Genomic DNA, 115,343 nt, shown 5'->3' with positions numbered 1-115,343 from the left:
TATTCCGCCACATCCCGGCTGATGTAGGTGGCCGTGTAGTCGCGGAAGTAGATGCCGGTGGGCATCGGCACGTCGTACAGGTGAGGGTATCCTCCCCGAAACATGAATTCATCCACGGTGAGGTCGGGGTCTGATTGTCTGGCCTCCGTGTAGGACAGCGGCAGTAGACGTAGCATGCCTACGCGGCCGGCAAGCGATTGGCCGATACGCTTCTCCATCAGGAAGTTCTGTGATCCGGACAGTACGTATTGCCCCATGGTGCCGCGCGCGTCGGCTTCGACCTGAATCTGGGAGAACAGGTCCGGAGCGTACTGTGCTTCGTCGATGATGAGTTTATCGCCGCGTGATCGGATGAAACCAACAGGGTCATCCGTGGCGCTGGCGCGGGTGGTCTTGTCTTCGAGATTGACGTATTCGTAATCGGGTAAAACGTTCCTGATGAGCGTCGACTTACCGCTTTGCCGTGGTCCGGTTATCGAAACGACCGGAAACCAGGACAGCATGGCGGAGAGTTCGTTGGTGATCGTCCGTGGGATCATCGGTGCCTCGATTGCAGATTCGTCAGTAGAGTTATTGATAATTCATTAGTAGAACTCATGATAATTCATTAGTAGAACTCATGATAATTCATTAGTAGAACTCATGATAATTCATCAGTAGGACTTGTGATAATTCATCAGTAGAGTCGTTGATGATTCATCAGTAGGGCCGCGTAAGGCCTTCTGCTGACTGGTGTTTTTGATGTGCTGCCTTGAGGTGTCCTGCGGCTTAGGGTTCAGGGATTGCGGTGACGTCTTTGGATGTGTACGCGACCATGTGCGACCGCACGCGTCCGTGTGCGACACGCCGTGATTTGCTTGATGCTTGACTTTCCCGTAAATTAACTTTTCGTTGCGCGGCGGGTTCGCCTCGCAGCCGGTGAAAACTGAATATGCCCCCATCGTCTAGCGGTCTAGGACTACGCCCTCTCACGGCGCCAACACCGGTTCAAATCCGGTTGGGGGTACTTGGCACTTACAGTTACCTGTAGATGCTTGCCAAATTGGGATGTGGTGTAATTGGCAACACAGCTGATTCTGGTTCAGCCATTCTTGGTTCGAGTCCAGGCATCCCAGCGAAGGAACCCTCGCCAGATGCGAGGGTTTTTCTGTATCTGGTCTGACCGTACCTGGTCGCTTTTCTTGGGCATTGACGCCTGCGGCAAGAGCTGTCTGTCTGGTTGTGTCACTGATCTCTCGCCAGGGTGCCCCTTGGCGAGAGATTGGGGTCATGCTGCGTTGGGGGACTCTCGCGGAACTGTTCTTGGTGAGAGGTTTCCGGTGGCTTGTGACCGTTTTGTCTCGCGGGGAGGCTCCTTGGCGAGAGGTTGTGGCCATGCCGTGTCGGAGAACTCTTGCGGAACTGTTCTTGGTGAGAGGTTTCCGGTGGCATGTGTCCGCTTTGTCTCGCTGTTGACCTCCTCGGTGAGAGGTTTCCGTCAGACTGGTTGTGGTCTCTCCCGCTGGGGTGGAGTAGTGGGGTGATCGGTGGGGCAGTGGGTGGTTAGTGGGTGGTCGGCGGCCGTCAGTGGGTGATGTGGTGACCGGTGGCGGTGCGAAACGTTGGAAATGCTGGCGACACGCCGTGACTTGCGTCATCTGGGTATGCCGCGTATATTAATCACCTGTTGCGCGGTTCGCCGAGCAGCCAGTGAAAAACTGAATATGCCCCCGTCGTCTAGCGGTCTAGGACTACGCCCTCTCACGGCGCCAACACCGGTTCAAATCCGGTCGGGGGTACGAAGACGCACAGCTCACAAGGTTGTACGCCTGCCAAATTGGGATGTGGTGTAATTGGCAACACAGCTGATTCTGGTTCAGCCATTCTTGGTTCGAGTCCAGGCATCCCAGCCAATGACCCTCGCGGAAAGCGAGGGTTTTTTGTTTTCAGTGCGAGTGTGCGGTGTGCGCGGCGTGCGTTCGCAATGGGAATGCATCGTAACAGGATATGCAGTAGAAATACATGAAATACATACAGTGCGATGGAAAATGCGTCGTGGGAAATATACGGTTAGCCGAATCATCGCTACAGTGGGGGATATGACGGAAACACAGCGTGCGCCCGAAGGGTTGTCTTCAAAGCCGAGGATCAGGCCGGCGGAGGCGGGGGAGACCCGACCTCTGTCCATATCGGCGCGTCTTGGGCGCTTGCAGTTCCACACCTCCGGCAAGTTCCGCGTCCTGCAGGTCGCGGACATCCAGGCCGGCGCGAAGGTCGCGAAGGACACCATCCGCCTGATCGGGGCGAGTCTCGATGCGGTGCGTCCGGATCTGGTCGTCTTCACCGGCAATCAGATCGCCGGATATGACCCGGCGTTCGCGCCGACGTTCCGCAAGCGTCGCTGGAGCCCCGCGAACGAGTTCGACGACGCCGAAGCCGCGGCTGAGGCGATGTCACGCACGCGCGACCTCGTGCAAAGCGCGATCGGCCAGTTCCTGCAGCCGCTGATCGACCGCAAGGTGCCGTTCGCGGTCACGTACGGCAATCACGATTTCCAGTGCGGGCTCGACAACGCGGAGCTCGACGCGATCTACCGCGGGTTCCCCGGCTGTGTGAACCCGACTCCCGGGGTCGAGGCCGACGTGTTGCCCGTGGATAGCCTGCTGCATGATCAGGTGGTGTATCCGCATGCGGTGGGCACGTTCGCGCTGCCGGTCGCTGACCCGGACAACAAGCGTACGGTGCTGGGGCTGGTCATTCTCGATTCGGGCGATTACGTGCACGGCGGCGGGTTCTCCGGTCCGTCCGAGGACACGCTCGGTTTCCTGCGTGAGGTGCCGAGGCTGATCGGGGCGAAATCGGGGGTGTTCCAGCATCTGCCGTTGCCCGAGTACTACGGCCTGCTCAAGCCGGTCTCGTCGACCACGGCGTACGCGATGCAGGGATACCGTGGTCACGCTTCGCAGTACTACGTGCTGGACGAGGAGAAGGTGCGCCCCGGCGGGTATCTGGGCGAGGGCATCAGCTGCCCGGACGAGTCGGACGAATTCGCGATCCTGTCCGAGCGGGATGCCACGGATGCGCCTTTGTATATAGGTGTGGCGACCGGACACGACCATCGCAACGGGTTCGTCGGTGAACTGGATGGCGTGCTGATGACCGCGACGCCGACTTGCGGATTCGACACCTACGGCCCGGCGCCGGCCAAGCGGGCGACGCGACTCATCGAGTTCGATATTCGTCACCCGTACGAGCCGCGCACGCAGCTGCTGGAGTTCGGCGAGCTTGTCGGCAAGCCGAGCTCGAAGAAGGCGTACACGTACGCGCTCAACGCCAAGCCCCCGCAGGAGGGGGAGGGCGACGATCTGCTGCGCAAGCCGTCGCTGTGGGCGCAGATCAAGGGGCTGTTTAGCTAGGCCTTCTCTGGTTTTGTCCCGGACTTTCTCTCCCCCAGTCAGCTTCGCTGACAGCCCCCTCGTCAGAGGGGGCCGAGCCGTGGGGCATGACCGTCGCGTGGGCGGTCGGCGACAGCCCCCTCGTCAGAGGGGGCCGAGAGAAAGGAATCGGCTCAGCGGCCGGAGGAGGCCTTGATCAGAGCCTCGGTCAGGTACTTGCCGGCGGCCATGACCAGCGGCGCGTAGCGGCGGCCGGGGGCGTTGCCCATGCGTCCGGACGGGCCGGAGATCGAGATCGCGGCGATCACCTGGCCGGAGGCGTTGCGGATCGGCGCGGAGATCGAGCACACGCCCTCCTCGCGTTCGTTGACCGACTCGGACCAGCCGCGCTTGCGCACGGCGGCGAGCTTGGTCGCGTTGAACTTGGCGTGGCGAAGGCCCTGATGCATGCGCTCGGAATCCTCCCAGGCGAGCAGGATCTGGGCTGCGGATCCGGCCTCCATCGACAGCATCGCGCCGACGGGGATCGAATCGCGCAGGCCGGAGGCGCGTTCCACGGCTGCGATGCAGACGCGCTGATCGCCCTGACGGCGGTAGATCTGCGCGGATTCGCCGGTGCGGTCGAGCAGGGTCTGCAGGATCGGGCCTGCGGCGGTCAGGAGACGGTCCTCGCCGGCGGCCGCGGCCAGTTCGGCGAAGCGGGAGCCGAGCACGAAGCGTCCGTGCTGGTCGCGCAGCACGAAGCGGTGGCGTTCCAGTGCGATGGCGAGGCGGTGGGCGGTCGGTCGCGCCAGTCCGGTGGCGGCGACGAGCTGGCCGAGCGTGGAGGGGCCGGTTTCGAGGGCGTCGAGAATCTTTACGGTTTTGTCAAGTACGCCGACGCCGGAGTGTACCTCGCCGTCGTTCTGCTCGGCGGTCTCCGAGGTCGGTTCTTCGGCGGGGATCTGTTCCGCGAGCGGCGTTTCGGCCACGGTGGGGTCTGCGCTTGTTGAAGTCATAATTGCCGTTTATACCATCTCACATAGTGAAATGCCAAATCGAGGAGGTGTCTCACGAGGTGAGCTTTGCATTGCGGGGGTATGGAGAAGGGGAAAACGACGACTCGTCAGTGAAAACGCACAGCGGAAAAGTGCGGATATGGCGAGGCATGATAGGCGATTCGGGCCTGGAATCAAGCATTTGATCGAATTGCGGAAGGATGTCCGTGTGCGATGTCTCATCGACGCAATCCGTCGCACGTGTGCGAATGCGTGGCCACATCATGTATCTCATAATCCGGCCGGAATGTGATCGCCCTCAGAGCCGCCGCATAGTCTATTACCACGAACAAAGCGCAAAAGCAATACCTAGCGCGAAGAAAATTAGGAGGAATCCTCATGGGAACGACACTGGCCGAGAAGGTCTGGGCCGATCATCTGGTACGGAAGGGCAGCGATGGAGCGCCCGACCTGCTGTACATCGACCTGATGCTCATGCACGAGGTCACCAGCCCGCAGGCGTTCGAGGGTCTTCGGCTGGCGGGACGCAAGCCGCGCCACGTCGATCAGCTCATCGCGACTGAGGACCACAACACGCCGACGGTCGACATCGACCGTCCGAACCCGGACAAGACGAGCGCCCTGCAGCTGTCGACGCTCGAGAAGAACTGCAAGGAGTTCGGCGTGCGTCTGCACCCGCTGGGCGACGCCGATCAGGGCATCGTGCACGCGTTCGCCCCGATCCTGGGCCTCACCCAGCCGGGCATGACCATCGTGTGCGGTGACTCGCACACCTCCACGCACGGCGCGTTCGGCGCGCTCGCGTTCGGCATCGGCACCTCCGAGGTCGAGCACGTGATGGCCACGCAGACCCTGTCCTTGAAGCCATTCAAGACGATGGCGATCAACGTCAACGGCAAGCTGCCGGCCGACGCGACCGCCAAGGATATCATCCTCGCGATCATCGCGAAGATCGGCACCGGCGGCGGCCAGGGCTACGTCATCGAATACCGCGGCGAGGCGATCCGCGACCTGACGATGGACGAGCGCATGACCGTGTGCAACATGTCCATCGAGGCCGGTGCCCGCGCGGGCATGATCGCCCCGGACGAGACCACGTTCGAATACTTGAAGGGCCGTCCGCACGCGCCGGAGGGCGAGATGTGGGATAAGGCGGTCGCGTACTGGAAGACGCTCAAGACCGATGACGACGCCGTGTTCGACAAGGTCGTGGACATCGACGCGACCAAGCTCGGCCCCTACGTGACGTGGGGCACCAACCCCGGTCAGGGCCTGCCGATCACCGCGAGCGTGCCGGAGCCGGACAAGATCGCCGACGCCACCAAGCGCGCCGCCGCCGAACGCGCGATCAACTACATGGGTTTGAAGCCCGGCATGCCGATCAAGGACATCGCCGTGGACACCGTGTTCATCGGATCGTGCACCAACGGCCGCATCGACGATTTGCGTCAGGCCGCCGCGATCATGAAGGGCCATCACAAGGCGAAGAACATCCACCGCGTGCTCGTCGTGCCCGCCTCCTCGCGTGTGCGCCTCGAGGCCGAGCGCGAGGGACTCGACAAGGTGTTCGAGGACTTCGGCGCCGAATGGCGCAACGCCGGCTGCTCGATGTGCCTGGGCATGAACCCGGACAAGCTGGTGCCGGGCGAGCGTTCGATCTCGACGTCGAACCGCAACTTCGAGGGACGTCAGGGCAAGGGTTCGCGCACGCATCTGGCGTCGCCGGCCGTCGCCGCCGCGACCGCCATCCGCGGCACGATCTCGTCGCCCGCCGACCTGTGACCCGCTGATCCATCGACCATCGACTCCGACTTCGCAAACTTCGCATCGGCCCCCTCCGCGGTCCACTCCGACGAGGGGGCTCCCGGCAGAGCCGGGTGGGGGAGACCCCGAAAGGACAATTCATGGAAAAACTCACCACTTTGACCGGCGTGGGCGTGCCGCTTCGCCGCTCCAACGTCGACACCGACCAGATCATCCCGGCCGTGTTTTTGAAGCGCGTCACCAAGACCGGCTTCGATGACGCGCTGTTCTACGCGTGGCGCCGCGACCCCGAGTTCGTGCTCAACAAGCCCGAATACGCGGGCAAGGGCCAGATCCTCGTGGCCGGCCCGGAGTTCGGCATCGGCTCCTCCCGCGAGCACGCCGTGTGGGCGCTGCACGACTACGGCTTCCGCGTGGTCATCGCCCCGAGCTTCGCCGACATCTTCTACGGCAACACCGCCAAGAACGGTGTGCTCGCTGCGATCATGCCGCAGGAGAGCGTCGAACTGCTGTGGAAGCTCCTCGAGGAGGAGCCCGGACGTGAGATGACTGTCTCGCTCGAGGATCGCACCGTGACCTGCGGCGACGTGACCCTCCCGTTCGAGGTGAACGACTACACGCGCTGGCGTCTGATGAACGGCTACGACGACATCGACCTGACGCTCCAGCACGAGGACGACATCGCCGCCTACGAGAAGATGCGCGCCGAGAAGTTCCCGTTCAAGCCCAAGACGATCCCCGCCAAGCACCTGCCCGAGCAGCCCATCGCCTCCGCCCGCGAGCCCAAGGACCAGGAATGGGCCGGCCCGTTGGCCGATCGCGGCATCATCTAGCCGCAGGCCGGGTGAGCCAGGCGTCGAGGGTTTCGGCGTCGCTTCGGTGAAGGAATGTGAACCGTAGGGCGGAGATGCCGTCCATCACGAACAGCGGCATCTCCGCCTTTTCGATGCCGCGCGGTTCACGCCACGGCGTCGTCGACCGGGTGATCGACTGGACGCGCGATCGTCGGGTTGTCATCGCGAACGTGGTCAGTCCCTTGGCGCCCGTCACGAGGATGCGATGGGGCAGCGGCTCGGACGGATCGGATGAATCGGACGAGCAGAACGCATCGGGTCGATCGGGCAGGATCGCGTACCCCTCGGTGCGCGACTTCAGTGCGCGGCAGGCCGTCCAGTACGCGCCGATCGCCAGCGGCACGATGAACAGCCATCGGGACGGTGCGCCGCTTACCGTCACTATCACGCCGGTGCCCACCGCCACGGCCGCGACGAGGGCGACGACGATCGGCGTCGTCACGTAGTAGCGCAGCAGTCCGCGGCCGGTGCGATGGATGGGCTCCGTGGCGTCGCCGGGTTCGCGCGGGTCCCACTCGGGCAGCATCGCGGTGAGGACGTCGTACACGCGCCCGGTGCCGATCACCGGCAGAATGCGGGCCGCGGAGATGCCGCTCTCCTCGCTCTCGCCGCTGACCGACGAGGAAAGCCCCAATCCCACCGAACACAGGTGGAACGGGCGACGCAGCAGCGACTGGCGTACGACGATCGACTGGATGCGCGAGACCGGGATCGTCGTCGTACGGCGGGTGAACAGACCGCGCACGACGACCAGATCGTCGCCGCGACGCCACACCTCGAACCCATAGAACCGCAGCAGCGACGTGACGACGCTGACGACCATCAGCACGATCACGCAGACCAGCACCAGCATGACGATCGAGATCACACCCCGCGCCACGTAGTCGCCGACCGACCGCTCCGCGGTGCGCACCCAGTCACGCGGCAGCATGTCCTGCAGATTCTGCACGAACCCGAACACGACGAACGCGGCCGCGATGAATCCCAGATCGGTGACCGCGAACAGCGTGATGTCGCGCACCGAGGCGCGGAAGACGGGGGCGTTGCTTTCCGGGCGCGCGTCGGATGGCAGAACTGGGGATGACTGGGATGGGGATGGCGTGACGAGTGACGAAGTGGATGGGACGGCGGCCGCAATCGACGGTGAACCCTGTGTGACTGCGGTTGATGTGGTCCCGGCGGTGATCGCCTCGCCCGTGCGCGCCTGAGCCCGCAGACGCTCCAACTCCAGCTGCAACGCCGCGGGCACCGCATCAAGCGTGATGTCGGTATCAGTCGCACCCGCGGCGGACACGGTCAGCTGCACGATGCCGAACGGCTGCATGTACACCGGCGACGAACTGCTGATCGCATGGATGCTGCCATAGCCGATCGTGCGGTTCTTGCGGAAGAACAGTCCCGAGCGGAACTGCAGCGAGTCCACGCCAAGCCGATATCTCGTCGACGCCCATCGGATGATCGGCTCGACGATCGTCAGTCCGACGCCCGCCACGATGATCGCCCATGTGACCCAAGAGGGGAATTGCCCCTCCATCAGCAGACGGAACACCACCAGCAGCGAGATGAACGTGCTGATGATCGCACGGATCGACTGAACCAGCGCGACGAGCAACCCCAGCGGATGCAACATCCGCCATCCGTTGGCATGTGCGCCGGAGCGTGCTTCGGCAGGAGTCCCGAACGCACCCATCACAGGTCATCCTTCGCGCTCGCCACACGCTCAGTGATCAACGCCACCACGCGTTCGGCCTCGGCCGTATCCAACGCCTCGATCTCCACCTCGTCGGCGGCTGTATGCACGACCACCGTGGTCAGATTGAAGTGACGCAGCACCGGATTCTGCTTCGTATCCACATGCTGCACGCGGTTGTACGGCACGGCGGTCGACTTGCGCAGCAGCCATCCCCTGCGCGTGCGCAGATCGCGCTCGCCGATACGGAACCGGTAGAACGTGTACGCGTACTTCGTCTGCAACGGCTGGAACGCCAGATCCAGCACGGCGTACGCGGCGAACAGGCCCACGATGAGCCGTTGCCAGAATCCCCACCAGCCGTTCGCCACACAGACCGCGACCACCACGCCGCATACCGCCAGTGCGATCACACAGCTGATCGCCTCGTTCACGAGCCACGCCGTTCGCGTGCGGCCGGGCAGCGATCGCCAGTTGTCGTCGCAGCCGTCAGTGCCGGAGCCTTCCCCAAGTTCGTTCATACGGCCCACTGTATCCGAGCGAGCCGTCTCCACGGCGGCACTGTACACAGATGTCGACCTGATACCGCCCGGCTGGACGAACGACGTTCGATGCGGTTGAGTGGAGCATAACGAGGAAAGGATCCGCTGATGCGTGAGGACAACAGTAACGGCAGCGATGGCAGCAACCGATTCGCCGGCGACGACCGATCCGTCAAGGGGAATGACGGCCCGTTCACTCCGGCACCGTACGCTCCACAATCCCCCGTCAACCCGTATACGCAGTACGCGTACATGCCGAACGCCAAACCGCCGCTCGACGCGCCGTGGTATGGCATCGGATTCGGCGACGCGATCGTGCGGTTCTTCCGCAAGACGTTCATCTACAGCGGACGCGCCTCCCGCGGCGAATACTGGTGGGCGGTTCTCTTCATGGTGATCGTCGAGATCGTGGTGGGGTTTGCCGCGTATAGCATAGCGTCGGCGTTCGGAGTGAAGGATGCCGCCATCGACTCGCCGTCATCATTGTCGGGAGCGTTCTCCGCCGGTTTCTCGGCCGGATGGAACGGGGAGGAATCGCCCGAGACGCCGTTGTCGGACATCATGACGCTGGCCATGATCGCTGCTCAGCTGGTGTGTTTCCTGCCCCAGCTGTCGCTGTCCATTCGTCGTCTGCATGACGTGAATCTGCGCGGATGGTGGTATCTGGCGCCGTTGGGCGTGATGTTCGGCGGACTCATTGCGGGAGCCGTCGGCTTCTTCCTCGTCGTCGGGTCCGACGACACGGCCATCAGCATCATGGGTCTCACCGCATCGGTGATGGGTATTCTCGGCGCGTTCCTGCTGTCGAATCTGATCTCCGTCGTGATGATGATTCTGCCCAGCAATCCCAGGGGCGTGCGATTCGACAAGCCGGTGCTGCGCGGGTACGGTGCGTCGGATCGCACTGTTCCGGCGGCCGGTGCCGATCCGATCCATAATCCGGCACATAACGGGGATGGGGCAGCGCAATGGCGGTAAATGAACTGCGTGATCTGACACGGCGCGTCCGCGCGTGGCTGCGCGAGCCGCATTTTCTGGAGAAGAACGCGATCGTCGGCGCGGTTCTTCTGGTGATCGAGATGATCCTCGTCCCGCCGGCGAGTCCTACGCAGATGCTGCTGGCGTTGGGATGGCTCGTTGTCGTCGTCGCCGTGCCGTTCCGAACCAGACTGATATGCCTGCTCGCGCCGGTGCTGCTGCTGGTCGTACCGTTCCTGCCGGTCGACGTGTGGTGGGCGAGCGGCGGGACGGCCATCATCACCGTTTTCCTGGCGATCGGGTATGCGCTGTCCAATCGAGCGATGATCGGGGTGCTGCTCGCGTACTCGCTGGCCGATGCCGTCTGCTTCGCTCTGTTCGACACGGCGTCGATCGGCGGCGGTGTGATCCGCGGCATGGTCGAGGAGTTCAACAGGATCGGCGCGGACGGTACGATTCCCGTGCGCTCGATGGAGGTCTCGCCGCTCTACACGATCCTCATCGTCGTCGGTACGTTCATACTCGATCTGATGATCCTCGGATTCTTCGTCGTCTTCGGCGCCGCGTTCCGTCGCGCATCCGCGGCGGGCGAGCGGGTGGCGCGCGTCGAACGCATGCTCGACCGGATCACGCGCGAGCAGGAGCTTGCACACATGATCCATGATTCCGTGGCCAACGACATGTCCACCATCGCGATGCTCGCCTGGCGCGCCAAGGCGATGGACGATGACGATGAGGTGCTCGACGCGATCTACGCCAGATCGCATCACGCGCTCGACCGCGTGCACGAGGTCATCGACGTGCTCAACGGCAAGCGGGACATCACCGAGCTGACCGCGGAGGAGGGGTATGACGCTGGCGGCGCCGTCGGAGCGCATGCGGGCAATCTGTCCTTCGACGCCCAACTTGAGAAGTACATTGAGGATCAGAATCGGGCGATGACCATGCTGGGACTCGCCGGCGTCACCCGATTCAACAGCGCGCCGGACGTCGTTGTGCCCAAACCCGTGCGACGCGTGGTCATGGGGCTGACCGAGGAGATCTATGCGAACATCGTGCGGCATTGCGCGATGGACGATGTCGACGAGACTGGCGATGCCAACGCCGGTGCCGGTGCCAACGCCGCGGCGAGCTCGCGCCGGATCGACGAGCCCGCGTACAGCCTGTTCGTGGAGATCACCGCGGAGCATATCCGCATCAGCGAGGTCAACGCGATCGCGGACGAATCGAAGACCCTGGTGCACGGGAGGCGCCACGGCAGCGGACTGGCGTTGCATCGCGCGGCGATTGAGATGGTCGGCGGCACCCTCACCACCAGCAATCTGGACGACACCTGGATGATCAGCGCCGACATCCCGCTCGGAACTCACTGACTGAGCCAGATCGCGATCGCGTGCGCGAGCGAATTCGCGCCGAGCTTGTCGACCGCGCGATGGGCGTGCGTGCGAACCGTGGAGGCCGCGACACCCCATTGCGCGGCGATCTGGTCGTAGGTGAGCCCTCGCGAGAGCAGATGCAGCGTCTCCGCCTCCTTGGAACCCAGTTTGGGGCGTTCGGGGGCGTTGCCGTCGTTGCCCTCATTGGCGTCATCGACGGTGTCGACGAGCAGTCGATGCGCTTCGGATGCGGTACGGAACGTGACCATCGAACGCAAGGCGGGAGGCGTGTAGACCTCGCCCGACGACACCATGCGCAGCGCCTGCGCGAGTTGCGGGATATCCGCCTTCGAAACGATGCCCTGTGCACCCGCCTCGGCGATTCGCGTCGCATAGTCGGACACCGAGAACGCGGTGATGCCAAGCAAGGCCACGCGATCGGTGCGCATGCGGATTTTGCGGCACACGCTCACGCCGGTGGCGTCGCCCAACGACATGTCCACCAGCAGCAGTTTCGGGCGGGTCTCGGGGTCCAGCGCCTTGCGCACCGCCTCGTCGGCCGATTGTGCGTCCCAGATCCAACGGGCCGACGGCAGCAATTGCGGCAGAATCCCCTTCAACGCCAGCAGTGCCATGCGGTCGTTGTCCACCATGGCCACCAGCGTCGGCACGGACTGTGCGGATTGTCCCTTCTCAGCACTCATACGCGCCATTCTAGTGGTCGGTCTGTGCAGTTAGGGGGATTCTGGTCCTCTGACTACCCCTCAGTCCCGCTTCGCGAGCCAGCTCCCCTGACAAGGGGAGCCAAAAGGTGGGTTTTCAGGCGCGATGGGTGTCCTCGACAACCGTCTGTAGACGTGTGTGTACAAGGGTGGACGCGTGTGTACACCGCCGGAATCGCCCTGTTTCCAACGGATACCTTGGAATCATGAACATTACAACCACGAAGCCGCAGCGGCCGGCACTTGAGCCGCTTCAGTCCCAGTCGGTACTCACCGCTCAGCCGCTGCAGCCGCAGCAGCCCGTCTCCGTTTCCGCCTCCGAATCCCCCGAATCCCCCGAACAGCGCAAGTGGTGGCGTGGATGGCGTCGCCGCGTCATCAACCGGGCGATGGGGGTGACGCTCATCTACCAGATGATCCTGATCATCCTCGGCAGTGCCGCCCTCGCCTTCCTCGCTTTCACGTCCTCCAGTCGTGACGAGTATTTCCGGGGGCAAGGTGTGGCAAGCCTCGCCGTAGTGCTCGTCGCCGTCGGATTCCTGACGATCGTGCGTCGGCGCGACATCCTCACACGCGAGTTCTGGCTGGGAGGCGCGCATACCGACACCTACGGCGAACCGAACCAGTTGGGACACATCAGCCAATACGGCGGCGCGCGCATGACCCCGAGGTGGGCCCTCGTATTCTTGGCCCTTGCGTTCGGCGTGCAGGGAGTGCGGATGGCCATCACCTGGGGACTGAGCCAGGTCGGCGTCGATCTCGTCTCACCGGCGCTTGAGAGCATCAGTGAGGCGTCCGTCACCGTGAGCATGTGGCTGTACGCCGGTCTGATCGGGCCGATCTGCGAGGAGGTGCTGTTCCGCGGTGTGCTGATGAAGGAGCTGAAGCCGCTGGGCAAGAACTTCGCGATCGTCACGTCCGCGCTGATATTCGCCCTGTTCCATCAGGATCTCGTGCAGAGCACCTACGCGTTCGCCATGGGCCTGGTGCTCGGCTTCATCGCGATGGAGTACTCGCTGATATGGGCGATCGCGCTCCACGTATTCAACAACGCGGTCCTCGGCGGACTGAGTGCTGGCATCACGCATTACTTCGGCGAGACCGGGGACGCGGCATTCATGTGGGCCATCATTGCGATCGGTTTGATCGGCCTGATCATCGTGTTTGCGAAGTATGGCAAGGGACTTACGGAGTACCAACGCGCCAACCGCAGTGTGAAGGGCACCTACTCCGGCTGGGCCTCGTGGACGTTCATCGTGTTCGTCGCGATCACCCTGGCATCCGCCATCTTCTCCTACGTCAGCGCGGTGATGGGCTGAGAGGCGATGATCTGACACCGAAATGACATTGCCGATACTCCGATCCGTTTCAAGAAAGCGCCGTCAGTGGATTATTCGCCACTGACGGCGCTTTTGATGCGTGGGAAGGTCGGGAGATGCGTGACGGTTTCGGCGCGGTTCGTGACCGACAAGCTGGGCAAAGCTGGGCAAAGGCTGGTAATCATCTGTGTACCAGGGTCGACGCGTGTGTACAACTGTCATGCGTTCCACAGTCTGAGCGATTAGCGTATGAATCATGAACACAAACCAAGAGCCGCAGCGGCCGGCGGCACCGTCGCAGCCGCAATCGTCGCAATCACAATCCCAATCGCAATCGCCGCAGGCTCCGCAGGGGTATCCGCCGTACCAGGTTCCTCCGAGCTATCCCGCCCCGACGGGGCAACCGACGCAGACGTATTATCAGTCTCAGTCGCAGCCGGTGCGGTTCGTCCCCGCTCCGGCTCCCGCCCCCATGCCTAATCAGTCGGTTCCGCCGGTACGGCCGATGCCGCCCGTCCAGCCGGTGCCGCAGACCCTGCCGCAGGACCCGCGCAAGGTCCAGCAGCGGATGCGGCGCAGGATGGTCAACCGGCCGGTCGGCCTGACGCTGGCGTATGAGGTGGTGATGAACATCGGCGCTGCCATGGCCGCGCTGACCATCGTGATCGTGACAATGGCGGAGCGTTCCGAGTTGACCAACCTCATGGTTATTCGTCACACCGGCATCGTGATGCTGGTCGCGGTGACATGCGCGATCGTGTTCCTGCTGTTCATGCGCCGCAAGGACATCCTCACCCGCGAGTTCTGGCTCGGCGGGCCGCACAGGGACAACTATGGCGAGCCGTGGCAGATCGGGCGCGTCAGCCGGTACGGTGGCGCGCACATGAAACCGTTGTGGCTCCTGGTGTTTCTCACCCTGTGCCTCGGTATTCAAGGCGTGGTCACACTGGTGCAGCTCGGCTTCTCCGCCATCGGTCTGTCCCTGCCGTCGCCCACGTCGGAGAGCATCACCGAATCGGCCGTCACCATGAGCATGTGGCTGTACATCGGCCTGATCGGTCCGATCTGCGAGGAGGTGCTGTTCCGCGGCGTCCTGCTGAAGGAACTGAAGCCATTCGGGCGCAACTTCGCGATCGTCACCTCGGCGCTCCTCTTCGGTCTCTTCCACGGCGATGTGGTGCAGGGCGCGTTCGCCTTCCTGATGGGGCTGCTGCTCGGTTTCGTCGCGATGGAATACTCGCTGGTATGGGCGATCGCGCTGCACATCTTCAACAACGCGATCCTGAGCGGCGTGGTCGACGGCCTCGCCTCGCACTATCTGGACGACAACGGGTATCTGGCGTACTCGCTCATCCTGAGCCTGATCGGGGTCGCCGGCACGATCCTCGCGTTCGTCGTCTACGGCAGGGGATTGAAGGCCTACGTGCGCGCCAATCGCAGCGCGCCGGGCACGTACCTCGGCTGGACGTCGTGGACGTTCATCGTGTTCGTCGCCGGCAACGCTCTGACGGCCATCGTCTCCTTCATCGGAGCGCTGATGGGCTGACGTTGCGCTGTCAGCGGTTCGGCTTGTCCCTTGCCCTATGCTGGAACGTATAGCGGTACCAAGGAGGATATATGAGCGAGCAGTTCGAACCGTTTTACGACGTCAATCGCACGTATGAGGACAATTACGAACAGGGGCCGTTCGGGCTGTTCGCCGAGGCGCTGAAGGGGGAGCCGGGTGCCGAGGAGGGCGCGGCCGCCGCCGAACCGGCCCAGCCCGCCGAGTCGTTCCTCGGCGTGCCGGTGAACCTCGCGTTCGGCATCCCCGCGGGGCCGCTACTCAACAGCCGCTTCACGACGGCCGCGTTCCGCATGGGCTTCGACCTCGCGACGTACAAGACCGTGCGCTCGCGGGCGTGGGGCTGCAACCCGTTCCCGAACGTGCTGGCCGTGCATCCGAAGTCGGCCGACGGCTCCCTGACCCCCGGCAGCGACGAACTCGACGAGGGCGTGCTCGCCGACACGAACTACGAGCTGCCGATCTCCATCTCCAACAGCTTCGGCGTGCCCTCGCAGGACCCCGACCGCTGGCAGCCGGACATGTTCCGCGCGATCGAGGCGGCCGGCCCCGGTCAGCTGCTCGTGCCGAGCTTCCAGGGATCGCGCGTCGAGGGCATGAGCGAGGAGGACTACATCGCCGACCACGCCACCACCGCGCGACTGGTCAAGGAGACCGGCGCGAAGGTCATGGTCATGAACACCAGCTGTCCGAACGAGGGGCACAACCGCCTGCTGTGCCACAATCCGCAACTGGTCGGGCGCATCACCGAGGCGGTGAAGAACGAGATCGGCGACACCCCGCTCATGGTCAAGCTCGCGTACTTCCCCGACGACTCTTCGCTCGAGCTGATGATCCGCTCCACCGTGGAACGCGGCACCGTGCAGGGATTCAGCACGATCAACACGATCTCCGCGAAGCTCGTCGACGCCGAGGGCCGTCAGGCGCTGCCCGGCGCCGGCCGCGACCGTTCCGGCGTGTGCGGCAACGCGATCCGCGGCGCGGGGCTCGACATGGTCCGCCGCCTCGCCGCCCTGCGTGAGAAGCTCGGCCTCGACTTCGCGATCAACGGCGTCGGCGGCGTGATCACCCCGGACGACTACCGGGCATACAAGAGCGCCGGCGCGGACAGTGTGATGTCCGCCACCGGCGCGATGTGGGACGCGGAACTCGCCCGCGAGATCAAGGCGGAGTGAGACGGGATCGGCCGTAGGCCGATGCTGTGCTGCTCGCCTTCTCTCCTCCAGTCAGCCTGCGGCTGCCAGCCCGTCCTGCAATTGTGGACGCGCTGCGCGCGCAGATGGCTAGCTCGCCTGTCGGCTCGCACGTTGCCTACAAACAGCTCTGCTGTTTGCTTTACGGCAACGTCCCGTCAGAGGGGCCACCCCACGGCAACCTATTTATTCCGCTGCTTCGGCGGCGGCCTTCATGGCTACGGCGCCGACGTAGTAGACCGGCTTGTCGAAGTTCGGCTGGAACAGGAAGTCGACGTTGGCGAGCTCGTCGATGGTGAACTTCGCCTGGATCGCCATCGAGATGACATTCGCGGCGCCGGAGATGTCGGCCTTCGAGCAGAACTGGCCGCCCTTGACCTCGCGCGTGACCGGATCCCACGTGAGGATCGACGTGACCGGCGTGGTGGTGAGCATGAAGTCGGGGCGGTAGTCCTCGGTCAGCTCGGTCTCGTGGACCGTAAGTCCCCGGCGCTCCGCACCCGCCTTCGTCAGACCCGACGCGGCGAGCGACAGGTCGTACAGCTGCACGGCGCTGGTCGCCTGCGTGCCGAGGTACTTGACGGTCGGCTTGTCGATGTTGCGGCCGACCAGCAGACCCTGGCGTACGGCGTTCGTGGCCAGCGGAATGTAGTCGTGCTTGCCGGTCGGGTTGTAGAAGACGGTCGCCGAGTCGCCGCACGCGTACACGTCCGGCACGGAGGCGCGCATGTACTCGTCGATGACGATCGCGCCGTTCGCCAGCATGTCGACCTGGCCCTTGACGAGGTCCGTGTTCGGCAGGAAGCCGACCGCGAGGATCGCCATCTCGGCCGTGTACTCACCCTTCTCGGTGACGACGGTGACGGTGTCGTCGTCGTTGTCGCGGAAGGCGGTGACCTTCTGTCCGAGCGCGAGCGTGACGCCGTGCTCCTCGAACGCGGCGGCCACCTGATCGGTGATCTGCTTGTCGAAGTTGTTCGCGAGCGGTCGGTCGAGTCCGTCGACCAGCGTGGTCTTGACGCCGGTGAGGCTGAACTGCTCGGCGATCTCGGCGCCGATGTAGCCCGAGCCGATCACGACCGCGGACTTGGCCTCCTTGGCCTTGGACTTGATCGCGATCGCGTGGTCCCAGTTCTTGCACAGCAGCACGTGCGGGCTGTCGATGCCCGGAATCGGCGGGATCACCGGGCGTGAGCCGGTGGTGACGACCAGCTTGTCGAAGTGAAGGATCTCGGGTTCGGCGTCCGGATCGTCGACCGGACGGTAGGCGAGCGTCTTGCCGGCGACGTCGATCGAGGTGACGTCGGTGCGCATGTGCATGGTCGCGCCGGCCTGCGCGAGCTGTTCCGGCGAGGAGTAGAACATCTTCTTCGGGTCGGACACGTGATCGCCCACCCACAGGGCGATGCCGCAGGACAGGAACGACAGGGTGCCGTTGCGTTCGAAGACGTGGACGGTCCAATCGGGATGCTCGGCGAGGATGGAGGTGGCGGCGAAGGTGCCGGCGTGCGTGCATCCGACGATGGCGACGGTGGTCATAGGTACAGCTCCTTTGCAGGTTGGTCGGGAACGTGCGGAGTCTTTCGTTGCCTCCGCCTGTGAACGTTCACCAGCTGTTCACCACATTAGCAAAGCCGCGATCGGGCGTTGCGATTGGCGCGTATCGCAGGCCAATAATGTGATACGGGTCACATTGTGGTGGCAGGATCCGGTTTCGCTGCGAACGTACCACCGCCTTTATTTCACGACGTACGCACATGCCGTATGGCACACTGTCATATAGTGTTTCCGCGGTCCAGGAAGAAGACGAAAGAGGTAGTCGTGGGCGAAAACGAGAACGATGTGCTGCATGTCGAGGGCGGTAAGCCCCTCAACGGCACGATCAAGGTGCGTGGCGCGAAGAACTTCGTGAGCAAGGCGATGGTCGCCGCACTGCTCGCACCGGGCAAGTCGGTGCTGAAGAACGTGCCCGAGATCCGCGACGTTCACGTGGTCTCCGACCTGCTGCGCCTGCACGGCGTGGACGTGGACGTGGACGGCGCGGGCGGCATCGTCACCATCGATGCCTCGCACGTGCAGCTGGCCGACGTGGCCGACGTGGACACGCTTTCCGGCTCCTCGCGCATCCCGATCCTGTTCTCCGGCCCCCTCGTGCACCGTCTCGGCGAGGCGTTCATCCCCGCGCTTGGCGGATGCAACATCGGCGGCCGTCCGATCGACTTCCATCTGGAGACCCTGCGCAAGCTCGGCGCGAACGTCGACAAGGAGCACAAGGACGGCATCCACATCACCGCGCCGAACGGTCTGCACGGCGCGAAGATCCACCTGCCGTACCCGTCCGTCGGCGCCACCGAGCAGACGCTGCTCGCCGCCGTGCTCGCCGAAGGCAAGACCGAGCTGTCCGGCGCGGCCACCGAGCCCGAGATCATGGATCTCGTGTGCGTCCTGCAGAAGATGGGTGCGATCATCTCCGTGGACGTGGACCGCACGTTCCGCATCGAGGGCGTCAAGGAGCTCAAGGGCTACACGCACACCTCGCTCACCGATCGCATCGAGGCCGCATCCTGGGCCTCCGCGGCGCTCGCCACGCACGGCGACATCTTCGTCAAGGGCGCCACGCAGCCCGAGATGATCACCTTCCTCAACGTGTTCCGCAAGGTCGGTGGCCAGTTCGACGTGACGGACAAGGGCATCCGTTTCTGGCACCCGGGTGGGGACCTGCACCCGGTCGCCATCGAGACCGACGTGCACCCCGGTTTCATGACCGACTGGCAGCAGCCGCTGGTCGTCGCCCTGACGCAGGCCAACGGCCTGTCGATCGTGCACGAGACCGTCTATGAGAACCGTTTCGGCTTCACCAAGCCGCTCGTGCAGATGGGTGCGACGATCCAGCTGTACCGCGAGTGCCTCGGCTCCCTGCCGTGCCGCTTCCAGCAGCGCAACTACAAGCATTCAGCCGTGATCTTCGGACCGACCCCGCTGACCGGCCGCGACATCGACGTGCCGGATCTACGCGGCGGATTCTCACACCTCATCGCGGCGCTTGCGGCGAAGGGCCCGTCCAACGTGCAGGGCATCTCGCTGATCGACCGCGGCTACGCCGACTTCCGCGGCAAGCTGCACCAGCTCGGCGCCGACATCGACTGATCGGAGGCGTTATTCGTCGAATCTGCGGGCGAGCGGCACCATCGCCGCGGTGAGCACGGCCATCGCAGCGGCACTGGCGAACAGCACCACGGCGACGGGGAACCGGTCGTAGGCCCAGCCGTACACCATCTGTCCGAGCGGCTGGGCGCACATGGCCAGCGCGGAGAGCATTGCCATGACCTTGCCGGTCATCGCCTCCGGCGTGCTCAGCTGGATCGCCGGAATCGTGATGAGGTTCGTGAAACAGGTCGCGACCATCGTGCCGCAGGTGAACGCCACCAGCACGATGAGCTGCGTCCACGCGCCGATCGGCAGCAGGAAAGCGACTCCCTGCGGGACGAGCAGCAGCACGAACGCGGCCAACGCCACCGGCATATGCCGCATCGTGAGCTTCGCCGCGAATAGTCCGGCGATGAAGGCGCCCGCGACTCCGGCCACACCCACCAGCCCGTCGGCCACACCATAGACGGTCGAGTCGAACCCGAGCACCGTGCGGATCGTATACGGGAATCCGACTGAGGAATACCCGATCACGATGAAGTTCAGTCCAGCCACGAACAACGCCAGCCGGAACACGTTCGGGCGGTCATGGGTGAGGAAGCGGACGCCGGCCTTCAGGTCCTCGAGTGGCGTCGGCAGTTCCTCGTCGCCGCGGTCGGGCGCGCCGAGACGGATGAAGCATTCGAGCAGGGCGGCCGCGGCGAAGCTCGCGATCGTGATCGCCATCATCAGATGGATGCCGAACATCGCGTACAGCACGCCGCCGAGGAAGCTCGGCAGCAGGGAGCCGAGCTGCTGCGTCTGATTGACGACCGCCATCGCCCGGCGCAGCGTCGACTGGCCGTACTTGCGGTACATCTGGGGGAGCGCGGCCTGCACGGTCGGCGTCTCGAACGCGCCGAGCACGGCGAGGGCCACCTGCATCGCCGCGATCGCGATCATATTGAAGCCGATCGTGGCGAAGAGCAGCGCGCACGCGAGCACCAGCACGCCGGAGAGTGCGTCGAGTGCCACCATGATCGTGCGGCGGTTCATGCGGTCGGCGAGCACGCCGCCGAATGGCGAGAGGATGATGGTCGGGACGATCGAGACCGCGAGGATCGACGCGAAGACCGTTGCGGAACCGGTCTCGTCGAGCACCCACATCGACATCGCGAACCGGAGCATGAGATTGCCGAACAGGGAGATGCCCTGACCGGCGACCAGTAGGATGAAATCGCGTGAAATAAGATGGGTATTCGGGTTCATGAGGGGGTCCGATCAGATCAGGGCGGTGTATCCGCGGGAAACGGTTTCGATGAGATCCTTGTCGAGGATCGGTACGCCCAACCCGGTGCATACCGCGGCCAGAGCCTCGACGCGGTGATGCAGTTCGTCGGCCGTCGCCGGGTAGAACGTGGGGACGAGCCAGTAGTTGGTCAACAGGGCGAGCAGTTCCGCCGCCTCGCGTGGGTATGCGGTGTCGATCGAGCCGTCGGCGACGCCTTCGCGGATCATCGCCTCGAACATATCGGCGACCTGGGTGCGCCAGACCTTGAGATTGGCGGCTAGGAGCTTCGGATCGTGCATCGCGGGATAGGCCATGTTCATCAGACGCATATGCTCGTTGTCGGCCGCGGAACGGCGGAAGGCCTCACGCAGCTTGTCCAATCCGGTCAGCCCCGTGTCGTTGATCGCCGTGGGGTCATGGCGGGATTGGTCCTCCTCGCCGAGCGCGTCGAGGATTGCCTCCTTCGACTTGAAGTGGTAGTAGACCGCGCCTTTCGACAGGTCGCCGAGGCTGTCGACGATGTCCTGCATCGTGGTGCCGTCATACCCCTTGGTGAGGAATAGCCGCTTCGCGACGTCGAGGATGCGTGCGCGGGTGCGTTCCGGGTGCTTGTTGCGTGCCATGCGTGCCTCCTTGACCATCTAGTATACATACCGACGGTCGGTATGTATACTGGGCGTTTTGCAGCGAATCATTCTCAATAGGAAACGTGTGAGCCAAATGCACGTTTCCGCACAATCGCACATCGGGTCAAAACCGCGGAATCACGCGGAAAACGGAGTATTGATGTGCGATTGACGGATCGTCAATCCTCACACTTTCGTTAATGAGAACAAGTCGCTGTAAGGGACTGTAGAATAAGGCGCATGGCATCCAAAGGAAAACCGTCGCCGCGCTCCGCGGTCGCACCCTTAAGCAATGCGAGGGTCGCCGAGCTCGCCGAGCGGCATCATCTCGTCGATCCGATGCACGACTTCCCGACCGGGCGCGACCGCAAGGCCAACGTCGCCGAGATCAACGCGCAGAACCCGAAAGCGACCAAGCGCCTGCTCACCGGCGTAGACGTGGTCTTCCGCGCCAGCTGCAAAACGCGCGCATGGGGGCTCGAACACGTGCCCGAGGACGGCCCGTTCATCACCGCGGCCTCGCATGTGACGATGTTCGACGTGTTCGTGCCGATGGCGAGCCTGTTCCACATGGGCCGCCGCCCGCGCTACATGGCCAAGGCCGAAATGGCCAAATGGCCGGTCATTGGCAAATGGTTCCAGCTGGTCGGCATGCAGCCGGTCCAGCGCCACTCCGGCAAGGCCAAGCAGATCGAGGAGACGTCGATCGACATCCTCACCTCCGGCCGCCCGCTGACCGTCTGGCCGGAAGGCACGGTTACGCGTGACCCGAAGAAATGGGTGATGAGCACCAAGGAAGGCGCCGCGTTCATCGCGCTCGAAGCGTCCCGCAGGCTTGGGGCTCAGGTGCCGCTGTTCTGCGCGGCGACCTGGGGCGCGGCGTCGATCAACCACTGGTGGCCATGGCCGCGCAAGAACGTCGTCATGTACTACGGGCCGCAGCTCGACTACTCCGACCTGCTCGCCGACATGGACTCGTGGGGCAACGAGCCGCCGGCCGAGGCGGTGGACGCGCTCAACTGGCGCATCTTCCGCCAGCTCAACAGGCAGCTCGAGGAGATCCGCGGCGAGCGGTTCCCCGAAGCCGGATACTGGGACTATCGCACGATGAGCCGCAAGCCGCTGCCAGCGGAGAAATAGCGCGTAAGAAGTAAGGAGAACACGTATGAGAATCACGGTACTGGGCGCAGGAGCATGGGGTACCGCCTTCGGCCAGGTGCTGGCCGACGCCGGCAACGAGGTCATGATGTGGGCGCGCGAGCCCGAAATCGTCGAAGGCATCCACGAACGCCACTGCAACGAAGTGCGACTGCCGTTCATCGAACATCTGCCCGACGCGATCGACGCCACCGGGGACAAGGCCGCAGCCGTCAAGGACGCCGAAATCGTCGTCGTCGCCATCGCCGCGCAGTTCGCCCGCGTTGCACTCGAGGACTTCAAGGGGCTCATCCCCGATGACGCCATCGTCGTGAGCCTCATGAAGGGCATCGAACGCGGCACCAACAAGCGCATGGACGAAGTCGTGCGCGAAACGCTCGACCTGCCCGCCGAACGCTTCGCCGCCATCTCCGGTCCGAACCTGAGCAAGGAGATCGCGCTGCGCCAGCCGTCCGCCACCGTCGTCGGCTGCGAGAACATCGACAACGCGACCAAGGTCGCCCAGGCCTGCACCACCGACTACTTCAAGGCGTTCGTCACCACCGACGTCATTGGCCTGGAGATGTGCGGCTCGCTTAAGAACGTCGTCGCGCTCGCCGTCGGCATGGCCCGCGGCGCCGGATACGGCGAGAACACGGCCGCGATGATCGAGACGCGAGGACTGGCCGAACTGACCGCGCTTGGCCAGGCCGCCGGCGCCGACCCGAAGACCTTCGCCGGACTCGCCGGCGTGGGCGATCTCATCGCCACGTGCGGTTCGCCTCTGAGCCGCAACTACACGTTCGGCTCGAACCTTGGCAAGGGATTGAGTAAGGAGGAGGCGACCCGCGTGAGCAACGGCGTCGCCGAAGGCGTGCCCACCACCGGAGCGGTCGTCGCACTCGGCGACGAGCTCGGCGTGCCCACGCCGCTCGCTTACGCGATGAGTCGTGTGCTCGACGAGGGCATCTCCTGCGCCGACATGCTCTCCCAGCTGTTCGGACGCGAGATCACCGCCGAGTGAGGCCCGCGCGCCATCGACGCGAAACCGTCGCCGGGTAATCTGTGGAGAAACCCCGCGTCCGCTGGACCGTCGTCCCATGACGGACGATAATCGACGACGGACAGAAACGGGCCGGGCAACCGGGCAACCGTAATCGACAACTGGCGGGCGACACCGACCGGCCGATCCGGCACGAGGCCGGAAGGCGACGAAAGGAACGACAAGGAACATGGCCAAGAAGCGCATCGTGGTGCTGTACGGCGGCAGGGCCGACGAACATTCGATCTCCTGCATCTCCACGGCCGGCGTGCTGGGCGCGCTCGACACCGACAGGTTCGAGGCGATCCCGATCGGCATCACCAAGGACGGCAAGTGGATCGTCGACGGCGAGGACCCGCGCGGCTGGAACCTCGACGGCGGCACGCTGCCGGTCGTCGAGAAGACCGCGGGCGCGCGCGACGCCGTGCTCGACGTGGCTCTGGGGCAGGACGGTTTCTTCGCGCGCAATGCCGACGGCACGCTCGAATCGCTCGGTCACGTCGACGCCGTGTTCCCCGTGCTGCACGGGCCGTACGGTGAGGACGGCACCGTCCAGGGCCTGCTTGAGATGATGAACGTGCCGTACGTCGGCTGCGGCGTGTTCGCCTCCGCCGCTTGCATGGACAAGCACTACACGAAGGTCGTGCTCGCTGCCGCCGGCATCCCCACCGCCCCCGGCGTCATGGTTGACGCGCGTACCGTCAAGCCCTCGGTCGCGCTGGAGCAGATCGAGCAGGCGGAACTCACCTACCCGCTGTTCGTCAAGCCGTCTCGCGCCGGATCCAGCTTCGGCGTGACCAAGGTCGAGCAGGCGCGCACCCGTGAGGAGCAGATCGAGAAGCTGGGGTCGGCCATCGCCGAAGCCGGCAAGCACGACTGGAAGGTCCTCATCGAACAGGGCATCGACGGCCGCGAGATCGAATGCGCCGTACTGTGCGCGCATCCGGGCGACGAACCCGAAGCCAGCTGGCCGGGCGAGATCGTCCTCGATCACAACGACGACGACCAGTTCTACGACTTCGACTCCAAGTACATGGACGCCACCGCCAGCCACGTCGAAGTGCCGGCCAACCTGCCCGTCAGCGTCCTCGAGGACGTGCGCGACGTGGCCCGCCGCGCGTTCGTCGCGGTCGACGGCGCCGGACTGAGCCGCGTCGACACGTTCGTGCAGCCCGACGGCTCCGTGATGGTCAACGAGATCAACACGATGCCCGGATTCACGCCGATCTCCATGTACCCCAAGGCGTGGGACGCCACCGGCGTGAGCTACACGGAGCTGATCACGCGTCTCATCGAAGGGGTGCTGCGCTAGCGTTTCGCGCCTGTTTTCTCTCTTAATAATCGTGGGGCCGCGAGGGGCGGCGATATTCTATTCTGGACACGCTCTAGGCCGCTCTGGCCAAGTCTTTACGGTCCAAAACAGAATATCGCCGCCCCTCGCTCCGTTGAGTGGGGACGTCGCGAAACGTAGCGGGGGAGCGGGAGCGGCGGGAATGTCACGTAACGTTTGTGCGTAACGGAGCGGGGGATGGCGATTCCCTGTTCGGGACCGTAGGCTTGGCCGAACGGCCTTGAGTGTGTCACGAACAGGGAATCGCCATCCCCCGCAGCCAACGCTGGAACTGATTGCTCCGCTGGGACTGATTGCTCCGCTGGGACTGAAAGACAACAGTAGGAAGAGAGAGTCCTCACGGAAAAGTGACGAAAACGACGTAGGTGTCATATTTCACTTGTAGTTTCCTGAAATTCATCGAAGTGTCGCGCAAGGTCGCGCGATGTTCACCGGCAGGCCGGTGTCGCGACAGATAGCGGCCGTAGCTTGTTGCCTTGGAATTATGGGCCGCGTGAATACAGCGCGAATGAAAGCCCCGACTCCCTAGAGGTTAGTTGAGTAAAGAGGAAAATCGAATGAAGAACCTGCGTAAGCTTGCGGCTGGCGCCATCGCCACCGTGCTCGCGTTCTCGATGGCCGCCTGCGGCTCGAGCAGCGCCTCCTCCAACGGCGACTCCCAGCAGTCCGCCGGCAAGTCCGTCACCGTTGACCAGAAGTCCGCCAAGGCCACCTCCCTGTCCGACTTCGGCACCATGGACGACCTCGTCGCCGCAGCCGAGAAGGAGGGCGCTCTGAACGTCATCGCCCTGCCGCACGACTGGTCCAACTACGGTGAGGTCATCTCCACCTTCAAGAAGAAGTACCCGAAGATCAAGGTCACCGAGCTCAACCCGAACGCCTCCTCCAAGGAGGAGCTCGACGCCGCCAAGACCAACAAGGGCACCGACGCCGCGCCGGACGTCTTCGACGTCGGCCAGCAGATCGCCGCCACCTCCACCGACGCCTTCGCTCCGTACAAGGTGCAGGCCTGGGACAAGATCCCGGATGAGAACAAGGACGCCAACGGCGCCTACTATGCCGACTACACCGGCATCATGTCGATCGGCTGGAACAAGGACAAGTACGGCGACATCAACAAGCTCGAGGACCTGCTCGACCCGAAGTTCGCCGGCACCGTCGCCCTCAACGGCAAGCCCGCCGAGGCCGGCGCCGCCTTCAACGGCTACCTGATGATCAACCAGCTGGCCGGCGGCGACATCAACAACCTCCAGCCCGGCCTCGACTTCTTCAAGAAGCTCAAGGACGCCGGCAACCTCACCACCGTCGACGTGACCAACGGCACCATCGACTCCGGCCAGACCGGCGTCGTCATGGACTGGACCTACAACCAGGCCTCCTACAAGAAGGAGCTGAAGTCCAAGGGCGTCAACTGGGAGTACAAGACCTTCCCGAAGGCTCAGGTCGTCAGCTACTACAACCAGGCCATCAACGTGGACGCCCCGCACCCGGCGGCCGCCCGCCTGTGGGAGGAGTACCTGTACTCCGCCGAAGCCCAGAACCTGTGGTTCAAGGGCGGCGCCAACCCGGTCCTGCTCTCCTCCATGAAGGAAGATGGCACCGTCGATCAGGATACCCTGAAGGACGCCATCACCATCGAAGGCGAGCCGGTCTCCTACACCAACGATGACGCCACCCGCATCACCGAGTGGCTCCAGAACAACTGGGACAAGACGATCGGCAACTGATCCGCGGCAAATCGCAGATCACCGATCATCACTGATCACACGCGAGACGCAATCACCATGACTGCAGCAATCGCACAGAACGGGTCCGCCGCCAAGCCGGCGGGCCCTTCCGCTACTTCCTCATCGTCCGCCATCGCGCGGCATCGCAAGGAACTGGGCACCTTCGCGGTGACCATCCCGTTCTTCGCGTACACGGCGTGCTTCCTGCTCGCCCCCACCGTGATCGTCATCATCGGCGCGTTCCAGACGCGTGATGGTGGCTTCACGCTCGCCAACTTCAACAAGCTGTTCGAGGCGAACACCGTTTCCGCGTTCGTCACGTCGATCCTCGTGTCCATCGCCTCGTCGGTGATCGGTGCCGTGGTCGGCGGACTCGCCTCCTACGCGCTCGTCATCGGCTCCAAGCCGAACGGCCTGCTGCGCCGCATGGTCTCCGCGATCTCGTCCGTGCTCGCCCAGTTCGGCGGCGTCATGCTCGCGTTCGCGTTCATCGCGACCATCGGCATCAACGGCATCGGCACGATGCTCATCAAGACCGTGACCGGCCTGACCGTCAACCCGAACTGGCTGAGCTCCCTGCCGGGCCTCGTGACCGTGTACTGCTACTTCCAGATCCCGCTGATGATCATCATCTTCCTGCCCGCGGTCGATTCGATCCGTCCGCAGTGGCGTGAGGCCTGCGAGTCGCTCGGCGGCAACACGTTCCAGTACTGGACGCGCGTAGCACTGCCGATCCTCGCCCCCCGATTCATCTCCGCGTTCCTGCTGCTGTTTGCCTCCGCATTCTCCGCGTACGCGACGGCCGCCGCCCTGTTCTCCCAGCGCTCGATCCTCGTGCCGCTGATGATTCAGGGTGCGATGCGCAACGAGATGGACCCCAACCAGCAGGGCTTCGCCCAGGTGCTGGCATTCGCGATGATCATCGTCGTGGCCATCGTCATGCTGTTGAGCCACGCCGTGGAAAAGAGGGCCGGACGTTGGCAGTGAAATCAAACGAAACACTTGAGCCGACCGGACCCAAGCCGCCGCAGCTGCGCGCTGCGCGCATCCGCAAGCAGAGCATCATCAAGTTCGTGGTCCTGTTCATCACGCTTGCGTTCCTGTTCGTGCCGCTGATCTCGATGCTCGTCTTCACCCTGCGTCACCCGCTGTCCGGACGCTGGTCCGCGGCGCCGTGGATCGCGATTTTCACCGGCAACGGCGAATCGCTCGGCGCCGACCTGACCGTGCTGTGGCAGGGCCTCGGCGCCTCGCTCGGCCTGTGCCTTGTGACCGTTGTGCTCATGCTGCTGCTCATGGTGCCGACCATGGTGATCGTGCACATCCGATCCAAGGCGCTCGAACGCGCGATCGAATGGGTCGCGACCCTGCCGCTGACCATCCCCGCGATCGTGCTCGTCGTCGGCCTTGGCCCGATCTACCGCTGGCTGAGCTCCCAGGTGTTCGACACCAACCCGATCTGGCTGTGCTTCGCGTACGTCGTGCTCGTCATGCCGTTCGCCTTCCGCGCGATCGCCGTCGGACTCAACTCGATTGACGTGAAGACCCTCGTCGAGGCATCCCGCTCGCTCGGCGCCTCTTGGCCCAAGGTGTTCTTCCGCGTGATCATCCCGAACCTGTGGCAGTCGATCCTGTCCGCCAGCTTCATCTCCATCGCCGTCGTGCTCGGCGAATACACCGTGGCCTCGCTGCTCGGCCGTATGAACCTGCAGGTCGCGCTCTACCAGCTCGGCCAGTCCAACTCCCAGATCTCCACCGCCATGTCGCTGCTTGCTCTGCTGTTCGGCGTGGTGCTGTTGGTCGCCCTCGACCTGATTTCCGAGCGTGTGGCCAAAACCAAGGAAGGCAAGTAACTCCCATGTCACTCGCAGAACAGAACGTCAGCGCAGCCTCGGCCGATCAGGCTGAGGACGCCTTCAAGAACGATCCGACCGCCACGCTCGAAGGCGTGCGCGGCAAGGACGTGACCAAGGCCGCCAAGGCCCTGCTCAAGGACTCCACCACCCGCGGCGGTGGCATCCAGATGCAGGACGTCGTCAAGATCTACCCGGGTGCCACCACCCGCGCGCTCGACGACTTCAACCTCGACATCAAGCCCGGAGAGATGGTCGTGCTGCTCGGTGGTTCCGGCTGCGGCAAGTCCACCGCACTGCGCTCCCTCGCCGGTCTCGAGGACATTCAGGGCGGCCGCATCCTCGTCGGCGGTCAGGACGTCACCGGCGTGCCGGTCAACAAGCGTGAAATGGCCATGGTGTTTCAGGCCTACTCGCTCTTCCCGCACATGACCGCTGTCGAAAACGTCGAATTCGGCCTCGAAGTGCGTGGCGTCGGCAGGGACCAGCGCCGCAAGATCGCGATGGAGCAGCTCGAACTCGTCGGCCTCGCCGATCAGGCCACCAAGTATACGCAGCAGATGTCCGGCGGTCAGCAGCAGCGCGTGGCCCTGGCCCGCGCCCTCGCAATCAAGCCGCGCGTGCTCCTGCTCGACGAGCCGCTCTCCGCCCTCGACGCGAAGGTGCGTGTCCAGCTGCGCGACGAGATCCGCCGCATCCAGCTCAACACTGGTACCACCACCGTGTTCGTCACCCACGATCAGGAGGAGGCGCTTGCCGTCGCCGACCGCATCGGCGTCATGAACCACGGCCGCATCGAGCAGATCGCCGCTCCGCAGGACCTCTACCAGCGTCCGGCTACTGAATACGTGGCGACGTTCATCGGCCTGACCAACCGTCTGCCCGGCGTCTCCAACGGCGAGGAGGCGGTCGTCTTCGGCCAGCGCGTCCCGCTGCTGCCGAACTCCCGCAAGGGCGATCTGGTCACGGTGCTTGTGCGTCCGGAGAATCTGACGCTCGTGCGCGCAGGTGAAGCCACCTCCAAGGTGGGCGAGCATGCCCGCGTCGAGGTGATCCACTTCCTCGGCGCCGTCGCGCGCGTGGACTGCGAGATCTCCACTGGCGAATACCAGCACTGGAACAAGGGCGAGCAGCTCAAGGTCACCGTGCAGCTGCCGGCGAACGAACTGCCGGCCGGGCTCGCGACCGGAGACGAGGTCGTCGTCGCGCCTCGCCCGGTGGCGGCGCTGGCCTGCTGACGGGCCTTCTTTCCGCCTGGTTCCGTCTGATTCCGTCTGATCATTCCGCTGGTTCCGGTTGATTCCGGTTCCAGCGGTGATCGCCGTCCCCCGCTCCGTTTTGTTGGGGATGTTGCGTCCGATGCGCCGCTCGGCCGTGCCGCTTCAACCATGCTGCCCGGCTGTGCCCCCGGCTGTGCCCCCGGCTGTGCCGCTCAACGCATTTTTCAGTGTTTTTGGCGTTGAGCGGCACGACGATGCGTCATTGCCGCCCCATCACCTTTTTGACATGTTGTCAAAAAGGCTACTTTCCAACGATTCTGCAACAGCCAGTATTTCAAGAACTGTCTCTGCGGTCGTCTTGTCTGCCGCTCAACGCGAAAAATCACCGAAATCGCGTTGAGCGGCACGGTTTTCTGCCACTCAACGAACATCAATCGATTGACATGCGCTGAGTGGCAAACTCATCACGCATCCATCCCCGATCCGCCCCCGGTCGCCGTATCGGATCCTATGGGATCGAACGCTATTGGGGCGAGAAATGGGGGTTATCGTGGTGGATCCTATGGGATCGGACGCAGGTCGTGGATGCGGGCGGTGAAGAGGCCGGATGCGGCTAGGCCGAGGGCGGTCAGGAGAGCGGTGGAGCTGAGGATGGTGAAGTGCATGAGGCCGGTTGTGACCCAGAAGATGACGAATGCGACCAGCATATAGGCGGTCAGGGCGAGCAGGGTGGCTCGGGTGATGCGCAGGCGCGTTGTCAGAGCCTTATCGCTCATGCGGGTGACGGATGCGCAGCAGATGGCGACGGTCTCGACCTCGACGACGAGGAGCAGGACAGTTCCGATGATGATCGAGGCGGTGATGAACGGCTGGATGAACGCGATCTCCGGCCAGTTGCGGAATCCTTCGACGACCATCTCATGGATCACGGCGACGGCGAGCAGCGTGATGAGAGCGGCGGCTAACTGCAGGACGCCAACGAGAATCTTGCGGACAGTTACGGATTCCATGGCAGTTCCTTTCAGGGGGAAACCTGTAATGCGACATAAGTATATCCATCACGATATGCGGTTAGCGATGAAAAATGCCGGGAGGATATCCCGGCGCTTTCATTGATTGACCGTCCCTCAGACCAGCGTTGTGGGCCGGCTTGTCCTGCAACTGCAATCGTGCGTCACTCGGAGATGCCGCCGTCGGTGACGAGGTAGTCGGCGGAGGCGAGGGCGCGTGCGGCACGGTCCTTGACGGTCGAGAGGAACACGCCTTCTCGAGCGAACAGGAGGATCTGGCCTTCGGTGCCGTAGGGGGAGAACCCGGTGAACTTGACCAGCGGGGGATTGTCCGGCTGGGTCATGTCCGCGGTGGCCTCGGTCACGCGCTTGAGCATGTCGCGGCTCACGGCCTCCGGATCGCTGCCGCCCTTGACTGTGAACGGCACGGAGACGGATCCTTCGGACGCGGCCGTGAGCTTGGTCAGCGACGCCGTGTTGAGCACCGAGTTCGGGATCACCATGCGATCACCCGAACGGGTCTCGATCACCGTGTGGCGCCATGTGATGTCCACGACCGTGCCGGTCACGCTTTGAATGGTGACTGGATCGCCCGGCTGGATCACGCGTCCGACCATCAGACCGAATCCGCCGATCACGTTCGCGATCGTGTCCTTCAAACCGAAGGAGATCGCGACGCCGCCGACGCCGAGTGCGGTGACCAGCGTCGTCGGGTCGATGCCGAACACCGGCTTGAGCACCATACCCGCCGCGAGGCACCACAGCAACACGCGCATCAGATTGATGAAGATCGACGCGCTCGGGATCGGCACCTGCGAATTATCGAGCACCTTGCGCACCAGCCGACGCAGCACGCGATCCGCGATCGCCGCGACGATCAGCACGATCAGCAGCCAGATCAGCTTGCTCGCGTTCGCATGGAACCAGGCCACCACCATCTCATTGAAATCAGTCATACGCCCACCATAACCGGGCAAACCGGCGACAGCCGCGCATCACCCGAAGAAATGCTGTGAAGAACACGGCGAGTTATACAGAAAACGGAGCATGGGACGGGATTTCCTGTTCGGGACCGTAGGCTTGGCCGAGCGGCCTTGAGCGTGTCACGAACAGGAAATCCCGTCCCATGCGGTCACAGGATAATCCAGACGATTACGCTTCCTGATGCTCGCGGCAGGTCTGGCCGAGGCCACGGGCCAGACGGATCGGATCGAGGATCTCGTCGAGCTGATCGGCGGGCAGATCGGTCTGTTCGCCGGCGATTTCGCGCACCGTGCGGCCGGTGCGCACCGCCTCGGCCGCAATCGCCGAACCCTTCTCGTAGCCGATGTAGTGGTTGAGCGCGGCCGCGATCGACGGTGACGTCTCCGCATGCGCGCGTCCGATCTCGGTGTGCACGACGATGCCCTCGACGCAGTTGACGCGGAACGTGTCCATCGCGTTGGTGAGCAGAGCCATGCCGGAGAGGATCTCGTGCACCATCACCGGGTCGAACGCGTTCAACTGCAGCTGGCCTTCGGCGACGGCCCAGTTGACGGTCACGTCCATGCCGAACACCATGAAGCAGCACTGGTTGACGCACTCGGGAATCACCGGGTTGACCTTCGCCGGCATGATGCTGGAACCCGCCTGACGGGCCGGCACATCGAGGTCGTTGAAGCCGGCGCGCGGTCCGGAGTTGAGCAGTCGCAGATCGTCGGCCGCCTTCTTCAAGTGCACGGCGAGGTTCTTGAGGGCTGCGGAGGTGGCCACGTACGCGCCCATGTCGGTCATCGCGGCCACCGGATCGGGGGCGGCCGTGATCGGCAGTCCGGTGATGCGCGCGAGATGCTCGGTGGCGGACTTGCGGAATCGCAGATCGGCGCAGATGCCGGTGCCGATGGCGGTGGCGCCGAGATTCAGCTGCGCGAGCTGCGGCACGAGTCGTTCGAAGCCGGCCAGATCGGACTTGAGGAGCGTGGCGAACGCGTGGAACTCCTGGCCGAAGGTCATCGGCACGGCGTCCTGCAGCTGCGTGCGGCCGATCGTCACGTCATTGATGTGCTTGTCAGCGAGGTCGTGGAACGCTTGCGCGAGACGTTTCGTCGACTCGGCGAGCGGGTGGATCGCGTCGATCAGGGCGAGTTTGCAGGCCGCCGGGTACGTGTCGTTGGTCGACTGCGACTCGTTGACGTCGTCGTTCGGGTGGATGTACGCGTAGTCGCCGCGCCTGTGACCGGCGAGTTCGAGCGCGCGGTTGGCGATCACCTCGTTCATGTTCATGTTCGACGAGGTGCCGGCGCCGCCCTGCATCACGTCCACCGGGAACTGGTCGGCGAGCTTGCCGGCTTCGATCTCGAGGCACGCCTCGCGGATGAATCGCGCCTTGTCCTTGTCGAGGATGCCCAGCTCCTCGTTGGCGCTCGCGCAGGCGCGCTTGACCGTCGCGAACGCGCGGATCAGCTCCGGGTGCGACGAGTCGGCGATGCCGGAGACCGGGAAGTTGCTGATCGCACGCTGCGTGTGGATGCCCCAGTACACGTCGTCGGGCACCGGCAGCTCACCGATGCAGTCGTGTTCGATGCGGGTGTGATGTTCGTTGCCGCGGACGATGCCGGCCGCCTTGTCGGCCAGCTGCGCGGTGTAGGGCGCGGACGCCTTGGCCTTGGAATCGATGTTCGAATCGTTGTTCGTCATACTTCCCATCATCCCGTGCGGCCGCGCGAAACGCCATGATGATCGTGTGATTCGGCTCTGTGAGAAAGGTCACCGGGGCGGTCGCGCGAGGTGGGATCCGTCGTTCCGGACACACTCAAGGCACCGGCTGACGCCGGCCTCGTAGCATAGCTACTCGCTTCGCCTATGGACAGTTCGCCGGACTGTCCATTTCACGGCTCAGCAGCCAAGCCTACGGTCCGGAACGACGGATCCCACCTCGCGCGACCGACATGTTACTGCTGCTTGTTGAAGATGCGATTCCAGTAGTCGAGCATGTTCTCCTTGGACATCGACAGGTAGATGCCAAGGGCGAGCACGGCGACGTCCTCGTTGAGCAGGTCCTTGATCGAGGCCGACTGTCGCAGTTCGGGCCAGCGGCGAAGCACCGTGAGCAGGCCACCGACGGTGAAGTCGAGCATCAGGTCGGTTTTGAGATCGATGCGCTCCGGGTCGAGCTCGAGCATCTCCATGAGCGACAGACGTTCGAAGTCGCGCAGTGATTCGACCAGTTCGGGGGAGCTGTGGGGGCCGGCGAGCATGGCGAGGCGATTGAGGCGTTCGCGCTCGCGCGGCGTGCTGATGAGCTGGGTGACGTGCTTGCGCCACTGCTCCTTGAGATGCTCCTGCTCCTCCGGGCTGGGCGGCACCTCCTGCATCAGCGGGGAGGTCTTGATCTCCGAGAGGATCGCCGCGTCGGCCAGTTCGGGCAGTCCGGAGAAGTGGTAGTAGAACGAGTTGCGGTTCACCTGTGCCTTGCGCACGACGTCGGTGACAGTGATGCGCCGGTACTCGCGATCCGCGAGCAGCTCCCAGAAGGCGTCCTCCATGCGCTGCTTGGCGGGTGGAACGTTCGAATCCCTGCGTGGACGTGGCATGATGACGACCTCTTCTGCTTCGTTTGATTCGTTATTGGGCGACCTGTTGAGACGATTTGTCTAGACAGTATAACCAATAATGCGACATGGCGGAAGGACTTGCGCCTATCTCACTGACTACCCCTCAGTCCCGCTTCGCGGGACAGCTCCCCTGACAAGGGGAGCCGAGAAAGCGGGGCCGAGTCAGAGTGTGCGTCTATCGCTTGCTATTGCGGGCGATCGTGGCCTTGACCAGAATCGCCACCGCCTCCAGAAGGTGCTTGCGATCCTGCGCGGACAGGCCCAGCATCGACCCGATCATCGCCGGAATCGAACCGGGGAATCCGGCGATCACCTCGGAGAACGTCGTCGCGCCGTTCGCGTGCAGCACCGCGAACAGGGCGTCCACCGCACGCTCGCGCTGCTCGACCGTCAGCCCCTGCATCCAGTTGTTCAGCGACTCGTTGAACAACTGCGAACTCGGTGCCAGATCGGGCTCGGAGACGAAATGATCGCCCTCCACCTGCCAGGAGAACGTGAAATGCTGCATGATGCCGTCCGAATCGGACGTCACCACGCGGCACGGCTCCGGCGTCTCGAAGATCTGTCCGACGATCGACGAACTCGGCACGATCTTCGTCACCTTCGGCTGGATATCGATGTACTGACGGGACGTGACCACGTTCGGCGGGAATCCCGGGCCGTCCAGCGAATAGACGTGGCGTATGCGCTTCTGCACGGCCTCGGTCGCGTTCATCGCCGCATACACGGCCAGATTGCCGCCCTTCGAATGGCCGGTCAACACGATCGGTCCGCGCCACAGACGGGCCACCATGTCGAGGTACGCGCTCGCCGCCCGCTGCGCCGGCACCGGGTACTGGAAGGCCATGTTGAAGTCCTCCTTCCAGCCGATGAGTGAATCATCGGTGCCTCGGAAGGCGAGGACCAGCGTGCCGCCGCGCGTCGGGTCCTTGACGCGCGGCTTGCCGTTCCAGCCGCGGCCGTCGGGGAGCATGAACGTCATCGCGGCGAACTGCGTCTGCTCGCCGGGATTCACATGCTCGACCACCGCGCCGAGACGGGCCTCGGCGAATCGCGGGGAATCGGCCACGGCGTCGAAGAAGTCATGCGTCTTGTTCGGATCGACCAGTCCGACCATCTGCGTGTCGAAATCCCCGGCCTCTGTGCCTTCGCCGTCATGCAGCGACGCCTTCGCCTCGGCGAGCGTCACCGAATCGAACGGCTCGCGCACGAGGCCCTTGAGCCACGACCACGGGTGTTCCGGCTCGAAGGCGCGCAGTCGGGCCGGGAAGGAGACCTCGCGATCCTCGTCGAGGGTGATCGTGGGGGAGAAGGCGGTCACGTCCTCGTAGGAGAGCGAGGAGAAGACGAGGGCGTCGATCTCGTTGAACGGCGCGTCAGGGTCGGTGAGAGGCCGCCGTTCCGTCATGACGTAATCGAACACGTTGGTCATGGACGCGCCTCCTTTCGGGCTTCGCCTCAATAGTAGTCGGGGAGGGGTGTTGTATCCGCTGGATAAACCTGATGATTTCGTGTGATATTCGGCGGATATCGGGGAATCGTGCGGTTGGGAAATGGGTTGTACATCGGCGCGACACGCCGAGGATGCGCGATGGCGGAATGTCGTGTATATTATCCCCCTGTTGCTTCGCTTCGAGCGTTGCACTGCGGACATAGCTTAGTTGGTAAAGCGCAACCTTGCCAAGGTTGAGACCGCGGGTTCGAGTCCCGTTGTCCGCTCTCGGAAAGCCGGTTTCGGCTGGATGAATGACCCGGGCGGTTGGCGCAGTGGTAGCGCACTTCCCTGACACGGAAGGGGTCACAAGTTCGAATCTTGTATCGCCCACTCGAAAACGGCCGGCAGGTGACTGCCGGTTTTGTTTTTCGTAAGCCAATAATCGAAGATTCGGGCGATTGGCGCAGCGGCTAGCGCACTTCGTTCACACCGAAGGGGTCGTAGGTTCGATTCCTACATCGCCCACCTGAACATAAACTCCGCCTTTATTCAGGCGGGGTTTTGTTGTATCCGGGCTTATCGGCCCCGGCCATTCGTACGCCGACTGATCCTCACGGTACGTTCTTCCGGACCTTTTCGTCACCTTTCCGGGGAACCGTACTGTGACGGTCCCCTACAGTACGTTCCTCCGGAAACCATGCGGAATACTCCGGAGGAACGTACTGTAGGTGGGTGGATTGGGGCTGGTTCCGGATCAGTGCAGGTCGAGCTCGGGGGCCGGATGACGCTTGCGCCACCACTGCTGGACGAAGTAGGCGGCGTAGCACACGATGATGAAGACGATCTCGGCGCCGAGGGCGAACCGCTGCTCCTTGTCGAAGAAGACCAGCAGGAACGAGGCGGTGCACAGGATGAACGCGCCCCACGAGGTGTACGGGTAGCCTGGCGTCGCGTACTTGAGCTCCTTAACCGTGTGTCCCGAGGCGATCCATCGCTTGCGGAACACGATCTGGCAGTACGCGATCGCGATCCACACCACCACCGCGGACAGGCCGGAGAGCGCCACCAATACCAGGTACACGGTCGAGGCGGCGATCACCGAACTCAGCAGGGCAAGGAGTCCGCCGGCCATCGCCGCGCACAGGGCCAGCATCGGCACGCCGTGGCGGTTCGTCTTGGCGAACCAGCGGGGGATCATGCCCTCGTTGCCCATCGACCACACCATGCGCGTGGAGGCGTACAGGCCCGAGTTCGACGCGGACAGCACGGCCGTCAACACCACGAAGTTCATGATGTCGGCCGCGTACGGGATGCCGATCGAATTGAACACGAGCACGAACGGGCTTTCACCCACGCCGGCCTCGCGCCACGGGATCAGCGCGCACATCACGGTGATCGATCCGATGAAGAACAGGACGAGGCGCCACAATGTCGTGTGGATCGCCTTCGGCACGGCGGTCTCCGGATCGCGCGTCTCGCCGGCGGTCACGCCGATCAGCTCGGTGCCGGAGAACGCGAAGTTGACGGTGAGGATCGTTGCGAACACCGGCATGAAGCCGTTGGGGAAGATGCCATCCTTGACGAGGTTGCCGAACAGGGGAGCGTGGTCGTAGCCGGAGATCGGCACCGCGCCGAAGATCGCCAATAGGCCTATGAGGATGAACGCGCAGATCGCGAACACCTTGATCGAGGCGAACAGGAACTCCGCCTCGGCGAAGAATCGCACCGACAGGGCGTTGGCGACGAAGATCAATACGATGCACGCCGCCGACCATATCCAGGTGGGCGTGTGCGGGAACCATCGCTGCATGAGCAGACCCGCGGCCGTGAACTCCGATCCCAAGGCCACCGTCCAGGTGAGCCAGTACTGGATCGCGATGACGAATCCGGTGCCCGGTCCGATGAACTTCTCGGCGTAGACGTGGAACGAGCCGGTCACCGGCATCGCCACGGACAGTTCGCCGAGCGTGAGCATCACCAGATACACGATGACGGCGCCGATGCCGTACGCGAGGATCGTGCCGATCGGGCCCGCCTGCTGGATCGTGTAGCCGGAGCTCAGGAACAGGCCGGTGCCGATCACGCCGCCGAGCGAGATCATCTGCAGGTGTCGCGATTCCATGCCGCGCTTGAGGTTGGTGTGCAGCGCGTGCTTGTCGTGGTTGGTGTTGTCGCTGTTGCGGTCGGTGGCCTCGCTGCCGCCGGCCGTCGTATGTGCGGTCGTCGCGTCGTCGTCGGACGGGGGTGCGGGTTCGGGTCGTTTCCTCATGTCGGTGTCGGTCTTGATCATGCTCTCTCTCGATCGATGATGGTCGTTGTCATGTGCTGCTTCCTCATATGCGGCCGCCGTCCGGGGTTGCCTGGGGCTGTCCGGAACGGAAACGGCGGGTGTCCGCGAAAAGGCCGCGAACAGTATACGCGCGGGGTCCGCATTTCGGCGGGCGCGCGTTGGGGCGATCCGGCCAGTGGTGGTTACGATGGAGAGTGAGGAGGCATATATGCAGTACATCGAGCGGACGATCGAGGGCATCGACGGCAGTGAGTCACGGTTCATCGGATACGTGGCGGACAACAGTCGGGAGATGGACCCGGCGCGGCGCCGCACGTCCATCCTGATTCTGCCCGGTGGCGGGTACGCAATGACCTCGGACCGTGAGGCCGAGCCGGTGGCGCTCAGGTTCCTCGGCCGCGGATTCAATGTGTTCATCCTGCGGTATTCGGTCCGTCCGAGCCGGTATCCGGTGGCGTTGGTCGAGGCGGGTGAGGCGATGCGCCTCATTCGCGATCATGCCGACGACTGGCATGTGGACCCACGGCGCGTGGCGGTGCTGGGCTTCTCGGCCGGCGGCCATCTGGCGGCGAACCTCGCCACCACGGCCGGCGACGACGACCTTCGCGCGCACGGTCTGGACCCGGACGAGGTCCGTCCGGACGCGCTGATGCTGGCCTATCCGGTCATCACCTCCGGCCCGCTGGCCCATCGCGGCAGTTTCCGCTGCCTATTGGGCGACTCAGCGGATGGCGCAGGTGACACGGCGATGCTGGATCGACTCTCGATCGAACGGCACATCGACGCGAAGACCCCACCAGTGTTCGTCTGGCACACGATGACCGACGCCACCGTGCCGGTGGAGAACACGCTCATGCTCGTCCAGGCCTGCCATGCCGCCGGCGTGAGCGTCGAGGCGCACCTCTTCCCCGAAGGCAGCCACGGGTTGTCATTGGGCGACGAGGAGACCACGGGCGCCGGCAAATACGCCAATATCGTCCCTTGCGTGCAATGCTGGCCGCGTCTGGCGGAAGACTGGCTGCGCCGCACCTTCGCGGACGCGCCCGTCCACGCGCCGGCGGATCGGTGAGGGATCGATGAATCAGAACATCGGATCCCGCGGGCGTCCTTCCGCGTCGTTGAATTGGTCCGACATCCCCGCCCACATCTCGTAGATGTACTGGGGGAACGGGTAGCCGCCGTTCTCCGGCGAGAAATGGAAGTTCCGTCCGGGGTCGGTGGCGTCGGCGTAGTCGGTGACCACATATCCGTCATCCTGCGGCGACAGGGTGACACATTCGGCGCTGACGGTGTCCGGGGACAATCCGTATTCATTGCGTTCGGCCGCTATGGCGTAGACGACCACCGTGCCATCCTCCTGCGGCATGCAGTTGGCTACCCAGACGCCTTCGATGCCGTCGTCGTAACCCGTCACCTCGGCGCTGTGGCGGTGGAATACGGCCTTCCTCGTCGCCCGGAGAATGGGCTCCGGGCGCTTGGTGCAGTCCGTATCGTTCTTCCATATCGGCGAGATGTCCATGTATCGGTCGTGCTCGGTGCGCAGTCCGGTGACCTCGTACCCCGGTCCGATCGCCCGCTCTACAGTCGTTCCCGCTTCGGTGCGGCTGCTGTGCGTGGCGAAGACGGGCATCTCCCAATGCAGGTACTGGATTCCGTCGAGCACCGGCATGGCGGCGAGACCGCCGATGAGCAGGACGATGAATCCCGCGATCTTGGCCATGTGTCGTGCGTTCATGATGCCGTCTCCCGTCGTCGTTCGCGAGTGGCCGCGATTCCGTGCTGTCACCACCATTGTGAACCGGCCGATCCCGCCCGCCAAGACGCGGTAAAGGGATCGTTTACTTCGATTAGGGGATCATCGGCCGGCTCCCTAGCATGGGCCTCATGAACAACAACAGCCGTGCACCGGAATCATCGGGATTCCCCCGCGACGGGTCCTCGGGGCCCGCGAGGTCCGCGCATGCCGTCGCCATCGGGCTGGTGGATAACGATCCGTACGCCCTGGCGTACCTTCGCGTGGCCATCGAACGGCTCGACCCGAGGTTCCATATGATCTGGGCGGTCTCCACCGGAGCAGCGGCGATCCACCGATGCCTGCACGCGCCGAAACCGCCGGACGTGCTGGTGAGCGACATGTCACTCACCGACATGACCGGGCCGGAGGTGTGCGCCGCCCTGCGCCGGGGCGGATCGACGATCGGTGTCGTCGGCATCACGGCCCTCGACCCGGAGTCGTTCGCCGACAGTCTGGTGCGGGCCGGCGGCCAGGCACTCGTCGCCAAGGAGAACATCCCGCGGATGCTTGGTCCCGCGATAGTCAAGGCGGCACAGGGCTGGAGTCGACCGGAGTCGTCCGACGGCCACGGTCAACCAGCCTCAGGCGCCGATCGTTTCGGCCGTCTCAGCGAACGCGAGCTGACGATCGCGAGACTGTACGGCAGGCATCTGACGACCGGGGAGATCGCGCGGGCACTCGGCATCAGCGAATCCACCGTCCACGTGCACATGCACCACGCCATGAGGAAACTGGGAGTCGCCACGCGACAGGAGGTAATACGGATATGTCAGGTACAGCATCGCATATGACGTTCATGACATCGTTGACGGGGCTAATGAGGCTGTTCCGGCCGAGAACCGCGGCGGAGGGTGGGCTGGCCGATGGCCGTCCGCATCCGTTGCTGACGGTGGTGGCCGCGCTGATCGCGGTCGCCAATCTAGTCGATACGGGCAACCTCCTCATGAACGGGTGGTTTTCGCTCGACGATCCCCGATACGCGCTCATGGGTGTCTGTTCCCTTGCGGGCACGGCGTGCCTTGTGGTCGCGACGCCGTTCATCGGCCGCACGCCATACCGTGCGGCGCATGTCGTGTGCGGGATATGGCTCGTCATGTGCTGCGTTCCCGCGTCGCTGCTCACGTCGTCGTGGACGCTGATGCTCAACGTGCTGCTCGCCATCGTCGTGACCGCGCACGGGAACGTGCTGGCGGGACAGATCGCGTTCGATCTGTGTGTGCTGACGCCGCTGGTCACCGGGTCAATCGCGGACGTGGTGCATCCCGACTACCTGATGGTGGTGTTGTGTGCCTTCATCATGGTGTGCCTCAACGCCGTGATGGCGGTGATCGTGGCGGCGTCCGCGCTCCGTCGCCGTGAGCGTGACCAGTGGGAGCGCGATCAGCGGTTGCGTCGCGACCAGGTCGTTCATCAGCTGCACGACGACGTGGCGAACCGGTTGAGCTACGTGCTGCTCCGGCTTCAGCGCGACGAACGCGATGATCGGGGCGGCCGTGATGGCGGTCGGCCTGATCGCGATCAGGAGATGGTTCAGGACGTGCGTGGCGCGCTGGACAGTACGCGGCGGGCGGTGCATGTGCTCTCGGGAAATGAGGGCGCGGATGCGGCGGGCGCCGGCGTCGGTGATCCGGCCGATCCGTCTGGCGAGTCTGGCGGATCCGTCTGTGACGAAACGTCGTGGGATGCGTTGCGCGCCTTGGTGACGGCCGAATCCGCGCGGCTCGAGCGGATCGGTTTCACCGGCACCGTGGTGATGCCGCAGAGTGTGCCGACCGGTCTGGGGCGCGCGGATCTGACGATGGCGGCGTCCTTCCTCAAGGAGTGTTTCGCGAACATCGCCAAGCACGCCGATCCCGAACGGGGCTATGCGTTGGGCGTTTCGGGGCGCGCGGAAGGCATCGTCGTGTCACTGGCGGATACGCCGAAGCGGGCTGGCGCGCACGGCGTCGACCGTGATCGTCCGGCCGAGGGGGCTTCCACCGGCCGAGGACTCGCCTACTACCGTGACTTCGCGGAACGCCGCGGTGGCTCGCTTACCATTGAGGAGGACGCTGGTAACTGGTCCATGACCGCGCTCTTGCCCTGTTGACGGGTTGTTTTCTGGCCGATTACGTCCAGCGACTTTGACTCATCGGACATGTGGGCGTATGGTGAAGACCATGATGTCATTGCTGAAGGTCGCAGCGCCGCGACTGGAAAGAACGAGATCGGTCGCGGACATGGTTGTCTCGGTGGCCGACATGGATTCGACTCATGCGGAGGCGCGACGCATGGTCGAGCGTGGCGAGATCGTCGTGAACGTGGGCGAGTCCGGGGAACTGGCCTCGGACCATTTGCCGATCACCGTGATTGCCGCCGACTACCTGAGCAACGCGCTGGTGCGGTTCGGCAGGCCGTGGATCACGGTGCCGGGCAAATCGCTCACGGCGACGGCGGTCGTGCCGGTGCCGGCGCGGGTGGCGGACGACGAGTTGTTCAACGGCTGGCTGGCGATGATCGGCGAGCTCGCCGCGCTGGACGCGCTCGAGGGCGAGATCGACGCGTGCGGCGCCCGCCCGTACGACGAGGACTGCGGGTTCAAGCTGAAATGGCCCAACGACATCTACTGCCACGGGCTCAAGATCGGCGGCACCGTCACCGAGGTGATGCCGTCGCCGTCCGGTGGCCCCGCGTCCGGCGCGTGGCGCGTGGTGGCGTTCAGCTTCGGCGCGAATCTGCTGGTGCCCGCCGACCACCTGCCCACGCCGCAGGCCACGTCGCTGCAGATGAACGTGGGGCCCCTGCCCGGCATCGAGGAGCTGCGCGACGGCGTGCTCTCCCGGTTCGTCGAGTCGCTGCGCAGGCGGCTGGAGACGTTCGCGGACTCGCCGATGGTCGAGGCCGGGCGGCTGCGTTCGGAGATGCGTCACGTCTGCTGGATGATGGGACGCGAGATCGAAGCGCAGCTGATCGACGGGTCGGCCGTGCGCGGCGTGGTCGTCGCGTTGAACGACGACGCGTCGATCAACGTCGAGACGCCCGATGGCGTGACGCGAGCGCTGTTGGCGAGCGAGGTGGGGTTGCTGCAGTAGCCATCCCGCGGTCTGGACTACCGTTGCAAGCTAGTTTGTTTTGGCTTGCAGGACGGTCTTGCGGCCGTCCGCTCCAAGGCTCATGCCACCGTGGTGGCTGCTTGGTTCGCACTTCACCGCGGTTTGCCCGGCATCCCACGGGACGCCGGGTCTTACGTCCGCTCCATGCGCGTTTAGGGTCTCCGGGGCACTCCCGGCGACCATGATGTTGATCGCGGCGTTCAGGTCGCGGTCCATGATGAGGCCGCACCCGTCGCACCGGTAGACGCGCTCGTCGAGGGAGAGCTTGGCTTTCACCCTCCCGCAGTCCGAGCATCGTTTGCTTGACGGATACCAGCGGTCGACGACGTGCAGCCGTGCGCCGGTGCGCGCGGTCTTGTACTCCAATTGACGTCGCAGCTCATGGAAGGACGCGTCCTCGACCGCCTTGGCGAGCCGATGGTTCCTGACCATGCCGGCCACGTTCAGGTCCTCGATCGAGATGTCCGAGTAGATGGAGGCGAGCCGTGTGGTCAGCTTGTGCAGCAGGTCGCGGCGCTGGTTGGCGACTCGCGCGTGCAGACGGGCCACGCGTTCGCGCGTCCTGCGCCGACGGTTCGATCCCCTCGTCCTGCGTGACAATGCCTTCTGCACGCGTCTCAACCGATGTTCACTGCCCTCCAACGCGTGCGGGTTGGCGATGACAGTCCCGTCGGAAAGCGTCGCCAGCGTCCTGACCCCCAGATCGATGCCGACCGCACCGCCCCTCGACGGGGTCGCGGGCGCGGGATCGGCGCGTTCCACGGTCAACGAGGCGTGCCAGCGTCCCGCATGCCGGCTGACGGTCATGCGCAGCACCCGACCATCGCCGACCCGCTTCGCCACGTTCTCCATGCAGTGCACGCGGCCGATCCGAGGCAGTCTCAACGCCCTGGGATCACCGGGGATGAGACCGTACGAGCCGGTCGTGTACGCGAACCGGGGCGTCGCACGATCCTTCGACCGGAACCCGGGGAAGCCGACGCGACGTCCTTTGCGCTGCCCCTTGCGGCTTTCCGACCAGTTCCTCAGGGCGTTCGACAGGGCTTCCAAACCACTGTTGTAGGCTTCCTTGCTGTTCTCCCGCCACCACGGCACACCGTCCTTGTCCACGGCCAGCGTGTCCTTGTTGGCGTTCCACCAGCGTCGCAGCGCGTACAGCGACCACTCCGGTCTTTCCTGTGCGTCGATCATCGCCTTGACGTGGGCAAGCCCGGCGTTGAACGAGAACCGCGCCGCCCCCGCATGCGAGGACAGCAAACGCTCCTGCGCCGGCGTGGGGTCCAACGCGACCCTGACCGCCTCAAGCATCACGCGCCGCCTTCAACGCGGCCTCCACCTTGTTCCCGGCGGCACGACGGCCATACAGGCGCGCGCAGAACGAGGTCAGCACCTCGGTCATATCACGCACCAGATCATCATCCAGCTCCGAATCGTCCACGACGATCAGCCTGCGCCCCGCCGCCTTCAACGCGGACTCGACGAGTCCCGCATTCATACGCGCCAGCCGGTCACGATGCTCCACGATGATGATGCCGACCGTGGGATCGGCGAGGATGCGGTTCAATTTGCGGCGCTTGTCGTTCATGCCGCTGCCGGTCTCGCACACCACTTCGGGGGATTCGACCCCCATGCCGATGGCGAACGCCTTCAACCGGTCCGCCTGCCGCGTCAGATCCGCCTTCTGATCGGATGAGGAGACGCGCGCATAGCAGACCGTACGCGAACCCGCATTGGGAGCGGATGGCCTCTCATACTTCGGATCGTGGATGAGCCACACGCTCCCCGACCGTTCGAACGGGACCGGCATACGGTTCTCACGACACCACTTCCACACCGTCTGCTCGTTCAACCCCTCACGAGTCGCCCATTCCTTCGCACGCATGAATAAATCATAACACGCCAGAACAAGGCAAATCAAACCAACAAAGCATCAGCTGGTAACCCCTCAGTCCCGCTTTGCGGGCCAGCTCCCCTGACAAGGGGAGCCGGAAGGACAGGGGCCTGCCGGCCGATTCAGCGCAGACGCGCGAGGCCGGCGGCGGCGAGGGAGGCGACGAACGCCTTGACGATGTCGCCGATGATGAAGGCCATCGAGGCGGCGGTCACGGCGGCGACCGGCAGGCCGGTCAGCGTCGACTGGATGAGGATGCCGAACGTGTAGACGACCACGACGCCGCCGACGAACGCCGCGGCGAAGTAGCGCAGCGCGGTCAGGATAGAGGCGGACTCGCCCTTGGAGTCCTTGGAGCCCTTGAGCAGCGCGATCACGACGATGCCCGGCAGGAAGCCGAGCAGGAAGCCGGCGCTCGGGCCGACCAGCGCCATCGTCGAGGCGCCGCCGGCGAACACCGGCAGGCCCGCCGCGCCCGCGGCGAGGTAGGCGGCGACGGCCGCACCGGCCTGACGCCACGTGAGCATGAGGCCCGCGAGCATGACGACGAAGGTCTGCAGCGTGATCGGCACCGGGGTCCCCGGAACCGGGATCTGGCCGGCCGCGGCGGAGACCCACATGAGCACGGCGAACAGCACCGGCTTCCACGAAACGGCGGCCACACGGCGCGCGGTGGAGACGGTCTTGGATTCGGTCGCCTCGGCGGTCCGGGCGGTGGTTTCAGGCGTATTGGACATGGTGTTCCCCTTCTGTTGAGTGATTGACCCCGACGATAATCCCGTTAAGCTACGGTGACGTTTGTGGAACGTGACAAAAGTTCCACGGTCGTTTTGTAGACATTTCGATTGAAAGCGTCAGTAATCAGGAGAAGAATCTGACGCTATGGGGCATATTGTCAAGAAACTGCTGATCGCCAATCGTGGTGAGATCGCCCTGCGCGTGGTGAGGACCGCGCGCGAGATGGGCATCGCCACGGTGGCCGTGTACGCCGAACAGGACCGCGGATCGCAATACGTCAGTCTCGCGGACGAGGCGTACCTCCTGCCCGGCGACACCTATCAGGACACGTATCTCAACGAGGATCTGCTGATCGACATCATCCACCGTTCCGGTGCCGACGCGGTGCACCCGGGCTACGGGTTCCTCTCCGAAGTGCCGAGCTTCGCGCAGAAGGTCGAGGCGGCCGGCGCGATCTGGGTCGGTCCGCATCACACCGCGCTCGTCGATCTCGGCGACAAGATCACCGCCCGCAGGGTCGCCCTGCGCGCCAAGGTGCCGCCGGTGCCGGGCCTGTCCGAATCGGTCAAGGACATCCGCACGCTGCTCGACTTCGCGCACACGCACGGCTATCCGATCATGATGAAGCGCACGGACGGCGGCGGCGGACACGGCATCACCGTCGTGCGCGACGACGAGGAGCTGCGCCGCTTCTACACCAATCACGACGCGCTCGAGGGCGGCGACCTCGACGAGTACTTCATCGAGAAGTTCATCGACAAGGCGCGTCACGTCGAAACCCAGTCCGGACGCGACTCCCACGGCAACTTCACCGTCTATTCGACGCGTGACTGCTCGCTGCAGCGTCGCAATCAGAAGCTCGTCGAGGAGGCGCCCGCACCGTTCCTGTCCGAGAAGGTCGTCGCGACCCTCAAGGAGTACTCGCGCCGCCTGTTCGAGACGGTCGGCTACACCGGGCTCGGCACCTGCGAGTTCATGGTGACGCCGTACGGCAAGGTCTACTTCCTCGAGGTCAATCCGCGGCTTCAGGTCGAGCACACCGTCTCCGAGGAGGTCTCCGGCCTCGATCTCGTGCGCGAGCAGCTCGTCATCGCCTCCGGCGGCGAACTGACCCCCGCTCCCGAGCCTCGCGGCCACAGCTTCGAGCTGCGCATCACCTCCGAGGATCCGGCCACGAACCTGACCCCGTCGGCCGGCACGCTGGAGCGCATCGTCTGGCCGTCCGGCCCGGGCGTGCGCATCGACACCGGCGTGGTCGAGGGCGACACCGTCTCCCCGAAGTTCGATTCGATGATGGGCAAGGTCGTCGTCACCGCGCAGAACCGCCTCGACGCGGTCGCGCGCGTGCGCCGCGTGCTCGACGAGATGACGATCGAGGGCGTGCCCACGCCGATCCCGCTGTTCAAGAGGATCTTCCGCGACGACGCGTTCACCGCCGAACACGGCCACGCCTTCGACGTGAGCACGAAGTGGCTGGAACGCACGTATCTCAACCGCGAGCCGGACACGGTGCACGCGGGCCAGCCCGCATCCCTCGCCGGAGCGACGGCGGGAGCGGATGCGAATGGCGAGAAGAAGGAGACCACCGAGACGTTCGTCATCGAGATGAACGACAAGCGGGTCAAGCTCACCGTGCCGATCGACATCGTCGAGAACCTGACCGGCGGCGTGCGTGCGCGCGGAGCGAAGCGCCCGACGCAGCCGTTGCGCGGCTCCGGCTCGCACAGCGCCGGCCCCGCCCGCGGCGCGGTCGACGACGGCGCCAAGTCCGGCATCATCGCCTCCCCGATGCAGGCGGTCGTCACGCGCATCAACGTCGCCGAAGGCCAGCAGGTCGCGAAGGGCGATCTGCTCGTCGTGCTCGAATCCATGAAGATGGAGAACTACGTGTACGCGCCGGCCGCCGGCACGGTCACGAAGATCTTCGTCGGCCCCGCCGATGGCGTGGAGGCCGGCGACACGTTGGTCACGCTGGACGTGGTTGGGGCGTCCGGCTCGGCCAAGGATCCGGCCAAGGGTGAGGAGGCCGCGAAATGACCGACATCGTGAACAGCCCCGCCGTGCGTGACGCCGTGAAACAACCCGTGGAACAGAGCGGCCAGCCGCTGCGCGCCGCCGTGATCCGCGCGGCGCAGCTCGCCCGCGACGCCGAAAGCCGCGCCCGCGACAAGCAGCACGCCAAGCACAAGAAGACCGCGCGCGAGCGCCTTGACCTGCTGTTCGACACCGGCAGCTTCGAGGAGATCGGCCGCTTCCAGGGCGGCAACATCAACGCGGGCAACGCCGGATCGGCCGTGATCTGCGGCTTCGGACTCGTCTACGGGCGCAAGGTCGCCGTCTACGCGCAGGACTTCTCCGTGCGCGGCGGCACGCTCGGCACCGCTGAGGGCGAGAAGATCTGCCATCTGATGGACATGGCGATCAGCCTCAAGGTGCCGGTCGTCGCGATCGTCGACTCCGGCGGCGCGCGCATCCAGGAGGGCGTCGCCGCGCTCACCCAGTACGGGCGCATCTTCCGCAAGACGTGCGAGGCGAGCGGCTTCATCCCCCAGATCTCCCTGATCCTCGGCCCCTGCGCCGGCGGCGCCGTCTACTGCCCGGCCCTGACGGACCTCATCATCATGACGCGCGAGAACTCGAACATGTTCGTCACCGGACCGGACGTGGTCAAGGCCGCGACCGGCGAGACCATCTCGATGGCCGATCTGGGCGGCGGCGACGTGCACAGCCGCAAATCCGGCGTCGCGCACTACCTCGGCGAGGACGAGTCCGACGCGATCGACTACGCGCGCACCGTGCTCGCCTACCTGCCGTCCAATTCGGACGAGCGGCCGCCGGTCTACGCCTACGCCGCCACACGCGCCGAACGCGACACCGCCAAGCGTCTCGCCGAGATCGTGCCGGACAATGATCGTCAGCCCTACGACATGCTCGACGTGATCCGCTGCATCGTCGACTACGGCGAGTTCGTGCAGGTGCACGAACGCTTCGCCGCGTCCGCGCTTGTCGGCTTCGCCTGCATCGACGGGCATCCGGTCGGCGTGGTCGCCAACCAGCCGAACGTCAACGCCGGCATCCTCGACGTCGACGCCTCCGAGAAGATCGCCCGGTTCGTGCGTCTGTGCGACGCGTTCAACCTGCCGGTCATCACCCTCGTGGACACCCCCGGATACAAGCCCGGTGCCGAACAGGAGCACGCCGGCATCATCCGCCGCGGCGCCAAGGTGATCTACGCCTACGCCAACGCGCAGGTGCCGCTCGTCACCGTCGTGCTGCGCAAGGCGTTCGGCGGCGCGTACATCGTGATGGGATCCAAGGCGATCGGCGCCGACATGAACTTCGCGTGGCCGTCCTCGCAGATCGCCGTGCTCGGCGCGGCCGGCGCGGTCAACATCATCCACCGTCACGACCTCGCCAAGGCCAAGGCCGCCGGCAAGGACGTGGAGGCGTTGCGTGCGCAGTACATCGCCGACTACGAGGAGACCACCGTCAACGCGAACCTCTCGCTCGAACTCGGGCAGATCGACGCGATGATCGACCCCGAGCAGACACGCGAGGCGATCGTCGAATCGCTCGCGACGCTCGCCACCAAGCGGCGCGTGAGGCACACGACCAAGCACCACGGCAACCAGCCGCTCTGACTCATCGACTCATCGCATAACAGACTCATCGCATAACAGCACGTAAGAAAAACACACAGATAGGAACACACATGACCACCTTCTTCCTCAACCGCCTGGCCGAAGGCGAACCGCACGCGCTCGCCTTCGCCGGCCAGTCCACGCCGTGGCCGGTCGCGCTCGCCGACCAGACCGCCGACCCCGAGCTGGCCGACGCGCTCCACGCCCACGTGGACGCCGCCTATGCCAAGCTCACCCCCGTCAACGCCGAACTGCTGGCCACCACCGGACGCCCTGTCGACCTGTTCGGCTTCACCCCGAACCCGGCCCGACTCGGCGCCGCGGCCGACGCCACCGCCTCGGTCGAGGGCATCGCCCTGACCCAGCTCGGCGCGCTCATCGACCTGAACCACCTGGGCTACGACGTCACCCGCGCCAACCCGACCGCCGTGCTTGGCCACTCGCAGGGCGTGCTCGCCGTGCATATGGTCAAGGCCATCCGCGAGGCCGGATCGATCGGCGCCGCGCGCGACCAGATCGACGAGATCCTCGCCACCGCCGCGCTGATCGGCGCCGCCGGCACCCGCGCCGCCCGCGAACTCGCGCTGAGCCCGCGCGCCGGCGAGTCCACGCCGATGCTGTCCGTGCGCGGCGCCACCCGCGCGCAGGTCGAGGCGCTCGCCGCCCGCGTCAACAACCCGCGCGGCCCCATCTCCATCGCCGTGACCAACTCCGCCAACCATCACGTGCTCTCCGGATTCCCGGACGATCTGGCCGCATTCGGCGTCGAAACCGCCAAGGAGCACAGGAAGCAGGCGCGTCTGCGCGAGGAGAAGGTGCGCGGCGGCGCCGTGTTCGCCCCCGTCCTCGAATACCTCGACGTCACCCTGCCGTTCCACTCGCCGCTTATGCAGCCTGCCGTCGAGCGGACCGTCGAATGGGCGCGCGCCTGCGGCTTCGACGAGGATCGCGCCCGCGCGCTCGCCGAGGAAGTGCTCCTGAACCACGTCGACTGGGCCGCCCGCGTGCGCGCCACGCTCGAGGACACCGATCCGGCCAAGCTGTGGATCGTCGACCTGGGCCCGGGCACGACGCTCGGCAAGCTCATCGGCCACGTCGCGGAAGGCACCGGCGTCGGCATCGTCGAGGCGACCACGCTCGCCGAGCGCGCCGCCCTGTCCACCGCGACCGACGAGCCCGCGCGCACCCAGAACTGGAAGGTGTTCGCCCCGCGTCTGGCGCATACGCCCGCCGGCGACAGGCTCGTCACCAGGTTCTCCGAGCTCACCGGCAAGCCGCCGGTGCTGCTGCCCGGCATGACCCCCACCACCGTCGATCCGGAGATCGTCGCGGCCGCCGCGAACGCCGGCTACTGGGCCGAGCTCGCCGGCGGCGGCCAGGTCACCGCAGAGGTGTTCGACCGCCACGTCGCGCGTCTCGAGGAGCTGCTCGACGAGGGTCGCACCGTCGAATTCAACGCGATGTTCATGGACCGCTACCTGTGGAACCTCCAGTTCGGCTCGACCCGCATCGTGCCGAAGAAGCGCGCGTCCGGAGCCCCGATCGACGGCGTCGTCATCTCCGCCGGCGTGCCCGAACTCGACGAGGCCGTCGAACTCATCGCCAAGCTGCGGAAGGACGGCCTGCCGTACGTGAGCTTCAAGCCCGGCACCGTCGACCAGATCCGTCAGGTGATCCGCATCGCCAAGGCCGTGGCCCCGACCGTCATCCTCATGCAGGTCGAAGGCGGCGCCGCGGGCGGCCACCACAGCTGGGAGTCGCTCGACGACCTGCTGACCTCCACCTACGCCGAGGTGCGCGCCTGCGACAACCTCGTGCTCGTCGCCGGCGGCGGCATCGGTACGCCCGACCGTGCGGCCGACTACCTGTCCGGCCAGTGGTCGCGCGCCTATGGCCTGCCCGATATGCCGGTCGACGGCGTGCTCGTCGGCACCGCCGTGATGACCGCCAAGGAGGCGCACACCAGCCCCGAGGTCAAGAAGCTGCTCGTCGCGACCCCCGGCATCACCGCCGACACCGCGGCCGACTCCGACACCGACCCGTTCGCCCCCGCCGGCGAGCGCTGGGTGCCGTCCGGCAAGTCGATCGGCGGCGTCGCCTCCGGTCTGTCCCACCTGCACGCCGACATCTACGAGGTGGAGAACTCGTCCGCCGAGTGCGGTCGACTGCTGGTGCGCGTGATGAAGCATCCGGAGGAGCTGGAGTCTCGTCGCGCCGAGATCATCGAGGCGCTCGACAAGACCGCCAAGCCGTACTTCGGCGACCTGAAGACCATGACCTACTTGCAGTGGGCGCAGCGTTTCGCCGAACTCGCCTACCCGTGGGTGGACGACACGTACGCCGACCGTTTCCTCGACCTGCTGCATCGCATCGAGGCGCGTGTCGCCGACGTTGACTCCGGCGAGTTCGTCTCGAAGCTCGACGTGACGCGCGAGGACGTGATCAAGGATCCGGCTCCGGCGCTCGCCGCGTTGGAGCGCGAGTATCCGCAGGCCGCCAGCATCACGGTGACGCCCGCCGACGAGGCGTGGTTCCCGGTGCTGGTGCGCGAGTATCCCAAGCCGATGCCGTTCGTGCCGGTGATCGACAACGATCTGCTGCGCTGGTGGGGTCAGGATCAGCTGTGGCAGTCCGAGGATCCGCGTTATTCTGCCGATTCCGTGCGTGTGATTCCGGGCCCGATCTCCGTGGCCGGCATCACGACCGTCGACGAGCCGGTGGCCGACATCCTCGGCCGCTTCGAGACGGCCGCGATCGAACGCGCCAAGGAACTGACGGAGGCGGAGACCGCCGCGCCGCTGTACGCGACGCTCGGCGAGGCCGTGAGCGCCGAGGACTTCATCCGCAAGTCCCCGAACATCTCCTGGGTCGGCCACGTGACCGACAATCCGGCCTACGGCACGCCGCTCGGCGACAAGAACTACGAGATCCGCGCCGTCGACGAGGCGAAGGGCGAGTACGATCTCGACATCCATCTCGACACCTATTGGGACAACGATCCGGACGGCGGCACCTCGAAGCACGCCGTGCGCGACATCGTCATCCCGCTCACCGTGCCGGCCGACGCGACCGGCGGCATGCCGATCGTCAACCGTGAGCGTCTGATCCCGGACGTGTATGCGATGCTCGCCGCCACGGCCGGCATCGGCAACACCGCCATCACCGGCGACGTGCTCGCCGCCATGCCCGAGATCGAGAAGACAGACGGTGACAAGGAGCATGTGTTCGGCGTCGCCACCGCCGCCTACACGTTCTCCGCGAACCTCGGCTACGACCACGAGGCCGCGACCGGCGGCGCACTGCCGTCCACTCTCAGGGCCTCGCGCATCGCGCCCGACGCGCTGGTCGGCCCGGCCTGGCCGGCGATCTACGCGGCGCTCGGCTCGGTGTCCGTCCACGGCTATCCGGTCATCGAGGGTCTGCTCAACGCCGTCCACCTCGACCACCTCATCGAACTTGAACAGACCGAGGACGAGCTGCTGAAGCACGTCGGCGAGACCGTCACCTTGAAGTCGTGGGCCGAGGACTACTTCGAATCCGCCTCCGGCCGCGTCGTCACGATCCACGTGACGCACACCGCCGCCGATGGCACGCTGCTTGCGCGCGAGACCGAACGCTTCGCGATCCGCGGTCGCGTCTACTCCGACGTGCTGCCGGCCGACGCGCCCGAATACGGCGACTGGCTCGCCGCGCATCCGAGCGAATCGGACGAGCGTGGCGAGGAGCAGACCCGGATCCTGCCCACGCAGAGGCGCCTCCTGCGTCGCGTCAAGGTCACCGCGCCCGGCGATATGACCGCGTTCGCGCGCACGTCCGGCGACTTCAACCCGATCCACACCTCGAAGCGCGGCGCCGCGATCTCCGGACTGGCCGCCCCGCTCGTGCACGGCATGTGGCTGTCCGCCACCGCCCAGCACGCGGTGCAGGCGCTCGACGACAAGGGCGCCCACTACGAGATCGCCGGATGGACGTACAACATGTACGGCATGGTCCAGCTGAACGACCAGGTCGAGATCTCCATCGAACGCGTCGGCCGCGTCGAACACGGCGGCATGGCCCTCGAGGTCACCTGCCGCATCGACGGCCAGCTCGTCTCCCGCGGCACCGCGCTCGTGCGCGCCCCGCGTGCGGCGTTCGTCTACCCCGGACAGGGCATCCAGAAGCAGGGCATGGTCCTCGACGAGCGCGCCAAGTCGCCCGCCGCCCGCGACGTGTGGGAGCGCGCCGACAAGCTCACCCGCGCCAAGCTCGGCTTCTCGATCATCGCCCTCGTGCGCGATAACCCGAAGGAGCTCACCGCCAACGGCGTCACCTACCGCCACCCGGAGGGACTGCTCAACCTGACGCAGTTCACGCAGGTCGCGCTCGCCACCGTCGCGTTCGCCCAGACCGCGCGACTGCGCGAGGCCGGCGCCGACATCTGGCCCGCCTACTTCGCCGGACACTCGCTCGGCGAATACAACGCGCTGTCCGCGTTCGCCGGCGTGATCCCGCTGGAGACCGTGCTCGAGCTGGTCTTCCACCGCGGCTCGACGATGCACCACCTGATCCCGCGCGACGCGCAGGGCCGCTCCAACTACCGCATGGGAGCCCTGCGTCCGAACCAGTTCGGCGTCGACGACGCGCACGTCAAGGCGTACATCGAATCCGTGGCCGAGAAGAGCGGCGAGTTCCTGCAGATCGTCAACTACAACCTCGCGGGCGCGCAGTACGCGGTCGCCGGCACCATCGCGGGATTGAAGTTCCTCAAGGAGGATGCGAACCGCCGCGCCAGGGAGGCGGGCGGCAAGCCGGCGTTCATGCTCGTGCCGGGCATCGACGTGCCGTTCCACTCCACGCTGCTCAGGAAGGGCGTGCCGGAGTTCCGCGACAAGCTCGACGCGCTGCTGCCGCAGTACATCGACTACCGCGGACGACTGGTAGGCCGCTACATTCCGAACCTTGTGGCCTGCCCGTTCGAAATGACCAAGGAGTTCGCCGCGAAGATCCTTCAGGTCGTGCCCTCCGAGCGCATTCGCAAGGCGCTCGAGGACCCGGCCGTGTGGGACTCCTACGCCGCCGACGACCAGAAGCTCGGCCGCCTGCTGCTGACCGAACTGCTCTCCTGGCAGTTCGCCTCCCCGGTGCGCTGGATCGAAACCCAGTCGCTGCTCTTCCGCCACGCGGCGCAGGGCGGTCTGGGCGTCGAGGAGTACGTCGAGGTCGGTCTCGGCAACGCCCCGACCCTCGCGAATCTCGGATCCAAGACCCTGCGTCTGCCTGAGTTCTCCGGCACCGACGTGACCGTGTACAACGTCGGCCGCGACGAGGGACGCGTGTACATGACCGACACCGATTCGCTCGTGCCCGACGAGGCGGACGAGTCGGCTGAGTCGGCCCCGGCGCCCGTCGAAGCCGCCCCCGCCGGCGGATCCGCCGTCGCCAAGCTCGGCTCGGCCCCTGCCGACGGGGGAGAGAAGCCCGCCGCCAAGCCCGCCGCGGCTGCCGCAGCTGGTCAAGCGGATGGCTCCGTCGTCGGACAGTCCACTGGACTGTCCGACTCCTCGCGCGGCCTGCAATCAGGGCAGGCCGCCGGTCCGTCCGGCGCCGACGTGCCCGACATCCCCTTCAAGGCGTCCGACGCGATCGGCGTGCTCATGGCCTACTCGACCAAGATCCGCATCGACCAGATCGGCACCTCCGACACCACCGACACCCTGACCAACGGCGTCTCCTCGCGCCGCAACCAGCTGCTCATGGACATCAGCTCCGAGCTGGGCGTGGCCAGCGTCGACGGCGCCGCCGAGGCGACCCTCGACCAGCTCGCCAAGATCGTCAACAAGGTGGCACCGAACTACAAGCCGTTCGGACCGGTCCTCTCCGAGGCGATCCGCGACCGTCTGCGCGCCCTGTTCGGTGCGGCCGGCGTCAAGCCCACACATATCCGCGAGCGCGTCACCGGCGTGTGGGGCCTCGGCGAAGGCTGGGTCGCGGCCACGACCGCCGCGCTCCTGCTCGACACTCGCGAGGGCTCGAGCTCGCGTGGCGGCGATCTCGCCAAGCTGCCCACCGGCGCCGCCGCCAACCAGGCCGCCGCCGATCAGCTCATCGACGACGCCGTGGCGCTGGTCGGCCAGACCAAGGGCGTGCCGGTCTCCAAGCCGTCCGCGGGAGGTGCCGCGGGCGGAGCGGTGGTCGACTCCGCCGCGCTCGACGCGTTCGCCGAGAAGGTCACCGGCTCCAACGGCGTGCTCGCCGCCACCGCCCGATTCGTCCTGAACGAGCTCGGCGTGGCCGCCCCCGCCCCCGAGGCTGGCGAGGATGAGAACTCGGCCGTGGTCGCGGCCGTCGAAGCCGAGCTCGGCTCCGACTGGCCCAAGCAGGTCGAGCCGCGCTTCGACGCGAACAAGGCGATCCTCTTCGACGATCGTTGGGCGTCCGCCCGCGAGGACCTCGCCCGCGCCTTCTACGAGAAGGACGCGGACCTGCTCTCCGGCGGGTTCGTCGGCCTCGGCAAGGCGATCGCCGACGAGGCGCAGTGGTTCGCCGTGAAGACCGATCCGGCCGATGCCGCGCTCAAGGGCGCCTTCGCGCGCATCGCCTCCGAGGCGCTGGAGCCCGTCAGCGAGGACCCGGCCGCCTCCCGCTTCGCGCGTGACATCGCCGTGGTCACCGGCGTGAGCCCGAACTCGATCGCCGCGCAGGTGGTCGAGGGACTGCTCGCGGGAGGAGCGACCGTGATCGCCACGTCGCACAGCTTCAGGCCGTCCATCAAGGAATGGGCCAAGCGCGCCTACCGCACCCACGCGGCCGAAGGCGCCAGGCTGTGGCTCGTGCCCGCGAACCTGTCCAGCTTCCGTGACGTGGACGCGCTCGTCGACTGGGTCGGCAACGTCCAGAAGAAGACGACCGGCGCGACCACCACGATCCTCAAGCCCGCGTACGAGCCGACCCTGTTCTTCCCGTTCGCGGCCCCGCCGGTGCACGGCACGCTCGCCGATTCCGGCGAACTGTTCGAATCGCAGGCGCGCCTCATGCTCTGGGGCGTCGAGCGTGCGATCGCCGGCCTGTCGAGGATCGGCGCCGACACCGATGTGCAGCATCGTCTGCACGTGGTCCTGCCCGGTTCCCCGAACCGCGGCGTGTTCGGCGGAGACGGTGCGTACGGCGAGGTCAAGTCGGCCTTCGACGCGATCGTCAACCGTGCCCACGCCGAGCGCGTGTGGTCCGACCGCGTGACCTTCGCCCACCCGAAGATCGGCTGGGTGCGCGGCACCGGACTCATGGGCGGCAACGACCCGCTGGTCGCCGTCGTCGAACGCCATGGCATCCACACGTACTCGACCGCGCAGATCGCCGCCAAGCTGCTCGACCTGTGCACCGCCGAATCGCGTGTCGCCGCGGCCGTCAAGCCGCTCGACGTGGACCTGACCGGCGGACTCGGCTCCGAGCCGATCGACATCAAGGCGCTGCGCGCCGAGGCCGAAGCCGATGTGGCAAAGGCGTCGGCTCCCTCCGATGAGGGAGAGCAGGTGCGGGAAGCGGATGGCTCCGTCGTCGGACAGCGAATCAAGGCGCTGCCCACCCCGCACACCCCGCACCAGCCGCACGTCGACCTCGCCGACTGGGCGAACGTGACCGCCCGCCCCGAGGACGAGATCGTCATCGTCTCCATCGGCGAGCTCGGACCTTGGGGCTCCGGGCGCACGCGCGCCCAGGCCGAACTTGGCATCCATTCCGACGGTTCCGTCGACCTCAACGCCGGGGCCGTGCTGGAGCTCGCGTGGAACATGGGTCTGCTCACGTGGGCCGACAGCCCCAAGCCGGGCTGGTACGACACCGACGGCAACCTCGTGCCCGAGGAGGACATCGCCGAGCGCTACCACGACGAGGTCGTGGCCCGCTCCGGCATCCGCCCATTCGAGGAGGGCATGGGCAACGACTACAAGGATGGCTCCGACGAGGAGGAGAGCGAAGTCTACCTCGACCACGACGTCACCTTCTCCGTGCCCAGCGAGGACGTCGCCCGCGAATACGTCAAGCTTGACGAGGCCCACACCTCCTACGCGAAGGACGACGAGTCCGGCGAATGGAACGTGACCCGTCACGCCGGCTCGATGATCCGCGTGCCGCGCCGCGCCACCATGACGCGCACGGTCGGCGGCCAGTTCCCGAAGGGCTTCGACCCGATCAAGTGGGGCATCCCCGCCTCGATGGTCGGCGACGTCGACGAGATCGCGCTGTGGAACATCGTCACCACGGTCGACGCGTACCTGTCCGCCGGCTTCAACCCGGCCGAGATCCTCGAGGCGATCCATCCGTCGATGGTCGCGTCCACGCAGGGCACCGGCTTCGGCGGCATGATGTCGATGCGCAAGCTCTACCTCGACCGCTTCCTGAACCACGAGATCCCGACCGACATCCTGCAGGAGGCACTGCCGAACGTCGTCGCCGCGCACGTGATGCAGAGCTACATCGGCGGCTACGGCAACATGGTCCAGCCGGTCTCCGCCTGCGCCACCGCCGCGGTGTCGCTCGAGGAGGGCGCCGACAAGATCGCGCTCGGCAAGGCCGACTTCGTCGTCACCGGCGCGATCGACGACATCGGCGTCGAGTCGGTGATCGGATTCGGCAACATGAACGCGACCGCCAACTCCGAGGAGATGTACGCCAAGGGCATCGACGCGCGCTTCTTCTCCCGTGCGAACGATCGTCGCCGCGGCGGCTTCCTTGAATCCCAAGGCGGCGGCACGATCCTCTTGACCCGAGGCGACATCGCGCTGAGGCTCGGCCTGCCGGTCGCCGGCGTCGTCGGCTTCATCCACTCCTACGCGGACGGCGCGCACACGTCGATCCCGGCCCCGGGCCTCGGCGCGCTGGCCGCCGGCCTCGGCGGACGCGACGCGAAGCTCGTGAAGGATCTTGCGAAGCTCGGCGTCACGCCGGACGACATCGCCGTGGTCTCCAAGCACGACACGTCCACCAACGCCAACGATCCGAACGAGTCCGAGCTGCACAACACGCTCGCCCACGCGATCGGACGTACCGACGGCAACCCGCTGTTCGTCATCTCGCAGAAGACCCTCACCGGCCACGCGAAGGGCGGCGCCTGCATCTTCCAGGTCAACGGCCTGACGCAGCTGTTCGCCTCCGGAGTGATCCCTGCCAACGCCTCGCTCGACTGCGTCGACCCGAAGCTCGAACGCGACGACCACATGGTGTGGCTGAGGAAGCCGCTGCGCATCGGCGGTGGCGAGGACGCGTTCGGACGCGCCGCGGACGGCAGGCCGGTCAAGGCCGGACTCGCCACCTCGCTCGGCTTCGGCCACGTCTCCGGCTTCGTGGCGCTCGTGCACCCCGGTGCCTTCGAGGCGGCCGTCGCGAAGGCCGACGGCGAGGAGGCGCTGGAGTCGTGGCGCAAGCGCGCCAACGCGCGCCTCGCGGCCGGTCAGCGTCGCCTCGAGGAAGGCATGATGGGTCGCGCCGCGCTCTACGAGCCGATCGACAACCGCCGCTTCCGCGAGGACGGCACGCGTCTCGCCTCCGGCGGCCGCTACGACGCGCACGAGGTCGAGAAGGCCATGCTCCTCGACCCGAACGCCCGCCTCGGCTCCTCCGGTTACTTCGAGGCGTGAGCCGGTAACTGGTCATTCGCGCCTGTCATGTGAGATAGGCGAGTGAAGACCGGTGCGCCGGTGTGAAAAACCGGCGTGGCAAGGCTGGGGTAACGGGCTATGTGCCCGTTACCCCAGCCTTTCTTCGTTATAAGGGGTACTTCTGCGGTCTTGCGGACATCTATCTCGCTTACGAGGGGTACCTGCCGCGGGTATAGAGGCATCAAAATGGCTTGACTCCAACGGAATCAAGCCACATATGGGCTTTGATACTTCGCGTGGGTACCTCTCGTAAGCGAGATAGATGTCCGCAGTCGAGGAAATGTACCCCTTGTAACGCAGATAGCGTCTGTGGGGATATTGTTGTGACGCATGAAGTTGATGTCGTCGGGCATGTCGATGACGCACATGGCAGTGGCGCACGCATGCTGTTGACATGCGTGCTGTTGACGCAAGGTGAAAGGGAGCCTCAATGAGCGTATATGGACTGGGCCATGATGTGGTGGACGTCGTGGCGTTCGGCGGGCAGCTGGCCGAGCCCGGCTCTCGCATGCGTAACCTGTTCTCGGTGCGCGAAGTGCGGCAGGCCTCGGCCCGCGCACGTCTGAAGAACGACGGCGAGGCCGTGCACCTCGCTGCCAAGTGGGCCGGCAAGGAGGCGTTCCTCAAGGCGTGGTGCGAGGCGCTGGGGGAGGGCGACTACCCGTTCACGCTGGATGATTTCCCGTGGTCAGGCGTCGAGATCCTCGACGATTCGCGCGGCGTACCCCACGTGACCCTGACCGGTCGGCCCGCCGAGGCGTTCCGTGACTCGATCGGAGGTGTGCTCGCCGGTGCGAGTGTCTCGGCCTTCGAAGGCGGCGGCCGGTCGGGCATCGGCTCGACTTCCGGTTTGGGCGCCGGCGGAGCGGAGGCGAGCCCGTACGCCGTGATGCGCGGCTCCCGACCGGTTGACCCCTCCATGGGCCCGTACGCCGTGATGCGCGGCGCTTCCGGTACATCGCCTCGTGGCGCCGCATCGGGCACCGCCGGCAACCTGCCGGCGCGCATCCACGTCTCCCTGAGCCATGACGGCCCTGTCGCCTCCGCGATGGTGATCATCGACGGCGACTGATCGTCAACGTAGCCGAGTCTCCCCATGCGTGGGACGGTTGCCGTGCCGTATCGACGACACATCGATGACGGTCGGTATCGAACCGTTTCGACACGCCGATATCGAACCGGTTTGATATTACGTGCGCGCGCGTATACCATGAAGTCAACGCCGATGCAGCACAACGGCATCGAACGACAGAACAATGAAGTGAAGTTGAGTGCAGTCCAGCACGACCAGTCAAGGAGCGATGATGTCCGCCAAGTCCCACGCCGCGAAGTCCAAGTCCATCAAGTCTGTCAAGCCGTCGCAGCCCGTTAAGCCGGTCGAGGCCGTCGAGCCGATCGAACCGGCCGCCACGGCGTCCGACGACGGAATCTTCGCCGCCCGATTCGACCGCCACCGCGACGAGCTCGAATCGCTCTTCCGCATGCTCTACGGCGAGTCCGCCGAACTCAACGAGTTTGAACGCGCGATGGCCGACGCATACGCCGCCCGCCCCGCCGACTTGAAGGCCCTCGACGAAACCCGCGAGCAGGACCCGCAGTGGTACAAGCGCGGAGACATGTTCGGCATGACCATGTACACCGACCTGTTCGCCGGCGACCTGAAGAAGCTCGCAGGAAAAATCGACTACTTGAAGGAGCAGAAGCTCACCTACCTGCACCTCATGCCCCTGCTTCAAATGCCCCACCCGGACAACGATGGCGGCTACGCCATCGAGGACTTCGACGCCGTCGACCCGCGCATCGGCACCAACGAGGACCTCGCCGCGCTCACCAGGAAGCTGCGCGAGGCCGGCATCAGCCTGTGCCTCGACTTCGTGATGAACCACACCGCCTCCTCCCATCGCTGGGCCAAGGCCGCCGAGGCCGGCGATCCGAAGTATCAGGACTACTACTTCTGCTACGACGACCGCACCGTCCCCGACCAGTACGACGCGCAGGTGCCGCAGGTCTTCCCGAACACCGCGCCCGGCAACTTCACGTACAACGAGAAGATGGGCAAGTGGGTGATGACCCAGTTCTACCCGTTCCAGTGGGACCTCAACTACCGCAATCCCAAGGTGTTCGTCGCGATGATGAGCTCCGTCATGCACCTCGCGAACCTCGGCGTCGAGGTGTTCCGCCTCGACGCGGTGCCCTACATCTGGAAGCAGCTCGGCACCAACTGCCGCAACCTGCCGCAGGTCCACACGATCGTGCGCATGATGCGCATGATGCTTGAGATCGTCTGCCCGGCCGTCGTCCTCAAGGGCGAGGTCGTCATGGCGCCCAAGGAGCTCGCAGCCTACTTCGGCACGCCCGAGCGCCCCGAATGCCACATGCTGTACAACGTCTCGATCATGGTGAACCTGTGGAGCGCGCTCGCCAACGGCGACACCCGACTGCTCAAGGCCCAGATCGACAAGCTCGACGCCCTGCCCGAGAACTGCTGGTTCGTCAACTACCTGCGCTGCCACGACGACATCGGCTGGGGCCTCGACGAGGACGAGGAGGTGCGCCTCGCCATCGACCCGCTCAAGCACAAGGAGTTCCTCTACCACTTCTACGAGGGCGCGGAGCCCGGCAGCTGGGCGATGGGCGAACTGTACAACTACGACGAGGCGTCCAAGGACGCGCGCAGCTGCGGCACCACCGCCTCCCTGTGCGGCGTTGAGAAGGCGATCATCACCCACGACAAGCCGGCCTACGAGAAGGCCATCGGACGCGACCTGCTCATGCATCGCGCGATGGCGTTCCTGCGCGGCTTCCCGATGCTCAACTGCGGTGACGAGATCGGCCAGCTCAACGGCTGGGAGTACAAGGAGGATCCGGATCGCGTCGAGGACAGCCGCAACCTGCACCGCAGCCCGTTCGACTGGAACAAGGCAGATGAGCGCCACACCGAGGGCACGCTGCAGAGCCGCCTGTGGGAGGGCATGGAGGGGCTGCGCGAGATGCGCTCCGACCCCTGCTTCGCGCCCGACGCGTGGGTCACCACGTGGGACACGCGCGACGACGGCGTCCTCGCCGTGGTCCGCAAGCAGGGCGAGCGCACGATCGTCGGCCTGTTCAACTTCGCCGATCGCGACGCCACCGCCGTGATGGACAGCACCGCCGACGCGACGCTGCCCGCAGAGCCGGTCGCCCTCGCCCCGTACGAGTACAAGGTGATCGTCACCCACGAGTGACGTCCGGCCGACGCGCGCGCCAGACATCCTGATGCCGCCGGAACGAGACGGCAGCGAGGACTTCGCCGATCGCGTCCTATCGTGGAGGGCATGGTGCTCAACAATGCGATGTCCTCGGATGGCACGTCGGCCGCGTCCGTGAGAATGCCGGCGACCTGCCGCGCCGCCGATCAGGTGACGCTCCTCGACGAGGTCGGTTCGACCAACACGCTCGCCCGCCAGATGGTGGCGGACGGTCGAATCGACCTGGTCGGGCTGTCCAATCCCGCCAATCCCATGAAGATTGCGGTCGTCGCGGCCGACACGCAGTCCGCCGGCCGCGGTCGCCTCGACCACACGTGGACGAGCCGGCCGGGCGAGTCGTTTACCGTGACCTTCGTCGTCGCCGTGCCGCGCGCGGTCGCCGTCGACGAATCCGTCAACGGCTGGCTGCAGATGATCGCGGGGCTGTCCGCGCTCGACGCCATCGACGACGCGCTCGCCATCAGCGGTGCCCGCCCATTGGCGGCCGATACGGTCGGCGTGGCCGCCGCTCCGCGGCTCAAATGGCCGAACGACGTGTACCTCGCCGGTCGCAAGCTCGGCGGCATACTCGCCGAAATGGTCCCGCTGCCGCAACAGGGCGATGACGCGGACGCGTCGTCCGTCGCCATCGTCTTCGGCATCGGACTGAACCTCGACGTGCCGGCCGATCGACTGCCGACGGACGAATCGACCTCGCTGCAGCTGCACTACGCGCCGCTGCCCTCGCCCGACGGTCTGCGCGACGCGATCGCCGCCGGCGTCGTGCGCTCCCTGCGCCGTCGCCTCGCCGCGTTCGTGTCCGATCCGGGGCGACGCGCGGCCGTGCTGCTGCGCGAGACGCGCGAACGCAGCTACACGCTCGGACGACACGCCGTCGCGCACTTCGTCGACGGCACGGAGCTGGAGGGCGTGGCCGAGGACCTGAACCCCGACGCCTCGCTGATCCTGCGCACCGCCGACGGCGCGGAACACACGGTGCGCACCGCCGACGTCGGCGTATTGCCCACCCCTCGTGTATAATTGCTCGAGTTGTTTCGTTCGTCCGGGTGCATCCCGGCGCGAACGGTGCGGCACGCGGATGTAGCTCAATGGTAGAGCCTCAGTCTTCCAAACTGATTACGCGGGTTCGATTCCCGTCATCCGCTCCACCTGACAGGCCTTGGAATCACGCGATTCCGGGGCCTGTTCGCGTATCCGGGGCCGCCCGGGCGTGAAAGACGCCGTGCGCGCATCCGAGTACCATGTAACCGACAATGCAGGAACGGACGTGTCGACGGGAGGGCTATGACACACGCCAGCGGGGACAGCGAGGCCGACAACGAGGCCGACAACGAGGCCGTCGAGATCGTCAACGGCAAGGTCGAGACGGTCGAGGTGTCCAAGCACCCCGACGCCACCATCCCAGTGACGGAGCTCTCCCTCGCCGACATCGAACGCCGTCGCTCGCACCCCGCGCAATGGGCCGTGTACTTCACCGCCGTACTCGCCGCGATCATCGGACCGTACTGGCTGGGCCGCGCTCTCGCCGTCGGCAGCACCGCGTGGCTGACCGAGCGCCTGAGCATGTTCACGCCGCAGGGCGCCGCGTTCGTCTCGTGGACCGTGACCCTCGTCGCCGTCGCCAGTCTGGGCCTCGCCGTCGTCGATTCCGGCCGCTGGCTGTGGCGCATCGTGTTCGCGATAGGTCTTGCCGCCGAACAGTTCGTGGCCGGCATCTGCCTGCTCAAATTCGACTTCTGGTATTCGACGTACGTCGTCTACGGTGATTCCGCCACGATCGCGAACGCCACGAACCTCGGCATCATCGCCGCCGGCTTCGGCGTGGCCGTGTTCGCCGTCGTCTGGGTAGGGCTGCTCGTCATCATCAAAAAGGATTCGCCCCTGAACGTCCTGACCCGCAGCTGGGCCTCGTTCATCCTCTTCTTCGTCATCGAGGTGATCGCCCTTCTGGTCGTCATGTTCGGCGGCCTGCTCACCACGGTGTGATCGGTCCGCATTGTGCTGGTCCGCACTGTGCCCTATACTCTCCATTTGGCGTAAATCGCCCGCGGATAGAGAGCGCTTCAGGTAGCGTGCCTGAGGCACCGCGCAACAAACAACCTTGAAGGAGGACGCCGTGGCACTGACGGCTGAACAGAAGTCCCAGATTATCAACGAGTTCGCGACGCACGAAGGCGACACCGGCTCTCCGGAGGTCCAGGTCGCTCTGCTGTCCAAGCGCATCGCCGATCTGACCGAGCACCTGAAGGAGCACAAGCACGATCATCACTCCCGTCGTGGTATGCAGATGATGATCGGTTCCCGTCGTTCCCTGCTTGACTACCTCAAGCGCAACGACATCAACCGCTACCGTGCGCTGATCGAGAAGCTTGGTCTGCGTCGATAGAAGACTTCCGCCCGGGCGCCAATGGCACTCGGGCGTTTTACATACGCCTGACAATGGCAACACGAACGAAGTAGGAACGAGCCAGGAGGATAGGCTCCGCAGGCCGGAAGGTCCGGACCGGTCGGGGTCGACAAGAGGACTCACCTCTCGGGGTTGACACGAGGGAAACGCGGTCGAGGCACGTCACGGGGGAAACCAGAGGCTGCCGGAAGCGACAATGACAGAAGGCCGCGGGGTCGCAAGGCCGAAGCACACGCCCGCAACACATGCGAATGTAAGAGCCCGCCCAGCTGAAGATGGGCACATGTCCGTAGGAAAAAGAACACACGATAACAGAAAAAGGAGGAACCCTATGGAGGGTCCCGAAATCAAGGCCACCGAGGCCGTGATCGACAATGGTTCATTCGGCAAGCGCACGCTGCGCTTCGAGACCGGCCGCCTCGCCCAGCAGGCCGACGGCGCCGTCGCCGCCTATCTGGACGACGACACGATGGTGCTGAGCACCACCACCGCCGGCTCCAACCCGAAGGAGAACTACGACTTCTTCCCGCTGACCGTCGACGTCGAGGAGAAGATGTACGCCGCGGGCAAGATCCCGGGCTCGTTCTTCCGCCGCGAAGGCCGTCCGTCCAACGACGCGATCCTGGCCTGCCGCATCATCGACCGCCCGCTGCGCCCGCTGTTCCCGCACACGCTGCGCAACGAGGTGCAGGTCGTCGAGACCGTGCTCGCCGTCAACCCGGACGACGCGTACGATGTGCTCGCCCTGAACGCCGCCTCCGCCTCCACCATGATCTCCGGTCTGCCGTTCTCCGGCCCGGTCTCCGGCGTGCGTCTGGCTCTGATCGACGGCCAGTGGGTCGCCTTCCCGAAGTGGAGCGAGCGCGAGCGCGCCGTCTTCGAGATCGTGGTCGCCGGCCGCGTGATCGACAACGGTGACGTCGCCATCGCCATGATCGAGGCGGGTGCCGGCAAGAACGCCTGGCACCTGATCTACGACGAGGGCCAGGCCAAGCCGGACGAGGCCGTCGTGGCCGAGGGTCTCGAGGCCGCCAAGCCGTTCATCAAGACCATCTGCGTGGCGCAGAACGAGCTCAAGGAGAAGGCCTCCAAGGAGACCAAGGAGTTCCCGCTCTTCCCGGAGTACACCGACGAGCTGTACGCCCGCATCGACGAGATCGCCCACAAGGATCTCGATGAGGCCCTGACCATCGCGGAGAAGCTGCCGCGTCAGGATCGCATCCACGAGATCAAGGAACACGTGCGCGCCATCCTCGCCAACGAGTTCACCGACATGGCGGACGACGAGAAGGACAAGGAGCTGTCCAACGCGTTCAAGGAGCTGCAGCGCCAGATCGTGCGTCGTCGCATCCTCACCGAGGACTACCGCATCGACGGCCGTGGCCTGAAGGACATCCGCACCCTGTCCGCCGAGGTGGACATCGTGCCGCGTGTTCACGGCTCCGCCCTCTTCCAGCGCGGCGAGACCCAGATCCTGGGCATCACCACGCTGAACATGCTCAAGATGGAGCAGCAGCTCGACTCCCTGTCCGGCCCGCAGTCGAAGCGCTACATGCACAACTACGAGATGCCGCCGTACTCCACCGGCGAGACCGGCCGCGTCGGCTCCCCGAAGCGCCGCGAGATCGGCCACGGCGCCCTCGCCGAGAAGGCCCTCGTCCCGGTGCTGCCGGATCGCGAGGAGTTCCCCTACGCCATCCGTCAGGTCTCCGAGGCCATCGGCTCCAACGGCTCGACGTCGATGGGCTCCGTGTGCGCCTCCACCCTGTCCCTGCTGGCCGCCGGCGTGCCGCTGAAGGCTCCGGTCGCGGGCATCGCGATGGGTCTGGTCTCCGGTGACGTGGACGGCAAGCACGTCTACAAGACCCTCACCGACATCCTGGGCGCCGAGGACGCGTTCGGCGACATGGACTTCAAGGTCGCCGGCACCTCCGAGTTCATCACCGCCCTGCAGCTCGACACCAAGCTCGACGGCATCCCCGCCGATATTCTGGCCGCCGCCCTGCAGCAGGCCAAGGACGCCCGTACGACGATCCTCGAGGTCATCAACGAGTGCATCGATGGCCCGGCCGAGATGAGCGAGTTCGCCCCGCGCATCATCACCACCACGATCCCGGTCGAGAAGATCGGCGAGGTCATCGGCCCGAAGGGCAAGATGATCAACCAGATCCAGGAGGACACCGGCGCCGAGATCGCGATCGAGGACGACGGCACCGTCTTCATCTCCTCCGAGGGCGGCGAGGCCGCCGAGAAGGCGAAGCAGATCATCGATTCCATCGCCAACCCGCACGTGCCGGAGGCCGGCGAGGTGTACAACGGCAAGGTCGTCAAGACCACGAGCTTCGGCGCGTTCGTGAACCTCACGCCGGGCACCGACGGCCTGCTGCACATCTCCCAGATCCGCAACCTCGCCAACGGCGAGCGCATCGATCAGGTCGAGGACGTGCTCAAGGAGGGCGACACCGTCGAGGTCGTCGTCCAGGGCGTCGACGATCGCGGCAAGATCAGCCTTGCGATCCCGGGCTTCGAGGATCAGGAATCCGGCGCAGCCCGTGGCTCTCGCGGTGGGGATCGTGGCGATCGCGACGATCGTCGCGCCGGCCGTGACGATCGCCGTTCCGCCGGCCGTGGCCGTCGTGACGATCGTGACTTCGATGATCGTCCGCGTCGCCGCCGTCCGGCCGATGATGACGATCGCGATTACGATGATCGTCCGCGTCGCCGCCGTGCCGCCGATCGTGACGATCTCGACTCCCGTGACGACGATCGCCGCGCCTCCCGCAGCTACGATCGCGACGAGCGCGATGACGATTACGATGATCGTCCGCGTCGCCGCCGTTCGGCCGACCGTGATGACGACCGCGACTACGATCGCGATGACCGTCGCACCTCCCGTGCCGACCGTGTCTCCCGCGCCGATCGTTCCGATCGTGATGACGACCGTCCGCGTCGCCGTCGCTCCTCCGACCGTGACGACGACCGTCGTTCCTCGCGTGGCGGCCGTGGCGGCTACGATCGCAACCCGCGCTACGCCACCGACGAGAACTACGACGAGTACCACGCCGACCGCATCGAGCGCACCGAGCGCCCGCGCCGCCGCGTGCGTCGCGACTTTGATCCGTTCGAGGACTGATCGTCCTCTCACGGATCCCTCGCGGCATAGCCGCTCGCCTCACCTACGGAAAGCCCGCTGGGCTTTCCGCTTGGCGGTTCGGCATTCGAGGACTGATCGGATCCCTCGCGGCATAGCCGCTGAGTGATGAAAGGGGTCTGTCACCGGTTGATTTCCGGTGACAGACCCCTTCTGCGTCCGGTTGCCGCTAGCAGACATGCACAACCGATATGATCCGGACTCGCCCTTACAACTCCGCTTCGGCCAGGGCGTGGTCGATGTCGCGGATCAGGTCGTCGGTGTCCTCGAGGCCGACGGCGAGACGGAAGAAACCGCGGTGGAACTCTGGCGGGTAGAGGTACTGGCGTTCGTCGTCCTCGCCGAGGAACACGATCAGGCTCTCGTCATGGCCGAGCGAGACGGCCGAGGTGATCACGTTGAGCTTGGAGACGAAGCGGTTGTGGCCCTCGTGATCGGTGTCGAGGCCGAAGGCGAGCACGCCGCCGAAGCCCGCATCCGGGCGGGCGAGCTGACGGGCCGCGACATCATGGTGCGGATGCGATTCGAGTCCCGGATAGGCGACGAACCGCACCTGCGGCAGCGATTCGAGGTGCTTCGCGATGGCCAGTGCGGAGGTGTTGTGCTGCCGCATGCGTAAGGGGAGCGTCACCGAACCGCGGTTGATGAGCCACGCGTTGAACGGCGAGATGATGCCGCCGTAGTTCACCTGATACGTGAAGCGGATCTGGTCGGTGAGCTCCTTGCGTGTGGCGATCGCGCCGCCCAAGGCGTCGCCGTGGCCGTTGATGTACTTGGTGAGGCTTTCGATGACGATGTCCGCGCCGAGGTCGATCGGTCGCACGTTGAACGGGGAGTTGAACGTGTTGTCGACCGACAGCAGCGCACCCGCATCGTGCGCGAGCTTCGCCGCCGCCTCGATGTCCGTGACTTTGAGCGTCGGGTTCGCGGGCGTCTCGATGTGGACGAGCTTCGTGTTCGGACGGATCGCGTCGGCGATGTTCCTCGGATCCGACGTGTCGACGATCGACGTCTCGATGCCGTACTTCTCGGGCAGGATCTGGTTGAGCAGACGGTAGGCGGCGATGTACGTCGTGTCGGAGAAGATCGCGTGGTCGCCGCGGTTGAGCACCGTGGTGAAGGTCGCCGCGAGCGCCGCGACGCCGGAGGCGAGCACGACCGCGTCCTCGGCGCCCTCGAGGTTGGCGAGCTTCGCCTCGAGATAGCGCTGGTTCGGGTGGCCGTTGCGCGTGTACAGGTTCACGTCGGAGCTCGACCAGTTGATGTCGGACGGGTCGTAGGGCAGCGCGTAGGCATTCGCCAGGGTGATCGGGCGGCGGATGGCGCCGGTTTCGGCGTCGACCCCGTTGCCGAGGTGGATGGATTTGGTCGCGAAGCCGAGCGGCGTGCCGTCGAAGGATTCGCCATGATGCACAAGATCTGAAGTCATGATTCAAGTCTGCCAGCCGCGGCCCGGACGCGCACCTTGTCTCGGTAGCTCGGAAACGTTGCGATTCCGGCGTTTGATAGCCGTTCATAGTTAGAAACGAATACGGGTTCGCCGGGTTCGCTCCGAGTGCTCGGGCCGTGGGGAGCCGGGCCATCCCGTTCGGGACACGCTCAAGGCCGCTCGGCCAAGCCTACGGTCCCGAACGGGATGGTCCGGCTCCCCACTCCTTTGGCTGTGATGTTCCGGTTATTGTCCTTCATCTTTTTGCGTGAAACAGTGATTTCATCCTTAGAATTTTTGCATAGATATGCATATACTTCGTCAGTATTTTTGTATCACACTTGTATGGACGGTAGACTGGAGTGTGTGTGCAGACCGCGCGGAACGTGATCGGAGACAGGGAAGGGGACGCGATGAAGCGTGATGTGATGGGTCAACTGGAGTCATGGAGCAAGTCCAGACACAGACTTCCGCTGATACTGTGCGGAGCGAGACAGGTGGGCAAGACCTACGTGCTCAAGGAGCTGGGTTCTACTCGATACGACTCGTGCGCTTATCTCAATCTCATGGATGAATCCACGCACGCCGTGTTCGCTCCGGGGTATGACGCGCGTCAGGTGTTGGAGAACATCGAGGTGTTCACAGGGGTGAAGATCGTTCCCGGTCGTACGCTGGTCGTCATCGACGAGATCCAGGAGGTGCCCTCCGCCATCACGCTGATGAAGGCGTTCGCCGAGAATACGCCCGAACAGCATATTGCCGCGGCGGGCTCGTATCTCGGCTTGTCATACCATGCCGGTCGCTCATTCCCCGTCGGCAAGATCGATTCGATCGACATGTATCCTCTGTCGTTCATCGAGTTTCTGCGGGCGTGTGGGCAGGATGTGCTCGCCGACATCGTATGCTCTCTCGACTTCGTTCGAGCGGAGGCGTTCGGCGACCGGTTGGAACGCATGCTGCGTCGATATTATTTCGTCGGCGGTATGCCGCAGGTCGTCAACGAGTTTCTGGACGGAGACAATGACTACATCGCGGCACGTCGACGTCAGAATGCGCTGTTGTCTGACTATGACAACGACTTCTCCAAGCACAAGGGTGATGTGCCGGAGATCGACGTTGAGCGCGTACGCCTCGCGTACCGTTCCATTCCCTCGCATCTGGGACGGGAGAACCACAAATTCGTCTTCGGCCACATCGCGCAGGGCGCCCGGCGCGCGCAGTATGAGACGGCGATACAGTTCATCGTGGATTCCGGTCTGGCGCACCGTGTGTATCGTGTCGACAAGCCGCAGCTTCCGTTACGGGATTACGAGGACCTGTCGGCGTTCAAATTGTATATGCACGATGTCGGATTGCTTGGTGCCGCGATGAACGTGACGGCCCGTGACGTGATCCTGTCGAATACGGCATTCGAGGAATACAAGGGTGCCATGACCGAACAGTATGTCTGCCAGCAGCTCGCTGCGGCAGGCCGGGATCCCTACTATTGGACGTCGGGCAAAGGTACGGCGGAAGTGGATTTCGTCCTGCAATATGATGGTCGTCCCGCGCCGCTGGAGGTCAAGGCCGAGGAGAACGTACATGCCAAAAGTCTGCGACTACTGTGTTCAGCCACCGGATTGCACGGGTATCGTACATCGATGAGGGGATTCCGTGAGCAGGATTGGCTCACCAACGTGCCGTTGTGGGCGGTCGGTGAGTATTTCTCTGCGTCGCATGATCCCGCCAACATCATCCCGGATGACGGTTTGGATTGACGAACATGGTCTCGGCGATCGCCGATCCCGCCGATTGTGTGAGACAATGGAAGGGCGACCAATAGGGGGACGCTCCGAAGAAGGGGAATGGTCATGGGTACGGGAACGGATGGGCGCAGTACTTCGAGGCCGACGAGGCGAGTCGCGCCGTGCCTCAGGTCCGGTTCTGAAGACGGTTCCATCGGGCACGACCCAGTGCGCAATGAAGCGAAGGACATAAAAGGACATAAGCCATGAGAAACCGCATCGTCCGCGCCGCTCTCCAGTCGGTGCTCATCACGCTTATCATCGCGCTCATCGTCGGCGGCGCCGCCTTCATCGTCACGGTGGCCGATGACGATTCCGCCAGCCTGAGCTACCGTTCCATCGACTATGAGGCGACGGCGACGAAGGACGGCGACCTCAAGATCACGCAGCGTCTCGACTACAAGCTGCGATCCCGCGACGACGAGGACGGCAATACCAAGCCGTGGAAGCAGCTGTACTGGCGGTACACGCTCGACCCGTCGAACCTCATCGACATCACCGACATTCGGGTGCGCAACGTCGACACCGGGCAGGCGTTCACGCAGACCGAGTTCCGCAACCCGAACCAGGTCGGCGACACCAGTTGGGACAGCGACTACGCGAACCGCTGGTACATCGTCGACGTCACCGGCGGCGACTCCAATCCGCAGCCGTACGAACCCGGCTCGAATCTCGCGCCGAACACGCAGCCCGGGAAGCGGATCATCGAGATCGGCTGGAACATCCCCGCCACGGACAATGCGAAGAGCCTCAAGATCGACGTATCGTTCACGATGCGCGGCGTCGCCACGAAATACGACGACGTGACCACCTTCCAGTGGGAGCCGATCGCCAAGGAGAACGAGGTGCCGGCCGGCAAGGTCACCGGCGTCGTACGATTCCCCGAGGGCACGGGCTCGTCCGGTGCGCCGGACGCCTCCGACCCCACCGTCCCGCACACCTGGCTGCACACCGCCAACACGAACGAGGTCACGCGTGAGTCGGACGGCACGATGCACTTCACCGTGTACGACCTCAAGGTCGGCGGGTACATCAACGTGATCGGCGCCTTCGACTCCGCCCGCGCCGGCGACGTGGCGCGCACGGCGGCCGGCGGCCGTCTGCAATCGCTCAACGACGAGGAGGACGCCAAGGCGCGCTATGCCGCCGATCGCAAGCGCGACAGCGCACGTGTCACGGTCATGGTATGGGCGGGCAGCGTCGTGCTCGCCATTGCGCTCGGCATATGGGGCGTGCTTGGCGCGCTCTACACGCTTCGCGCCGCCCGCTACAAGGGAAACATCGAATACTGGCGCGACAAACCGGGCATCAGTCCCGACTCCGCCGCACGGCTCGTCGACGTGTTCGACGCCGCGGGCTCGAACATCCACCACTCCGGCAAACTGGACGACCGGTCGCTCTCCGCCACCGTCATGTCCCTCGCCGTGAAGAAGGCGATCGCGCTCTACCCCGGCCCGTCCGACCTGTACCGCGACTTCGACATGGCTCACGCCGATCCAGCAGCCATCGCGCAGCGGATCGGACGGCAGACGAGGCGAGTCAGGGCCGCGCAATCGACCACCACGGTCGTGATCCTGCCGGCGGCGCTCGCCGTCCCCTACGATCCGCGACGTAAGACGCTGGAACTGAGCAGGTCGGAATCCGCCTGCCTCGATCTGCTCGTCGACATCTCGCGGCGGGTCGGCGGACCGGTGTTTGATTTCGTGCAGATGAAGCACGCATGCGAGGACTGGAAGACGGGCTACCAATCGCTCGAACGGTTCCGCACCACCGTGCGCAACGAGTTCGCCCAGCTCGGCGCGACCAGATCGATCTCAGGGTATTACGTTCTGCCTGCAGTCCTCGAGACGATGCTCGGGGTGGCGTGCTTCATCTTCAACCTCGCCGTCGCCGGCAATGCCGTGGCCGCCCTGTGCTTCGGATTGCCGCCGTTCGCGATCGGCCTGTTCTGCGCTCTGGCCGGGGTGGAGGATGTCCCCACACCGGCCGGTCAGGAGTACGGCGGCCGATGCCTGGGGCTGAGACGCTACATGGTCGATTTCTCCGACTTCACCGACCGTGGCGTGCCTGATCTGGCGCTGTGGGACTGGTACATGGTGTATGCGGCCGCGTTTGGCATCTCGCGCGAGGCCATCGCGCAGCTTGCCAAGGCGTATCCGCAGGTCAGGGATTCCGAATGGCTCGACGGGCACGCCTCCGATTCGCTGTGGTACTGGACGTACCGTCCGTACCTCTGGAACGCCGGTTATTCCGGTTCGGACCGGTCGAGCAACGGATCGACGGGTGATTTCGCGTTCGGCGGCGACTCGTTCGCGTCCGGTCTATCCGATCTCGGCACGCAGATCAGCGCCGGTTTCGCCGACATCTCCTCGACGATCAGCGCCGCGGCCCCCTCGTCGTCGTCCGGTTCCTCGAGCTTCGGCGGCGGCTTCGACGGAGGCGGCGGCGGTTCCGGCGGCGGCACCTCCGGTGGCCGTTGACCGGTCAGCCGACCAACTGGTCGACTGCTACAGCGATTGGAGATACTGCCCGAGATGCGGCACGGCGAATTCAAGCTGCCCGTGTCCGGCAGACCGGATGAGTCGGTCCTTGATGAGTGCCGCGCGGTACTTGCTCACCCAGCTGCGGCTGCGTTTGGTGCGTTCCGCGATGTCCCTGACCTGCGTGGGGTCGGGGACATCCTTCGCCATGGCCTTGAGGAACAGTCGCTCCGCACTGGTGGTTCCGTCCATGGCGGGAGCGCAGACGGCGTCGTCGAAGGCGAGCAAGGCATCCGCCGCGCCGGTCGCGATGTCCGAAGCGGTGATGACGTCGGAGTGACGTCGCTGCGCGGACTGCCACATGTAGTAGCCGACAAGCTGCACCATATACGGATATCCGTCGGAAAGCCTCGCCGCTTCGCGTGCGTCGGGCTCGCTGACGGTCTTGCCCGAATCCAAAACGGTCTCCAGAAAGGCGTTCCTGACGTCCGGCAACGGCACGTTCTGCAGTTCCCGTCGCAGTGCGCGGCGCAGGAAGGTGGTCACTTCGTTGTCCAGCAGATCGTTGAGCATGTATGGCAATCCCGCGAATACGATGGCGACGCCCTTCTTGTCGGCGTCGGGGACGTCGCTTTCATCGGCATCGGTGATGACATGCTGTACGGCGGTGGCGATCGCGACCAGATCCTCGTGTGCGGCGGCCTGCGTCTCGTCGATGGTGATGAGGATGCCTTTGCCTTTGCCGATCTTCCTGGAGTTCAGGCGTCTGTTCAATGCATTGCGCAGGGTGAGCGGATTGGATTCCGCGGAGAATCGTGCCTGGCCGAGACTTGCGGTTGCGATGCCTGCGATTCCGATTGATGGGCTGATGTCGGCCTGATCCAGTCGCATGCCGGTGGGGGAGAGAGTGGCTATAAGTCGTGCGACGAGGCCTGTGGACGCGGTTTCCGCGATGACCTCCCAATGTCGTGCCTTGGCTATGCGTCGGAATTCCGTCAGCATGACGGTTTTGCCGAAGCCACGTTGCCCGGTGATCAGCATGATGCGTCCCGGAGCGCCGACTCCGTTGTCAAGCGCCTCCGAGAAGTCGTCGATGATCGGCTGCCGTCCGATGAGGATCGGCGGCATCTTGCCGGCAGTCGGTTTGAACGGATTGATGGATGGCATGACGGAGTCTCATTCCTTCCTGGAAGCATTGCTGATGCGGTTTCGTATTGCCGTTGCATCTTCCTTCAGTATATGCGAATACGTACCAAGTTACACGAATGCGTACCAAAGTACACGAATGTACACTATTGCGTACCATCTTCCACCGGTACGCGTCAGCGGATGCGTATCGGACGTCCGTGTGGCGAAAGCCGCGCGGTGCGCCTACGCTTGAGGGTGTCACCGTTTCGACGAATGAAGGGAGCAGCCATGGCGCTGTATCGTAATCTGGGACCGTTCTCCACCACCGCGATCGGCCACGGCGAGATGCCGCTGACCATCGAGAACAACCGCGGGCATGACGTCGGCATCGAGACGCTGCACGCCTCGCTCGACGCCGGATGCCGTCACATCGACACCGCGTGGGCGTACTACACGCCGGGCGAGGAGGAGCAGACCGGCGAGAAGCTGGTGCGCGAGGCGCTCGCCACGTGGAAGGGCCCGAAGAGCGAGGTCACCGTCGCCACGAAGATCGGCCTGCGCCGCGTCTGGGGCGAGCACGGCGAGCCGCTGTGGCCGCGCGACGGCAAGCCCGAGCATCTCATCGAGTACGGCAAGCAGTCCGCGCTGGCGCTCGGCGTCGACACGATCGACCTGCTCTACCTGCACCGCCACGATCCGGAGGTGCCGTACAACGAGTCGATCGAGGCGCTCAAGCAGCTCGTCGACGAGGGTGTGGCGCGCGTGGCCGGCGTCTCCAACGCCTCGATCGAGCAGATCGACATCGCCCGTTCGATCCTGGGAGACAAGCTCGTCGCCGTGCAGAACCAGTACTCGCCGATCCACCTCGACACGCAGGACACACTCGACTACTGCGCCAAGCTCGGTCTCGCGTTCGTGTGCTGGAGCCCGCTCGGCGGCTACCGTCACCCGTACGACGAGTCGAAGTTCGACCCGTTCCGCGAGGTCGCGGCCGCCCACGGCGTCAGCTACCAGCAGGTCGTGCTCGCCTGGGAGCTCGCCAAGGGTGATCACATGTTCGTCATCCCCGGCGCCCACCGCCCCGAAACGATCCTTGACTCCCTCAAGGCCGACCAGCTCGAGCTCTCCCCGGACGAGCTCGCCAAGCTCGGCTGATTTCCGTTTCCCTCGCGCCCCCACGTCACACGAGATCGGCCAGCACCTGCGCCGCCCCGGCGAACTCCTCCGGGGTGGTGTAGACGTAGCTCAGACGCAGCGCGTTGTTGCCCCGGAAGTCGTAGATGTCTCCGGGGTTGAGCAGTATGCCGTGCTCGATCGCCCGCTGGAACAGGCGTCCCATATGCACCGGCTCATCGAACGTGAGCCAGATGTAGAAGCCGCCGCGCGGCACGTTCCAGTGGGCGCGCCCGGCGAAGAGACGATCCAGCGTCTCCAACGCGGCGTCGCGGCGCCGGCGCAGTTCGGTGCGCAGCGACTCCAGATACTCCGCGTACAGGCCGGAGTCGAGGAACCGCGCGAACACCCACTGGCTCAGTGCGCTCGCGCCGTAGTCCATCTGCATCTTCACGTCGGCGAGACGATGCACGATGCGCTCGTCCGCGCACACCCAGCCGATTCTCAGCCCCGGCGCCAGTGCCTTCGACGCGCTGCCCACCGTGATCACCATGCCGTTGTCGTCCAGCGCGGCGAGTGAGCGCGGCGTCGGCCCCTCGAAGACGAGGTCCTGATACGCGCAGTCCTCGATGATCGGCAGACGATGCTCCGTGCAGGCGGCGAGAAGCGCACGCCGTCGTTCCTCGGGCATCGTGATCCCCGTGGGATTGTGATTGGTGGGAATCGTGTACAGCACCGCGTCGCCGTGGTCGGTGGCCCTGATCGGGTTGAGCGTCGGCGCGATCGTCGCCGTGTCATCTCCGAGTAGCTTCCCCAGCGCGTTCACGTCGAGTCCTCGCCCGTCCATCGGCACGCCGGTCAGCCGCATGCCGGCCGACTGGAACACCTGCAGCGACTTGATGTAGCTCGGCGCCTCCGCGTACACGGTGGATCCTGCCGACAGCAGGCTCACCGAGATCATCTGCAGACCCTGCAGCGCGCCCGAGGAGACGAGTATCCGCTCGGGTCGGCAGTCGATGCCCCATTCGCGCATGTGCGCGGCGATCGCCTCGCGCAGCACGTCCAACCCCTCCGGTGGCGGATAGCCGAGCGAGTCGATCCGGTCGGCGGCCTCGCGTGCCACGCGCCGCCACATGTCCCGCGGGAAGAGCCGCGGGTCGAGTTCGCCGGTGCCGAGGCGCGTCTTCGTATGGTCGAATTCCAGACGGTTGATAGTCTGGATCGTCGTGTTGTTCGCCTTGAAGAAGCCGGAGGAGACGTAGTCGGCCCAATCGGGCGCGCCCGGCAGCATCAGCGACCACGTGTTGCTCACGATGCGCGTGCCGCCGCCGCGCCGCCCCTCGACGATGCCGTAGTCGGCGAGCTCCTCGACGGCCGCGATGACCGTGGACCGGTTCACGCCGAAACGCTCCGCCATCGCGCGCTGACTGGGCAGGCGCGAGCCGATCGGCCAGGCGCCCGAGGAAATGCGCTCACACATGAAGTCGACGATCTGCTCGGTGACGGGCCTGCCGGACGTGCGATCCGGAGCCCAGTCGATGTCGAGCGGTGCGCTGCGTGCCATCCATACTCCTTTGGCTGGGTCGCATGTGGTGTTCTTGGCTGGTTGTCAAGTGTAATGCGTTGCGTAGGATATGGCAATGGTATTGGAATATGGCGGATTTTCGTTCGAGGCATCCGCAAGGAAGAGTTCAGCTGAAGTTCATTTGGCTGGTTTGGCTGGGTGTGTATGGTCCAGCCAAACATGAAGACGTGGGGAGAGTAGACGATGGGCCTGTACATTCAGGGACTGACGATGGGATTGGCGTACATCGCGCCGATCGGCATGCAGAATCTGTTCGTCATCAATTCGGCGCTGACGCGCACGCGCCGCAACGCGCTCATCACGGCGCTCATCGTCATCTTCTTCGATATGGCGTTGAGCCTGTCCTGCTTCTTCGGTATCGGCGCGCTGATGCAGGCGAACCCGTGGCTCGAGACCATCGTGCTCGGCCTTGGCGGCTTGGTCGTGATCCGCATCGGCATGGGGCTCGTGCTGCCGAAGCGGAAGCGGCAGGGCGATGCGGCCGGGGCCGAACCCGTTTCGGCCGCCGCCCCGGCCGACCAGTCGGCTCCGTCCAAGCATCTCGGCATGCGCGGCCTGCTCGACACCATCGGCACCGCCTGCGCGGTCACCTGGTTCAACCCGCAGGCGATCATCGATGGCACGCTGATGCTCGGCGCGTTCGCCGCCACGCTCAACGCCGGCCAGACCACGCCGTTCATCACCGGCGTCGAAACCGCCTCCGTGCTGTGGTTCCTCGGCGTCACCCTCGTCGTCAACGCGTTCGCGCACAAGTTCAGCCCGAAGGTCATCGACGTACTCAACCGCGTGTGCGGCGGCGTCATCACCCTCTACGGCATCAAGCTGCTCGTCGACTTCGTGCTTGCCGTCCTGTGATGCATCCCCGCGCGTCGCGGGGTCTGTTCGCGCCTTGTCGGGCTGGCCCTTGTGAAGGATATGAACCGGATCCGTGTCGCACTAGCTCCGCAAACAGCTCCGCAGTTCGCTTCACGGCAACGTCCCGACAAGGGGAGCCGAGAACGGAACCAACGAATTTCTAAAGCACGATATCAGGCCTGCGTCAACCATCCGCCCGCCAAACAAATCCGGCCCGAGCGTCCGGTCCGGTCCGAGCCCATTGCGTCCGATCCTGCAGGGTCCACCACGAGAGCCCACATTTCTCGCCTCATCGCGTTCGATCCCGTAGGATCCGACGTTGAGAGGGCGGGGGAAGCGGCGAAAACGTCCGATCCCGTAGGATCCGATACGGCGATCGGGGCGGATCGGAGTGAGATGCGTGATGAGTCTGCCACTCAGCGCAGGTCAATCGGTTGATGTTCGTTGAGTGGCAGAAAACCGTGCCATTCAACGCGATTTCGGTGATTTTCCACGTTGAGTGGCAGACAAGACGGCGGCAGGGGCGGCCACTGCGATATCGGCTATTTCAAAATCGTTGGAAAATGGACCTTTTGACAACACGTCAACAAGGCGGTGAGGCGGCAATGACGCATCGTCGTGCCACTCAACGCCAAAATCGGTGAAAAATGCGTTGAGTGGCACCGCAGGAGGCACAGCCGGGCGGCATGGCTGAGGCGGCGCAGCCGGACGACACAGCCGGGCGGCGCAGATGCTGGCTCACGTACAGGGCGTATCTTCTGTGAAGTTAGATTCTTTCGTTGTTTTTTCTTGCGATCCTTTATAGGGATCTTTTTTTATTAATGCTTCTTAAATGCTCTTATAAAAGCGTAAACTACTATGCCGATAACGCTGAATGCCATTATGCCGATAACAGCTTCTCCTATTAAAGCTCCCATAATATGCCTCATTGATACCTTGAAGAACAGATATTGTCATAACCGACAACGGCGCATTGCAAATACAACATGCCTCCTCCTCCGGCTGTCGTGGAGTAGATCCAAGTCATTATTGCTGTCGTAGAATTATTCCATCAGTGCTGCTTATCGCTTGTGCCTGAATATGGTCGTTGCGATACTCTGTAGCGTTAGCTGAAGTAGGCACTGTGCAGATGGTTGCTAGCATAAAAAGTGTGACAAAAAAAGAAATATAACGATGCATTTTGTTCTCCTTTGAGCACATTTCTATTATATGTGCATAACGGTGAGATGTCAACGCCGACGCATACACCGCTACACCGTTCTCGCTACACTGTTGGGGTGATGAACGAGGACATGAGTAAGAATCTGCATATGCGCCGCAAGCCCGAGGTGCTCGCCCCGGCCGGAAACCTGCGCGGGCTCAAGACCGCCGTCGACTATGGCGCCGACGCCGTCTACTGCGGCGGCAAGGCCTTCGGCATGCGCTCCGCCCCGAAGAACCTGAGCCTGGAGGACTTCGAGGAGGGTGCCCGCTATGCGCACGAGCGCGGATCACGCGTCTACGTCACTCTGAACGTATTGCCCCGCAATGCCGAGGTCGAGGCGATGCGCGACTACATCGGCCAGTTGAAGGACACCGGCATCGACGCGATGATCGTCACCGACATCGGCGTGATGATGATGGCCCATCAGATCGCCCCCGATGTCGAACTGCACGTCTCCACGCAGGCCGGCGTCACCAACTACGGCGCCGCGCAGGCCCTGTACGAGTTCGGCGCGCGCCGCGTCGTGCTCGCGCGCGAGATGGACCTGCAAGCCGTGCGCGACATCCGCGCCCGCATCCCCGACGACATGGACATCGAATGCTTCGTCCACGGTGCGATGTGCATGGCGTTCTCCGGCCGCTGCCTCTTCTCCAACTACCTGACCGGCCGCGACGGCAATCACGGCGAATGCGCCCAGCCCTGCCGCTGGAAGTACTCGATCGTCGAGGAGAAGCGACCCGGACAGTACTTCCCGATCGAGCAGACCGAGGAGGGGGCGTACCTGTTCAACTCGCAGGACATGTGCATGCTCGAGCACATCGACGATCTCATCGACTCCGGCGCCACGAGCCTCAAGATCGAGGGTCGCTCCAAGTCTGCCTACTACATCGCGGCGATGACCAACGCGTACAAGACCGCCGTCAACGAGTACATGGTCCAGCGCGGCTTCGAAACCGCCGACGGCACGGTGCTGCAGCCGTTCCGCGATCGCGTGATCCGCGAGGGCGATCCCGACTACGCCGCCTCGATCGGCGAGACGCCCGATCGGATCGAACGCGACGCCGACAAGGCGTTCTCCGGCGTGCCCGGAGGCGACATCGGGCTGGAGTTCGCGGGCGATGCCGCGCCGACAGTGCCGACCGCGCCGACCGAGGACGCCGCGGCCCGTTCCGCCGGCGGCGTCGAACTCGACGAACTGAGCTACAAGGCCCGCTCCGCACGCCGCAAGTCGAACACGCGCGAGGAGGTGCTGCCCGAAGGCTGGCATCACGCGAAGGTCCGCCCTGCCGAACACGTCACCCTGCCCGACTGGCTGCTCGACGAGCCGGACAAGGTCGCCCACCGCGACTACTCCACCGGCTTCTACTACCCGGAGCACAAGGTCACGCAGAACACCAACCGCTCCGCCTACTTCCGCGCGTGGATGGTCGTCGGCGAGGTGCTCTCGTGGAGCCCGGAGCGCGGCGGACGAGTCACCATCATGAGCCGCAACAAGATCGAACCCGGCCAGCTCGTCGAATTCGTGCTGCCCGGCGAGCCTCCGCTCGTCTACACCGTGCCGGCCCGCGGACTCGAGGACGCCGACGGCGTGCCGGTCTCGGCGATCAACAACCCGGCGCACGTGTTCTCGCTGCCATGCCCGCACGAGGTGCCGGACAACGCCGCCATCCGCTCGCGCACGAAGCATCCGACCCTCAAGGCCGAATAGCCCCGCGATCGCAACGACCTCAACGACTTCAAGGACTGCAAGGAGAATCTCATGACCGAATACGACGACAACGCCATCATCGACTCCAACAAGATCAGCTCCACCGACCGCGACGGCCGTCCGATCCCGGTGACCATCCCGATCGCGCTCGCCCCCGGCGTGACCGTCGTCTACACCACCCGACTCGGCGGCCTGAGCGCCGGCGACTACGGCAACCTCAATCTGGGCGGCAAGTCCGGCGACGACCCGGAGGCCGTGCTGTCCAACCGCGTGGCCCTCGCCGAGGCGATCGGCGCCCGGCTCTCGCTCGTCTCGCAGGTCCACTCCGGCATCGCCGTCGACGTGGACAGCGCCTTCGAGATCAACACGCCGTTCGGCTTCGACGTTTCCGGCACGAATCATACGGGCGATGCCGCCGACTCCGCCGCGCCGCAGGTCAAGGAGGCCGACGGACAGGTGACCACGCGCACCGGCATCGCCCTGGGCATGTTCGCCGCCGACTGCCTGCCCGTGCTCATGGCCGACCCCGAGGCCGGCGTGATCGGCGCCGCCCACTGCGGCCGCCGCGGTCTCGAGCGGGGCGTGATCGGCGCGACCGTCGACCTGATGAAGCTCAAGGGCGCCGATCCGAACCGCATCGTCGCCACGCTCGGCCCCCGCATCTGCGGCGACTGCTACGAGGTCGGCGACGAGATCGCCGACACGTTCGAGAAGCGCTTCCCGCTGACCCGGACCACGACCCGCTTCGGCGGCGCCGGCATCGACATCGCCGAAGCCGCGATGATCGACCTCGCCTTCGCCGGCGTAAGCCACGTCGTCGATTCGATGCCGCGCGTCCACGCCGCCACCGAATACCTCGAGGAGGATACGGAGCTCGCCGAACTGTGCCGCACCGACGGCGAGGGGCCGGCCGAGCTCGCCGAACGCATCGGCGCGATCAACCACTCGATGTGCACCCTCGAGAACCCGCTATGGTACTCCCACCGCCGCGCCTCCAAGGCCGGCAAGACGCACGAGGGGCGTCTCCTCGCCCTCATCGTGCGTCACTAGTCAGGCACCCTCGCGGCCGGCCCCTACCGGTACAGCTCCTTCGCCAGTTCGATCAGCGTCTTGTCCGAACCGGCGGGGCCAATGAGGCATGCGCCGCACGGCAGGCCGTCGGCGGTCTCCAGCGGGATGTTCACCGCCGGCAGACCGCCGACGCCCGCGATCGACGTGAGCCGCAGCGTCTGGGCGCGCGCATGCTCGACCATCGTCACATCCCCGTTGTTCACGAGGAACGGCGCCACCGACGACGCCGACGGGATGAGCAGCGCATGCCGTCCGATGATGCCGCGCACCAGCGTACGCGCCTGTTCGAGACGCGTGCACCCGCGCCTGTAGTCGTCCTCGCCGATCGTCGCATCATGGCGGAACCGCTCGGCGATCTCCGGAGCCGGCGAATCCCAATGCCTCGAGATCCACGCGCCGTTGGCGCGCCACGCCTCGAACCCGCGCACGACCTGGAAGATCGCGAGCAGCTCGTCGAGCATGTTCGGCGTGATGCCGGCGTTGTTCACCTGTTTGCCGCTCTTGCGCAGCGCCGTGTCGCGGAACGCCTCGAACGCCTCGCGCACATCGTGCTCGGCGAGAGGATCGAGGTCCGTCGCGATCGCGAGCCCGTCGATCGCGTCTCCCGATTCGCGATCCGGCATCAGCGCGCGGGCCACGAATCCCAGCGTCTGCGCGTCGCGCGTCATCCAACCGACCGTGTCGAACGAGTCGGACAGCGGATGGATGCCCTTGCGGCTGATGCGGTCATGCGTCGTGCGAATGCCCCACAACCCCTGATACGACGCGGGAATGCGGATCGAACCGGCGGTGTCCGTGCCGAGACCGATCTGCGCCTGACCGAGCGCCACGGCCGACGCCGGACCGGACGACGAGCCTCCGCTGATGCGGTCCGGGGCCTTCGGATTCGGCGGCGTGCCGTAATGCACGTTCGCTCCGGCCAGCGAATACGCGAACTCGTCCGTCTGCGCGATGCCGACGATCGACGCACCCGCGTCGCGCAGCATATCCACCGCGTCGGCGTTCGTCTCGCACACGGGGGAGTCGGCGAGGAAATCGGGATTGCCCGCGCCGATGCGCTGCCCGGCGACGGCGTAGAGATCCTTGACCGCGACGCCCATGCCGCTCAACGGCCCCTGCTTGGCCGCGGGCATCAACGGCGTACCCGCCACGCGCCACACGCGCCGGTCCAGCGCGGGAGCGGGGTAGGTCAGATGCGCGGCGACGATCCGCCACGCGCCCGGCACGTCCGACGCATCGCGCGCGCCGCGATGGGCGCCCTGCGCACCTGCCGTCCCGGCGGCCTCGCCGTGGATCCGCATCCACACCTGCGTCTGGATCACCTTGCCGCCGGCGACCTTGTCGAACTCGGAGACGACGACCGCATTGTCCGCATCCAGCTGACGCGCCACGCGCCGGTGCAGTCTGCGGGCGGGAGCGCCGCCGCGCTTGGCGCGGAACGCGGTGATCGCATTGTGTCCCACGCGCATGCCCGCACCATCCGAGCGCACGACCGGAATGTCGTCGGGATTGTCCGCGAAGAGTTCGGAAAGCGTATCCGTGTCGTTCGCCATCAGCGCGCGCTCGTAGCGTTCGATCGCCGTGCGCAGCGCCGGGTCGAGCGTCTCCACATTGTCGAATGCGGGCGCGCTCGTGGCCTTGGAAGCCGAAATCGCCATCACTGTCTCCTCATGTCGATGCGTACTGATTCAGCCATGAACGATCCGATCGCGGCGATCGCCTCATCGTATCCGGGGCAGTCGCGGAACATCGTAAGATCCACGAGTCCGTGCGCTCCCTTGACGATGTCGACCGCCTGCGTCACATCGAAGTCGACCGCCGCCGACAGCAGCAGATACGCCTGATGACGCGGCAGGCCGAACAGCGTCGAAACCATGTCGATCGTGTGTTCGACGCTCTGTTTGAGCGCGTCGTCGAGCGTGTCGCCGAGCCCCAGCGGAATGAGCGCGCCGTGCGCCACCGCGAACGGCAGATCGGTGCGGCCGAACAGCGACTTCGCGCGCGAGGCCGGCACGACCTCGACATGCAGCGTGGCCCTCAGGGAAGCCTCGAGCGCCGTCAGCGCCACCTCGCCGTTGCCTTGCGCGAAGTGCGGGTCGCCGACGTACAGGCCCGCGCCCTCGACCTGCACCGGCAGGAACAGCGTCGCGCCCTCGGTCAGGTCGTTCAGGTCGATGTTGCCGCCGAACTCGGCCGGCGGGATCGAGCTTGGCCGCGTTTCGCAGGCTGTCGTCACGCCCGTGATGCCGAGGAACGGACGCATCGGGAACCGCACGGCCGGGCCGTCCGCGGCGGATGGGGAGACGCGGAACCAAGCGGTGCCCGTCTCCTCGTCGGCACGGCAGAACTGGCCGTAATCGCCGTCGAAGTCCGTGCTGTTCGCGAGCACGCCGCGCGCATGGCGGGTCGAGATCACGCCGTAGGGCACGCGTGGCTCGAGCTTGACGATCGAGACGGCCAGCAGATCGCCGGGATGCGCGCCGGGCACGCGGATCGGGCCGGTGACCACATGCGGGCCGTCGGCGTCAGGATCGCGCGGCACCTCGCGTACGATCGCCGCCGCGTCGTCGAGCACCTCGTCGGCCGGCACGCCGTGCGAGCCGAAATAGGCGATCGGATCGCTGCCCTGGTCCGGAAGCAGCCCCTCATGACTCACCGTGTCGATGACGATGCTGCCGCCCGGTTCGACCTCGCCGACCACGCGACCGGAGGATGCCATGTCGCCGCTCGCGGGCAGACGTCCCCACAGCACGTGGTCGGGGGTCGACGCCACATAGTTCGCGTCCGCCGGCACGTCGACGCCGGTCTGCAGAATGCGTGTCATATCGCTCCTCGCCTTTTCGGAACCGTTCAGAACCGTTCGGAACCGGACGGTGCCGGTTCCTCCGTCGCGTACGGCCGACGAATCAGATTCGCCGGATCGCCGGCCTCGTTGAAGTCATCCGCATGCACGGTCACCCCGCCGATCATCGTACGGCTGATGACGCCGTCGAGCATGCGGCCGTCGAACGCGCTGATCGGATTGCGGCTCAGCAGCTCGTCCGCATGCACGGTGAACCGCTCGTCCGGCCTGATGACGACCAGATCGGCGCGCATGCCCGGCGCGATCGCACCGCGATCATGGAATCCGGCGAAACGGGCCGTGTTCTCGCTCATCCAACGCACCGCGTCGGTCAGTCCCAGTCCGCGACGCTTCGCCTCGGTCAGCACCGCGCGGAACCCGACCTGCAGACTGGAGACACCGCCCCACGCCTTCGCAAGACCTCCGGCCTTCATCGCGGCGGTCGCGGGCGAATGGTCGGTCGCGATGAAATCGAGCGTTCCGTCGACGAGCCCGGCCCACAGGGCATCCTGCTCGTCGAGGCTGCGGATCGGCGGGCAGCATTTGAATGCCGTGTTCCCGTCGGGGATGTGATCGCAGTCGATCGTCAGATAATGCGGACAGGTTTCGGCCGTGATCGGCAGGCCCTTGGCCTTGGCCTCGCGGATCACATCGAGGGACGCGCCGCAGGAGATGTGCAGCAGATGCGTGCGGCACCCGGTGCGTTCGACCGCCTCGACGACCTGCGCCACCGCATGCGCCTCGCACTCGGCGGGACGCGAGTCGGCGAAGCTGCGATACGAGTCGGTCACATGTCCGCCGTGCGCGGCGAGCTCGCGCGGATCCTCGGCGTGGATGATGAGCTGCCCGCCGAAGGACGCGATCTCGCGCATCGCCGCCTCCAGCTTCGGGTAGGGGAGCGAACCGTACTCGTCGACGCCGCTGGGGGAGAGGAAGCATTTGAATCCGAACACGCCCTCATCCCACAGACGCTTCAACATGCCGGTGCCGAGATTCGTCTCGTCGACGCCGCCCCAGAAGCCGAGCTGCGTGTGCGCCTTATGCTCGGCGCAGGCCTTCTTCACGTTCAACGCATCGACGGTCAGCGTCGGCGGATTCGAGTTGAGCGGCATGTCGAGCACGGTCGTCACCCCGCCCGCCGCGGCCGCGCGGGTCGCATGGTCGAAGCCCTCCCATTCGGTGCGACCCGGCTCGTTGATGTGCACGTGCGTGTCCACGATGCCGGGGATGAGCACCTCGTCGTCGTGCAGGGTGATCGTCTCGCGGGCGGCGGCGGGGGCGGCCGATTGCGCCGCATCCTCGTCATCCAGCCCACGGCCGCGCGTCACCGAGACGATCCGACCGCCGTCCACCAGCACGGTGCCGTTCATTACGGTTCCGTCGACCAGCATCCGGCCGGTGATCTTCAGGTCGACGTCGTTCATTCCGTTCATCCCGCTCATCTCACGCCTCCATCGCCAGCACGATGTCCGCGTTCAGCGCCGCGGACCGGGCTTCGGCCTCATCGGCCGCCGCACGCAGTCGCGTCGCGACGTTCTCGATCGCATGCGCGAACGCGTCGGCGCCGTACGCCACATCGTCCTCGCGCACCGATTCGAGCGGACTGTGGCTGATGCCGCCCTTGCATCGCACGTACAGCATCGCGATCGGCAGCAGCCCGGCCACGGCCATGCCGTCATGGCCCGGGTAGCTGATCAGTCCGAACGCCTTCTTGCCCTCCGACTGTTCGATGCCCTCCTCGATGCAGGATCGCAGGAACGGGTCGCACTGCGCGCTGTCGGCGGTGTGGATGCACTCGCGATCCATCGTCACGTGATAGCGCTCGCACACGTCGGCGGCCATATCCCAGATCCTCGCGAACGTCTCGTCGCGCAGCTCGTCGGTACCGGCTCTGAGGTCGAGGCTGAACGTCGTCTTGCCGGCGATCACGTTGACGCCGCCCGGCTCGGCGCTGATCTCGCCGACGTTCGCACGTGTGCCCGCCTCGCGGCTGATGCGGTCGATGCCGGTGATGATCTCGGCCGCCGCGGTCAGCGCGTCATGACGCAGATCGTATGGGGTGGCGATATGGCAGCTCAGGCCGTGGATCGTCACCATGTAGCGCGATGCGGCGGCGATCGAACTGACGGACGAGAGCGCGCGATCCTTCTGCTCGAGGATCGGCCCCTGTTCGATATGGAACTCGAGATAGCCGATCGCGTCTTCGGTGGTGTGCGCCGCCTCGGCGACGCGTTCCGGGTCGAGGCCGAAGTCGCGGAACGCCTGACGCATCGTGACGCCGTCCGCGTCGGTCAGATCGAGCCACTCGTCGTTCCAGCCGCCGCCGAGCGCGTAGGAGCCGAGCAGCGTCGCGCCGAATCGTGCGCCCTCCTCGTCGCCGAATCCGACGACCTCGAGGGCGAACGGCAGCGTCGCGGTCGCTCCGGACTTCACCAGATGCTCCGCCACGGACAGCGCCGTGATCACGCCGAGGATGCCGTCGTACTTGCCGGCGTCGGGCACCGAATCGAGGTGGGAGCCGAGTATCAGTGCGGGCAGTCCGTCGCGCTCGCCTTCGGCGCGGCCGCGCAGGTTGCCGGCCGGGTCGATGCTCACCTTGAGTCCGGCGTCCCTCATCCAGCCGCCGACCAGTTCGAAGGCCTTCGCCATCTGCGGTGACAGATATGTGCGTTCGATGCCGTTCTCCATGCTGGTCAGTGTGGCCAGCTGATCGCACCGGTCCATGATCGTCCGGGCCGCGTCCTCGGCCCACTGCGCTGCGCTCATTTGATTGCCTCGGTTCAGTTGCGTGTGGTTGCAGGGTTTACGTGTTTGCGTGATTCGACGGTCCGCTTACTCGCCGTAGACTTCGAGTGCCGCCTCGATGCCCTTGTCGGTACTCACCTTGACGCCGTTGCGTTCGAGCACGTTGCCGAGCGCCGCCGCGCAGGTCAGGACCGCGTCCTTGCGCGCGTTGACGCCCATCACGCCGATGCGCCAGATCGTGCCCTTGAGCGGGCCGAACGAGGAGGCGATCTCGACGGAGAAGTCGTTGAGCAGCTGCGCGCGGATGGCCGCATCGTCCACGCCCTCCGGGATGACCACGCCGACCACGTCGTTCATGCGATGGGACTGGTCGCCGTACAGCTTCAGGCCCATGCCCTCGATGGCGGCCGACATCGCCCTGCCGTTGAGCGCATGGCGGGCGATCGCGTTGTCGATGCCCTCCTCGCACACGATGCGCGCGGCCTCGTGCACGGCGTACAGCGCATGCGTGGCCTCGGTGTGGTGGTTCAGGTGGCGAGGCCCCCAGTAGTCGAAGATCTGTGCCATGTCGAAGTAGTTGCTGTGGATGCGATCCTCGTCCGGGGCGATCTCGCCGGCGTTGGCGACGCCCGCCTCGATGCTGCGGCGCTCGTTGATCACCTCGACCGCGCGGTCGGACACCGTGATCGGCGCGGAGCCGGACGGGCCGCCGAGGCACTTCTGCATGCCGGTGGTGACGATGTCGAGTCCCCACGCGTCGGCCTGCATGTCGTTGCCGACCAGGCTCGCGGTGGCGTCGGTGTAGAGCAGCGCGCCGTACCTGTGGCAGATGTCGCCCAGACCTTCGAGCGGCTGGCACATCGTCGTGGAGGTGTCTCCTTGGACCGTGGCGACGAGCTTCGGCTTGACCTCCTTGATCGCCTCCTCGATCTCGGCGAGCGTGAACACCTCGCCCCACGGGCGTTCGATGACGTGCACGTCGGCGCCGGCGCGTTCGGCGATCTCCTTGAGCAGCATGCCGAATCGGCCGGCGCAGCACACGAGCACCGGGTCGCCGGGCGCGAGCGCGGAGACCAGCGCCGCCTCGATGGCGGAGCGGGAGGTGCCGTCGACGACCATCGTCTGCTGGTTGCGGGTCTTGAAGATGGTGCGGAACATCGCCTGCACCTCGCCCATCACCTTGAACATGTACGGGTCGAACTGGCCGACGGTGGGCTTGCTCATCGCGGTCAGGACGCGCGGATCCACGTTGACCGGACCGGGCGCCATGAGCAGGCGGTGCGGCGGGTTGACGGGCTTGATCTTGGACGTGTCGATGGTCTCTTCGGTGGTGACTGACATATCGTTCATCTCCTTGGCGGGAATCCTCGGTGAGGATGCGGTTCGTGTTCCTCGGGGCGGGTCCGTGCATGGTTTCCATTCATCGGACCCCGTCGTGATGAAAATTATTTCATCATTGCCCCAATTCTGAAATTTTTCATTCATGTTAACGTGAGTTTTCGCGATGCGGGATGACGGGGCGCGGATGGAGCGTCCGTTCCCCGCTGGGAACGCCGCTGTTCTCAAGGCAATCGGACGCCGAAAGCCGGATTCGAGTCCGTTTGCCGTGGGCTGGGTCGGATCCTGGTGGGAAACGGACGCAAAGAAACCGATAGGCGTCCGTTTCCCGCCAGAGCTTGGATGCTGTTGGCGGGAATCGGACGCCTATGGTGTGATCAGGAGCGGATGGGGTGAACGGGCCTCACGCGGTTTCGTATGCCGGGTTTTCGGTGGTGGCCTCCCCGCGGCGGGAGGCCTTGTCGGCGGCGAAGACTCGTGCCATCTTCTCGTGGTCGAGATCGCCCTCCCAGTTGGCGACCACGAAGGTGGCCACGCAGTTGCCGAGCAGGTTGATGAACACGCGCATCGAATCCATGATGCGATCCGCGCCGATCAGCAGCGCCACGCCCGAGACCGGGAAGATGCCCAATGCGGTCGCCGTGGCGGACAGGGCGAGGAACGCCGAACCGGGTACGCCGGCCATGCCCTTGGAGGTGAGCAGCAGCACGCCGATCGCGACCAGCTGCTGGCCGAGGCTCAGATGCACGCCGAACGCCTGCGCGAGGAACAGCAGCGAGGTGGACAGGTAGATCGCCGCGCCGTCGAGGTTGAACGAGTATCCGGTCGGCACCACGAGACCGGCCACGCCGCGCGGGGCGCCCGCATCGATGAGCTTCTCGATGATCTGCGGCATCACCGCCTCGGTGGATGCGGTGCCGAGCGCCGTGCCGAATTCGGAGCGCGCGTAGGAGATGAAGGATCCGAGCGGCACGCGGGCGAAGACCCATGCGATGAGGAACAGGATCGCGGCGAAGCAGACGGCGGCACCGTAGCAGGCGGCGATGAGCTTGGCGTACTGGCCGAGCGTGCCGATGCCGTACTGGCCGATGATGTACGCCATCGCACCGAACGCGCCCAATGGTGCCACGCGCATGATCCAGCGCATGATGGTGAAGATCACGGTAAGTCCGGCATCCATGACGTCGAGCAGCGGCCTGACCTTCTCCTGGCCGACGGCGACGACCGCAAGACCGGCGAACACGGAGAACACCAGCACCTGCAGAATGTTGTTGTTGGCCAGAGCGTCGAAGATGCTCGACGGCAGTGCGCTCAGCACGAATGCGGAGAACGACGTCGTGGCGCTCGCCCCGTTGGTCTTGGCGTCAAGCGCGGAGGTGTCCAGAGAATTCGGATCGATGTTGAGTCCGGCTCCCGGCTGAACGAGGTTGCCGGTGATCATGCCGAAGACGATCGCGAACGTGGAGACGGCGAGGAAGTAGAGCAGCGCCTTGCCGCCCACGCGCCCCACGGCCTTGATGTCGCCCATGCGCGCGATGCCGGTGATGACGACCAGCAGGATCAGCGGCGAGATCACCATCTTGATGAGCACGATGAACGCGTCGCCCAGCAGCTTCACCTGTGCGGCGAATGACGGCCAGAGCATGCCGACGACGATGCCCGCGACGATCGCGACGACGAGCTGGAAGAACAGGGATCCGGCGATCGCCCTGATCGTGGCGCCGATGGAGGCACGCGGGTGTCCGGAGCCATTGCCGGACCCGCCGGGGCCGCCGGATACGGTGCGTGGTGCGATTGGTGCGGATTCCTTGACTTGTCCGATGGTGATGGCGGTCATTGTGCGCTCCTTGGCTGTATGGGGGAGCTCTCTGCGGGCTCTGTGATGTTGGAAGATGTTGGGAGATGTTGGAGGTGACCTCAGTCGCGGGTGAAGGGGGAGAGGAGGCCAACGACCTCCTTGGCGGGCGGGGCGGCGAACTCCTCGCGTTTGGAGGTTTTCGCGTTGATGCGGACCATCGCCTCGACGAGGGAGGTGGCCGCGGCCACGCCGTCGATCACCGGCAGGCCGAGCTCCGACTGCAGTCGGGCGCACATGCCGGCCATGCCGGCGCATCCGAGCACGATCGCATCGGGCGAGGCGTCGGCGATCGTGCGCTCGCATTCGACCCTGAGCGCCGCATATGCGCTCTCGGGGTCCTCGTCGAGTCCCAGCACCGGCACCTCGCATGCGCGGTAGGCGACGCATGCGCGCGTGAAGCCGTATTCGTCGACCAGATCGCGCGCCCGCCCGAGCGTGCGTCCGAGCGTGGTGACGATCGCGAACGACCGTCCGAGGAAGCTTGCCGCATGGAACGCGCCTTCGGCGATGCCGATCACCGGGCCCGAGGCGAGTTCGCGCGCCGCGTGCAGGCCCGGGTCGCCGAAGCAGGCGAGCACGTATCCGTCGCATCCGTCGGCCTCGCCCTTGCGGATCTCGTCCATGACGCCGACGGCGGCCAACGCCTCGTCCGCGTGCGATTCGATCGACACCGGTCCCATCGTGGGGCTGACCGCCTCGATCTCGACGTCCGACGAGACGGATGCTCGTGCCGCCGCCTCGATCGTGCGGGTCATGGACCACGTGGTGTTCGGATTGATGACCTTGATCCTCATGGGATGCCCCCGGTCAGTCCTTGATCGCCGCGCCGTCGTTGACGCTCGGATCGTCTGCGGCCAGCGGCACCATCTGCGGGCGCTTGGCCTCGAGCAGCGCGAAGAACAGGAATCCGAGACCGGCGCCGATGAACCAGCTGAAGTTGGACAGCCAGGTCACGTTGATGACGCCCATCTGCTTCAGAGGCGAGGGCAGCACGGCGCAGACGATGGACGGCACGCCGGCCAGCACGATCGCGAGCACCGCGTTCGGGTTGAATCCGTTGCGGTACCAGTAGCGGCCGCGCGGGTCCATCGTGAACATGTCATCGACGGCGATGCGCTGGTGGGAGACCACGAAGTAGCCGGCCACGAGGATGCCGAACAGCGGTCCGATGAGCGATCCGAGCAGATCGAGCGTGTAGTGGATGGCCTGATCGTTCGAGTACCAGTTCCACGGGGTGATGATCACGGAGCCGACCGCGGCGATCATGCCGCCGGTGCGCCAGCTGATCTTGCGCGGGTTGACGTGCGAGAAGTCGAAGGCGGGGGAGACGAAGTTCGCCACGATGTTGATGCCGACGGTCGCCACCACGAACGTGAGTCCGCCCAGAAGGATCGCGAACGGGGTGTCGATGCGCTCGACGGTCTTGATCGGGTCGGTGATGAGCTCGCCGAACACCGGCACGGTCGCGGAGGCGCACACCACGGTCAGCAGGGAGAAGACGAGGAAGTTGACCGGCAGACCCCAGAAGTTGCCGCGCTTGACCGCGCCGTAGGTCTTGCCGTAGCGGGAGAAGTCGCCGAAGTTGAGCATCGGGCCGGAGAAGTAGGAGACGACGAGCGCGATGGCGGTGATCATCACCGGAATGGACTCCATGAAGCCCATCGGCCTGCCGCTGGAGAGGTTCAGATCGATGGCGCCGAGACCGCCGGCGCGCGCCACGAGGTAGATCGCGAGGATGAACATGACCGCGTAGACCAGCGGGCCGGCCCAGTCGATGAACTTGCGGATCGTGTCCATGCCGGTCCAGAACACGCACGCCTGCGCCACCCACAGAATGCCGTACGAGATCCAGCCGAGCGCCGACAGGCCGAGGAACGAGTAGTCGGTGGCGAGCGGCTGGGCCGCCGGAATGAACTTGAGGAAGATGATGTTGAGCGACTCGCTGGCCAGGTAGGTCTGCACGCCGTACCAGGCGACCGCGATGATGCCGCGGATGATCGCCGGGATGTTCGCGCCCTTGACGCCGAACACGAAGCGCATCGTCACCGGGAACGGCACGCCGGCGCGCTGGCTGGGCTTGGCGATCAGGTTGACGAGCGCCTGGACGATGACGATGCCGACGATCAGGGCGATGAACACCTGCCAGCTGGCGATGCCGAGCGCGAACAGGCTGCCGGCGGTCACATAGCCGCCGACGGAGTGCACGTCGGACATCCAGAACGCGAAGATGTTGTACCACGACCACGTCTGGTGCTTGAGCGGCGCGAGGTCGGCGTTGGCCAGCCTCGGATCGTATCCGTCCTTGATGATGGTGGCGTCGTCCGGTTCTACGGGTTCCGGTACCGGCGGCTCCTTGACTTGTCCGATGGTGATGGCGGTCATCGCGTGCTCCTTACGTTCTGTGGTCGGCTGTGGTTTTCGACCTGCCATCATTAACGGAAATTAATATTTCACTTCCGCCGATTCGAAAATTTCGTTTTCTTTTCCGCATGCCCGATTTGGAAACCCGCATGACACATACCGTCCCAAGAAGCCCGATGCAGGCCTCGAAACCGCCCCATCCGTTTACCCCGGGGAAACAATCATCCGAAACAGTGTGATTCATGACCGCTGAAATCCATCTTTCAGACCCCGATGCCACGTCCGGCGCAACATCCGGCGCAACATCCGACGCACCGAACGACGTGTCCGCCGTCGACCGCATCCGGCGGACCTTCGACGAGCTCACCGCCACCGAGCAGGAGGCCGCGCGATTCATCCTCGGCCACCTGACCGACGTGCTCGTGTGCAATTCGGCCGAACTCGCCGAACTGAGCGGCGTCTCCCAGCCGACGATGAGCCGCCTGTACCGCAAGCTCGGCTACGCCAACGCCGGCGAGTTCCGCCGTGACGTGCGCCGCTTCCACCAGCCCGGATCGCCCGAACTCGCCAACGTCGGCGAGGACGACGAAGCCGGCGGGCTCGTCGCCTCGCATATGGACCGCGAACTCACCGCCGTGCGACGCACCTTCTCCAGACTCGACGAGACGTCCATACGCCAGGCGGCCAAGGCGATCGTCGACGCCCGTCGCGTATGCGTCATCGGACTGAGAAACGGATATCCGATCGCCCTGCACCTGCGCGAACAGCTCATCCAGCTGCGCGCCGACGTGTGCATTCTGCCGCAGCCCGGCCAGTCCATCGCCGAGGAGATCGTCGACTACGGACCCGCCGACATCGCGATCGTCATCGGCGTGCGCCGCCGCCCCGCGACGTTCCCCGCCCTCGTCGCCGCGCTCGCCGACGCCCGGGTGCCGATGATCGTCATCGGCGACGCCACCGTGCGCTCGTCCCTGCCCGCGTCCGCCCCGCCGATCACCGTCCTCGAGGCCGACCTGAGTTCGCACGTGCTCTCCAGCTACACGGCAGCCTTCGCGCTCGCCGCCCTGCTGGTCGACGCCGTCTCCGACTGTCTGCCGGCCGAGGAGTCGGCCGCCCGCATCAGCGCGATCAATCGCCTGTTCGACGACATGGGCGAACTGGAGTCGTCCCGCCGTCGCCAGTAGGCCCCCGTGCGCGTACACATTCCGTGCAGACACCATGAGCCGGCTCACACTCGCCCGCCCCTCGTTCTACGGTTGGAGTCATTATGACCGAGAGAGAACAGAATACCCCCGTCCAGTCTGCCCAGGCGCCCGTCGTCGCCGTGGTCCTCGCCGCCGGATTCGGCACGCGATTCGACCCCGACAACCCCAAGCAGCTCGTCTCCGTGGGCGGCAAGCCGATCGTGTGCTGGAGCATCGAGGCGTTCGAGCGCTGCGAACGCGTCACCGACATCGTCGTGGTCGTCAATGAGAAGGTGCGTGCCACCGTCGAGGAGCTGATCGAGGAGGCCGGATACGGCAAGGTCCGCGTCGTCATCGACGGCGGCGCCGAACGCGTCGACAGCACCGCGGCCGCGCTCGACATGCTCGCGCAGGCGGGCATTCCCGACAACGCGAAGATCCTCATCCACGACGCGGTCCGCCCGTTCGTCGCACCGTCCGCGATCGACGGGTCGATCGACGCGCTCGACCAGTTCAACGCCGCCACCGTCGCGTTCGCGTCCACCGACACGATCCTTCTGACCGAGGATCTGGGCGATCGCAAGGTCGTCAAGGCCGTGCCTGATCGTCCGAACACGTTCCGCGCGCAGACGCCGCAGTCGTTCCGTTTCGCCACGATCCGCCACGCGTACGAACTGGCGTCCGCCGACCCCGATTTCCATCCGACCGATGACACGCGCGTCGTCGTCGACTATCTGCCCGACGAACCGGTCGCCATCGTCGCCGGCGCCGAGACGAACCTGAAGATCACGACGATGGCCGACATCCCCGTCGCCGAGCGTATCGCCGCCGATCTGACGCACCACATGACCAAGGAGGAGGCCAAGGCCCGCATGCACGCGCTGCTGAGCGGCGCCGCGGCCCAGATGGCACGCAGGTAGCGGCTCGGCACGGGTAGACTTGGTGTCATGCAGCAGCTCAGTGTCGTGATCTCCGGCTTCGATCATTACGATGACGTCCGCGTCAACCCGTCCTACGAGGTGCCCAAGGCATTGGCCGAAAAGGGTGTGGACGGGCTTGACGACGTGGAGCTCGCCATCAGCGCGGTGAGCCTGCCCGTGAGCTTCGCAAAGGCTTGGCCGACCCTGCGCGAGACCATCGAGGCCACGCATCCGAACATCGTCATCGCCACGGGTCTCAAACACGCGGCCCGCGGCGTGATGCTCGAACGGTGCGCCACGAACCTGATGGACGCCGCCAAGCCGGACGTCGACAACATGACGCCCCGCCGCGCTCCGATCGATCCGAACGGTCCTGCCGCGTACTGGACGCGTCTGCCGCTGCGTTCGATCCTCGCCGATTTCACGCGTGACGGCATTCCCGCCACGTTAAGCTCCGACGCCGGCACCTTCGTGTGCAATTCGCTGTTCTACAACCTGCTCAACTGGGCGTCGGGTCAGGACAAGGTGCTCGCCGGATTCGTGAGCTTCCCGCTGATCAACGAATCGCGCCACCCGCAGCACGGTCTGCCGCTGCGCCATCTGGTGACCGCCGGCGCCGACGTCGTGCGCGACAGCGTGCGTTACTATCGCAGACCCACGTCGGGCGACATCCTCATCGCCTGATTTCGGCCTTTCGCCTCCGGTCGAACTAGACACGAACGAAAATGGATGAAGCTGTGTGAATCGCAGATAATCGCTGCTCGTCTCCGGCGTGTTTGGGCTACGATGCTGAAAGCGTACGGGGCCCGTCTCGGACGGGACGACGAGTGATGTGCTGAGCCCGATCAGGCGAAAGGAATGAGGGACATGGATCAGTTCCCGATTGTGTTGAGGGGATACGACAAGGACAAGGTCGACGAAGCGTTCGCCACCGCGCAGGCCAGCGTGCGTCAGGCGCAGCAGACCCTCGCGGGCATGCGCGAGCAGATCGCCGCGAGCGACGCCCGCATCCTCAAGCTGCAGGCGCAGCTCGAGGAGGAGAAGAAGCGCAAGCCGAAGTCGAGCAGCTTCGCCTCGCTCGGCGCCAACGCACAGCAGATGCTCGCCTCCGCCGAACAGACCAGCTCCGAGCTGCTCGAGCGCGCCAAGTCCGACGCCGCGGCAACCCGCAAGGCCGCGCAGGCGCAGGCCCAGACCCTGATCAACAACGCCAAGCTCGACGCCAAGCACATCGTCGACGACGCCTCCCAGAAGGCGTCCACGATCCTCGCCCAGGCCAACACCGAAGCGGACACCATCACCACCTCCGCGAAGAACAACGCCGCCCAGCTGCGCGCGGAAACCGCGAAGAACGTCACCGAGCAGCGTCAGACCGTCGAACTGGAGCTGAGCAACTCCCGCGAGGCGCACGACAAGCAGCTCGCCTCCGAGAAGGCCAAGCAGGAGCGCGAGCTCTCCGATCTCAAGGCCGAGGCCACCGCGCAGATCGCCGCCCAGCGCAAGAGCACCAACGAGGAGCTGGCCCGTCTCAAGTCCGAGGCGAACGACCAGATCGAGGCCGCGCTCGCCGAGGCGAACAAGAAGCTCGCCGACGTGCGCGAGCAGGTCTCCAAGATGATGACCGACGCGCAGCGCCGCGCCGGCGAGATCGTCGACGACGCCAAGTCCAAGGCACAGGAGATCAACGACGAGGCCGAGGTCAAGCGCACCAAGACGATGAGCCAGGTCAACGCGGAGGTCGAGCAGATCCGCACCGACATCGCCGCACAGCAGGACGAGGCCACGAAGAAGGTCTCCGAACTGCTCGACAACCTCGAGGAGCGTCGCACCGCCGCCAAGAAGGAGGCCGACGAGCTGGTCGGCCAGGCCAAGACCGCCCGCGAGGAGGCCGACGCCTACGCCGCCGCGAAGCGCGCCGCCGCCGACGAACAGGCCACCGCCACCCTGCGCAAGGCCAGCGAGGACGCCGAACGTCAGATCGAGGAGCGTCGCACCGCCGCCCAGCAGGAGCTCGATGGCCTCAAGCACCACATCGCCGCCCTGCAGCAGCGCGAGGCGCAGATCACCCAGCGCGTCAGTGAGCTGCGTGCCATGTTCTCCAACGCCTTCGCCGGCTTCGTCGGCGGCGAGGAGACCCCCGCCCCCGACGTTCCGGTCAACGCCCCGGTCCCCGGCGCCTCCGCCGAGCCTGCTGCTGTCGCCGAAGCGGAGCGGCCCACCTCCGAGGCCGGCCCTGAGGCCGAGCCTGAGGCCGAGTCCGACGAAACGGTAGCCCTCCCCACCAACCCGGCCGCCACTCAGGAATCCCCGGAGGCGCAGAAGTAACGTCCAGCCTCCATCGCCCAATCTTCGTCGCCGGATTGTAAGGTAGTGCCCCGAAACCAACCCACAAGGTCAGTAAAAAGGAGCACAAAGCTATGACCACCCTGCAGCCGTTGAGCAGCGAGGCCCTGTCCGCCCTGCGCGAGGAATTCGACGCGGACGGCACCAACCGCATGGCGATGAACGCGGTGACCGCCGCCGGCATCAACACCGTCGCCAAGAACTACGATCGCGCCCGCCTGCTGCAGCGTCGCTTCTCCACCGTTATCGACAACGGCGAGGCCACGCATCAGGATCACTCCGGCCGCTGCTGGCTGTTCAGCTCGCTGAACGTCGCCCGCTTCGTCGCGAAGAAGAACCTGAACGTCAAGGAGTTCGAGTTCTCGCAGAACTACGCGATGTACTACGACAAGCTCGAGCGCATCAACTACTTCCTGCAGGACGTCGCGGCCCTCGTGCGCGCCGGCGAACCGGCTGATTCCCGTCTGATCCAGCACCTGCTCGCCGACGTGATGGGCGACGGCGGCCAGTGGACGATGGCGATGAACGTGTACAAGAAGTACGGTGCGGTGCCGAAGGACCTGTTCCCGGAGACCGAGTCCTCGAAGAACACCGGCCCGATGAACACGCAGCTGCGTCACATGCTGCACACCGCCGTCGCGCACATGTTCGCCGCGCACGCCGCCGGTGAGGACGCCGGCATCGACGAGACCATCGCCGACGCCCGCGCCGCCGGTCACCGCATGCTGACCATCCACCTCGGCGAGCCGCCGGTCTCCTTCGACTGGGAGTGGACGGACAAGGACGGCGAGTTCCACCGCGATGGCGAGATCACCCCGCAGGAGTTCTGGGCGAAGTACGTCGGCTCCGCCGATCTGGAGAGCTACGTGTGCCTGGTCGATGATCCGCGTCAGGAACATCCGAAGGGCAAGAAGATCGCCATCGAGCATCTGGGCAACGTCGCCGGCGGCGACGCGACCGAGTACCTCAACGTGCCGAACCAGTTCATGAAGGACTGCGTCAAGCAGATCCTCATCGAGCAGGGCATCCCGGTGTGGTTCGGCGCCGACTGCGGTCCGTTCATGGACCGCGAGTCCGGTGCGTGGGCGACCGACCTGTTCGAGTACGGTTCGATCTACGACGTCGACTTCGATCTCGACAAGGAGGCGCGCGTGCGCTTCGCCGATTCCGCGATGAACCACGCGATGGCCTTCGCCGGCGTGGATGTCGCCGATGACGGCTCCACCCGCCGTTGGCGCGTCGAGAACTCCTGGGGCACCAAGATCGCCGACAAGGGCTACTTCACGATGAGCGACGACTGGTTCACCGAGTACGTCTACGAGGTCGCCGTCCCGAAGGCGCTCCTGCCCGAGGAATACCTCAAGGCCCTCGAAGAGCCCGCCATCTCCCTGCCCGCATGGGATCCGATGGGAGCGCTGGCCTGAGCCGACACGCCGTGTGGCGGAGAGCTTCTGCCAATAACCTTCACTAATCTGCCGATCGTTCCACAGAACGGTCGGCAGATGCCGTTTTCGTGGCATGATCGCTACAGTAAGGTCCTTGTTGCATAGCAAGTATCGATGCAGGCCGATGTACGTACACCGATGAGAAAGGAGAGTCGGCATGGCAGCACTTCGTGGCCCGGATAGTTCCGAGGACGTTCAGCGTTTGGGGGAGCAGGCCGTCTTTCCCGAGACCGTCGACGTCAACATCCGTCAGCTTGACCCGATCCCCGCGCCCCGCGCGTTTCTGAAGGAACTGCCGCTCACCAAGTCGATGAGCGATCTGGTCCTCACCTCCCGTCAGGAGATCCGCGATATCCTGCATGGTCGCGACGACCGTCTGCTGGTCATCGTCGGCCCCTGCTCGATCCATGATCCGAAGGCCGCGCACGAGTATGCGACCAAGCTGGCCGCCGTCTCCAGGCAGCTGGATGACCGGCTGCTCATCGTCATGCGCGTCTATTTCGAGAAGCCGCGTACGACGATCGGCTGGAAGGGTCTGATCAACGATCCGGATCTGGATGGGCGTTTCAACATTCGCAAGGGCATGTGGCTGGCGCGCAAGGTGCTGACCGACGTGCTGAATCTCGGTCTGCCCACCGCCACCGAGTGGCTCGATCCGATTACCCCGCAGTACATCTGCGATCTGATCAGCTGGGGCGCGATCGGCGCTCGCAACACCGAAAGCCAGGTGCACCGCGAGCTGGCGAGCGGCCTGTCGATGCCGGTCGGCTTCAAGAACGCGACCGACGGTTCGATCAAGCCGGCCGCCGATTCCTGCTATGCTGCCGCGTTCGAGCATCATTTCCTGTCCATCAATCTGGATGGTCGCGTGATCTCCGCCGAGACGAAGGGCAATCCCGATTGCCATCTGGTGCTGCGCGGTTCCAACCATGGTCCGAACTATGACCGTGATTCCGTCGCGCAGGCGCTGGTGGACCTCAAGAAGTCCAAGGCGTCGGGACCGAGCGAGCATGGTCTGATCATCGATGCCGCGCACGGCAACTGCGGCAAGGACGAGGTGCGTGAGGCCGAGGTCGTCGAGGAGATCGCCGAGCGTGTCGCTCAGGGTGAGCCGGGCATCCTCGGTGTGATGATGGAGAGCTTCCTCGTCGCAGGTCATCAGAAGCCGGCTCCGCTCGACCAGCTGGTCTACGGACAGTCCGTGACCGACTCCTGCGTGCCGTGGGATCGCACCGAGGAGCTGCTGCATTGTTTGGCCGACGCCGTTTCGGCCAGGCGCGCCCTCTAACGGTTGCAGCGAATCGTTCTCAATAAGAAAAGTGTGAGGGTTGACAGATCGTCAATCGCCCATAACATCGCCCGGAATGGCCATTTCCCGCCGTTTCGGGCGATGTTCGTTTGTGCGATCGTGTGCGTTGGGCTCACACTTTTCTAATTGAGAACGATTCGCTGTAAGTCATCCACTATCCTATAAGGGGAATATCGGATAAAGGGAGAGAAGACCATGCAGCAGCAGCCGCTCAACAAGCCGGAGGACCTCAGGGCGATCCAGGAGGCGATGGACGCGGGCAAGAATCCGCTTATCGCCACCGACGTGCCTCGTTGGGAGGATCAGGTTGGCATCAGCCGCATCGTCAACCGCCGCGTACTCGAGTTCGAGGTACTGCCCACCCCGGCGCAGGTCCTCGCCGATCTCCCGCTGACCGATGACGCGCAGGAGATCGTCGCCTACTCGCGTGACGAGATCCGCGCTTGCCTCTACGGTCAGGACGATCGACTGCTCGTCATCGTCGGCCCGTGCTCAGTGCACGATCCCGCCGCCGCGCTCGACTACGCGCGTCGTCTCGCCAAGCTCAAGGATGAGCTCGACGAGCAGCTGCTCATCGTCATGCGAGTCTACTTCGAGAAGCCCCGCACCACCGTCGGGTGGAAGGGCCTGATCAACGATCCGGACATCGACGGCTCGTGCAACATCAAGAAGGGGTTGCTGCTCGCCCGCCGCACGCTGCTTGGCGTGCTGGGTGAGGGGCTCGCCGCCGCCACCGAGTTCCTCGAGCCGACCAGCCCGCAGTTCATCGCCGATGCCGTCAGCTGGGGCGCGATCGGCGCTCGCAACACCGAAAGCCAGGTGCATCGCCAGCTGGCGAGCGGCCTGTCGATGCCGATCGGATTCAAGAACGCGACCGACGGTTCGGTCAAGGCCGCGTCCGACTCCTGTTTCGCCGCCGCGCAGCAGCACACGTTCTTCGGCATCGACCACAGGGGCCGTGCCGCCGTCGTCAAGACGCTCGGCAATCCCGACTGCCATGTCGTGCTGCGTGGATCCAGCTCCGGGCCGAACTACTCCAAGGAGGACGTCGCCGCCGCACTTGAGACGATCCGGGAGCGCATGCCGGCCGATTCCGCCGCCTCGCATGGTCTGGTCGTCGATTGCTCGCATGGCAACTCCGGTAAGGACGAGCATCGTCAGGCCGAGGTCGTGCGCGAGATCGCCGCCCGCATCGCCGACGGCGAGCGCGGCATCACCGGCGTGATGATGGAGAGCTTCCTCGAGGGTGGCAACCAGCCCGCGGCACCCCTAAGCCAGCTCGTCTACGGCAAGTCGATCACCGACAAGTGCCTGAGCTGGCCCGTCACCGAGCAGCTGCTGCGCACGCTCGCCGAAGCCGTCGCCACGCGCCGTTGGCGCTGAATCGCGCGTTTTCTCCTGCGTTCGCGAGCTGGACGATTCCATAGCGAGCATGAAAAGATGAGATTGCGTTCCACTATGTGAGCGATATCACCATGGGCCTCGGAGTGCGAGTAGACCTATACCTCAGCACAGCGGTGTGCGGACGCCGCTGCAAGCCACAAGCTCCAGTCGGTCGGACCGCATCCCGCCATTGACGTGGGACGCCCCGTTACCCCGGGTGCGCTCCCCGCGTGAGAGAAGCTGTTATCACATAAGGGGTATTTCAATCATGTCCGCAACTGCAGTCGCAGCGGCCACACCCGTGAAGAAGGATTCGGTTCCCGAGATCATCGCCGCGTCGATGGTGGGCACCGCCATCGAGTTCTACGACAACTACTGCTATTCCATCGCATCCGCCAGCTACTTCGGCGCGATCTTCTTCCCGGCCGCCACCAAGGCCAACCCGGCCATCGGCACGATGCTCGCGTTCCTGACATTCGCCGTGTCGTTCCTGGCCCGCCCGTTCGGCTCGATGCTCTTCGGCCACTTCGGTGACAAGATCGGCCGTAAGACCACGCTGGTCGTCGCCCTGATGACCATGGGCATCTCCACGTTCCTCGTCGGCTGCCTGCCGAGCTACGACCAGCTCGGCATCCTCGCCATCATCATCCTGTGCATCTGCCGCGCCTGCCAGGGCGTCGGCCTCGCCGGCGAATGGTCCGGCGCAGCCCTTGTCGCCACAGAGAACGCACCGGCCAACAAGCGCGCCCTGTACGGTTCCTTCCCGAACCTCGGCGCCCCGATCGGTTTCTTCTGCGCCTACGGCCTGAACTTGCTGCTCGACTCCACCCTCGGCCCCGACAAGATGCAGGCCTGGGGCTGGCGTATCCCGTTCCTGTGCTCTGCGGTCCTCGTCGCCATCGGCCTGTACGTGCGTCTGCGCATGACCGAGACCCCGATCTTCCGCAAGGCCGTCGAGAACGACCGTGTCGTCAAGCACCCGCTGCGCGCCCTCGTGCCGTACTGGAAGGAAGTGCTCCTCGGCACCTTCGCCATGGGTATCACCTACACCCTGTTCTACGTGCTCGGCACCTGGTCCCTGAGCTACGGCGTCAAGGTCATGAAGCCTGCGTTCACGCAGAACGAGTACCTCGCCATGCAGATGACCTCCGTCGTGTTCTTCGCGATCTTCATCCTCATCTCCTGCATCTACTCCGATAGGATCGGCCGCAAGAAGGTCCTCATCACCACCACCGCTCTGACGCTGGTCTTCTCGCTGTTCGCGATGCACCTGCTCCAGCACAACGTCGTCACCGTGATGATCTTCCTGTGCGTCGGCTTCGCCCTCATGGGTGGCCTGTTCGGACCGTGCGGCGCCTACCTGCCCGAGCTGTTCCCGACCAACGTGCGCTACTCCGGCGCCGGCCTGAGCTACAACCTCGCCGCCATTCTCGGTGGCGCCTTCGCTCCGACCATCGCCACCGCTCTGGTGCAGTCCACCGGTTCCGTGGTGTCCGTCGGCTGGTACATGGCCATCATGGCCGCCCTCGCTCTCATCGCCCTCTTCCTCATCAAGGAAAGCAAGGACAAGGACTACGAGGAGTGATTTCCGATAGTCGTAACCGGTGCTCGTAAATAGCGCCGGTGTCCGCGGGGGACCGGAATATTTCATTCTCGACACGCTCAAGGCCGCTCGGCCAAGCCTACGGTCGAGAACGAAATAGTCCGGTCCTCCGCTCTTTGTGGCAATGTCGCGTGGCGATGCGACGTAACTTCCCAACGTTCCGAGTGAGGGGGCGATATGTCCTGTTCGTGACCGTAGGCTTGGCCGAGCGGCCTTGAGCGTGTCACGAACAGGGCATATCGCCCCTTCACGGTCACCGCCGGAACGTGACAGTACGCATAATCCTGAGTACGCTCGGAAGCGACAGGTCGACAGGTCGACAGGCGAAACGAGCGACAGGAGAAACGACATGGGCAGGACGATCGCCATCATCGGAGCGCTGGACGAGGAGGTCGCGCTGATCGCGCGCGCCCTCGACGATGTCGAGCATGACAGGGCCGCCAGTCTCGACGTGGCGCGCGGCACCATCACCACGAACGCGGGCGAGCGCGTGACCGTCGTCGCCACCGTCGGCGGCATGGGTCTGGTCGCCGCCGCCGCGACCACGCAGCATCTGATCAGCGTCTACCATCCGCAGGCCGTGATCTTCTCCGGCATCGCGGGCAATCTCAACACGAATCTGCATATCAACGACGTCGTGCTCGGCGGCACGCTGCGCTTCCTCGACACCGACATGCGTCTGGTCGGCCAGTGGAAGCCCGGCACGCCCGACGCTCCGGTCGACGAGTTCCATTCCGACGACCATCTGCTCGCTCTGGCCGACGAGGCGCTCACCGCGGCCGGCATCACGCACATCACCGGCATCATCGCCTCGGGCAACTATTTCGTCGATACCGATGCGCAGGTGCGCAAGGTCGTGCATGACACGGGCGCCGACGCGGTCGAGATGGAGGGTGCGGCCGTCGCGCAGGTCGCGGCGCGCAACGAGGTGCCGGCGCTGGTCATCCGTGCCCTGTCGGACAACGCGGATACCGATTACGAGGTTTTCAAGGAGTTCGATATCAGCGAGTACGCCGACACGGCGGCCGCGCTGGCGGTCGACATTCTCAAGCGCCTGTAGCCAACCAAGTCGTAGGGGCACCTCCCGTTCATGTCCTCGATTGCGTATACCGCCTGCGACGAGTGCATGAACTTCTGCTGAACTTACGTAGTTTGCCGTATCGCATAACGCTTCGGCGGCTATCGTGGTTACCCGGACACAACAGATACATAGCGGGTTGCGGGCGTCCTACGAGTGGGGTGGAGCATGGTGTGGTGGCAGATTCTGATCGTTGCGGTCATCGTCGGCGGCATCGCCGCAGCGATCGCCTATTCCACCGGTCTTGAGCGGGGAGAGCGTCTGGGGCTCGAGACCCGTTCTCGCTCCCAGACCGAGCTTTCCGAGAACGACGTGCTGTTCGGCGTCGTACCGTCCGTTCGAGTCGCCGAGGAGTCGTTCGTCCATGCGATGCCCGAAGCGGTGATTCTCGTCGATGGTGAGGGCGACGTCGTCTATATGGGCAAGCGATGCGCCGGTCTCGGCTTGACCGAATCGGGGAAGCTTTCCGACGAGGACGCCGCCGGTATCCTCGCCCGGGTCGCGTCCGACGGCCAGCCGCGCGAGCGCGAGATCGAACTGCCGATCGATCCGGTGCACGCCGGCGCGCCGGTCGTTCCGGGCAATTCCGGGCATGGCGTGCAGGCGGGGGAGCGTATCCCCTCGAACACGCGGTATCTGAAGCTTCGCGTCGCGGCGATCGGTGACGACCGGTACGCGATTTTCGTCAGCGACATGAGCGAGCAGCGCCGATTCGAGGCGATGCGTCGCGACTTCATGACCAACGTCTCACACGAGCTCAAGACCCCGGCGGGCGCGATCTCCCTGCTGGCCGAGACGATTGGCGACGCCGCCGACGATCCGGACGCCGTGCGCTACTTCTCCGGGCGCATCGCCAAGGAGTCGACGCGACTGACCGAACTCGTCCACCGTCTGATCGATCTGCAGAAGGCTCAGGACGCCGGCGGCGTGCTTGACGCGAAACGCCTGTCCGTGCTTTCCGTCGTGCGTCACGCGATCGCCGAGAACCAGGTGCAGGCCGATGCCAGCCATATCGAGCTCGATCTGTCGTTCGGTGGGGAACCGGTTCCGCTCGAACACGCCAAGGGCGAGCCGGATGCGACGATCTCGTGCGATGAGGAGTCGATCACCACTTCGGTGAAGAATCTCATCGAGAACGCGATCCACTATTCGCCCGAGCACACCACGGTGCGCATCGCCATCTCGGCGCATGACGGCAAGGTCAAGATCCGCGTCATCGATCAGGGCATCGGCATTCCGGCCGAATCGATCGACCGTGTCTTCGAACGCTTCTACCGGGTCGATCCGGCCCGTTCCCGCCAGACCGGAGGCACGGGGCTCGGATTGGCGATCGTCAAGCACTGCGTGGCCGATTGCGGCGGCACGGTGTCCGTGTGGTCGCGTGAGGGCGAGGGATCCACGTTCACGATCGAACTGCCGCTGGCCGAGGACGTGGACGCGCAGGCGCAGACAGGCGCGGACGATGCGCAGGACGCGGATGGCGCGGACGATGCATCCGGAGCATCCCAAGCCCTGGATGTCTCTTTGGATGCTGCATCAGGTACTGCACAATCGGCCGAATAGGCATCAAAAGGAACGTAGTCGTCATTTCTGGACGACGACGAAGAACGGCGCACAACCGGCTGAAATTCCTGTACCGAAGGTTCGAGGCTTGCCAATACGCTCTCAGAAGTTACGTATCTCAAGACGAAGAGCGGATGAACATGCGGCGAACGGCTAGGATGGCTTAGGTAAGCTCACAGGATTTTCACTGGTACCACTGGCAATGAAAGGTGATCATGACGCGCATTCTCATCGTGGAAGACGAGGAATCCTACAGGGAACCGCTGGTCTATCAGCTCACACGCGAGGGGTATGACGTGTCCGCCGCGGCCACCGGCGAGGAGGGCCTCGAGCTGTTCACCAAGGGCGGCATCGACTTCGTGCTGCTCGATCTCATGCTTCCCGGTATCGATGGCACCGCGCTGTGCCGTCGCATCCGCGAGCAGAGCCGGGTTCCGATCATCATGCTCACCGCCAAGAGCGCCGAGATCGATAAGGTCGTCGGCCTTGAGATCGGTGCCGACGATTACGTCACGAAACCGTACTCCTTCCGCGAGCTGCTCGCCCGCATCCGCGCGGTCATGCGTCGCAACCAGCAGGCGGGCGGTGCCGCGGACGGCTCCGCCGCCGGCGACGACGTGCCGCTGACCTGCGGCGACATCTCGATGCAGGTCGGACAGCATCAGGTCACCGTGCGTGGCGAGAACGTGTTCTTCCCCCTGAAGGAGTTCGAGCTGCTCGAATACCTGCTGCAGAACAAGGGGCGCGTGATGACCCGTCACCAGCTCATCGATCGCATCTGGGGCTCCGATTACGTCGGCGACACCAAGACCCTCGACGTGCATGTCAAGCGAGTGCGCGCCAAGATCGAGGAGGACCCGAGCCATCCGAAGTACCTGACCACCGTGCGTGGCCTCGGCTACAAGATCGATCAGCCGGTCGCCTGAGGCGCTTCTTCTTAAAGATGCTTCTGACCGCGCCCTTGGCGCTAAGACGGCGCTAAGGGCGCAAACTACGCCGGTGCCCCTGAAAACGACGTAGGCACATATCTCGGATTGTTCATCATCCGTTCACCGGTTTCGGCCCTCACGACTTCCCAACGCCAATAGGCTTGTAGATGTCAAGAATTGACGGGCGGCCCTCTCATGGCCGTCAAGTTAGTTGAATGAGGGAAAGAAATGCGTAAGAACATCTTCGTGCGTACTATTGCCGCGATTTCCGGCATTGCTATGCTCGCTGGTCTTGCCGCCTGCGGCGACAACACGACCGCCAGCACCAGCAGCTCCAGCTCTTCTGACAGCGCCTCCAAGACCGAGCCGATCTCCGGTGACTTCCAGGGTGCTGGCGCCTCCTCCCAGCAGGCCGCCGTTGAGGTTTGGATCGCCGGCTTCCAGGGCACCAACCCGGACGCCAAGATCGCCTACAACCCGACCGGTTCCGGCGCTGGTGTTTCCACCTTCCTGACCGGCGCCACCGCGTGGGCCGGCTCCGACAAGGCCCTGTCCGACGACGAGGTCACCAAGTCCGAGACCGTGTGCGCCTCCGGCGCCGCCTTCGACGTCCCGGTCTACATCTCCCCGATCGCCGTCATCTTCAACCTCAAGGGCATCTCCGACGCCGGCAAGCACGTCAACATGGACGCCGCCACCATCGCCAAGGTCTTCGACGGCAAGATCACCAAGTGGAACGACCCGGCCATCGCCGATCAGAACAAGGACCTCAAGCTCCCGGACACCGCGATCACCGTCGTGCACCGCTCCGATAAGTCCGGCACCACCCAGAACTTCGTCTCCTACTTCAAGGACGCCGCTCCGGACGCCTGGTCCTACGACCTGTCCGAGAACTGGCCGAACAACGTCGGCCAGGGCGCCAAGGGCACCTCGGGTGTCGTCTCCACCGTCCAGCAGGCTGATGGCACCATCGGCTACGCTGACTTCTCCCAGGTCGGCAAGCTCGGCACCGTCGCCGTCAAGGTCGGCGACTCCTACAACGAGATCTCCGCTGAGGGTGGCTCCAAGGTCATCGAGGACTCCAAGCAGGACGACACCGCCAAGGGCGACAACCGTGTTGTGATCAAGATCAACCACGAGACCACCGCCGAGGGCGCCTACCCGATCGTCCTCGTCTCCTACGCGATCGCCTGCCCGGCCTACAAGGACGCCAAGCAGGGCGAGTTCGTCAAGGCCTGGCTGACCTACATCACCTCCGATGAGGGCCAGAAGACCGCTCAGGATGCCGCTGGCTCCGCTCCGCTGCCGGCCAGCCTGACCTCCCAGATCTCGAAGTCCATCGAGGCCATCAAGACCAAGTGATGAGACTTCCGGCCGCAAGGCCGGAACGTACGAATCTTCGACAGACCACATAATCAAATAGCAACCACCAAGCAAGCCGCAGTCGTTCATAACGGTTGCGGCTTGCGGTCGGTCGAAGGTTCCCAACTCATTGCACACGTCTTTTCAATCCCATTTCCTCCACACGCAATTCCATTTCCGTAAGGAGATTTCGTGACTTCGCAAGACAAACCGGTTGTTGAACCGGTTACCGGCAAGACTGCCGACAAGGTCTTCAAGGGTGTGGCCTACGCCTGTGGCATCCTGATCCTCGTCGTGCTCGCCGCCGTGTTCCTCTTCCTGTTCTTCCGCGCGTGGCCGCTTATCGGCGGCGACCAGAAGGCGAATTCCGAGACCGTCGCCAACTTCACCGGCGGTGCCACCAGCAACTTCTGGGGCTATGTGCTCCCCCTGCTGTTCGGTACCGTGCTCGTCTCCGTGCTGGCACTGATCATCGCCTTCTTCGTTGCAATCGGCATCGCTCTGTTCATCTCCCACTACGCGTCCAAGAAGGTCGCCACCGGTCTGAGCTACGTGGTCGACCTGCTCGCTGCAATTCCTTCCGTTATCTACGGTCTGTGGGGCGGTCTGATCCTGGTCCCGGCCATCTACCCGTTCTGGAACTGGGTGGCCACCTACCTTGGATGGATCCCGCTGTTCCAGGGCCCTGCGGCGAATCCGCAGCGTACCATCGGCACTGTCGCGGTCGTGCTGGCCGTCATGATCCTGCCGATCATCACCTCCATGTCGCGTGATATCTTCCTGCAGACCCCGACCCTCCAGCAGGAGGCCGCCTACGGTCTGGGTGCCACCAAGTGGGAGATGATCAAGCTCGCCGTCATCCCGTTCGGCAAGTCCGGTATCGTGTCCGCCTCCATGCTGGCCCTCGGCCGTGCACTCGGTGAGACGATGGCCGTCTTGATGATCCTGTCCCCTGGCCTCACCTACTCCATCAAGCTGCTGCAGGCTTCCCAGAACCAGACCATCGCCGCCAACATCGCCGCGCAGTACCCGGAAGCCAACGATCTGGGCGTCTCCGTCCTGATCGGAACCGGTTTGATCCTGTTCCTCATCACCTTCGTGGTCAACTACGCCGCGCGTAAGATCACCGAGAAAGCGAGCGCATGATGGCTGAAGAAACCAAGCAGAAGAACCTCGACGCCGCTCCCGTCATCGACTTCGACAAGTTCGCTCCGAAGACCTCGTACTCCAACTACCGCAAGTACAAGGACTACTTCATGACGGGGCTCATCGTCCTCGCCTTCGTCATCGCCTGCATCCCGCTGGTCTCCGTCCTGTGGACGACGATTGTCAACGGTCTCAAGCGTCTGAACCTCAACTTCCTGTCCTTCAACATGACCGGTGTGGTCGGCGGCAACCCGACCCCGTCCGGCGGCTACGGTGGTGTTCTTCACGCCATCATCGGTACGCTGGAGATCACCGGTGGTGCAATGGTCATCTCCATCCCGATCGGCATCATGTGCGCCGTCTACCTCGTCGAATACGCGAAGGGCAGCAAGCTGGCGATGACGGTCTCCATGCTCGTCGACGTCATGAGCGGTATCCCGTCCATCGTCGCCGGTTTGTTCGCATTCTCGATGTTCACCATCGTGTTCGGACCTGGTACGATCAACGGCTTCGAAGGCTCCGTGGCATTGTCCCTGCTGATGCTGCCGACCGTCGTCAAGTCCTGTGAGGAAATGCTCAAGATCGTTCCGAACGATCTTCGTGAGGCCTCTCTGGCGCTTGGCGTCACCAAGCAGCGCACGATCACCAAGATCGTGCTGCGCACCGCACTGCCGGGCATCGTCTCCGGCTGCATTCTCGCCATCGCGCGAGTCATCGGCGAGACCGCGCCTCTGCTCATGACCGCAGGCTACATCTCCTCGACGAACGTCAACCTGTTCTCGGGCCAGATGACCACCCTGCCTGTGTACGTCTACCAGGAGTACAGCAAGCTGCACGCCAACTGCCCGGCTTCCGCCACCTCCGCCTGCGTGGCCGACATCCCGATGGAACGCTCCTGGGCCGCCGCCCTCGTCCTGATCGTGATCGTCCTGCTGCTCAACCTGATCGGCCGTCTGGTCGCCAAGGTGTTCGCCGTCAAGACCGAGCGCTGATCGGTTAACCCGTTCGAATCGCTTCGAATTTCAAGGAATCAAGGAAAATATCATGGGACAACGTATTGACGTCAACCACGAGAACATCTACTACGGCGACTTCCTGGCCGTCGAGGATGTGAACATCAACATCGAGGCCAACAAGGTCACCGCCTTCATCGGCCCGTCCGGCTGCGGCAAGTCCACCGTGCTCCGCACGCTCGACCGCATGCACGAGCTCATCAACGGCGCTCACGTCGAGGGCGAGGTGCTGCTCGAGGGCAAGAACATCTACGACAAGGACATGGACCCGGTCGCCATCCGTCGTGACGTCGGCATGGTCTTCCAGCGCCCGAACCCGTTCCCGACGATGTCCATTCGTGAGAACGTGCTCGCCGGTGTTCGCCTGAACAACCGCCACATCTCCAAGTCCGACGCCGACGATCTCGTCGAGTGGGCCTTGCGTGGCGCCAACCTCTGGAACGAGGTCAAGGATCGTCTCGACAACCCGGGCATCGGCTTGTCCGGTGGTCAGCAGCAGCGTCTGTGCATCGCGCGCGCCGTCGCCGTCCACCCGAAGGTGATTCTCATGGACGAGCCCTGCTCCGCTCTGGACCCGATCTCCACGCTCGCCGTCGAGGACCTCATCAACGAGATCAAGAACGACTACACGATCGTGATCGTGACCCACAACATGCAGCAGGCCGCCCGTATCGCCGACTACACCGCCTTCTTCAACCTGAAGGCCGTCGGCCAGCCGGGTCACCTCGAGTACTTCGCGGACACCACCACGATGTTCAACAACCCGCAGAACGAAGAGGCCGAGCGTTACATCTCCGGCCGCTTCGGCTGATCGCGCGACGCGAATAAGCCGTCCCCTCAACGGAAGGCCCCGTCACTGGTTTTCGCCAGTGGCGGGGCCTTCCCGGTTTCTCCCGGTGTTCTTTCTGTATCTCGGCTATGTCTTGGCCTTTGACGGAGTCCGTTCTCCGCGGCTAACTGTTCCTATCCCACGGGTAACGTACGCTTACTTCCCCCATCCGTACGTTCCCTGTGGCCAAACGTAGGCAATCACCCGTTTTCGTATACTGGCTTCCTCTATCCGTACGAAAACGGGTGATGTTCGTCTCTTACCCTCCATGAACGTACGCTTATCCAGATTCAGAGTACGTTCCCGGTGGGTTGCAGCTGGATGGCTCCCATGTCCGTACGGGCTTGTCTCCGATCCTGGAGGATCCGTCGCGCGTACTGAAAAGCCCCCTGTATGGCTCATGGCCATACAGGGGGCTCGAAACTGTGTCGGCCGGGCTAACCGACTATCACAGAACCGCCATGCATACGAAGTCGATGACGAACAGCGCGGCGACGACCCAGATGAGCGGATGGACCTCCTTGGCCTTGCCCTTGCAGGTCTTCACGATGCAGTACATGATGAAGCCGCCGGCGATGCCGTAGGAGATGGAGTAGGAGTACGCCATGAAGGCGGTGGCGAAGAACGCCGGAATCGCCTCGGAGATGTCAGCCCAGTCGATCTCCTTGAGGGAGGCGGCCATCATGCAGCCGACGATCACCAGCACGCCGGCGGTCGCGGCGGACGGCACGGCGGAGATGACCGGCGCGAAGAAGATGGACAGCGCGAAGCAGATGGAGACGACCACGGAGGTCAGACCGGTACGGCCGCCCGCCGCGATGCCCGCGGAGGACTCGACGTACGTGGTCGTGTTCGAGGTGCCGAAGATCGCGCCGATGGAGGTGGCGATCGAGTCGGCGAACAGGGCCTTGTCCATCTTGGAGGAGAAGCCGGAGCCGTTCTCCAGAGCCTTCTCATCCTCGAGGGAGAAGATGCCGGTGCGGCGTCCGGTGCCGAGGAACGTGCCGAGCGTGTCGAACGTGTCAGACATCGAGAACGCGAAGATCGTGACGATCACGAGCGGCAGCTTGGCCGGATCGGAGAACAGCGCCGGGAAGCCTTCGGCGCTGAAGATCGCGCCGAACGTGACCGGCAGCTCGGAGAAGGTCTGCGACAGCGACTGGGAGGAGCCGAAGTTGGTCACGCCGAACGGGATGCCGACGATCGTGGTGATGACGATGGCCAGCAGCATGCCGCCCTTGACCTTGAGCACGGTGAAGACGATCGCGAGCACGAGACCGATGAGGAAGACCCACAGGACCTTGTCGTTGAAGTTCGCGAGCCCCGGGGTGGCGGCGACGGCGCCGCCCTTGGCGGCGGCCTTCGGGTCGCCCGGCGTGAACTTGATCAGACCGACGTTGAGCATGCCAACGTAGGCGACGAACAGGCCGATACCGCCGCCGATCGCCTGCTGCAGCGATTCGGGGATGGCCATGATGATCATCTTGCGGATCTTGGTGACGGTGATCACGATGTTGATCAGACCGCACAGGAACACCATGCACATCGTCTGCTGCCACGGGAAGCCGAGGCCGAAGCAGACCGTGTAGGTGAAGAACGCGTTGAGACCCATGCCGGCGGCCTGGGCGTACGGCACGTTGGCGAACAGGCCCATGATGAGCGTGCCGATGATCGCCGCGATGATCGTGGCGAGGAAGACGCCACCCCACGGCATGCCGGTGGACGACAGGATCTGCGGGTTGACGACGATGATGTACGCCATCGCGAAGAACGTGGTCAGACCGGCCAGTACCTCGGTCGAGACCGTCGTTCCGCTCTCCTTCAAATGGAAGAACTTCTCCATGTTTTCTTTCTTTTCCTTGGGTTGTGCGGGATCTCCGTCCGCCACGGTCACGTTCGCGCTGTCGCGATGGGTGGGGATCCCGGCGAGAATTGCGACTCGCCCCGGCCCTGCTTGCGGCGTGTCGATATGCGAGAAGCATATTGACAAACCGTCTTCGGCCGGAACCGAAGGTGATTATAGCGCGGCCCCATTGCGCGAAATCCGCGGGTCGAGAGGTGACCAACATGGTCAACATGACAACTAGACTTGGATCTCGGATATGCCGGAAACACGACGAGGGGAGTGGCATATGGCCAAGCAGCCGGTCGAGGTGTCGATTCGCGCGTGGAAGAAGAACACGGTCAAGCCGGGGCAGGAGCGCGGTCGCGTGCTGCTCATGCCCGGCACCGGCTACAACTGCGATCGCCCGCTGCTGTACTGGTCGGCGCAGGCGCTCGTCGAGGGCGGGTGGCGCATCGACCGTATGAACGTGGCGCATGCGTCCGACGATCTGTCCACCGTGATCCCCGTCATCAATCAGGCGATCGACGAGTGGGTGGCCTCGGTGCGTGCGGAGTCGCCCGATGTCAGGCTCCTGCTGATCGGCAAGTCGCTGACGACGATGACCTACCCGCACGTCGCCACGCGCTATGGTCTGCCGTTTGTGCTGCTGACCCCGGTCCTGCATCACGCCGACTTCGACCCGTCCGCCCGGGTGATCCCGGTCCCGCGCGTCGGCGACGACATCGTGTCCGAGTCGGACGCGCCGTCCGTGGAGGTCGCCAGGGCTTTGGTTTCCGGCGAATCCAATGCCGATTCGCGCTACCCGGGCCCCGCTCCGCTGGTGTGCGCCGGCACTGCCGACCCCTTCTACGACCGCGCCCGCGCCAACGCCCTGACCCCGCACGTCCACGAATACCCCGACGCCAATCACTCGATCGAGGTCCCCGGCCACTGGCGTCGCTCCCTCGACTACTTGAAGGAGGTCTCCGCCTCCGTCTCCCAATACGCCGCCACTCTATAGACGCGACACGCCGAAGCTTGCCGTTGTCGCAGCCAAGTCGTAATTTATCCCTTCGTAAACCACAGACCGTTGGTTGGAGCGTGCACGCGCTCCCGAAGTTTGGTTCGCCAAGCCAGCGCAGGTTGAGAGATGTAAGCCCGTTACGGGCAGCCGGAAACGGCCTTATGTTGCTCTGCCTGCGTGCAGGGCTTTTTTCATGCCCGAATGGCGTGCCGGACCGGAACAGATCAACGGCCGATCTAGGAAGGAACGCCATGAAGAGGCCCGAAAAGGAAGCGGTGGTTGCCCAGCTTACGGCTCAGTTCCGTGCTGCTGACGCGATCTACCTCACCGAGTACCGCGGGCTTACCGTTCCGCAGGTCAGTGATCTGCGCGAAAAGCTAGGCCGCGATACTTCCTACACCGTGGCAAAGAACACGCTGGCACGCATCGCCGCCAAGGAAGCGGGCATCGAGGGTCTCGACGAGATCCTTTCCGGCCCGACCGCCATCACCTTCGTGAAGGGCGACTTCATCGAGGCTGCGAAGACCATCCGTGACTTCGCCAAGACCAACAAGGCCCTTGTCATCAAGGGTGGTTACGCCGACGGCACCGTGTACGATGCCGAGGGCGCTACCAAGCTGGCGGATCTCAAGTCCCGCCCGCAGCTGCTCGCCGAGTTCGCCGGCGACATCAAGGCTACGATGTCCAAGGCCGCGTACCTGTTCAACGCCCTGCCGACCAAGGCCGTGCGTACGATCGATGCGCTGCGCGAGAAGCAGGAGAAGGCTGCCTGATCATCCTGCCGGTCCGCGTGGCCGGCGCCCGATCGCACAGTCGGAACCATAAAGAGAAAAATTTTTTAGGTGACGGGCAACCTCTTCAACCCCAACCCGTCGCCATGATTGAAAGGAAGCCATTATGGCTAAGTTCACCCAGGATGAGCTGCTGGAAGCCTTCGGTGAGATGACCCTCGTCGAGCTCTCCGAGTTCGTGAAGGCCTTCGAGGAGAAGTTCGACGTTGAGGCTGCCGCCCCGGCCGCCGCCGTCATCGCCGCCCCGGCCGCTGGCGCTGCTGCCGAGGAAGAGGAGAAGACCGAGTTCGACGTCGTCCTCTCCGCCGTTGGCGACAAGAAGATCCAGGTTATCAAGGCCGTCAAGGCCATCACCGGTGCCGGCCTGGCTGACGCCAAGGGCATGGTTGACGGTGCTCCGACCACCATCCTCGAGAAGGCCA

At 64.9% G+C, this 115,343-nt stretch carries 84 protein-coding genes and 8 tRNA genes (2 of these 92 running past the window's edge); 61 read left to right on the top strand and 31 right to left on the bottom strand.

What is annotated here, in order from left to right:
• On the bottom strand, window positions 1-539 hold the 5' portion of the coding sequence (locus EMB92_RS05620) for an ATP-binding protein (protein ID WP_150394073.1). 640 nt of this gene lie to the left of the window's left edge; the window shows 539 of its 1,179 coding nt (coding positions 1-539); the start codon lies at window positions 537-539; the stop codon falls past the left edge of the window.
• Window positions 540-933: 394 nt separating this feature from the next.
• Here EMB92_RS05620 and EMB92_RS05615 point away from each other — a divergent pair.
• The 5 genes from EMB92_RS05615 to EMB92_RS05595 all read left to right on the top strand — a co-directional run bounded on the left by EMB92_RS05615 (window position 934) and on the right by EMB92_RS05595 (window position 3,395).
• Window positions 934-1,006, top strand: a tRNA-Glu gene (locus EMB92_RS05615).
• Window positions 1,007-1,043: 37 nt separating this feature from the next.
• Window positions 1,044-1,115: transfer RNA gene (locus EMB92_RS05610), tRNA-Gln, on the top strand.
• Window positions 1,116-1,705: 590 nt separating this feature from the next.
• Window positions 1,706-1,778 (top strand) — tRNA-Glu (locus EMB92_RS05605).
• A 39-nt stretch (window positions 1,779-1,817) separates the two neighbouring features.
• A tRNA-Gln gene (locus tag EMB92_RS05600) sits at window positions 1,818-1,892 on the top strand.
• Window positions 1,893-2,078: 186 nt separating this feature from the next.
• The gene (locus EMB92_RS05595) at window positions 2,079-3,395 is read left to right on the top strand and encodes a metallophosphoesterase (RefSeq protein ID WP_107044148.1); all 1,317 of its coding nucleotides are present in this window, start codon (window positions 2,079-2,081) and stop codon (window positions 3,393-3,395) included.
• A 152-nt stretch (window positions 3,396-3,547) separates the two neighbouring features.
• Here the strand turns inward: EMB92_RS05595 and EMB92_RS05590 are convergent, their stop codons facing one another.
• Entirely contained in the window at window positions 3,548-4,372 is an 825-nt protein-coding gene (locus EMB92_RS05590; protein ID WP_043164708.1) for an IclR family transcriptional regulator, read from the bottom strand.
• Between the two features lie 378 nt (window positions 4,373-4,750).
• Between EMB92_RS05590 and leuC the strand changes: the two genes are divergently transcribed.
• Together leuC and leuD are read left to right on the top strand one after the other, a co-directional pair.
• Window positions 4,751-6,154, top strand: a complete 1,404-nt coding sequence (gene leuC / locus EMB92_RS05585) for a 3-isopropylmalate dehydratase large subunit (protein ID WP_043164707.1) — start codon at window positions 4,751-4,753, stop codon at window positions 6,152-6,154.
• 122 nt (window positions 6,155-6,276) lie between these two features.
• Complete coding sequence (gene leuD, locus EMB92_RS05580; protein ID WP_150394072.1) at window positions 6,277-6,969, top strand: 3-isopropylmalate dehydratase small subunit; 693 nt, start codon at window positions 6,277-6,279, stop codon at window positions 6,967-6,969.
• Here the strand turns inward: leuD and EMB92_RS05575 are convergent.
• On the bottom strand, window positions 6,962-8,620 hold the full coding sequence (locus tag EMB92_RS05575) for a PH domain-containing protein (protein WP_190973568.1): 1,659 nt from the start codon (window positions 8,618-8,620) through the stop codon (window positions 6,962-6,964). The genes leuD and EMB92_RS05575 overlap by 8 nt on opposite strands.
• A 59-nt stretch (window positions 8,621-8,679) precedes the next feature.
• Window positions 8,680-9,201, bottom strand: coding sequence for a PH domain-containing protein (locus tag EMB92_RS05570; protein ID WP_150394070.1), 522 nt, complete (start codon window positions 9,199-9,201; stop codon window positions 8,680-8,682).
• 129 nt (window positions 9,202-9,330) lie between these two features.
• On the opposite strand from EMB92_RS05570, the gene EMB92_RS05565 reads away from it, so the two are divergent.
• Window positions 9,331-10,200: a DUF805 domain-containing protein gene (locus EMB92_RS05565; protein WP_150394069.1), complete on the top strand. Its 870-nt coding sequence runs from the start codon at window positions 9,331-9,333 to the stop codon at window positions 10,198-10,200.
• Complete coding sequence (locus EMB92_RS05560) at window positions 10,191-11,573, top strand: sensor histidine kinase (protein WP_150394068.1); 1,383 nt, start codon at window positions 10,191-10,193, stop codon at window positions 11,571-11,573. Before EMB92_RS05565 ends, EMB92_RS05560 begins: the two co-directional genes overlap by 10 nt.
• Here EMB92_RS05560 and EMB92_RS05555 read toward each other — a convergent pair.
• On the bottom strand, window positions 11,567-12,280 hold the full coding sequence (locus EMB92_RS05555) for a response regulator transcription factor (protein WP_181162461.1): 714 nt from the start codon (window positions 12,278-12,280) through the stop codon (window positions 11,567-11,569). The two genes, EMB92_RS05560 and EMB92_RS05555, sit on opposite strands and share 7 nt — an antisense overlap.
• 224 nt (window positions 12,281-12,504) lie before the next feature.
• On the opposite strand from EMB92_RS05555, the gene EMB92_RS05550 reads away from it, so the two are divergent.
• The 3 genes from EMB92_RS05550 (at window position 12,505) to EMB92_RS05540 (ending at window position 16,356) form a co-directional block, all read left to right on the top strand.
• Window positions 12,505-13,617 (top strand): CPBP family intramembrane glutamic endopeptidase, encoded by a 1,113-nt coding sequence (locus tag EMB92_RS05550; protein ID WP_150394067.1) that lies wholly within the window; start codon window positions 12,505-12,507, stop codon window positions 13,615-13,617.
• Window positions 13,618-14,122: 505 nt separating this feature from the next.
• Window positions 14,123-15,163, top strand: coding sequence for a CPBP family intramembrane glutamic endopeptidase (locus tag EMB92_RS05545; protein WP_150394066.1), 1,041 nt, complete (start codon window positions 14,123-14,125; stop codon window positions 15,161-15,163).
• Between the two features lie 71 nt (window positions 15,164-15,234).
• Window positions 15,235-16,356, top strand: a complete 1,122-nt coding sequence (locus EMB92_RS05540; RefSeq protein WP_150394065.1) for a beta/alpha barrel domain-containing protein — start codon at window positions 15,235-15,237, stop codon at window positions 16,354-16,356.
• 204 nt (window positions 16,357-16,560) lie between these two features.
• Here EMB92_RS05540 and EMB92_RS05535 read toward each other — a convergent pair whose 3' ends face one another.
• Window positions 16,561-17,913 (bottom strand): NAD(P)/FAD-dependent oxidoreductase, encoded by a 1,353-nt coding sequence (locus EMB92_RS05535; RefSeq protein WP_150394064.1) that lies wholly within the window; start codon window positions 17,911-17,913, stop codon window positions 16,561-16,563.
• A gap of 282 nt (window positions 17,914-18,195) precedes the next feature.
• On the opposite strand from EMB92_RS05535, the gene murA reads away from it, so the two are divergent.
• Window positions 18,196-19,521, top strand: coding sequence for a UDP-N-acetylglucosamine 1-carboxyvinyltransferase (gene murA / locus EMB92_RS05530; RefSeq protein WP_043164695.1), 1,326 nt, complete (start codon window positions 18,196-18,198; stop codon window positions 19,519-19,521).
• A gap of 9 nt (window positions 19,522-19,530) precedes the next feature.
• Here murA and EMB92_RS05525 read toward each other — a convergent pair whose 3' ends face one another.
• A complete protein-coding gene (locus EMB92_RS05525; protein WP_150394063.1) occupies window positions 19,531-20,769 on the bottom strand; it encodes an MFS transporter in 1,239 nt (412 codons plus the stop codon).
• A gap of 12 nt (window positions 20,770-20,781) precedes the next feature.
• On the bottom strand, window positions 20,782-21,414 hold the full coding sequence (locus EMB92_RS05520) for a TetR/AcrR family transcriptional regulator (RefSeq protein WP_150394062.1): 633 nt from the start codon (window positions 21,412-21,414) through the stop codon (window positions 20,782-20,784).
• 243 nt (window positions 21,415-21,657) lie between these two features.
• On the opposite strand from EMB92_RS05520, the gene EMB92_RS05515 reads away from it, so the two are divergent.
• From EMB92_RS05515 to EMB92_RS05485, 7 genes are all read left to right on the top strand, one after another.
• Window positions 21,658-22,557, top strand: coding sequence for a lysophospholipid acyltransferase family protein (locus EMB92_RS05515; RefSeq protein ID WP_150394061.1), 900 nt, complete (start codon window positions 21,658-21,660; stop codon window positions 22,555-22,557).
• A gap of 25 nt (window positions 22,558-22,582) precedes the next feature.
• Complete coding sequence (locus EMB92_RS05510; RefSeq protein WP_150394060.1) at window positions 22,583-23,578, top strand: NAD(P)H-dependent glycerol-3-phosphate dehydrogenase; 996 nt, start codon at window positions 22,583-22,585, stop codon at window positions 23,576-23,578.
• Window positions 23,579-23,786: 208 nt separating this feature from the next.
• Entirely contained in the window at window positions 23,787-24,908 is a 1,122-nt protein-coding gene (locus EMB92_RS05505; protein WP_150394059.1) for a D-alanine--D-alanine ligase family protein, read from the top strand.
• A 596-nt stretch (window positions 24,909-25,504) separates the two neighbouring features.
• On the top strand, window positions 25,505-26,674 hold the full coding sequence (locus tag EMB92_RS05500) for an ABC transporter substrate-binding protein (RefSeq protein WP_150394058.1): 1,170 nt from the start codon (window positions 25,505-25,507) through the stop codon (window positions 26,672-26,674).
• 57 nt (window positions 26,675-26,731) lie between these two features.
• Entirely contained in the window at window positions 26,732-27,661 is a 930-nt protein-coding gene (locus EMB92_RS05495; RefSeq protein ID WP_107042450.1) for an ABC transporter permease, read from the top strand.
• Window positions 27,652-28,527 (top strand): ABC transporter permease subunit, encoded by an 876-nt coding sequence (locus EMB92_RS05490; RefSeq protein WP_223847590.1) that lies wholly within the window; start codon window positions 27,652-27,654, stop codon window positions 28,525-28,527. Before EMB92_RS05495 ends, EMB92_RS05490 begins: the two co-directional genes overlap by 10 nt.
• Window positions 28,528-28,532: 5 nt before the next feature.
• The gene (locus tag EMB92_RS05485; RefSeq protein ID WP_150394057.1) at window positions 28,533-29,765 is read left to right on the top strand and encodes an ABC transporter ATP-binding protein; all 1,233 of its coding nucleotides are present in this window, start codon (window positions 28,533-28,535) and stop codon (window positions 29,763-29,765) included.
• A gap of 206 nt (window positions 29,766-29,971) precedes the next feature.
• On the opposite strand, the gene EMB92_RS05480 is transcribed toward EMB92_RS05485, so the two are convergent.
• The 6 genes from EMB92_RS05480 to EMB92_RS05455 form a co-directional block, all read right to left on the bottom strand.
• Window positions 29,972-30,178 carry a hypothetical protein gene (locus EMB92_RS05480; protein WP_150394056.1) on the bottom strand — a complete coding sequence of 69 codons (207 nt, stop codon included), beginning with the start codon at window positions 30,176-30,178 and terminating at the stop codon, window positions 29,972-29,974.
• 129 nt (window positions 30,179-30,307) lie between these two features.
• Complete coding sequence (locus EMB92_RS05475; protein ID WP_150394055.1) at window positions 30,308-30,757, bottom strand: hypothetical protein; 450 nt, start codon at window positions 30,755-30,757, stop codon at window positions 30,308-30,310.
• Between the two features lie 164 nt (window positions 30,758-30,921).
• Window positions 30,922-31,713, bottom strand: a complete 792-nt coding sequence (locus tag EMB92_RS05470) for a mechanosensitive ion channel family protein (protein ID WP_150394054.1) — start codon at window positions 31,711-31,713, stop codon at window positions 30,922-30,924.
• A 196-nt stretch (window positions 31,714-31,909) separates the two neighbouring features.
• Complete coding sequence (locus tag EMB92_RS05465; RefSeq protein ID WP_150394053.1) at window positions 31,910-33,433, bottom strand: aspartate ammonia-lyase; 1,524 nt, start codon at window positions 33,431-33,433, stop codon at window positions 31,910-31,912.
• Window positions 33,434-33,687: 254 nt separating this feature from the next.
• Window positions 33,688-34,329, bottom strand: coding sequence for a TetR/AcrR family transcriptional regulator (locus EMB92_RS05460; RefSeq protein WP_140444577.1), 642 nt, complete (start codon window positions 34,327-34,329; stop codon window positions 33,688-33,690).
• Between the two features lie 196 nt (window positions 34,330-34,525).
• A complete protein-coding gene (locus tag EMB92_RS05455; protein ID WP_150394052.1) occupies window positions 34,526-35,782 on the bottom strand; it encodes a DUF2974 domain-containing protein in 1,257 nt (418 codons plus the stop codon).
• 214 nt (window positions 35,783-35,996) lie between these two features.
• On the opposite strand from EMB92_RS05455, the gene EMB92_RS05450 reads away from it, so the two are divergent.
• From EMB92_RS05450 to EMB92_RS05440, 3 genes are all read left to right on the top strand, one after another.
• Window positions 35,997-36,069, top strand: a tRNA-Gly gene (locus EMB92_RS05450).
• A gap of 34 nt (window positions 36,070-36,103) precedes the next feature.
• Window positions 36,104-36,175, top strand: a tRNA-Val gene (locus EMB92_RS05445).
• Window positions 36,176-36,237: 62 nt separating this feature from the next.
• Window positions 36,238-36,310: transfer RNA gene (locus tag EMB92_RS05440), tRNA-Val, on the top strand.
• A gap of 229 nt (window positions 36,311-36,539) precedes the next feature.
• Here the strand turns inward: EMB92_RS05440 and EMB92_RS05435 are convergent.
• Window positions 36,540-38,075, bottom strand: coding sequence for an amino acid permease (locus EMB92_RS05435; RefSeq protein WP_150394051.1), 1,536 nt, complete (start codon window positions 38,073-38,075; stop codon window positions 36,540-36,542).
• Between the two features lie 208 nt (window positions 38,076-38,283).
• Here EMB92_RS05435 and EMB92_RS05430 point away from each other — a divergent pair, with 208 nt between their 5' ends.
• Window positions 38,284-39,144 carry an alpha/beta hydrolase gene (locus tag EMB92_RS05430; protein ID WP_150394050.1) on the top strand — a complete coding sequence of 287 codons (861 nt, stop codon included), beginning with the start codon at window positions 38,284-38,286 and terminating at the stop codon, window positions 39,142-39,144.
• A 12-nt stretch (window positions 39,145-39,156) separates the two neighbouring features.
• Here the strand turns inward: EMB92_RS05430 and EMB92_RS05425 are convergent, their stop codons facing one another.
• Window positions 39,157-39,810 carry a hypothetical protein gene (locus tag EMB92_RS05425; protein WP_150394049.1) on the bottom strand — a complete coding sequence of 218 codons (654 nt, stop codon included), beginning with the start codon at window positions 39,808-39,810 and terminating at the stop codon, window positions 39,157-39,159.
• 149 nt (window positions 39,811-39,959) lie between these two features.
• On the opposite strand from EMB92_RS05425, the gene EMB92_RS05420 reads away from it, so the two are divergent.
• The 3 genes from EMB92_RS05420 to EMB92_RS05410 all read left to right on the top strand — a co-directional run bounded on the left by EMB92_RS05420 (window position 39,960) and on the right by EMB92_RS05410 (window position 42,941).
• Complete coding sequence (locus tag EMB92_RS05420) at window positions 39,960-40,661, top strand: response regulator transcription factor (protein WP_190973567.1); 702 nt, start codon at window positions 39,960-39,962, stop codon at window positions 40,659-40,661.
• Window positions 40,658-41,959, top strand: a complete 1,302-nt coding sequence (locus tag EMB92_RS05415) for a sensor histidine kinase (RefSeq protein ID WP_150394047.1) — start codon at window positions 40,658-40,660, stop codon at window positions 41,957-41,959. Before EMB92_RS05420 ends, EMB92_RS05415 begins: the two co-directional genes overlap by 4 nt.
• A gap of 70 nt (window positions 41,960-42,029) precedes the next feature.
• Window positions 42,030-42,941: a biotin--[acetyl-CoA-carboxylase] ligase gene (locus EMB92_RS05410; RefSeq protein ID WP_150394046.1), complete on the top strand. Its 912-nt coding sequence runs from the start codon at window positions 42,030-42,032 to the stop codon at window positions 42,939-42,941.
• A 30-nt stretch (window positions 42,942-42,971) separates the two neighbouring features.
• Here EMB92_RS05410 and tnpB read toward each other — a convergent pair whose 3' ends face one another.
• The 3 genes from tnpB to EMB92_RS05395 all read right to left on the bottom strand — a co-directional run bounded on the left by tnpB (window position 42,972) and on the right by EMB92_RS05395 (window position 45,590).
• Window positions 42,972-44,270, bottom strand: coding sequence for an IS607 family element RNA-guided endonuclease TnpB (gene tnpB, locus EMB92_RS05405; RefSeq protein ID WP_150394045.1), 1,299 nt, complete (start codon window positions 44,268-44,270; stop codon window positions 42,972-42,974).
• The gene (locus EMB92_RS05400; RefSeq protein ID WP_150394044.1) at window positions 44,263-44,844 is read right to left on the bottom strand and encodes an IS607 family transposase; all 582 of its coding nucleotides are present in this window, start codon (window positions 44,842-44,844) and stop codon (window positions 44,263-44,265) included. Before EMB92_RS05400 ends, tnpB begins: the two co-directional genes overlap by 8 nt.
• Before the next feature lie 131 nt (window positions 44,845-44,975).
• On the bottom strand, window positions 44,976-45,590 hold the full coding sequence (locus EMB92_RS05395) for a biotin transporter BioY (protein WP_150394043.1): 615 nt from the start codon (window positions 45,588-45,590) through the stop codon (window positions 44,976-44,978).
• Window positions 45,591-45,735: 145 nt separating this feature from the next.
• On the opposite strand from EMB92_RS05395, the gene EMB92_RS05390 reads away from it, so the two are divergent.
• The 10 genes from EMB92_RS05390 to EMB92_RS05345 all read left to right on the top strand — a co-directional run bounded on the left by EMB92_RS05390 (window position 45,736) and on the right by EMB92_RS05345 (window position 67,655).
• Window positions 45,736-47,628, top strand: coding sequence for an ATP-binding protein (locus tag EMB92_RS05390; RefSeq protein ID WP_150394042.1), 1,893 nt, complete (start codon window positions 45,736-45,738; stop codon window positions 47,626-47,628).
• The gene (locus tag EMB92_RS05385) at window positions 47,625-49,232 is read left to right on the top strand and encodes an acyl-CoA carboxylase subunit beta (RefSeq protein ID WP_150394041.1); all 1,608 of its coding nucleotides are present in this window, start codon (window positions 47,625-47,627) and stop codon (window positions 49,230-49,232) included. Before EMB92_RS05390 ends, EMB92_RS05385 begins: the two co-directional genes overlap by 4 nt.
• Before the next feature lie 71 nt (window positions 49,233-49,303).
• Window positions 49,304-58,846 (top strand): type I polyketide synthase, encoded by a 9,543-nt coding sequence (locus EMB92_RS05380; RefSeq protein WP_150394040.1) that lies wholly within the window; start codon window positions 49,304-49,306, stop codon window positions 58,844-58,846.
• A gap of 451 nt (window positions 58,847-59,297) precedes the next feature.
• Window positions 59,298-59,939 carry a holo-ACP synthase gene (locus EMB92_RS05375; protein ID WP_150394039.1) on the top strand — a complete coding sequence of 214 codons (642 nt, stop codon included), beginning with the start codon at window positions 59,298-59,300 and terminating at the stop codon, window positions 59,937-59,939.
• Between the two features lie 232 nt (window positions 59,940-60,171).
• Complete coding sequence (locus EMB92_RS05370; RefSeq protein WP_150394038.1) at window positions 60,172-62,091, top strand: alpha-amylase family protein; 1,920 nt, start codon at window positions 60,172-60,174, stop codon at window positions 62,089-62,091.
• Window positions 62,092-62,181: 90 nt separating this feature from the next.
• A complete protein-coding gene (locus tag EMB92_RS05365; RefSeq protein WP_223847589.1) occupies window positions 62,182-63,135 on the top strand; it encodes a biotin--[acetyl-CoA-carboxylase] ligase in 954 nt (317 codons plus the stop codon).
• Window positions 63,136-63,189: 54 nt separating this feature from the next.
• Window positions 63,190-63,263, top strand: a tRNA-Gly gene (locus tag EMB92_RS05360).
• Window positions 63,264-63,399: 136 nt separating this feature from the next.
• Entirely contained in the window at window positions 63,400-64,101 is a 702-nt protein-coding gene (locus tag EMB92_RS05355; protein ID WP_150394037.1) for a hypothetical protein, read from the top strand.
• A 130-nt stretch (window positions 64,102-64,231) separates the two neighbouring features.
• Entirely contained in the window at window positions 64,232-64,501 is a 270-nt protein-coding gene (gene rpsO / locus EMB92_RS05350) for a 30S ribosomal protein S15 (protein WP_043164734.1), read from the top strand.
• A 352-nt stretch (window positions 64,502-64,853) separates the two neighbouring features.
• Window positions 64,854-67,655 carry a polyribonucleotide nucleotidyltransferase gene (locus tag EMB92_RS05345; protein ID WP_150394036.1) on the top strand — a complete coding sequence of 934 codons (2,802 nt, stop codon included), beginning with the start codon at window positions 64,854-64,856 and terminating at the stop codon, window positions 67,653-67,655.
• A gap of 226 nt (window positions 67,656-67,881) precedes the next feature.
• Here the strand turns inward: EMB92_RS05345 and EMB92_RS05340 are convergent, their stop codons facing one another.
• Window positions 67,882-69,102, bottom strand: coding sequence for a trans-sulfuration enzyme family protein (locus EMB92_RS05340; protein ID WP_150394035.1), 1,221 nt, complete (start codon window positions 69,100-69,102; stop codon window positions 67,882-67,884).
• Between the two features lie 413 nt (window positions 69,103-69,515).
• Here EMB92_RS05340 and EMB92_RS05335 point away from each other — a divergent pair, with 413 nt between their 5' ends.
• On the top strand, window positions 69,516-70,859 hold the full coding sequence (locus EMB92_RS05335; protein ID WP_150394034.1) for an ATP-binding protein: 1,344 nt from the start codon (window positions 69,516-69,518) through the stop codon (window positions 70,857-70,859).
• A gap of 233 nt (window positions 70,860-71,092) precedes the next feature.
• Window positions 71,093-73,366, top strand: a complete 2,274-nt coding sequence (locus tag EMB92_RS05330) for a DUF2207 domain-containing protein (protein ID WP_150394033.1) — start codon at window positions 71,093-71,095, stop codon at window positions 73,364-73,366.
• Between the two features lie 27 nt (window positions 73,367-73,393).
• On the opposite strand, the gene EMB92_RS05325 is transcribed toward EMB92_RS05330, so the two are convergent.
• The gene (locus EMB92_RS05325) at window positions 73,394-74,533 is read right to left on the bottom strand and encodes an ATP-binding protein (RefSeq protein ID WP_150394032.1); all 1,140 of its coding nucleotides are present in this window, start codon (window positions 74,531-74,533) and stop codon (window positions 73,394-73,396) included.
• Between the two features lie 249 nt (window positions 74,534-74,782).
• Between EMB92_RS05325 and EMB92_RS05320 the strand changes: the two genes are divergently transcribed.
• On the top strand, window positions 74,783-75,649 hold the full coding sequence (locus EMB92_RS05320; protein WP_043164648.1) for an aldo/keto reductase: 867 nt from the start codon (window positions 74,783-74,785) through the stop codon (window positions 75,647-75,649).
• A 25-nt stretch (window positions 75,650-75,674) separates the two neighbouring features.
• Here EMB92_RS05320 and EMB92_RS05315 read toward each other — a convergent pair whose 3' ends face one another.
• Window positions 75,675-77,171, bottom strand: coding sequence for an aminotransferase-like domain-containing protein (locus EMB92_RS05315; RefSeq protein ID WP_150394031.1), 1,497 nt, complete (start codon window positions 77,169-77,171; stop codon window positions 75,675-75,677).
• A 204-nt stretch (window positions 77,172-77,375) separates the two neighbouring features.
• Between EMB92_RS05315 and EMB92_RS05310 the strand changes: the two genes are divergently transcribed.
• From EMB92_RS05310 to EMB92_RS05300, 3 genes are all read left to right on the top strand, one after another.
• Window positions 77,376-78,047, top strand: a complete 672-nt coding sequence (locus EMB92_RS05310; RefSeq protein ID WP_107043944.1) for a LysE/ArgO family amino acid transporter — start codon at window positions 77,376-77,378, stop codon at window positions 78,045-78,047.
• A gap of 1,292 nt (window positions 78,048-79,339) precedes the next feature.
• Window positions 79,340-80,959: a peptidase U32 family protein gene (locus EMB92_RS05305; protein WP_190973566.1), complete on the top strand. Its 1,620-nt coding sequence runs from the start codon at window positions 79,340-79,342 to the stop codon at window positions 80,957-80,959.
• Between the two features lie 51 nt (window positions 80,960-81,010).
• Window positions 81,011-82,009: a purine nucleoside phosphorylase YfiH/LACC1 family protein gene (locus tag EMB92_RS05300; RefSeq protein WP_150394029.1), complete on the top strand. Its 999-nt coding sequence runs from the start codon at window positions 81,011-81,013 to the stop codon at window positions 82,007-82,009.
• Window positions 82,010-82,032: 23 nt separating this feature from the next.
• On the opposite strand, the gene EMB92_RS05295 is transcribed toward EMB92_RS05300, so the two are convergent.
• The 8 genes from EMB92_RS05295 to EMB92_RS05260 form a co-directional block, all read right to left on the bottom strand.
• A complete protein-coding gene (locus EMB92_RS05295) occupies window positions 82,033-83,688 on the bottom strand; it encodes an AtzH-like domain-containing protein (protein ID WP_150394028.1) in 1,656 nt (551 codons plus the stop codon).
• Window positions 83,688-84,854, bottom strand: coding sequence for an acetamidase/formamidase family protein (locus tag EMB92_RS05290; RefSeq protein WP_150394027.1), 1,167 nt, complete (start codon window positions 84,852-84,854; stop codon window positions 83,688-83,690). Before EMB92_RS05290 ends, EMB92_RS05295 begins: the two co-directional genes overlap by 1 nt.
• A 26-nt stretch (window positions 84,855-84,880) precedes the next feature.
• The gene (allB, locus tag EMB92_RS05285; protein WP_223847588.1) at window positions 84,881-86,314 is read right to left on the bottom strand and encodes an allantoinase AllB; all 1,434 of its coding nucleotides are present in this window, start codon (window positions 86,312-86,314) and stop codon (window positions 84,881-84,883) included.
• Between the two features lies 1 nt (window position 86,315).
• Window positions 86,316-87,638, bottom strand: a complete 1,323-nt coding sequence (locus tag EMB92_RS05280; protein ID WP_150394026.1) for a Zn-dependent hydrolase — start codon at window positions 87,636-87,638, stop codon at window positions 86,316-86,318.
• A 66-nt stretch (window positions 87,639-87,704) separates the two neighbouring features.
• Window positions 87,705-88,958 carry a pyridoxal-phosphate-dependent aminotransferase family protein gene (locus EMB92_RS05275; protein WP_150394025.1) on the bottom strand — a complete coding sequence of 418 codons (1,254 nt, stop codon included), beginning with the start codon at window positions 88,956-88,958 and terminating at the stop codon, window positions 87,705-87,707.
• Between the two features lie 400 nt (window positions 88,959-89,358).
• On the bottom strand, window positions 89,359-90,792 hold the full coding sequence (locus EMB92_RS05270) for a cation:dicarboxylate symporter family transporter (RefSeq protein ID WP_150394024.1): 1,434 nt from the start codon (window positions 90,790-90,792) through the stop codon (window positions 89,359-89,361).
• An 80-nt stretch (window positions 90,793-90,872) separates the two neighbouring features.
• Window positions 90,873-91,607, bottom strand: coding sequence for an aspartate/glutamate racemase family protein (locus tag EMB92_RS05265; protein WP_150394023.1), 735 nt, complete (start codon window positions 91,605-91,607; stop codon window positions 90,873-90,875).
• A gap of 13 nt (window positions 91,608-91,620) precedes the next feature.
• A complete protein-coding gene (locus EMB92_RS05260; protein WP_150394022.1) occupies window positions 91,621-93,195 on the bottom strand; it encodes an NCS1 family nucleobase:cation symporter-1 in 1,575 nt (524 codons plus the stop codon).
• Window positions 93,196-93,416: 221 nt separating this feature from the next.
• Between EMB92_RS05260 and EMB92_RS05255 the strand changes: the two genes are divergently transcribed.
• The 15 genes from EMB92_RS05255 (at window position 93,417) to pstB (ending at window position 111,263) form a co-directional block, all read left to right on the top strand.
• The gene (locus tag EMB92_RS05255; RefSeq protein WP_150394021.1) at window positions 93,417-94,358 is read left to right on the top strand and encodes a MurR/RpiR family transcriptional regulator; all 942 of its coding nucleotides are present in this window, start codon (window positions 93,417-93,419) and stop codon (window positions 94,356-94,358) included.
• Window positions 94,359-94,441: 83 nt separating this feature from the next.
• Window positions 94,442-95,278, top strand: coding sequence for an IspD/TarI family cytidylyltransferase (locus EMB92_RS05250; RefSeq protein ID WP_150394020.1), 837 nt, complete (start codon window positions 94,442-94,444; stop codon window positions 95,276-95,278).
• A gap of 27 nt (window positions 95,279-95,305) precedes the next feature.
• Window positions 95,306-95,962, top strand: a complete 657-nt coding sequence (locus EMB92_RS05245; RefSeq protein WP_043164630.1) for a pyroglutamyl-peptidase I — start codon at window positions 95,306-95,308, stop codon at window positions 95,960-95,962.
• 174 nt (window positions 95,963-96,136) lie between these two features.
• Window positions 96,137-97,603, top strand: a complete 1,467-nt coding sequence (locus EMB92_RS05240; RefSeq protein ID WP_395951800.1) for a cell division protein — start codon at window positions 96,137-96,139, stop codon at window positions 97,601-97,603.
• A 92-nt stretch (window positions 97,604-97,695) separates the two neighbouring features.
• On the top strand, window positions 97,696-99,045 hold the full coding sequence (locus EMB92_RS05235) for a C1 family peptidase (RefSeq protein ID WP_150394018.1): 1,350 nt from the start codon (window positions 97,696-97,698) through the stop codon (window positions 99,043-99,045).
• A gap of 178 nt (window positions 99,046-99,223) precedes the next feature.
• Window positions 99,224-100,354 carry a 3-deoxy-7-phosphoheptulonate synthase gene (locus EMB92_RS05230; protein WP_043164626.1) on the top strand — a complete coding sequence of 377 codons (1,131 nt, stop codon included), beginning with the start codon at window positions 99,224-99,226 and terminating at the stop codon, window positions 100,352-100,354.
• A gap of 216 nt (window positions 100,355-100,570) precedes the next feature.
• Window positions 100,571-101,758, top strand: coding sequence for a 3-deoxy-7-phosphoheptulonate synthase (locus tag EMB92_RS05225; RefSeq protein ID WP_052119015.1), 1,188 nt, complete (start codon window positions 100,571-100,573; stop codon window positions 101,756-101,758).
• Between the two features lie 268 nt (window positions 101,759-102,026).
• Window positions 102,027-103,343 carry an MFS transporter gene (locus EMB92_RS05220; protein WP_150394017.1) on the top strand — a complete coding sequence of 439 codons (1,317 nt, stop codon included), beginning with the start codon at window positions 102,027-102,029 and terminating at the stop codon, window positions 103,341-103,343.
• Between the two features lie 367 nt (window positions 103,344-103,710).
• The gene (gene mtnN / locus EMB92_RS05215; protein WP_150394016.1) at window positions 103,711-104,421 is read left to right on the top strand and encodes a 5'-methylthioadenosine/S-adenosylhomocysteine nucleosidase; all 711 of its coding nucleotides are present in this window, start codon (window positions 103,711-103,713) and stop codon (window positions 104,419-104,421) included.
• Between the two features lie 186 nt (window positions 104,422-104,607).
• Entirely contained in the window at window positions 104,608-106,002 is a 1,395-nt protein-coding gene (locus EMB92_RS05210) for a sensor histidine kinase (protein WP_150394285.1), read from the top strand.
• A gap of 215 nt (window positions 106,003-106,217) precedes the next feature.
• Window positions 106,218-106,928 (top strand): response regulator transcription factor, encoded by a 711-nt coding sequence (locus EMB92_RS05205; protein ID WP_043164620.1) that lies wholly within the window; start codon window positions 106,218-106,220, stop codon window positions 106,926-106,928.
• Between the two features lie 231 nt (window positions 106,929-107,159).
• The gene (gene pstS, locus EMB92_RS05200; protein ID WP_150394015.1) at window positions 107,160-108,293 is read left to right on the top strand and encodes a phosphate ABC transporter substrate-binding protein PstS; all 1,134 of its coding nucleotides are present in this window, start codon (window positions 107,160-107,162) and stop codon (window positions 108,291-108,293) included.
• Window positions 108,294-108,485: 192 nt separating this feature from the next.
• Window positions 108,486-109,439, top strand: a complete 954-nt coding sequence (pstC, locus tag EMB92_RS05195) for a phosphate ABC transporter permease subunit PstC (protein ID WP_043164618.1) — start codon at window positions 108,486-108,488, stop codon at window positions 109,437-109,439.
• Window positions 109,436-110,431: a phosphate ABC transporter permease PstA gene (gene pstA, locus EMB92_RS05190; RefSeq protein WP_150394014.1), complete on the top strand. Its 996-nt coding sequence runs from the start codon at window positions 109,436-109,438 to the stop codon at window positions 110,429-110,431. The genes pstC and pstA overlap by 4 nt, the downstream gene beginning before the upstream one ends.
• 52 nt (window positions 110,432-110,483) lie before the next feature.
• Window positions 110,484-111,263, top strand: coding sequence for a phosphate ABC transporter ATP-binding protein PstB (pstB, locus tag EMB92_RS05185; protein WP_043164614.1), 780 nt, complete (start codon window positions 110,484-110,486; stop codon window positions 111,261-111,263).
• Window positions 111,264-111,729: 466 nt separating this feature from the next.
• Here pstB and EMB92_RS05180 read toward each other — a convergent pair whose 3' ends face one another.
• Complete coding sequence (locus tag EMB92_RS05180) at window positions 111,730-113,124, bottom strand: NCS2 family permease (RefSeq protein ID WP_150394013.1); 1,395 nt, start codon at window positions 113,122-113,124, stop codon at window positions 111,730-111,732.
• Window positions 113,125-113,413: 289 nt separating this feature from the next.
• Between EMB92_RS05180 and EMB92_RS05175 the strand changes: the two genes are divergently transcribed.
• From EMB92_RS05175 to rplL, 3 genes are all read left to right on the top strand, one after another.
• Complete coding sequence (locus tag EMB92_RS05175; RefSeq protein WP_150394012.1) at window positions 113,414-114,127, top strand: hypothetical protein; 714 nt, start codon at window positions 113,414-113,416, stop codon at window positions 114,125-114,127.
• 254 nt (window positions 114,128-114,381) lie between these two features.
• Window positions 114,382-114,903, top strand: coding sequence for a 50S ribosomal protein L10 (gene rplJ, locus EMB92_RS05165; RefSeq protein WP_043164609.1), 522 nt, complete (start codon window positions 114,382-114,384; stop codon window positions 114,901-114,903).
• Window positions 114,904-115,027: 124 nt separating this feature from the next.
• On the top strand, window positions 115,028-115,343 hold the 5' portion of the coding sequence (gene rplL, locus EMB92_RS05160; protein WP_043164607.1) for a 50S ribosomal protein L7/L12. It continues 68 nt past the right edge of the window; 316 of the gene's 384 nt are visible here — the first part of the coding sequence; the start codon lies at window positions 115,028-115,030; the stop codon falls past the right edge of the window.

The sequence above is a fragment of the Bifidobacterium callitrichos genome, assembly GCF_008698085.1.
GTDB classification, from domain to species: domain Bacteria; phylum Actinomycetota; class Actinomycetes; order Actinomycetales; family Bifidobacteriaceae; genus Bifidobacterium; species Bifidobacterium callitrichos.
Note: the sequence above shows the minus strand (reverse complement) of the source record. Positions and strands in the feature narration are given on the sequence as shown.

Excerpts from the sequence above, each read along its gene's own strand:
- EMB92_RS05595 (WP_107044148.1), top strand. The coding sequence starts at position 2,079 with ATGACGGAAACACAGCGTGCGCCCGAAGGGTTGTCTTCAAAGCCGAGG.
- EMB92_RS05590 (WP_043164708.1), bottom strand. The coding sequence starts at position 4,372 with ATGACTTCAACAAGCGCAGACCCCACCGTGGCCGAAACGCCGCTCGCG.
- leuC (WP_043164707.1), top strand. The coding sequence starts at position 4,751 with ATGGGAACGACACTGGCCGAGAAGGTCTGGGCCGATCATCTGGTACGG.
- leuD (WP_150394072.1), top strand. The coding sequence starts at position 6,277 with ATGGAAAAACTCACCACTTTGACCGGCGTGGGCGTGCCGCTTCGCCGC.
- EMB92_RS05575 (WP_190973568.1), bottom strand. The coding sequence starts at position 8,620 with ATGTTGCATCCGCTGGGGTTGCTCGTCGCGCTGGTTCAGTCGATCCGT.
- EMB92_RS05570 (WP_150394070.1), bottom strand. The coding sequence starts at position 9,201 with ATGAACGAACTTGGGGAAGGCTCCGGCACTGACGGCTGCGACGACAAC.
- EMB92_RS05565 (WP_150394069.1), top strand. The coding sequence starts at position 9,331 with ATGCGTGAGGACAACAGTAACGGCAGCGATGGCAGCAACCGATTCGCC.
- EMB92_RS05560 (WP_150394068.1), top strand. The coding sequence starts at position 10,191 with ATGGCGGTAAATGAACTGCGTGATCTGACACGGCGCGTCCGCGCGTGG.
- EMB92_RS05555 (WP_181162461.1), bottom strand. The coding sequence starts at position 12,280 with ATGAGTGCTGAGAAGGGACAATCCGCACAGTCCGTGCCGACGCTGGTG.
- EMB92_RS05550 (WP_150394067.1), top strand. The coding sequence starts at position 12,505 with ATGAACATTACAACCACGAAGCCGCAGCGGCCGGCACTTGAGCCGCTT.
- EMB92_RS05545 (WP_150394066.1), top strand. The coding sequence starts at position 14,123 with ATGCCGCCCGTCCAGCCGGTGCCGCAGACCCTGCCGCAGGACCCGCGC.
- EMB92_RS05540 (WP_150394065.1), top strand. The coding sequence starts at position 15,235 with ATGAGCGAGCAGTTCGAACCGTTTTACGACGTCAATCGCACGTATGAG.
- EMB92_RS05535 (WP_150394064.1), bottom strand. The coding sequence starts at position 17,913 with ATGACCACCGTCGCCATCGTCGGATGCACGCACGCCGGCACCTTCGCC.
- EMB92_RS05525 (WP_150394063.1), bottom strand. The coding sequence starts at position 20,769 with ATGAACCCGAATACCCATCTTATTTCACGCGATTTCATCCTACTGGTC.
- EMB92_RS05520 (WP_150394062.1), bottom strand. The coding sequence starts at position 21,414 with ATGGCACGCAACAAGCACCCGGAACGCACCCGCGCACGCATCCTCGAC.
- EMB92_RS05515 (WP_150394061.1), top strand. The coding sequence starts at position 21,658 with ATGGCATCCAAAGGAAAACCGTCGCCGCGCTCCGCGGTCGCACCCTTA.
- EMB92_RS05510 (WP_150394060.1), top strand. The coding sequence starts at position 22,583 with ATGAGAATCACGGTACTGGGCGCAGGAGCATGGGGTACCGCCTTCGGC.
- EMB92_RS05505 (WP_150394059.1), top strand. The coding sequence starts at position 23,787 with ATGGCCAAGAAGCGCATCGTGGTGCTGTACGGCGGCAGGGCCGACGAA.
- EMB92_RS05500 (WP_150394058.1), top strand. The coding sequence starts at position 25,505 with ATGAAGAACCTGCGTAAGCTTGCGGCTGGCGCCATCGCCACCGTGCTC.
- EMB92_RS05495 (WP_107042450.1), top strand. The coding sequence starts at position 26,732 with ATGACTGCAGCAATCGCACAGAACGGGTCCGCCGCCAAGCCGGCGGGC.
- EMB92_RS05485 (WP_150394057.1), top strand. The coding sequence starts at position 28,533 with ATGTCACTCGCAGAACAGAACGTCAGCGCAGCCTCGGCCGATCAGGCT.
- EMB92_RS05480 (WP_150394056.1), bottom strand. The coding sequence starts at position 30,178 with ATGTTCGTTGAGTGGCAGAAAACCGTGCCGCTCAACGCGATTTCGGTG.
- EMB92_RS05475 (WP_150394055.1), bottom strand. The coding sequence starts at position 30,757 with ATGGAATCCGTAACTGTCCGCAAGATTCTCGTTGGCGTCCTGCAGTTA.
- EMB92_RS05470 (WP_150394054.1), bottom strand. The coding sequence starts at position 31,713 with ATGACTGATTTCAATGAGATGGTGGTGGCCTGGTTCCATGCGAACGCG.
- EMB92_RS05465 (WP_150394053.1), bottom strand. The coding sequence starts at position 33,433 with ATGACGAACAACGATTCGAACATCGATTCCAAGGCCAAGGCGTCCGCG.
- EMB92_RS05460 (WP_140444577.1), bottom strand. The coding sequence starts at position 34,329 with ATGCCACGTCCACGCAGGGATTCGAACGTTCCACCCGCCAAGCAGCGC.
- EMB92_RS05455 (WP_150394052.1), bottom strand. The coding sequence starts at position 35,782 with ATGACCAACGTGTTCGATTACGTCATGACGGAACGGCGGCCTCTCACC.
- EMB92_RS05435 (WP_150394051.1), bottom strand. The coding sequence starts at position 38,075 with ATGATCAAGACCGACACCGACATGAGGAAACGACCCGAACCCGCACCC.
- EMB92_RS05430 (WP_150394050.1), top strand. The coding sequence starts at position 38,284 with ATGCAGTACATCGAGCGGACGATCGAGGGCATCGACGGCAGTGAGTCA.
- EMB92_RS05425 (WP_150394049.1), bottom strand. The coding sequence starts at position 39,810 with ATGAACGCACGACACATGGCCAAGATCGCGGGATTCATCGTCCTGCTC.
- EMB92_RS05420 (WP_190973567.1), top strand. The coding sequence starts at position 39,960 with ATGAACAACAACAGCCGTGCACCGGAATCATCGGGATTCCCCCGCGAC.
- EMB92_RS05415 (WP_150394047.1), top strand. The coding sequence starts at position 40,658 with ATGACGTTCATGACATCGTTGACGGGGCTAATGAGGCTGTTCCGGCCG.
- EMB92_RS05410 (WP_150394046.1), top strand. The coding sequence starts at position 42,030 with ATGATGTCATTGCTGAAGGTCGCAGCGCCGCGACTGGAAAGAACGAGA.
- tnpB (WP_150394045.1), bottom strand. The coding sequence starts at position 44,270 with ATGCTTGAGGCGGTCAGGGTCGCGTTGGACCCCACGCCGGCGCAGGAG.
- EMB92_RS05400 (WP_150394044.1), bottom strand. The coding sequence starts at position 44,844 with ATGCGTGCGAAGGAATGGGCGACTCGTGAGGGGTTGAACGAGCAGACG.
- EMB92_RS05395 (WP_150394043.1), bottom strand. The coding sequence starts at position 45,590 with ATGTCCAATACGCCTGAAACCACCGCCCGGACCGCCGAGGCGACCGAA.
- EMB92_RS05390 (WP_150394042.1), top strand. The coding sequence starts at position 45,736 with ATGGGGCATATTGTCAAGAAACTGCTGATCGCCAATCGTGGTGAGATC.
- EMB92_RS05385 (WP_150394041.1), top strand. The coding sequence starts at position 47,625 with ATGACCGACATCGTGAACAGCCCCGCCGTGCGTGACGCCGTGAAACAA.
- EMB92_RS05380 (WP_150394040.1), top strand. The coding sequence starts at position 49,304 with ATGACCACCTTCTTCCTCAACCGCCTGGCCGAAGGCGAACCGCACGCG.
- EMB92_RS05375 (WP_150394039.1), top strand. The coding sequence starts at position 59,298 with ATGAGCGTATATGGACTGGGCCATGATGTGGTGGACGTCGTGGCGTTC.
- EMB92_RS05370 (WP_150394038.1), top strand. The coding sequence starts at position 60,172 with ATGTCCGCCAAGTCCCACGCCGCGAAGTCCAAGTCCATCAAGTCTGTC.
- EMB92_RS05365 (WP_223847589.1), top strand. The coding sequence starts at position 62,182 with ATGGTGCTCAACAATGCGATGTCCTCGGATGGCACGTCGGCCGCGTCC.
- EMB92_RS05355 (WP_150394037.1), top strand. The coding sequence starts at position 63,400 with ATGACACACGCCAGCGGGGACAGCGAGGCCGACAACGAGGCCGACAAC.
- EMB92_RS05345 (WP_150394036.1), top strand. The coding sequence starts at position 64,854 with ATGGAGGGTCCCGAAATCAAGGCCACCGAGGCCGTGATCGACAATGGT.
- EMB92_RS05340 (WP_150394035.1), bottom strand. The coding sequence starts at position 69,102 with ATGACTTCAGATCTTGTGCATCATGGCGAATCCTTCGACGGCACGCCG.
- EMB92_RS05335 (WP_150394034.1), top strand. The coding sequence starts at position 69,516 with ATGAAGCGTGATGTGATGGGTCAACTGGAGTCATGGAGCAAGTCCAGA.
- EMB92_RS05330 (WP_150394033.1), top strand. The coding sequence starts at position 71,093 with ATGAGAAACCGCATCGTCCGCGCCGCTCTCCAGTCGGTGCTCATCACG.
- EMB92_RS05325 (WP_150394032.1), bottom strand. The coding sequence starts at position 74,533 with ATGCCATCCATCAATCCGTTCAAACCGACTGCCGGCAAGATGCCGCCG.
- EMB92_RS05320 (WP_043164648.1), top strand. The coding sequence starts at position 74,783 with ATGGCGCTGTATCGTAATCTGGGACCGTTCTCCACCACCGCGATCGGC.
- EMB92_RS05315 (WP_150394031.1), bottom strand. The coding sequence starts at position 77,171 with ATGGCACGCAGCGCACCGCTCGACATCGACTGGGCTCCGGATCGCACG.
- EMB92_RS05310 (WP_107043944.1), top strand. The coding sequence starts at position 77,376 with ATGGGCCTGTACATTCAGGGACTGACGATGGGATTGGCGTACATCGCG.
- EMB92_RS05305 (WP_190973566.1), top strand. The coding sequence starts at position 79,340 with ATGAGTAAGAATCTGCATATGCGCCGCAAGCCCGAGGTGCTCGCCCCG.
- EMB92_RS05300 (WP_150394029.1), top strand. The coding sequence starts at position 81,011 with ATGACCGAATACGACGACAACGCCATCATCGACTCCAACAAGATCAGC.
- EMB92_RS05295 (WP_150394028.1), bottom strand. The coding sequence starts at position 83,688 with ATGGCGATTTCGGCTTCCAAGGCCACGAGCGCGCCCGCATTCGACAAT.
- EMB92_RS05290 (WP_150394027.1), bottom strand. The coding sequence starts at position 84,854 with ATGACACGCATTCTGCAGACCGGCGTCGACGTGCCGGCGGACGCGAAC.
- allB (WP_223847588.1), bottom strand. The coding sequence starts at position 86,314 with ATGAGCGGGATGAACGGAATGAACGACGTCGACCTGAAGATCACCGGC.
- EMB92_RS05280 (WP_150394026.1), bottom strand. The coding sequence starts at position 87,638 with ATGAGCGCAGCGCAGTGGGCCGAGGACGCGGCCCGGACGATCATGGAC.
- EMB92_RS05275 (WP_150394025.1), bottom strand. The coding sequence starts at position 88,958 with ATGTCAGTCACCACCGAAGAGACCATCGACACGTCCAAGATCAAGCCC.
- EMB92_RS05270 (WP_150394024.1), bottom strand. The coding sequence starts at position 90,792 with ATGACCGCCATCACCATCGGACAAGTCAAGGAATCCGCACCAATCGCA.
- EMB92_RS05265 (WP_150394023.1), bottom strand. The coding sequence starts at position 91,607 with ATGAGGATCAAGGTCATCAATCCGAACACCACGTGGTCCATGACCCGC.
- EMB92_RS05260 (WP_150394022.1), bottom strand. The coding sequence starts at position 93,195 with ATGACCGCCATCACCATCGGACAAGTCAAGGAGCCGCCGGTACCGGAA.
- EMB92_RS05255 (WP_150394021.1), top strand. The coding sequence starts at position 93,417 with ATGACCGCTGAAATCCATCTTTCAGACCCCGATGCCACGTCCGGCGCA.
- EMB92_RS05250 (WP_150394020.1), top strand. The coding sequence starts at position 94,442 with ATGACCGAGAGAGAACAGAATACCCCCGTCCAGTCTGCCCAGGCGCCC.
- EMB92_RS05245 (WP_043164630.1), top strand. The coding sequence starts at position 95,306 with ATGCAGCAGCTCAGTGTCGTGATCTCCGGCTTCGATCATTACGATGAC.
- EMB92_RS05240 (WP_395951800.1), top strand. The coding sequence starts at position 96,137 with ATGAGGGACATGGATCAGTTCCCGATTGTGTTGAGGGGATACGACAAG.
- EMB92_RS05235 (WP_150394018.1), top strand. The coding sequence starts at position 97,696 with ATGACCACCCTGCAGCCGTTGAGCAGCGAGGCCCTGTCCGCCCTGCGC.
- EMB92_RS05230 (WP_043164626.1), top strand. The coding sequence starts at position 99,224 with ATGGCAGCACTTCGTGGCCCGGATAGTTCCGAGGACGTTCAGCGTTTG.
- EMB92_RS05225 (WP_052119015.1), top strand. The coding sequence starts at position 100,571 with ATGCAGCAGCAGCCGCTCAACAAGCCGGAGGACCTCAGGGCGATCCAG.
- EMB92_RS05220 (WP_150394017.1), top strand. The coding sequence starts at position 102,027 with ATGTCCGCAACTGCAGTCGCAGCGGCCACACCCGTGAAGAAGGATTCG.
- mtnN (WP_150394016.1), top strand. The coding sequence starts at position 103,711 with ATGGGCAGGACGATCGCCATCATCGGAGCGCTGGACGAGGAGGTCGCG.
- EMB92_RS05210 (WP_150394285.1), top strand. The coding sequence starts at position 104,608 with ATGGTGTGGTGGCAGATTCTGATCGTTGCGGTCATCGTCGGCGGCATC.
- EMB92_RS05205 (WP_043164620.1), top strand. The coding sequence starts at position 106,218 with ATGACGCGCATTCTCATCGTGGAAGACGAGGAATCCTACAGGGAACCG.
- pstS (WP_150394015.1), top strand. The coding sequence starts at position 107,160 with ATGCGTAAGAACATCTTCGTGCGTACTATTGCCGCGATTTCCGGCATT.
- pstA (WP_150394014.1), top strand. The coding sequence starts at position 109,436 with ATGATGGCTGAAGAAACCAAGCAGAAGAACCTCGACGCCGCTCCCGTC.
- pstB (WP_043164614.1), top strand. The coding sequence starts at position 110,484 with ATGGGACAACGTATTGACGTCAACCACGAGAACATCTACTACGGCGAC.
- EMB92_RS05180 (WP_150394013.1), bottom strand. The coding sequence starts at position 113,124 with ATGGAGAAGTTCTTCCATTTGAAGGAGAGCGGAACGACGGTCTCGACC.
- EMB92_RS05175 (WP_150394012.1), top strand. The coding sequence starts at position 113,414 with ATGGCCAAGCAGCCGGTCGAGGTGTCGATTCGCGCGTGGAAGAAGAAC.
- rplJ (WP_043164609.1), top strand. The coding sequence starts at position 114,382 with ATGAAGAGGCCCGAAAAGGAAGCGGTGGTTGCCCAGCTTACGGCTCAG.